We start from the raw sequence: 114,080 nt of genomic DNA, 5'->3' as shown, positions 1-114,080 counted from the left end.
TCTCGATGCGGCGCAGCGCCTTCTTGATGGCGAGGCCGCGCTCGAAAATCTCCTGGGCCTGGTCGGGGGTGGCCTGGATCATGTCCTTGAGGTCGCCGCCGGCGAAGAAGGTCTTCTTCGCGGAGGTGACGATGATCCCGCGGATGGTGTCCTTCTCAGCCTCCGCGCGGTCGGCGATCTCGCCGATCGAGCGGATGAAGGCCGCGTTCATGGTGTTGGCGGACTGGGCCGGGTCGTCGAGGACGAGCGTGACGACGCCGGTGTCGTCCTGCTCCCAGCGGATGGTCGACGCGGTGGTGGACTCACTCATGTGTGGCTGCTCCGTGTGGGCGGGCGGAAGGGCGGGGGCGCGGGCGGATCAGAGGCGTTCGACGATGGTGGCGACGCCCATGCCGCCGCCGACGCAGAGGGTGGCGAGGCCGTACCGCTTGTCCTGCCGCTCCAGTTCGTCGATGAGGGTGCCGAGGATCATCGCGCCGGTGGCGCCGAGGGGGTGGCCGAGCGCGATGGCGCCGCCGTTGACGTTGACCTTGTCCAGGCTGAGCCCCATGTCCTTGACGAAGCGCAGCACCACACCGGCGAAGGCCTCGTTGATCTCGACGAGGTCGATGTCGTCGATGGTCAGCCCGGCCTTGGCCAGCGCCTTGCGGGTGGCGGGGGCGGGGCCGGTCAGCATGATGGTGGGCTCGGAGCCGGAGACGGCGGCCGAGACGATCCGGGCGCGCGGGGTCAGGCCGTACCGCTCGCCGGTCTCGCGGCTGCCGACGGCGACCAGGGAGGCGCCGTCGACGATGCCGGAGGAGTTGCCCGCGTGGTGGACGTGGTCGATCTTCTCGACCCAGTGGTACTTCTGGAGCGCCACGGCGTCGAAGCCGCCGAGGTCGCCGATGCCCGCGAAGGACGGCTTGAGGGCGGCGAGGGAGTCGGCGGTGGTGCCGGGCCGCAGGTGCTCGTCGTGGTCGAGGACGGTCAGGCCGTTGCGGTCGCGGACGGGCACGACCGAGCGGGCGAACCGGCCCTCCTTCCAGGCGGTGGCGGCCCGCTCCTGGGAGAGGGCGGCGTACTCGTCCACGTCGCGGCGGCTGAACCCCTCGATGGTGGCGATGAGGTCGGCGCCGATGCCCTGGGGGGCGAAGCCGGTCTCGAAGCTGGTCATCGGGTCCATCGCCCAGGCGCCGCCGTCCGAGCCCATGGAGACGCGGGACATCGACTCGACGCCGCCCGCCAGGACCAGGTCCTCCCAGCCGGAGCGGACCTTGGCGGCGGCCAGGTTGACGGCCTCCAGGCCGGAGGCGCAGAAGCGGTTCTCCTGGACGCCCGCGACGGTGTCCGGCAGCCCGGCGGCGATGGCCGCGATCCGGGCGATGTCGGAGCCCTGGTCTCCGATGGGGCTGACCACGCCGAGGACGATGTCGTCCACGGCGGCCGGGTCGAGGTCGGGGAACCGGGCGCGGATCTCGTGGATGAGGCCGACGACGAGGTCGATCGGCTTGGTGCCGTGCAGGGAGCCGTTGGCCTTGCCGCGACCGCGCGGGGTGCGGATCGCGTCGTAGACGTACGCTTCGGTGGTCAAGACTGGAGCCTTTCGGGGAGTGCGGAGCGGCGGGCCGGTCAGCCCAGCAGGGAGCGGCCGATGATCTCCTTCATGATCTCGGTCGTCCCGCCGTAGATGGTCTGGATGCGCCCGTCGGTGAAGGCCTTGGCGACGGGGTACTCGTTCATGTAGCCGTAGCCGCCGTGGAGCTGGAGGCAGCGGTCGGCGGTGCGCTTCTGGAGTTCGGTGGCCCACCATTTGGCCATCGAGGCGTGCACCGCGTCGAGCTTCCCCTCGGCGTGGTCGGCGATGCAGCGGTCGAGGAAGGCGCGGGTGACGGCGCACTCGGTGGCCATCTCGGCGATCTCGAAGCGGATGTGCTGGAGGCGGGAGAGCGGGCGGCCGAAGGCCTCGCGCTCCTTGACGTAGGTGGAGGTGATCTCCACCAGGTGCTCGGCGGCGGTGATGGCGGCGACCGCGATGGCCATCCGCTCCTGCGCCAGATTGGTCATCAGGTGGAGGAAGGCGCCGTCCCGTTCACCCAGCAGGTTCTCCTTGGGGACGCGGACGTCGTGGAAGAACAGCTCGGCGGTGTCCTGGGACTTCTGGCCGATCTTGTCGAGGTTGCGGCCGCGCTCGAACCCCTCGGCGCCGCGCTCCACCACCAGCAGGGAGAGGCCGTGGGCGCCGCCCTCGGGGGTGGTCTTGGCGGCGACCACGACGAGGTCGGCGAGGATGCCGTTGGAGATGAAGGTCTTGGCGCCGTTGAGCAGGAAGTGGTCGCCCTTGTCCTCGGCGGTGGTGCGGATGCCCTGGAGGTCGGAGCCCGCGCCGGGCTCGGTCATGGCGATGGCGGTGATGGTCTCGCCCGAGCAGAAGCCGGGCAGCCAGCGACGCTTCTGCTCCTCGGTGGCGAGCCCGGTGAGGTACGGGCCGACGATGTCGTTGTGCAGGCCGACGGCGAGGCCGGACACCCCGGCGCGGGCGAACTCCTCGCCGAGGACCGCGCTGTAGCGGAAGTCGGGGTTGCCCCCGCCCCCGTACTCCTCGTCGACGGCGAGGCCCAGCAGGCCCTGGCGGCCTGCGGCGAGCCAGGCGGCGCGGCTGGTGATGCCGTCCCGCTCCCACTGCTCGTAGTGGGGCAGCACCTCCTTGGCGAGGAAGGTGCGGACGGTGTCGCGGAACGCCTCGTGCTCGGCGGTGTAGATCTGCCGTTCCATGCTCGGTGCCTCCTGGGCGCGGGGTCGCGGGTCGAATCCCGCCGTGCGGGTCGGTGTGCGGCGGTGCCGGTACGTCAGCGGGGGCCGAGGCCCCAGTCGCGGGCGACCTCGGCGGTGTCGGCGCCGGGGAGCGCGGGGCCGGTGCGGACGGCGGTCGGGGTGGCGGAGAAGCGGGGGGCCGGGGCGGGCTGGACGCGGCCCTCGTGGGTGGTGAAGGTCTCCCGGGCGGCGAGGTGCGGGTGACTCGCGGCCTCGGCGAGAGAGAGGACGGGGGCGACGCAGGCGTCGGTGCCGGCGAACAGCCCGGTCCACTCCTCTCGGGTGCGGGAGGCGAAGCGGGCGGTGACCGCCTCGCGCAGTTCGTCCCACCGGGCCAGGTCGAACTGGTCCGGGGTCTCCTCGGGCAGGCCGAGGACGCGGGCGAACTCGGCGTAGAAGCGGGGCTCCAGGGCGCCCACGGCCATGTGGCCGCCGTCGGCGGTGGCGTAGCAGCCGTAGAAGGGGGCGCCGCCGTCGAGGAGGTTGCTGCGGCGGCGGTCCTGCCAGACGCCCGCGCCGAACATGGCGTGGATCATCGTGGTGAGGTGGGCCGTGCCGTCCACGATGGCGGCGTCGACCACCTGGCCGGTGCCGTGGGCGCGGGCGTGGTGGAGGGCGGCGAGGACGCCGGTGACGAGGTAGAGGGAGCCGCCCGCGTAGTCGCCGACCAGGTTGGCGGGGACGGCCGGGGGTGCGTCGGGCTCGCCGACCAGGCCGAGGGCACCGGTGACGGCGATGTAGCCGATGTCGTGTCCGGCGCGGTCGGCGAGCGGGCCTTCCTGGCCCCAGCCGGTCATCCGGCCGTAGACCAGGCGCGGGTTGCGGGCGAGGCAGGCGTCGGGGCCGACGCCAAGGCGTTCGGCGACGCCGGGGCGGTATCCCTCGACGAGGATGTCGGCGCGCTCCACCAGGTCCAGGACGCGGGCGGCGCCGTCCTCGGCCTTGAGGTCGACCAGGACGGAGCGCTTGTTGCGGTTGGTGAGGTCCAGGGCCGGGTCGATGCCGAGGCCGGCGCCGCCGGGGCGGTCGACGCGGACCACGTCGGCGCCGAGGTCGGCGAGGAGCATCGCGGCGAACGGGCCCGGGCCTATGCCCGCCAGTTCCACCACCCGGACGCCGTGCAGGGGGCCCGTCGTGGCCGTGTCCGTCATGTCTTCCTCGCTCCGTCGCGCGCCGACCTTGTGACACAACTGATGTAACAGTGTCGATGTTATGGACGGGGAGCCCGGGCCACAAGCCCCCGGAAAGCAAGCGCTCAGCTCAATTCCGGGAGCTGCCCGGACGGCCTCAGGCGCCGGCCGGGCTGTCTCCTGGCCCTAGGCTGGACCGGTGACTGATGAACCGGTGGCCCCTCCCGTGCTGGTCAGTGCCTGTCTGCGGGGTGTTCCCTGTCGGTTCGACGGGCGGGACAAGGCGGTGCGGGGGGTCGACGAGGCGTTGGCGGGGCGGGAGGTGGTGGCGTTCTGTCCGGAGCAGGCGGGTGGGCTTGGCACGCCTCGGGCTGCTGCCGAATTGGTGGGCGGGGACGGGTACGACGTGCTGGACGGGCGGGCCCGGGTTGTGGATGTGAACGGGGTGGATGTCACCGAGGCGTTCGTGGCGGGGGCGCGGCGGGCGCTTGCGGCCGCGCGGCGGGCCGGGTGTGCGGAGGCGGTGCTGATGCCGCGGAGTCCCTCGTGCGGGCGGGGTGAGGTGTACGACGGGGAGTTCCGGGGGGTGCTGGTGCCCGGGGACGGGGTGACGGCGGCGCTGCTGGAGCGGAACGGGATCGCGGTGCGGCGGGCGCCCGGGGTCTGAGGCGGGCGGGAGCCCGGGGCTCAGCCCTGGTCCGCTTCCCCGGTCACGGCGGCCTTGAGCGCGGCGCGGCAGAGGGCGTCGGCGTGGCGGGTGGTCTCGGGGAGGCGGTAGGCGGGGGCGAGGTGGAGGGTGTGGGCGACGGCGCGGTCGAGGGGGACGCCGTGGCCGGCGGAGACGTAGACGGGTTTGACGGCGGTGCGCGTGCGGAGCGCGCGGCCGACCTCCTCGCTGCCGTCGGTGAGCGGGGTCTGGTCGCCGCGCCGTTCGCCGGGTGACTCGTAGGTGAAGGTGAAGGGGTTCTTGGCGACGCCGACGGCCGGGAGGCCGGTCAGGACGCCGAGGTGGCTGGCGAGGCCGAAGCGGCGCGGGTGGGCCACGCCGTAGCCGTCGCAGACGACGAGGCCGGGCGGGGCGGTGAGGGCGGCCAGGGCGGCGAGGACGGCGGGCAGTTCGCGGAAGGCGAGGAGCCCGGGGACGTACGGGAAGGAGACCGGGCCGACGGCGGTGGCCTCCTCGACCACCTCCAGGGTGGCGGCGTCCAGGACGACGGCGGCCGCGGCGACCAGGCCGCGCACGTCGTCGTAGGCCACGTCCACCCCGGTGGCGGTGCCGGTGCCCACCTCGGGGCCGGGCCCGGTCAGGTCGACGCGGGCGCGCAGGGTGTCCTGCACGGACCGGGCCTCGGCCTCGGTGGCGGGCCAGTCGGCGGGGACCGTGACGGCGGCGGGGGCGGGGCGGGCGCGCATGGGCGGTGAGGGTACGCGGTGCGGGCGGGCGAGGTGGCGGCGGGTCGGCCAGACTGGGCGGATGGGTGGACGGCGCAGTGCGGGTCTGCTGCTGTACCGGCGGGTGCCGGACGGCATCGAGGTCCTGCTCGGGCACATGGGCGGGCCGTACTGGGCGCGCCAGGACACCGGCGCCTGGACGGTGCCGAAGGGCGAGTACGCCGAGGACGAGGACGCCTGGCACGCGGCGCGGCGGGAGTTCCGGGAGGAGCTGGGGCTGGCGCCGCCGGAGGGGCCGGTGCGGGAGCTGGGCGAGGTGCGGCAGAGCGGGGGCAAGACGGTGACGGCCTGGGCGGTGGAGGCGGACCTCGACCCGGAGACGGTGGTTCCGGGCACCTTCACCCTGGAGTGGCCGCGCGGCTCGGGCCGCACTCGGGAGTTCCCGGAGCTGGACCGGGTCGCGTGGTGGCCGCCGGGACGGGCCCGGGCACTGCTGGTGGTGGCGCAGCGGGCCTTCGTGGAGCGGCTGGTGGCGGGGCTCGCCGAGGAGGAGGGCGTGGCCGGGGTGTAGAGGCCGGGGGCGGGGGCACGGGGCTGGGCGGGGGTCGCGGTGCGCGGCCCCCGTGTCCGTTTGCGGGGTCCGTGGGCGGGCGGCAGGTTGGAGTGGACGTACGCCGCGCCCAGATCGCGGCGTACCGGAGCGAGAGGTGTGGGCATGGCGATCGCGACGGTGAACCCGGCGACCGGGGAGACCCTGAGGACGTTCGAGGCGCTGACGTCCGAGGAGATCGAGAAGCGGCTGGCGCGGGCCGAGGAGGCGTACCGGGAGCACCGGCTGACCTCCTTCGCGGACCGGGCGCGGCTGCTGCACCGGGCGGCGGATCTGCTGGAGGAGGACATCCCGGAGATCGCCCGCACCATGACCCTGGAGATGGGCAAGACGGTGGCCTCCGCCCGGGCGGAGGCGGCCAAGTGCGTGAAGGCGATGCGCTGGTACGCCGACCGGGCCGAGGGGCTGCTCGCCGACGAGCACCCGGACCAGGCCGACGTGGCGGACTCGGGGGCGGCACGGGCCCGGGTGGTGTACCGGCCGCTGGGTCCGGTGCTGGCGGTGATGCCGTGGAACTTCCCGCTGTGGCAGGTGATCCGGTTCGCCGCGCCCGCGCTGATGGCGGGCAACGTGGGGCTGCTGAAGCACGCGTCGAACGTGCCGCAGACCGCGCTCTACCTGGAGGCCCTCTTCCGCCGGGCCGGGTACCCGGAGGGCTGCTTCCAGACGCTGCTGATCGGCTCCGGCGCGGTCGAGGCGGTCCTGCGCGACCCGCGGGTGGTGGCGGCGACCCTGACCGGCAGTGAGCCGGCCGGGCGGTCGGTGGCCTCGGTGGCGGGCGACGAGATCAAGAAGACGGTGCTGGAGCTGGGCGGCAGCGACCCGTACCTGGTGCTGCCCTCGGCCGACGTCGAGCGGGCGGCGAAGACGGCGGTGACGGCGCGGGTGCAGAACAACGGCCAGTCCTGCATCGCCGCCAAGCGGTTCATCGTGCACACCGAGGTGTACGACGCGTTCACGCAGCGCTTCGCCGAGGGGATGCGGGCTCTGCGGGTGGGCGACCCGATGGACGACACCACCGACGTCGGCCCGCTCTCCAGCGAGCAGGGCCGCAGCGACCTCGCCGAACTGGTCGACGACGCGGTGGACCAGGGAGCGGCGGTGCTGTGCGGCGGCCGCCGCCCCGACGGGTACGAGGACCGGGGCTGGTTCTACGCGCCGACGGTGCTGGCCGGGGTCGACTCCTCGATGCGCATCCACCGCGAGGAGGCGTTCGGCCCGGTGGCGACGGTGTACCGGGTGGGCAGCCTGGACGAGGCGGTGGAGCTGGCCAACGACAGCTCCTTCGGGCTGAGTTCCAACGTCTGGACCCGCGACCGGCACGACATCGACCGCTGCGTGCGGGACCTGCAGGCGGGCGGCGTCTTCGTCAACGGCATGACCGCCTCGCACCCCGGGCTCCCCTTCGGCGGCATCAAGCGCTCCGGGTACGGCCGGGAGCTGGCCGCCGAGGGCATCCGCGAGTTCTGCAACGTGACGACGGTGTGGGAGGCGGACTGAGCTGTGGTTCGGTTCCGCGAGCGGCCGGGGCCGGGCTCCACACATCTCGGTGCGGCTCGTTCCGGCGCCACGGCATGATGCTTTTCCCCGGCTGATTGACGGGTCGTCGGGGGTGGCGAGCCCCGTGCGGGCTTCGCGGCAGGCAGATAATGTCCGGTATGGACTGGGATCTGCTGCCGGAATCGGCCTTGCACAGGGCGGTCGACCTGACCGTGCGTCTGGTGGAGTTCGGCGGCGCCGCGGTGATCTTCATCGGGGCCGTGTGGGCGTTCGTCCAGTTCCTGCTCCTCGGTGTACGCCGACGGCGTCCCCGGAATGCCCGTCCGATTGCCGGCTTCAACCGTATCCGGCTGTCCTTGGGCCGATTCCTGGCTCTGGGGCTGGAGTTCCAGCTGGCCGGGGACGTGCTGCGCACGGCGATCGCCCCGAGTTTCGACCAGATCGGGCAACTGGCCGCCATCGCGGCGATCCGCACAGGACTGAACTTCTTCCTCGGCCGGGAGATCGAGGCGGAGCGCCGGGAGGTGGAGAGGCTGTCGGCTCATGACCGCGGCGGTGCCACAGCTCCCGCGCCATGACAGCTCTGCTGGGGCAGGCGGCCCTCTGGGTGGCCGCGTTCGGACTGATCAGCGCGGTGTGTGCCGCAATCCACCTGCGACAGGTGCAGCCGGTGGTGGCTCTGCTGGCGGACTTCCTGCTCGCGGCCGGACTGATCCGGCTGGCGGGCGAACCGTCCTGGGACTCGCTCGCGCTGGCCGCCTCCACCGGGGCGGTACGCCTGCTGCTGGGCGCCGCGCTGCGGCATCGCGCGAGCGGGATCGGCGCTCGGCGCGGAGGCGGGGGCGGGGGCGGGAGCGGATGAGAGCCTCGTCCGGCGGGCACCGCGGGTACGCCGGCACGATCCTCGACCGCGGCACCGGTGCCCAGGAGGTGGTGGCGGGGAAGCGTCACCCCTCCCCCGGCGGCGGGGGCGGCTTGGGCGCGCCCCGGGGCGGGGCGATGCGGGCCCGGGTGCGGACCGGGCCGCCGTCGCCGACGCCCTCGCGGGCGCTGTCGACGCCGCCCATCGGGTCGTCGCCGGCGGTCTCGGAGGGCGGCAGGAGGGCGTCGCGGCGGGCGCCCGGGTCCCAGCCGGTCTCCACCACGCGCTTCTGGACGAGGATGGCCCCGGCCAGGATGACCGCGCCGAAGGCGAGCATCACGATGAGGCCGGGGGTGGAGCCGAGCTTGGCGGCGTTGCCGACGACCACGCCGAACCAGCCGAAGTCGGCGTCGCCGAAGGTGGTGTTCTCCTCGCCGAAGGCGCCCAGGACCTTCAGCAGCAGGGCGGGGAGGAAGGTGATGAGGATGCCGTTGACGAAGGCGCCGAGGACCGCGCCGCGCCGCCCGCCGGTGGCGTTGCCGTAGACCCCGGCCGCGCCGCCGGTGAAGAAGTGCGGCACGAGGCCCGGCAGGACCAGGGCGAGGCCGAAGGCGGGTTCGAAGACCCAGGCGAGCAGGGCGAGGCTGACCAGGCCGCCGACGAAGCTGGAGATGAAGCCGACCAGCACGGCGTTCTGCGCGTAGGGGAAGACGATCGGCGCGTCCAGGGCGGGGACGGCGCCGGGGACGATCTTCTTGGCGATGCCCTGGAAGGCGGGGACCAGTTCGCCGAGGATGGTGCGGACGCCGAAGAGGATCACGGCGACGGCGATGCCGAACTGGAGGCCCTGCATGACGGACTGCATGAGGTACTCGCCGATGCCCGCCGCCGGCTCGCCGCCCCCGGTGCCGAAGACGGCGTACGCGGTCTCCTTGCCGGCCTTGATCAGGTAGAGGACGGCCACGACGAGGTAGATGAGGACCATCGACAGGGCGGTGGCCACCATCGAGTCGCGCAGGAAGCGCAGCCCCTCGGGGAGGTTCATGTCCTCGGTGCTGCGGCTGCGCCTGCCGACGAGCTGGCCGGTGGCGCCCGCCGCGATGTAGCCGGCGGTGCCGAAGTGGCCGATGGCGACGGTGTTGTTGCCGGTCACCCGCTTGGTCCAGGGGTGGGCCAGCGCGGGCATCGCGACCAGCATGATGCCGAGCAGCACGCCGCCGACGACCACGACCAGCCAGGACGGCTGCCCGGCGGTGGCGAGCACGATGGTCAGCAGGGTCGCCATGAAGAGCATGTGGTGACCGGTGAGGAAGACGTACCGCAGCGGGGTGAAGCGGGCGAGCAGCAGGCCGACGGCGAAGCCGAGGATCATCAGCCACGCCACCCGGGAGCCGTACTCCGCCTGGGCGATGCCGACGATGGCCTCGTTGGTGGGGATGACGCCCTGGGCGCCGGTCGCGCCCTGGATCATGTCGCCGAGCGGGGCGAGCGCGGCGACGACCAGGGTGGCGCCGGCGCCGATGAGCAGGAAGCCCAGGGTCGCCTTGATGGCGCCGCCGAGGATCTGCCCGACGCTCTTGCGCAGCGCGGTCAGGCCGACGGCGGTGATGATGCCGATCAGGTACGCGGGTTCACTGAGGATCTCGTTGACCAGGAACTTCGCGAAGGATACGAGCCAGTCCACGGGGTTCGCCGCCTCCCTTATACGTCGTAGGTGTCACGGAGGACGTGGTCGACCTCGTCGGTGCTGGTGAAGTCCTGGACCACCTTCACCGGGATGCCGACGTCGCCGAGGGTCCGGGCGATCTCCCGGGAGGTGAGGATGGCGACCGCCTCGGACGCCTTCCCCTTGGCCGAGATGGTGTCGGTCGCCTCCACCGACACCTGCCGGTCCCAGCCCCACCGGCCGAGCACCTGCTCCAGGGTGTTCTTCAGGAAGAGGCTGGTGCCGACACCGTTGCCGCAGACGGTGAGGATCTTGTGCTGTTCGGTCCCAGTACGCCCGGCGTCCGGGGCCGCCGAGGCGGGCTCCGGCGCGGCCGCCGGTTCCTCCACGCCGTCGTGGGACCGCAGCAGGGCGTGAAGCGCGGCCGGGGTGGCGGCCGACTGGAGCCGGTCGTGCTGCTCGGGGTCGGCGAGCAGCCGGGCCAGGGCGGCCATCGCGTCGGTGTGGGCGGCGCTGTCCTGGGCGGCGAGGGCGACGACCAGGTCGACAGGGTCGTTGGCGTCGTGCCCGAACTCCACCGGCTCGGCCAGCCGCACCCACGACATGCCCGTTCTGCGGACGGCGGGCGAGGGGCGCGCGTGGGCGAAGGCGAAGCCGGGGGCGATGACGATGTAGGGACCGTTGTCGACGACGTTCTGGATCATCTCGTCGGTGTACGCGTCCGTGCTCGTCCCGTCCGCCACCAGCAGGTCGCCCGCCGCGCGGACGGCGGCCCGCCAGTCGGGGGCCGCCACGTCCAGCCGGATCGCCTCCGGGGGAATCAGCTCACTCAGTGCCACCATGCCCCGATGCTGACATGGTTCAGGCCCCGTGACCCGGTGGCTGCCGGGGTGGAAGTGTGGAGGTCGCGGGCCGGGTTCGCGGGTCGGCTAGGGTGAGCGTTTCGGCCGAGGCGGGGACGGGGGTGGCGCACATGGCGGAACCGTCCGCGCGCCACGGCGTCCCGCTTCCCGGTCCGCCTGCCGCCGTCTCCCGGATCGTGCTGGCGCTGGTCTGCGCCGTCTGGACGGCGGTCCTCTCCGTGGCCGGGGCCTCGGCCCCCGCCGCGAGCCACGGCCCGGAGGCCGCCCCCGCGCCCTCGGCCGTCCCCGAACGCGCCCTCCCCGCACCACGCGCCGTCCACACCCCGGCGTGGGTACGGGCGCACGCCCCCGCACGGGAGCGGGCCGACGGGTACGCTGCCGGGCACGCCGAACTCGCCCCCGCGGCGCCGCCGGACCCGGGCAAGGCCCAGCTCCCGGCCCTCGCGGTGGCACCGTCCGGCGGTCCGGAGCGGGCTCTGGCGCCCGGCCGCCTGCTGGACCGGCCGCGCCAGGAACGGGCGCCGCCCGGTACCGCGCCGGGCCCCTGGTCGGCCCGGGGCCCGCCCTTCGCACGGAGCAGTTGACGACCCGGCTCGCGCCCTGATCCCCGTACCCGCGCGGTACGCGGGTTCACCGGACGCGCGCCGTCCCGCCGTTGACCGATGCTTGCGTGCCCGGACGCAGGACCGAGGGGTCCCCGGGTGGCGCGGGCCGTCCGTGGAGCCCTCATGTCCCGACGTGCCACGGCCTGGCGTGCGCTGATCGCGTTCGCCGTCGTCGCCGTGTCCCTCTTCCTCGCCCTGACCACCCCCGCCCGCCTCGGCCTCGACCTGAGCGGCGGCACCCGGATCGTCCTGCAGGCCCAGGAGGCACAGGGCCGCACCCCTGACGCCGAGTCGACCGACCGGGCCCTGGAGGTGCTGCGGCAGCGGGTCGACGCGCTCGGCGTCGCCGAACCGCAACTGGTCCGCTCCGGTTCCGACCGCATCGTGGTGGAGCTGCCCGGGGTCCAGGACCCCCGCGAGGCCGCCGAGGTGATCGGCCGCACCGCCCAGCTCACCTTCCACCCCGTGCGGGGCGAGGCCGAGAAGGCCGCGCCCCAGGCCGAGGACGGCTCCCGCGCCCTCGCCGACCCGGACCGGCCCGACGCCTTCCTGGAACTGGGCCCGACCGCCCTCACCGGGGAGGGCGTCAGCGACGCCCGCCCGGACTTCGACGCCGCCTCGGGCGAGGGGTGGGCGGTCACCCTCTCCTTCGAGAAGAAGGCGGCCGGCGCATGGACCAGGCTCACCGGTGAGGCGGCCTGCGCCGCGCCCGGCGATCCGGGGCGCCGGGTCGCGATCGTCCTGGACGACCGGGTCGTCTCGGCCCCCGGGATGCGCGAGACGGTCCCCTGCGGCACCGGGATCACCGGCGGCTCCACCCAGATCACCGGCGGCTTCGACGCCGAGGGCGCCCGCGAACTGGCCGCGCTGGTCAAGGGCGGCGCGCTGCCGCTGCCGGTGGAGGTCGTCGAGCAGTCGACCGTCGGCCCCTCGCTCGGCGCGGACGCCATCCGGGCGGGCGCCTGGGCGGCCCTGATCGGCCTGGCCTGCACCGCCGTCTTCATCACCGCCGTCTACCGCCTCCTCGGCCTGCTCGCCACGGTCGCGCTCTCCCTCTACGGGCTGATCTCGTACGCCGCGATCGTGGCGCTCGGCGCGACGCTGACCATGCCGGGGATCGCCGGGTTCGTGCTGGCCGTCGGCATGGCGGTCGACGCCAACGTGCTCGTCTTCGAGCGGGCCAGGGAGGAGTACGGCCAGGCGTCCCGCCGGCCCAAGGACCTGCGGCGGCCGCTGGCGCGCGGCTTCGCCAAGGCGTGGAGCGCGGTCCTCGACTCCAACGTCACCACGCTGATCGCCGCCGGGCTGCTCTTCGCCCTGGCGAGCGGCCCGGTCAAGGGATTCGGGGTGACGCTGGCCGTCGGTGTGCTCGCCTCGATGGTCTCGGCGCTGGTCATCACCCGGGTCCTCGCCGACTGGGCGCTGGGCCGGGGCCTGGTGCGGCGCCGGCCGCAGGCCACCGGGATGGCGGGGAAGGGGCGGCTGCGGACTCGGCTGGAGCAGCGCCCGCCGAGGCTGATGCGCTCCGGCAGCCGCTGGCTGCTCCTCTCCGGCGGGCTGCTGCTGGTGGCGCTGGCCGGTGTGGGGGTGCGCGGGCTGGAGCTGGGCGTGGAGTTCACCGGCGGCCGCCAGACCCAGTACGCCACCGAACGCCCGGTGGACGCCGAGACCGCGCGGGCCGCCGTGAGCGCGGCGGGCTTCCCCGAGGCGGTGGTGCAGCGCGCCGACCAGGACGGCGCCTCACTGGTGACGGTGCGCACCGGGCCGCTGGAGGACGCCGAGGAGCGGCGGGTGCGGGCCGCCCTCGCCGAGCACGGCGGCGAGGTGACCGTCGAACGGGACGACCTGGTCGGCCCGAGCCTCGGGCAGGAGCTGCGCGACAAGGCCGTCCTGGCGCTGGCGGTGGCGGTCGGGGCCCAGCTCGTCTACCTCACCGTGCGGTTCCGGGGGACGCTGGCGCTGGCCGCCGTGGTCGCGATGGTGCAGGACGTGCTGCTGGTGGTGGGGCTCTTCGCCTGGCTGGGCAAGCCGGTGGACAGCGTCTTCCTGGCGGCGCTGCTGACCGTGGTCGGCTACTCGGTCAACGACACCGTGGTCGTCTTCGACCGGCTGCGGGAGCTGCGCCGGCTCCGTCCCGGCGTGCCCTGGGAGACGCTGGGCGACCTGGCGGTGGGCCAGACGCTGCCGCGTACCGTCAACACCGGCCTGGGCGCGGTCTTCGTCCTGCTGGCGCTGGCCCTCTCGGGCGGCGGCACCCTGACCGACTTCGCGGTGGCCCTCCTGGCCGGCATCACGGTGGGCATCGGCTCGACCATCTTCACCGCGATGCCGCTGGCGGTACGGCTGGAGCGGCGCCGCGGCGCCTCGGCCTCGCCCGAACGCCCGCGCAAGCGCGTGCGGGAGGGAACCGGGGCCGTGGTCTGACGGGCCGCCACCCCGGTGGCGGGGCAGGGCCGTACGCCCGCCCCGCCACCGGGACGTGACGCACCTCACGCTCCTCCCGGTGCACGGGCCCCCCTGTTCCACCGTCTAGCCGACTGCCGGGGCCTGACCGCCCCAACGGCCACAGGACCCAGGGGGGACCATGGAGACCGTCATCCAGCAGTCCGTCGAGGCGCAGCTCGTCGCCGCCTCGCCACGTATGGCGACCATTCCGGCGCGGCTGCGGTACGACCGCACCGAACCGTTCGCCGTCACCATGACCTTTCCGGCGCGCTCGACGCTGGAAGGGGTCGAGGTGACCTGGTCGTTCGCCCGGGACCTGCTCACCGCGGGGCTGACCGGCGAGGCCGGGATGGGCGACGTCCGGCTGCGGCCGCACGGCGAGGACCAGGTGGTGATGGAGTTCCACGCGCCCGAGGGCACCGCCGTGGTGCGGGTACGCGCCGAGGAGCTGCGCCGGTTCGCGGCCCGCACCATCGCCCTGGTGCCGCCGGGCCGCGAGTACCTCCACCTCGACCTCGACCGGGATCTCGCCCTGCTCATCCGTGGCATGCGCTGAGCCGCGCCTTCCCCACCGCCGGGGCGCCCGGCCGCGCCCCGGCGGGAAAAGCCGTTGACGCTCCCCCGCGCCCGCTCGTACCGTCGTGAGCGCTTCTGTAGCCGCCGATCGGAGTAGGCCGTTGTACGTCTGAGGTCCTGGACACCGCCCGTACGCCCGTTGCCGGCGTGCGTCGTGCCGCGTGTGACCTCGGCGTTCGAGCTGACCGCTCGTCCGGCCCTTCCCGCGTGACCGCCCCGCGGCCCTGACGGCCGCCGCGGCGCGCGCTCCCGGTCCACCGGCCCGCGCTGTCCTCCGCGTTGCCCCCTTCCCTCCGCGTCGTACGACGACGCGTCAGCAACCGCGAGGCTCTCCTGTCAACCACCGCGCTCACCTGCGCCGACCTCAGTTTCTCCTGGCCCGACGGCACCCGCGTGCTGGACGGCCTCCAGCTCACCTTCGGCCCCGGCCGCACCGGCCTGACCGGTGACAACGGCTGCGGGAAGTCCACCCTGCTCAAGCTCGCCGCCGGGGAGCTGACGCCCTCCTCCGGCACCGTCCAGGTCTTCGGCGAACTGGCCCACCTGCCGCAGCACGTCACGCTGGACACCTCCCTGAGGGTCGACGAGGCGCTCGGTATCCGCGAGGTCCGGGCCGCGCTGCACGCCATCGAGGCGGGCCACGCCACCGAGGACCACTTCGCCACCGTCGGCGACGACTGGGACGTGGAGGAACGCGCCCTGGCCCTCCTCGGCTCGCTCGGCCTCGGCCACATCGGCCTCGACCGCACCGTCGGCGAGGTGTCGGGTGGTGAGTCGGTGCTGCTGCGGCTGACCGCGCTGCTGCTGGCCCGGCCGGGCGTGCTGCTCCTGGACGAGCCCACCAACAACCTCGACCTGGCGGCCCGCCACCGCCTCTACGCGGCCGTCGAGTCCTTCCCCGGCGTCCTCGTCGTGGTCAGCCACGACCGGGAGCTGCTGGCACGCGTCGACCGCATCGCGGAGCTGCGCGACGGCGAGGTCACCTGGTACGGCGGCAACTACGACGCCTACCAGGAGGCGGTCGCCGCCGAGCAGGAGGCCGCCGGACGGGCCGTACGGGCGGCCGGGAACGACGTCCGGCGCCAACGGCGCGAACTGGCCGGCGCCCAGGCCACGCTGGCCCGCCGCCGGCGGTACGGGCAGAAGATGAACGACACCAAGCGCGAACCGAAGATCGTCATGAACGCCCGCAAGCGCGCCGCCCAGGTCTCGGCGGGCAAGCACCGCGCCCTGCACGAGGACCGGCTGGCCACCGCCCGGCAGCGCCTCGACGCGGCCGAGGAGGCGGTCCGGGACGACGACGTGATCCGCGTCGACCTGCCCGCCACCGCCCTCCCGGCCGGGCGGACCGTGCTGACCCTGAGCAAGCTGCGGCTGCGGCACGGGGCGCGGGCCGAGCGCACCTTCGAGGTGCGGGGACCGGAGCGGATCGCGCTGGTGGGGCGGAACGGGGCGGGCAAGACGACGCTCCTGCGCACCCTCGCCGGCCAGCTGGCGCCGCTGGAGGGCGAGGTGCGCGTCGAGGTCCCGCTGCGTTTCCTCCCACAGCGCCTGGACGTGCTCGACGAGGGGCTGAGCGTCGCCGGGAACGTGGCCCGGGCCGCTCCCGGCAGCGACCGCAACGAGGTACGGGCACGGCTGGCCCGGTTCCTCTTCCGGGGGGCCCGCGCCGACCAGCTCGCGGGCACCCTCTCCGGCGGTGAACGGTTCCGGGCGGCGCTGGCCTCCCTGATGCTGGCGGAGCCGGCCCCGCAGCTGCTGATGTTGGACGAGCCGACCAACAACCTCGACCTGGCGAGCGTCCGGCAGCTCACCTCGGCCCTGGCCGCGTACCGGGGGGCGCTGCTGGTCGCCGGCCACGACCTGCCGTTCCTGCGCTCGCTCGGGATCACCCGCTGGCTGCTGCTCGACGGCGAGCTGCGCGAGGCGGCACCCGAGGAGGTGGAGGAGGCGCTGACGGGCTGAGACGGGCCGGAAGGGCGTGACACAGGGCTCGTGGCCCCCGGAATCGGGGGTCACGAGCCCTTTTCGCACCGGCGTTCGGCTGAAAACAGACGTTTGCGCGACCCCGCTTTCGGTCGCTCTTTACTGCGGCCTTAACCTACGGGTTCGTAACCTACGTTCCCGTAAGTTGCATCATCGCAAGAACTCCCCGTCCCCAGGAGTCCCGCATGACCGTCACCACACCCCACCTCGCCACGTCCGGCGGATGGACCGACGCCCAGTTGCTGCACGCGCTGGAGGAGGTCGTGGAGAAGGAACTCAACCGTCACCTCAAGGTGGCCAAGGACTGGATGCCGCACGAGTACGTGCCCTGGTCCGACGGCCGCAACTTCCCCGGCTTCTTCGAGGACGGCGAGGCGTGGGAGAAGGAGCAGTCGAAGGTGACGCCGATCGGCCGCACCGCGCTGATCGTCAACCTCCTCACGGAGGACAATCTGCCGAGCTACCACCACGAGATCGCCTCGCTTTTCGGCCGCGACGGCGCCTGGGGCACCTGGGTGCACCGCTGGACCGCCGAGGAGGGCCGGCACGGCATCGTGATGCGGGACTACCTGCTGACCTCGCGGGCCGTCGACCCGGACGAGCTGGAGCGGTTCCGGATGGTCCACATGAGCGAGGGGTTCGAGTCCGACAACCGGCACTCGATGCTCCACTCGGTGGCGTACGTCGCCTTCCAGGAGCTGGCCACCCGCATCTCGCACCGCAACACCGGCCACCAGTCGGGCGACCCGGTCTGTGACCGGATGCTGGCGCGGATCGCCACCGACGAGAACCTGCACATGGTCTTCTACCGGAACCTGCTGGGCGCCGCCTTCGAGCTGGCGCCCGACCTGACCATGCAGGCCGTCCGCGACGTGGTGGTCAACTTCCGGATGCCCGGCCACGGCATGCCCGGCTTCGAGCGGGCGGCGGCGCAGATGGCCATAGGCGAGGTCTACAACCTGCGCATCCACCACGACGACGTGATCCAGCCGGTGCTGCGGTTCCTGAAGGTCATGCAGATCGACGGGCTCGGCCCGGAGGGCGTGAAGGCCCAGGAGGAACTGGGCCTGTACATGGGCGGGCTGGACGCCGAGGCCGCCAAGTTCGACGAACGCCTCGCCGCCCGCAAGGCGCGCATGCAGGCCCGCGCCACCAAGGGCTGAGCGGACCGCCCGGGCCCGGAGGGAAAGCCACCGCCCGTACGGCTACGGCCGGTACGGGCGGGGCGGGCGGCGTCGGGGGCGGCGGGCGGTCAGCGTCTGTCGCGCCGCATCCGTTCGCGCTCCTTCTCGGAGAGCCCGCCCCACACGCCGAAGCGCTCGTCGTGGGCGAGGGCGTAGGAGAGGCAGGCCGCCCGCATGTCGCAGGCCTCGCAGATGAGCTTGGCCTCACGCACCGAGCTGCCCGGCTCGGGGAAGAAGAACTCTGATCCGGTCTGTGCGCACAGCGCCTGCTCCTGCCAGGCGAGATCGTGCGCGGCCGTACTGTCGATCCGCATGGAGTGATGATGACGGGCACGGAAAAACGTCTCATCAACGTCTGATCAACGCCGCCCCCGGCGCCCTACATGTCGGGGCGGGACTCCGGCGGAAGCGGCTTCAGCACGGCGAACCGGGCACCCCACGGGTCCCCCAGTTTGGCCAGCCGGCCCACCCCCTCCAGGTCGGTCGGCTCCATTCGTACGCTGCCACCCTGCTCCCGCGCACGGCGGCACACCGCGTCGGGGTCGTCGACGGCGAAATACGGCAGCCAGTGGGCGGCGGAGCCGCGCTCGATCCGCTCGGCGAGGTCGATGGCGCCGCCGAACATGCGGTCCTCGCCCTCCCCGGCGGGGCCCAGCGTGGTGTAGCTGCCGCCCGGGGCCGGGACCTCGTAGACGTTCCAGCCGTAGACCGCGCGGTAGAAGTCGACGGCGTCCTCGACGGTCGGCCCGTAGTGCTCCACCCAGCACAGCGAGTTGTCCTCGCCGACCACGCCGAGGCCCTCGGTGGCGCCGGGCTGCCAGCAGCCGAAGGAGGCGCCGGAGCGGTCGCTGAAGAGGGCGAGGCGGCCCTGGTCGTAGACGGCCATGGGCCGGAAGCCGACGTGGCCGCCGGCGGCGCGGACCGCGTCGGCGGTGGCGTCGGCGTCGGAGGTGCGGAAGTAGACGGTCCAGGAGGGCGACGCCTGCTCGACGGAGATGTGCATGGCACCGGCGACGACCCGGCCGTCCAGCTCGAAAAAGCCGTAGCCGCTCGCCTCCGGCCGCTCCGAGGGGCGGAAGGTCCAGCCGAACAGGGCGCTGTAGAAGTAGGTCGCCGCGCCGGGGTCGGGGGTGCCGAGGTCGAGCCAGTTCGGCGCTCCGTCGACATAGCGGGTGGTGAGCATGGATGAGCTCCTTCGTCGGGCCCCTCCGTCGTCACCGGGCCCCTCGCGTGGTCCTGGTGCGAGTCTGGCACCGGGGCGCCGAGGACGCCGCCCGGGAGGCGCCGAACGGGAGCGGGCCGCTCGGTCCCGCTCGCCGCGCAGGTGGACGGGGACGGGCAGCCAGAGCGTGTTCAGCGAGGCTCGGTGGTCTTCGTGGGCGGGTCGCGCACGCATGGACACCCGATTTCCACGCGGCCGCGACGCCTTCACCATGCCCTGCCGCACCCGCCGCGCCGGCCCGGAGGCCGAAGGGCCGGGAATCGACTGTCGGGAGGCGGCGGCGAGCGGCCTGCCCGTGGTCGTCGGCGACTCCGGTGGGGCCCCGGACGCGGTGCTCGACGGCCGCACGGGCATCGTCGTCGACGGCCGGGACGTCGACGCGATCGCGGCGGCGGTGGTGCGGGTGCCGACCACCGCACAGGGCGCGTCGACGGGCCGGCAAGGGCGGCACCGGGCCGGGCGTTCCGGGACCTGGGACACCTCCGGCGCACACCTGAAACGCCTGCTCACGCCGGGAGTTGAGCCCGCCGGGGCCTCCTGAGGCAGCGCCGGGCCAGAGGGTGTGGGCAAAGGGGACGCGAGCGGCGCCCCGGCCCGGAAGCCACCGCCGCGCGGGCCGCCGTGAGGGCGCGTGGCGGACGCCCGCCCGCCCCGGGCGCGGAACCCGCCCCGGGCCCGGGGCGGGCCCTCCGGACAGCGTCGGCCCCCGCGCCTCCCCCTTCCCGCGCACCAACAACTTTCAGCCGTTCGGAAAATCTGAGAGCGCTCTCAACCCCATCCCTTGACGCGTTCATTCCACCCCGCAACAGTGGGGGCCAGCCGCAGCGGCCACCCCCCACTCCTCCCACGGCCCTGCGGCGTACCCCCACACGCACAGAGCCAGGAGGCTTCCGTGATCTCACGCAGAGTGTTCCTCACCGGTGTCGCGGGCGCGGCCGGAGCCGCCGCCGTCATCGGTGTCCCGCAGCTCTCCTCCGCCACCACCCGGTCCGGGGCCGCGGCGCCGGAGACCTGCGAACTGGCACTGGAGAACACCTCGTTGTCCGGCCAGGTCAACGCCTACGTGACCGGGCGCGAGCTGGCCACGGACCGCTGGATCATCCTCCGCGCCGACGGCAGCGTCTTCCGCCCGGACTCCCCCGCCGAGCCCAACACCCCGCTGCCCGCCGACTGCGCGATCCCGCTGCCGTCCGCCGGCTCCGACCCGCTGGTGCTGACGCTGCCGCAGATGTACGGCTCCCGGGTGTACTTCGTCCGCGACGACACCCTGGACTTCTACCTCAACCCGGGCCCGTCCCTGGTGGAGCCCGCCTTCGCCTCGCCGGACGACCCGAACTACGGGCGTATCTGGTCGTTCTGCGAGTTCACCTTCAACACCACGCAGCTCTACTCGAACATCAGCTACGTCGACCTGGTCACCGCCCTGCCGATCGGCATCACCCTGGAGGGCGACGGGACGCACGACGTCGCCCCGATGCCCGACGGCGCCGTGGACCGGATCGCCGCCGACCTGGAGGCGCAGGCCCAGGCCGACGGACAGCCCTGGGACCAGCTGGTCATCCGCGGCGACGACGGCAAGGTGCTCCGGGTGGTCTCGCCGCAGGCCATCATGGCGCCGTGGTTCGGCGAGCCGGACAAGATGCCGTTCAAGGACGTCTGGGAGCCGTACATCGACCAGGTCTGGGAGAAGTACGCGAACGAGGACCTGAAGATCGACCTCCAGGGCGGCCGGGGTGTCTTCACCGGCCGGGTCCAGGGTGACGTGCTGACCTTCAACGGCGGCCACGAGTTCGTCCGGCCCGTCTCGCGGGACATCTTCACCTGCGACCACGGCCCGTTCACCAACGACCCGAACGACTCGGACGAGAAGAAGGGGCTGCTGGCCCGGCTCGCCGCCGGCTTCAACCGCAGCACCCTGCTGACCCACCCGGACCAGCCGGGCGGCGGCGCGGACGACTACTACCGCGACCCGGTCACCAACCACTGGTCGCGCGTGGTCCACGCCAACTCCCCCATCGGGTACGCCTTCCCCTACGACGACGTGCGCCCGGACGGGGAGCCCGACGTCTCCGGCGCGGCGCACGACGACAACCCGGTGCGGTTCACCGTGCGGGTCGGCGCCTGAGCCCTGCGGTACCACCCGGCGCCCGGGTGCGGTCCCTCTTCGAGGTGGCCGCGCCCGGGCGCTCACGCGCTGGCGCGCCGGACCAGGGTGGTGGGCAGGACGATCCCGTCCGGGGCGGCGCTGTCGGGGCGGTCCACGCCCTCACCGGCGTCCAGCAGGCTGCGCGCCATCAGCCGGCCCATCTCCTCGATGTCCTGACGGACCGTGGTCAGCGGCGGGTCGGTGTGCTGCGCGACGGTGCGCAGATCGTCGAAGCCGACCACCGCGACGTCCTCGGGCACCCGGAGCCCGGCGCCGCGCAGGGTCCACAGCGCCCCCGAGGCGGTCAGGTCGGAGGCGGCGAAGACCGCGTCCAGGTCGGGGCGGCGCTCCAGCAGGGTGCTCATCGCCCGGGCCCCGCCCTCGGGGGTGAAGTCGCCGGAGGCGAGCAGGTCGGGGGCGTTGTCGAGACCCGCCCCCGCCGCCCCGGTGATGTCCCGCCAGCCGTCGAGCCGGTCGACCGCCGAGGTCTGGTCGAGGGGCCCGCTGATGTGGGCGATCCGGCGCCGCCCGAGCGAGGCCAGGTGGCGGACGGCGGCGCGCGCCCCGCCCCGGTTGTCGCAGTCCACGTACGGGGTGGCGGCCGGGTCGCCCGGACGGCCGCCGAAGACGGCGGGCAGCCCCGTGCGGCGGACCAGGCCGGGCAGCGGGTCGTCGAGGTGGACGGAGAAGACCAGGGCGCCGTCGACGTGGCCGCCGGCCAGGTAGCGGCCGACCCGTTCGCTGTCCTCGTCGCCACGGGTCAGCATGAGGACCAACTGAGCGTCGCGCGCCGTCAGCTCCTCACTGATGCCGCGCAACTGGAGGGCGAAGAACGGGTCGGTGAAGACCCGGGTCTCCGGCTCGGCGATGACGACGGCGACGGCGTCGTGGCGCCGGGTCACCAGGGCGCGGGCGGCCCGGTTGGGGACGTAGCCCAGTTCGTCCACCGCCCGCCGGACCCGGGCGGCGAGCTGCTCCGTGACGCCCGCGCCGCCGTTGACGACGCGGGAGACGGTCGCCCGGCTCACCCCCGCCCGGGCCGCGACGGCCTCCAGGGTCGGGCGGGGGGTGGCGGGCGGTACGGGCACGGCGGGCGCTCCTGCGGGACGGCGGACGGGAGAGGTTCGCCGGTCAGCGTACGCCGCGTGCCCAGGAAGGGGGCCGGGTCAGTGGTGCGCGTGGTCGCCGGACTCCGCCTGGCTGCTCTTGCCGGACTGGGCCTCGCCCTTCTTCTCGGCGGCCTTCTTCTCCTCGGCGGCTTCCTTGGAGGACTTCTTCGGCGCCGTGTGGTGGGGCGCGTCCGGGTCGTAGCCGGGGATGGTGCCGTCGGCCTTGGCGATGAGGAAGAGGCCGGCCATGCCCATGTCGGAGTGGCTCTGGACGTGGCAGTGGTACATCCAGGCGCCCGCGCCGACGCCCTCGCCGGCGATGAACTGGAAGCCGAAGGAGTCGGCGGGTCCGGTGATCTTGTTGTCGATGACCGGGCTGGGGTCGTCGGGGCCGGTCAGCAGGCCGGTGCGGTTGTCGGCCCAGCGGTGACCGTGCATGTGGAAGGTGTGGTAGAACTCGCCGTGCGTGATCGACAGGACCTCGATCCGGTCGCCCACCGTGGCCTCGAAGTTGGGGCTCTCGTGGCCGGGCTTGTTGTTGACCGTCATGTCGTTGAAGACGATCTGGAAGGTCTTGTCGGGCAGGATGTCGCCCTTGCGCCGGACGATGAGCCCGCCGTAGAGCCCCTGCCGCAGACCGCCGGTGCCGTGGTCGGTGCCGACGACGTGGTCGTGGTAGTTCCAGTAACCGGCGCTGCCGGGCCGCCAGGTGCCGTCCTTGCGGCGGCCCGGGGCGTGGGTGCGCCAGGTGTAGGTGCGGCTGCCGCCCGGTTCCACGTGGCTGTTGCTCTGACGGGTGCCGTCGCTGCTGATCTCGTAGTCGACGCCGTGCGCGTGGAGGCTGGCGTCCACGTCGAGGAGGTTGTGGAACTCGATGTGGAGGGTGTCGCCCTCGTTCAGCTCGATCAGCGGGCCGGGGATGGAGGGCTTGCCCTTCTCCAGGCCGTAGCCGGTCATGCCGTCGGCCATCTTCTCGCAGTACATGGTGAGGTGCTTGACCTCGCCGCCGGCCGGTGCGGTCTTCGGCGGGGTGTCCGCCGCGGCCGAGGACTGCGACATCGATGTCAGACCACCGGTGGCGAGGACCGCTCCTCCTGCCAGGAGGCCGCGGTGGAAGCCACGCCTGCCGATGGACCCGTTCGCCTCGCTCATCGCCTGAACTCCTCGGAAACGTGGGGGTGTTGGGCGGGCCGACGGTGCGTCTGGGGCTCCGACGACGGCCACACGGTATCGGCGCGCCCTTGGTTTATCCACACTCAGGACAAAGTTCGATCGATTCCGGTTATAGACCTTGGCGACTCGCGAAAAGAGGTCTAGCTTCATCCGCGCTGTTTCCTGTGACCGATGAGGGGTGGGTGAACACATGCGGTTGCTACCGCATCGGCGACCCGGCACACCAGGCGGGACACCGGAGCCACGGGGCTCCGGAGCACGGGCCGGCAGATCCGCCGCCGGCCGTACCGCGGCCGTGGCCGTGGTCTCGGGCGCGCTGCTGACCGGCATGCTCTCCGGCGGGACGGCCAGCGCGCGGCCGTTCCCCGACGAGCCGGCGGGGACAACGATGTCGCTGCCGTCCCCGCCGGGCGGAGCCGAGACGCGTGTCCTGGTCTTCCACGGCTCCACCGGCGCCGAGGCGCCCAACGTGGACGCGGGCATCGAGGCCATCGAGAAGATCGGCAACTCCGGCCCGGCCGAGGAGCGCTTCACCACCGAGGCCAGCTCGAACGCCTCGGTCTTCACCAACGAGCGCAAGCTCGGCCGCTACCACGCCATCGTCTTCCTCACCGGTGGCGGGGACATCCTCGACGCGGAGCAGGAGGCGGGCCTGGAGGCGTACGTCGAGGCGGGCGGCGGCTTCCTCGGCATCCACGACGCGGCCCGCACCGAGCCGTACTCCTCGTGGTTCGGCGAGCTGATCGGCGCGCGGCCCACCGCGGGCAGCGGCGCCAAGGCGCAGCGGGCCACCGTGGAGGTCGGCGACCGCGTCCACCCGGCGACCAAGAGCCTGCCGCTGGAGTGGAAGCGTCCCGACAAGTGGCTGAACTGGAAGGAGAACCCTTCGGGCAAGGTCCACACGATCGCCCGGGTCCGGGAGGCCACCTACACCCCCGGTGAGGGGGCCAACGGCGCCGACCACCCGGTCTCCTGGTGCCGCGACTACGACGGCGGACGCTCCTTCTACACCGCGATGGGCGGTACCGCCGAGAGCTTCGCCGAGGCGGACTTCCGCGACCACCTGCGCGGCGCCCTGATGTGGACCGCGCGCCTGACCCAGGCCGACTGCAAGGCGTCCATCGACGCCAACTACAAGGCCGAACGGCTCACCGAGCCCAACCAGCCCGGGAAGAACGACCAGATCGGCGAGCCGCACGGCCTGGTCACCGCCAAGGACGGCCGGGTCTTCTACATCGGCCGCGGCGGCGCCGACTCCTCGCAGCCTGTCGTCACCGACTGGAACGACCCGAACGTCGGCAAGGGCCAGGGACAGGTCCACGTCTGGGACCCGAAGACCGACGAGGTGAGCCTCGCCGCCTCGCTGACCGTCTTCGGCAACAAGGGCGGCGGCGAGGAACTGGTCAAGAACGAGGAGGGGCTGCTCGGCATCGAGCTGGACCCGAAGTTCGAGGACAACGGCTGGGTCTACCTGCACTACACCCCGCACTCGGAGATCGACCGGGACAAGCACGTCGGCGAGCGGCGCGTCTCGCGCTTCACCTTCGACGAGTCCACCGGCAAGCTGGACCTCGACTCCGAGAAGGTGCTGCTGGACTGGCCCGTCCAGATCCACAGCTGCTGCCACGCGGGCGGCGGCATGGCCTGGGACTCGGACGACAACCTGTATATCGCCACCGGTGACACCAACTCCAGCCAGTTCACCGACGGTTACTCGGGCAACAACCCGGAGCCGAACTTCAAGGGCCTCTCCTTCGCCGACGCCCGCCGCACCTCGGGCAACACCAACAACCTCAACGGCAAGATCCTCCGCATCCACCCCGAGGACGACGGCACGTACTCGCTGCCCAAGGGCAACCTCTTCACGGGTGACGAGCCGGACGAGGGCGGCGGCAAGACGCGCGGCGAGATCTACGTGATGGGCGTGCGCAACCCGGCCCGGATCGCGATCGACAAGAAGACCGACACGCTCTACGCGGGCTGGGTCGGCCCGGACGCCGGCGCGCCCTCCACCACCTGGGGCCCGGCCAAGTACGACACCTTCGCCGCCATCACCGGCCCCGGCAACCACGGCTGGCCGTACTGCATGGGCAACAAGCAGCCCTACCGGGACCGCAACCTGCCCGACCCGACCAAGCCGCTCGACTGGTACGACTGCGACGCCCCGAAGAACGAGTCGCCCAACAACGACGGCCTGGTCAACCTGCCGCCGGTGACGGGCAACACCATCTGGTACTCGCCCGACGGCGGCGGCCCCGACTTCCCGCGTGACGAGAACGGGGTGCCCTCCTACGACAAGGACGAGCAGTTCTTCCGGCTGCCCTGGCTCAAGGGCGGCGGGCAGGCCGCGATGAACGGCCCGCTCTACCGCTTCGACGCCGACAGCGACTCGGACGTCAAGTGGCCCGCGTACTGGGACGGCAAGTGGTTCGTCGGCGACCTCTACGACGCCGACCAGCCGCGGCACGCCGTGCTCACCGACCCGAAGACGGTCGGCAAGGGCGGACTGCCGGTGCACGCCGAGTCGCTGAAGAAGATCGTGCCCGTCGGGGAGAACGGCATCAGGAACCTCATGGACTGGAAGTTCGGTCCGGACGGTGCCCTGTACGTCCTCGACTACGGCCGCGGCTTCTTCACCTCGGACGACAAGTCGGCGCTGTGGCGCGTGACCTACACCGGCGGCGGGCCCACCCCGGCCGCCGGCGACCTGGCCGGGAAGGGGAAGTGATGAGAAGGACACGGCGGGGCGGACCCCCGCGCGTGGGCACCGCGCTGATCGCGGCGCTGCTGATGCTGCTGGGGCTGACCGCCCCGGCGGCGGCCGGCGAGATCGGCGGCGGCGACCCGAAGGCGGCGGCCGAGCAGACGCTCACCTGGACCGCGGGCAACGACATCGACAAGTACGCGTCGGCGCCCACCACCGCGGCCCCCGGGCCCACCACGATCGTCTTCGAGAACAGCGAGGCGACCGGCAACACCACGTCGATGCCGCACACGCTGACCTTCGACACCGGCAACCCGGACTACAACAGCGACGTCCAGCTCAACATCCTCGCCAACCCCTCCGACGCCAACGGCGGCAAGCACACCGCCGAGGTGGTGCTCACCCCGGGCACCTACCGCTACCACTGCACCATTCCCGGCCACGGGCAGATGCAGGGCACCCTCGTGGTGAGCGAGGACGGCGGCGGCGGGGACGACACCACCGCCCCCGAGGTCACCGCCTCGGTCGACGGCCAGCAGAACGCCGACGGGGACTACGTCGGCAGCGCCACCGTCTCGCTGGACGCGAAGGACGAGGGCTCGGGCGTCGACACGGTCGAGTTCGCCCGGGGCGCCGACGGCGCCTGGGAGCCGTACGCGGAGCCGGTCGTGGTGAACGAGGTCGGCGACCACGTGATCCGCTACCGCGCCACCGACAAGGCCGGCAACCAGTCGGAGGAGAAGAGCGCCGAGTTCACGGTGGCCGCTCCGGACACCGACGACACCGACCCGCCCGAGACCTCGGCGACCGTCGCCGGGGACCAGGACGCGGACGGCGCCTACGTCGGCATGGCGACGGTCACCGTGACCGCCTCCGACACCGGCTCGGGCGTCAACACCATCGAGTACGCGCTGGGCGCGGACGGCGCCTGGCAGGCGTACGAGGCGCCCGTGATGGTGCACGAGGTGGGCGAGCACCAGTTCCGCTACCGCGCCACCGACAAGGCGGGCAACCGCTCCGAGGCGCAGACCACCGAGTTCACCGTGGTGGAGCAGCCGGCCGAGGACACCACGGCGCCGGAGGTCTCGGCCGCCCTGACCGGCGACCGCAACTCCGCCGGGGCCTACCTCGGCAAGGCCACGGTCACGGTGAAGGCGACCGACGAGGAGTCGGGCGTCGACAAGGTCGAGTACTCGCTGGACGGCGGGCCCTACCTCGCCTACGCGGACGCGGTCGTCGTCGACCGGGTCGGCCGGCACACCGTCGCCTACCGGGCGAGCGACAAGGCGGGCAACACCTCCGAGGCCCGCCAGGTGTCGTTCTCGGTGATCGGCGGCGACGTCCCGGCCCCGCCGTGCGCGGAGCTGGACGAGCGGGAGACCGTCTTCGTCGGCGACGAGGACAGCGGCGTCCCCAACCGGATCACCAACAACCGCTGCCGGATCAACGAGCGGATCGAGGACGAGCGTGAGTGGTCCTCCAACGCCCTCTTCCTCAAGCACGTCGAGACGGTCCTGACCGCGCTCGGCAAGGAAGGCGTCATCGACAAGCGGGAGACCCGCCAGATCCGGCAGGCCGCCAAGGCCTCCGGCATCGGCAAGCCCGGCCAGACCGAGGGCTACCGCAAGCTCTTCGACGGCACCGAGAAGTCCTTCGCCCAGTGGGAGCAGGCCGGCGGCGGCGCCTTCGTCCTGAACGAGGACGGCTCGATGACCAGCTCCACCGAGGTCGAGGGCATGGGGATGCTGTGGTTCCCCGAGCGCAAGTACGACGACTTCTCGCTGAAGCTCCAGTGGCGGGACGACGCGCCCGAGGGCGGCAACGCCAACGCGGGTGTCTTCGCCCGCTTCCCCCACCCCTACGACCACCCGGAGGAGTCCCGCCCGGAGTGGGTGGCCATCAAGTACGGCCATGAACTCCAGATCCTGGACCGCCCCGACGGCGACATGTACAAGTCGGGCTCGGTCTACGGCTTCGACCGGGTCGGCCTCGGCGGCGCCGGGGTGACCCCGAAGGGCACCTGGAACGACTACGAGATCAAGGTGACCGGGCAGCACTACGAGATCTACCGAAACGGCACCCTGATCAACGAGTTCGACAACACCGGCGGGCAGTCCTTCAACCCGCCGCGGGACGACGACCCGGGCACCGACGGCCGGCGCTACGCCTCCGGCTACATCGGCCTCCAGGTCCACGGCGTCACCGACGTCGTCTCGTACCGCGACGTCCGCATCAAGGAGCTGTAGCCCGCACCACGGGTACCGGGGGCCGTCGGCGTTCGCGCCGGCGGCCCCCTCCGTCGTGCCGGGGGCCGTACGGGTGCCCGCGGGTGCGGGGCGCGCCGATGTCGGTCAGCGTGGCTCTGCCGGGTGACGGACACCGGCCTCGCGGCGGGAGAGCGGTCATGACGCAGCAGAAGCACGACGGCGGTGCCCGGGAGAACGGCCCGTCCTCCTGGGCACCGCTGCGCGGGCGTACCTTCCGGGTGCTGTGGAGCGCGCAGCTCGGCTCCAACGTGGGGACCTGGATGCAGACCGTCGGGGCGCAGTGGATGCTGGTCCAGCAGCCCAACGCGCCCACCCTGACCGCCGCGGTGCAGGCGGCCTCCCTGCTGCCGGTGCTCTTCCTGTCGCTGCCCGCCGGCGTCCTCGCCGACGTGCTGGACCGGCGGGCGCTGCTGATGACGCTCTCCGGGGTGATGGCGGCGCTCTGCGCGGCCCTGGCCGCGCTGACGGCGGCGGGGCTGACCACACCGGCCGTCCTGATCGCCCTGACCTTCCTGATCGGCTGCGGCCAGGCGCTGATGAGCCCGGGGTGGCAGGCGATCCAGCCGGAGCTGGTGCCGCGTGAGCAGATCCCGGCCGCGGCGGCGCTGGGCAGCCTCAACGTCAACGTGGCCCGGGCGATCGGCCCGGCGGTGGCCGGGCTGCTGGTCGCCGCGACCGGGCCCGACGTCGTCTTCGCCCTCAACGCCGTCTCCTTCCTCGGCGTCCTCGCCGCCCTGCTCGGCTGGCACCGGGCCCGCCACGGTGCGGGCGACCGGGAGCGGATGCGCCCCGCCCTGGCCTCCGGCACCCGCTACGTGCGCAACGCGCCGGGTGTACGCCGGGTGCTGCTGCGCTCGGGCCTCTTCGTCGTCCCGGCCTCGGCGCTCTGGGGCCTGCTGCCGGTCGTCGCCGAGCGGCGCCTGGGGCTGGGCTCGGGCGGGTACGGGCTGCTGCTGGGGGCGCTCGGGGCGGGGGCCATCGTCGGGGCCGTCACCATCGGGCGGGTGCGCGAGCGGCTCGGGCGCAACGTGCTGCTGGCCGTCAGCACGGTGGCGTTCGCGGCGGGCACGCTGGCCGCCGCCGTACTGCGGCAGCCGGTGCCGGTGGCGGTGGTCCTGGTGGTGGCGGGCGTGGGCTGGCTGTACGCGCTCTCGACCCTCAACGCCACTCTGCAACTGGCCCTGCCCGGCTGGGTGCGGGCGCGCGGCCTCGCCGTCTACCTCATGGTCTTCATGGGCGGCCAGGGCATCGGCACGCTCCTGTGGGGCCTGCTCGCCGACGGCATCGGCACCGCCGAGACGCTGCTCGTGTCGGCGGGGCTGCTGCTGGCGTCGGCGGCCTCGCTGACCTGGCTGCCGCTGCGCGAGCGGACCGGCACACTCGACCGGACCATCGTGGCCCCTGGCCGGAACCGGCGCTGGCCCTTCCCGTCGATCCCGACGACGGCCCGGTCCTGGTCGAGGTCGCCTACGAGGTGCCTGAGGACCGGGCGGAGCGGTTCCGTGCGGCGATGGCCGAGGCGGCCGTCTCCCGGCGGCGCACCGGCGCCCTGCGCTGGAACCTCTACCAGGACGCGGCCGACCCCCGCCGCTGGGTGGAGGTCTTCGAGGTCGCCTCCTGGTCCGAGCACCTGCGCCAGCACGGCGCCCGCCTCACCGGCTACGACGCGGAGCTGCTGACGACCGCCCGCGACCTGGCCGAGCGCGAGCCCGAGGTAAGGCACCTGGTTCCCCCGGCCGACGAGCCCGCTCGCCCGTAGGACGGCGTGCGCTGGCGGGCATCCGCCCGGGCCCTCAGGCTGGAGAGGGTGGGCACCGGGCCTCCGGCGCCCGTACGGCCGAATCCGAGGAGCGCCGGTATGAAGCAGAACGATCCCGCGTACGGTCCCGTCGTCTTCCGTGACAAGTCGGCCGGGTACGCGTTCCTGACCCGGTCGACGGCGACCAGCGACCGGACGATCGACTGGGACGACGGCAACACCTACCCGGTGATCGACGTCGAGATCTCCTCCGAGAGCCACCCCTTCTACACCGGCAAGGCCCGCACGGTGGACACCGAGGGCCGCGTCGCCCAGTTCGAGCGCCGCTACGGCCGGGCCGACGGTTCGGCGCCGCAGGGGCCGGGGGCGTAGGCGCGGGGACGTACGGTCCCGGGCCCGCCTCAGTCTCCGGAGTCGCCGGGGTCGCGGCGGGCCCTGCTCGGCTGTACGCGGGGGGGTTCACCCGGCATCTTGGGGTGGTCCGGCGGGTAGGGCAGGTCCTCCAGGCCGTGTTCGGCCGCGTCGCGGGCGGCCAGTTCCAGGAGGGGGTCGAGGCGGTAGGCGTGGTCGTCGATGTCGGCGTGCACGTCGCCGAGGGCGGCGTAGCGGGCCTGCATGGTGAGGAGGTCGAAGTCGCGGGGGTCGGCGTCGTCCAGTTCGTCCCAGCGCAGCGGGGCGGAGACCGGGGCGTGGGGCTTGCCGCGGACGGAGTAGGCACCGGCGATGGTGCGGTCGCGGGCGGTCTGGTTGTAGTCGACGAAGATGCGCTCGCCGCGCTCCTCCTTCCACCAGGCCGTGGTGACCCGCTCGGGCATACGGCGCTCGATCTCGCGGGCCAGCGCGATGGCGGCCCTGCGGACCTCCACGAAGGGCTCGACCGGCTCGATCGGGATGAAGACGTGCAGGCCGCGCCCGCCGGAGGTCTTGGGCCAGCCGCGCAGGCCGTACTCGTCGAGGATCTCGCGCAGGGTCTGGGCGGCGGCGACGGCGTCGCGGAAGTCCGTGCCGGGCTGCGGGTCGAGGTCGACGCGCAGCTCGTCGGGGTGCTCGGTGTCCGGGGCCCGCACCGGCCAGGGGTGGAAGGTGAGGCAGCCGAGGTTGACGGCCCACAGGACGGCGGCCGGGGAGTCGGGGCAGATCTCGTCGGCGTGGCGGCCGCTGGGGAAGGAGATGCGGGCGGTCTCCAGCCAGTCGGGCTTGTTCTTCGGCGCGCGCTTCTGGTAGAAGAACTCGCCGTCCACGCCGTCGGGGAAGCGCTGGAGGGTGGTGGGCCGCCGGCGCAGGGCGCGGGTGACGCCGCCCTGGACGGCGAGGAAGTACTGGGCGACGTCCAGCTTGGTGAAGCCGCGCTCGGGGAACCACACCTTGTCCGGGTGGGAGAGCCGCACGCTGTGCCCGTCGACCTCGAGTTGCACCGCTTCCGATCCCATGCGGCCACCGTAGGCCGCCAGCGGATATGCCGCATATCGGGCAGACTCGGGGTATGGACCTGCCGGTGATGCCCCCTGTGAAGCCGATGCTCGCCAAGTCCGTGGCACGGATTCCGCCGGGGATGCAGTACGAGGCGAAGTGGGACGGCTTCCGGGCCCTGGTCTTCCGGGACGGGCCGGAGCTGGAGCTGGGCAGCCGCACCGGCAAGACGCTCACCCGGTACTTCCCGGAGCTGGTGGCGGCGCTGCTGGAGCGGCTGCCCGAGCGGTGCGTGGTGGACGGGGAGATCGTGATGGCGCGCGACGGGCGGCTCGACTTCGAGCTGCTCTCCGAGCGCATCCACCCGGCCGCCTCCCGGGTGCGGATGCTGGCGGAGAGGAACCCGGCCTCCTTCGTCGCCTTCGACCTGCTGGCCCTCGGCGACGAGGACCTGACCACCCGCCCCCTCACCGCACGGCGGGCGCTGCTGGAGGAGGAGCTGGGCGAGGCCGCTCCGCCGCTCCACGTGGCTCCGGCCACCCGCGATCCCGAGCTGGCGGAACGGTGGTTCGACCAGTTCGAGGGGGCGGGGCTGGACGGCGTGGTGGCCAAGCCGCTGAACCTCGGCTACCGGCCGAACGAACGCGTCATGTACAAGATCAAGCACGGCCGCACCGCCGACTGCGTGGTGGCCGGCTACCGCACCCACCGGGGCGGCACCGGCGTCGGCTCCCTGCTGCTGGGCCTCTACGACGACGCGGGCACCCTCCAGCACGTCGGCGTCTGCGCCGCCTTCACCGCCCGCCGGCGCACCGAGCTGATCGCCGAACTGGAGCCGCTGCGGCTGGAGTCGGTGGCCGACCACCCGTGGGCGGCGTGGGGCGAGGCGGCCGCCCACGAGGAGGCCCGGCTGCCGGGCGCGCCGAGCCGCTGGTCGGGCACGAAGGACCTGTCGTGGGTACCGCTGCGCCCGGAACGCGTCTGCGAGGTCGGGTACGACCACATGGAGGGCACCCGCTTCCGCCACACCACCCAGTTCAAGCGCTGGCGCCCGGACCGCACCCCGGAGAGCTGCACGTACGCGCAGCTCGCGGAGCCGGTCCGGTACGACCTGGGCGCGGTACTCGGCGAGTCCGGCTGACCGGTCCCGTCAGGCGAGGCCCAGTTCCCGGCCCTCGCCCAGCGGCACGAAAGCCTCGGCCACCGCCTCGTCCGTCACCGCGTCCAGCGTCGCGGGCACCCACTTGGGCGCCCGGTCCTTGTCGACCACCTGGGCCCGGACGCCCTCGGAGAGGTCGGGCCAGGTCAGCGCATGGGCGGAGACCCGGTACTCCTGGTCGAGGACGGCTTCGAGGCTGGTCAGCGCACGGGCCCTGCGCACGGCGGCCAGGGTGGTCTTGAGGGCCAGCGGCGAGCGCCCCCGGACCGTCTCGGCGGTCTCCTTGGCGGCCGGTTCGCCCGACTCCTGGAGCCGCTCCAGCGCCTCCTCCACGGTGGGCGCGGACCAGCAGGCGTCGATCCACCCACGCTGGGCGGCGAGTTCGCCCTCAGGGGCGGGGTGTGCCAGGCGGGCGACGGTCGCGGCGGCGTCCTCACCCTCCGGGGCCTGGGCCAGCGCCTCGACCAGGGCGGGGAGTCCGGCCGACGGGACGTAGTGGTCGGCGAGCCCGCAGAGCAGCGCGTCACCGGCGCCGACCGGCCGGCCGGTGAGGGCGAGGTGGGTGCCGAGTTCGCCGGGAGCACGGGAGAGCAGGTAGGTCCCGCCGACGTCCGGCACGAACCCGATCCCGGTCTCCGGCATGGCCACCAGCGACCTCTCGGTGACGACACGGACGCTCCCGTGGGCCGAGATCCCGACCCCGCCGCCCATGACGATGCCGTCCATCAGCGCGACGTACGGCTTCGGGTACCGGGCGATCCGGGCGTTCAGCGTGTACTCGTCGCGCCAGAAGGCGAGCGGGGCGTCCAGTTCGCCGCGCAGGGCGTCCTCCCGGATGGCCCGCACGTCACCGCCCGCACAGAGCCCCCGCTCCCCCGCACCCTCCACGACGACGGTGGTGACGGCCGGATCGTGCTCCCAGGCGTCCAGCGCCTCGGCGATCCGCTCCACCATAACGTGATTGAGGGCGTTGAGAGCACGCGGCCGGTTCAGGGTGATCCGCCCGACCCGCCCCTCGACCCGCACGCGTACCGCTTCCTCGGTCATCGCCGTCCCCTCTCCCGCTCAGCAGTGATCGACTCCACCCTAGGTGTTCGGATGGCCGCGCAGAAGTGCCGGTCAGGGGGGTGCGTGGGGGCGTGGGGGGCGCACTCGTGAAGGGGGTCGACCTGTCGGCGCCGCGCGGGAGGAGGCAGGCTCGTCACGACGGGCCGGGAGTCACCCCCACCCCCGCCCCTCCCGCAGCACATCCCGCGCCCTGGCCGCCAACGTGTCCGCCCCGCAGGCCCTCGCCAGCGTCAGACCCCGAGTCAGCTCCCCCGCGTCCCGGGCCGCGATCCCGTACGCCACCCGCGCCTCCGCATGCTCGTACGCACACGGCGACGACTCCAGGTAGGCGACCGCCCGGGCCAGCAGGCTCGTGGCCCGCTGCCCCGTCTCCAGGGCGGCGGCACACCGCAGGGCCTCTCCTATGGCGGTGTCGGTGCCGAAGCGTTCGGCCTGGCGGCGGGCGTCGGCGGCGAGTTCTGCGGCGCGGCGGGGGTCGCGTGGGGCGACGGCGCGGGCGAGGAGGTGCTGCCAGGGAGCGAGGACCGTGTTGTAGCGGTCGGTCTCGGCGGCGGCGTGGGAGGCGGATTCGAGCTCGTCGATGGCTTCCTTGGTACGGCCCTGGGCGAGGAGGAGGCGGCCGCGGACGGACTGGGCGTCGGGGAGGATCAGGATCGACGGGTAGGGCGGGCCGAAGTGGTAGCGGTCGGCGATCTCCTGGGCCCTGCCGAGGTGGCCGCGGCAGAGCAGCGTGTCGATGAGCATGCAGGCGGCGTCCCAGTGCATGGGCAGTTCCTCGCCGACGCGGTCGGCGAGCCGGAGGCTCTCGCGCAGATAGCCCTCGGCCTCGACCAGCCGTCCGCGCCTGCGGTGGACGTAGCCGACGAAGGCGTGGGCGATGGCGAGGTGGCCGCCGCTCCAGCCGGAGATCTCGTAGATGCGCAGGGCCTCGGCGAAGAGTGCCTCGGCGCGGTCGAGGCGGTCGGCGAAGAGGTAGCTGCCGCCGAGCATGATGAGGAGTTCGAAGCTCCACTCGGTGTCGGTCCAGCCGAGTCCGGGTGCGAGCCGGCCGTTGACGAGGGCGCGGTCGCAGAGTTCCACGACGAGTTCGGCGTTCTCGCCGCGCGTCATGGCGTCGAAGGCGCGCAGGATGAGCAGGGCCCGCTCGGAGTTGTCGCGGCCGGTGAGGGGCTGGGCGATCTCACGGAGCACGCGGGAGCGTTCGAGGGCGTCGGCCTCGCCGGTGTGGATGCCCTCCCACATGTAGTGGACGGCCTGGAGCCGCATCCGGTCGGGTCCCGGTTCCAGGCGGGCGGCCTCGCGGCCGATGGTCTGTACGGCCTCGCTGACGTGGCCGAGGTGGACGAGGGCCTGGGAGAGGCGGCAGACGGAGTCGGTACGGGTGCCGGGTTCGAGGCCGTCCATGGCGAGGGCGGCGCGCAGGTGGGCGACGGTGCCGTTGGGTGAGGTGAGCAGGGCGGCGCAGCCCAGTTCGTAGAGGACGGTGGCGTGCGTCTCGGGGAGCGGGGGTTCGGCGAGTGCCCGTTCCAGGCAGCGGTAGGCGGCCTCGGGGGCGCCGACGGCGAGGTGTTCGCGGGCGGCGCGGCGCAACTGGTCGACGATCTCGGGGTCGTCGTCGGGGTGGACCTCCAGCAGGTGGCGGGAGGCTTCGGCGGCGCTGCGGCCGGAGCGGGTGACGGCCCAGGCGGCCTGTCCGTGCAGGGCGGTGCGGGCGGCCGCGGGGACGGACTGGTAGACGGCGGTGGCGATGAGCGGGTGGACGAACTCCAGGGCGTCGTCGCCACCGGTGAGGATGCGGGCCTCGCGCAGCAGGCGGGCGCCGTGGGCGGCGTCCTCCGTGCCGAGGCCGGTGAGTTCGGCGGCGAGCCGCAGGGTGATGTTGGTGCCGAGGACGGCGGCGGACCAGGCGAGCTTGGTGGCGTCGGTGCCGAGCCCTTCGAGGGTGGCGACCAGGCCGCGGCCGCGCGCCTTGGCGTTGAGTTCGCGCAGGGCGCCGGCGGTCGACTCGACCGGTTCCATCCCGGCGGCGCGGACCTTGGCGAGGAGTTCGACGGTCTCGTACGGGTTGCCGCCGGTGACGGCCCAGACCTCCCGGCAGAACGGGTCGTCGGCGCCCTCGCCGAGGGTGGCGCGGGTCAGGCCGGCGGTGGCGTCGGGGGTGAAGGCGGTGAGGGTGGCGAGGCTGGTGCCGGGGCGCGCGGCCCGGCCGACGGTCTCCAGGTGGCGGGCGCTGTCGCCGGTGGCCTCGCCGTCCCGGTGGGCGACGACGAGCAGGACCGGCAGGTCGTCGAGGCGCTCGGCGAAGGCGGCGAGCCAGCGCAGCGACTCCTGGTCGGCCCAGTGGGCGTCGTCGATGACGAGGATGAGCGGCCAGTGGAGCATGACCAGGCGGCTGACGGCGGCGACCAGTCCGTCGACGACGCCCTGCGGGTCGACCTGACGGCCGCCGGGCTGGGCGATGCCGAGGGCGGGACCGGCGATCTCGTACCAGTCGCCGAGGTACTCGCGGGCCTCGACGGGGCCGAGGGAGACCAGGGCGGGCTGGAGGAGCTGACGGACGACGTGGAAGGGGACGGAGGTGACGGTCTCGCCGCCGCGTGCCGTCCACACGGTGCAGCGGCCGGCGGCGACCCGCTCGACCTCGCCGAGTACCGCCGTCTTGCCGATGCCCGCCTCGCCGGTGAAGACCAGCAGGCCGCCGGTGTCGTGTCCCTCGCAGAGTCCGTCGACCGCGGCGGAGACGGCGGCCAGTTCCGCGTCCCGTTCCCAGAGTGCTCCGGACGGTACGGCCTGGGCGTTCTCCCGTGCCATGCCGCTCCTCCCCCGTCAGTTCGCGGTCCGGCGCCCGGACCTGGCTGCGCTGCGGCTCCGAGCGTAGCCAACGCGGCTCCCGCGCGGTGCACACTCCGTGCGTTCCCTGGTGCGAGGGGTGAGAATCCAGGGGTGACAACGGGGAGATACGTCCGATTACGGACGCCGGGGCGGCGGTGGCGACGCGAAGGCGGCGCCGGGGCGCGCGAGTTCGGGTCCGCCCCCTCTCATGACTCCCTCACTCCCGGCTCCTACTGTGGCGCCCATGACACAGGTGACTCCCCCCGGCTGGTACCCCGATCCCGGCCACGAAGGTGACGGCCCCCGCCAGGAACGGTGGTGGGACGGCGGACGGTGGACGGACAGCCTCCGCCCGGCGGGCGGGCCCGGGGCGCCCGCGCCCCAGGCCGCGCCCGGCTGGGGCGGCCCGGCCCCCTGGGCCCACGGGCAGCCGTACGCCCCGCCGCCGAAGTCGCGGCGGACGGCGAGGACGGTGGTCGCGGCGGTGGTGGGCCTGGTTGTGCTCGCCGGCATCGGCGGCGGGGTGTACGCGCTGACCCAGGACCGCGCGGACGACCGGGCCGGGAGCGCCCAGGAGGACACCGGGGAGCGCGGGGCGCCCGGCGAGGGTGCGGCGGACGCGGCGACCGACGGGGCGAGCGGGATCAGCCTGCCGGTGCTGGAGGGGTGGACCGGCGCGTCCGGGGAGGCGGGGGCGCAGGTGACGACCCGTCCGTACCCGTGCCCGGGCTCGCCGGAGCTGACCTGTGTGCGCAGCGGGGCCTTCTCGATGCCCGCCCAGGCGGTGGGGCTGAAGGAGAAGACGGCGCGCGCCACGGCGGAGGCCGACATCGAGGCCAACACCGAGGAGGCGTACGGCGGGGGGACGTACGGGAAGATCACCTCGCAGGAGGAGGTGGCGGCGAAGGCGGTGACGGTGGCCGGGCAGCGCGGGTACCTGGTGCGCTGGAAGGTGGAGACGGCCTCGGGCGTGGAGGGGTACGTGCAGTCGCTGGCGTTCCCCTCGCCGGCCTCGCCGGAACTGATGGTGCTGGTCCGCTTCGGCCTGGACGACCACCCCAAGGCCCCGAAGCCGACCGCGCTGGACCAGATACCCCGGGCGATACAGAAGGCGGAACTGGGGACGGGGCCCGGCCGCGAGGTCTGAGGAGGCGGTGCCGTCCGGAGGCCGGTGTGCGGGATGCCGGGCGGGGCTCCCTCCGCTCAGAGGAGTCCCCACCCGGTCCCGCGGCGCGCCGCACCCGTCCCCACGGAGCGGCGCCTCGGGCCGCCGTCCCTCATCCGCGAGGACGGCGGCCCCGTCTCATCTCCCGTCCGCCGCAGCGGCTTCGGCCGGGGCTCCGAGGCCCAGCGCGGGCAGGATACAGATGTCGACAAAGCGCTGAAGGTACGCGGTGTCCTCGGCCGGATGGGGCCTGCGGCCCTCCAGGACGGGCCGGACCCGCAGGACCCCGAAGATCTGCGCGGCGACGAACTCCCGGGCGGGGTGCCCGACGGGGATCTCCCCGCGCTCCTCGGCCCGGTCGAGCATGGAGTCGACCATGCTGATCTCGGGGTGGATCAGCGCTTCGCGCAGCGCCTGCTGGAGGTCCTCGTCCTGGAGGACGGCGTGGGCGAGCGCCTGCACCAGGAGGCTGTCCCGGTCGCCGCGCTCGGCCCCGGCACGCGCGGCCTCGCGGAGGTCCCCGGCCAGTGAGCCGGTGTCGATCCCGGAGAAGCGGACGCAGCGCTGGGCGCGCAGGGCGGCGGCGACGAGCTGGGGCTTGCTGCCCCACTGGCGGTAGAGGGTCGACTTGCCGCACCGGGTGCGGGCCGCCACACCCTCCATCGTCAGCGCCTCGTAGCCGCCTTCGCGGAGCAGGTCGAGGACGGCCTCGTACAGCTCGTGCTCGCGCTCGGGGGTGATCTTGGAGCGGGGGGAGGAGAGCCCGCTGCGCTCTTCACTCTGCGACGTCATGCGCCAACCCTCTCGCTTCGCGGTGGCGGGCGGCCGCCGGACGGCCCGGGAAGATCCTTTTCCGGCCACACAGCCCATCGATACGCCAGTGTACCGATACGGAGCCGTATCGGTACACTGGCGTATCGATCCGGCCGCCGTTCGACCGCATCCGCCGACCGCACCACATCCACACCGTCAGCAAAGGGGCCGGGGCATGAGAGCCCGTTCCGCGCCTGCCGCGGAGGACCGGCCGGACCTCGCGTCCCGGCCGCCGCTCGTCCGCGAACTCCTCCTCGTCGCGGGACTCTTCCTCGTCTACAAGTGCGGCCGCCTGCTCGCCGCCGGCGAGACCGCCACCGCCTTCCACCACGCCGACGGCGTCTGGCACGCGGAACGCGCGCTGGGCCTGCCCGACGAGGCCACCGTGCAGAGCCTGCTGCTGCACAGCGACACCCTGGTACGGATCGCCAACACGTACTACGCCACGGTCCACTTCCCGGCCACCGCGCTCTTCCTGGTCTGGCTCTACCGGCGCAGGCCGCGCCACTACCTGTGGTCCCGGCGCGTCCTCGCGGTCCTGACGGGCGCGGCCCTCGTCCTGCACCTGCTGGTCCCGCTCGCACCGCCCCGGATGCTGGAGGCGGTCGGCCTCGTCGACACCGGGCAGGTCTACGGCCCGACGGTGTACGGCGCGGCGCCGGAGGCCGATCCGCTGGCCAACCAGTTCGCGGCGATGCCCTCGCTGCACTTCGGCTGGGCCCTGATGGTCGCCGTCGGCCTGATCGTGGCGACCCGCTCCCGGTGGCGGTACCTCTGGCTGCTCCATCCCGCGCTGACCCTGCTCGTGGTGGTCGGCACCGCCAACCACTACTGGCTCGACGCGCTGGCCGCCACCGGCCTGCTCGCCGCCGCCCTCGCCTGCGTCCGGCTCGCGGAGACGGCGCCCTCCCGGGGCCACCACCCGCTCGCCCACGCACCGCTGCCGGGCGGCCGGCGGTGAGCGCCGACCTGGCCGTCGCGATCGCCGTCTCCCTGGTCTCCGCCCTCGCCTACGCCGCGGCCGCCGTGGCCCAGGAACGCCTCGCCGCCCGTACCGCGGCGGACGGCTCCGGGGGCCTGGTCCGGCTGCTAACCGCCGGTGCCTGGTGGGGCGCGGTCGGCCTCAACGCCACCGGGGCCCTGCTGCACGTGGTCGCGCTGCGGTTCGGCCCGCTCACCCTGGTCCAGCCGCTGGGCGCGCTCACCCTGGTCGCGGCCGTCCCGCTCGGCGCGCGGTACGCGGGCCGCCGGGTGGCCCGGCTCGAATGGCGCGGGGCACTGCTCACCCTCGGCGGACTGGGCCTGCTGATGTACGCGGCCTCCGGGCCCGCCCCCGAGGACAGCCTCACCCTGACCGAGGCGCTGGCGGTCGGCGCCACGACCCTGCTGCTGATCGGCGCGCTCGGTCGCCGGGGCCGGACCCCGGGGCTGCGCCACGCCACCGCCTCGGGGATCGCCTCCGGCATCGCCTCGGCACTGACCCAGACTGTGACCGTCGCGCTGGCCGCCCCGGGCAAGGCGGCGCCGCCGGTCCTCCAGACGGTCCTGGTCGCCCTGCTTGTCGCCGCCTTCGCCACGGCCGGGCTGCTGCTGGCCCAGACCGCCTACCGCTCCGGCCTCGGGGCGCCCCTGGCCGTCGTCACCCTGACCAACCCGCTGGCCGCCTCGGTCGTGGGCCTCGTCCTCCTCGGCGAACGGCTCCACGGCGGGGCGGCCGGGATACTGCCCGCCCTGGCGGGGGCGCTGGCCGCCGGGGCGGGCGTGGTGGCGCTGAGCCGGGCGGCGGCGCGGGACGCCCGGGAGCCGCGCGAGCCGGAGACCGGGGCGGGTCCGGCCGGGTCGCCGGCGCCGGGCGCCGCCGCTCAGCCGGCCTGACGGCCGTGGCCCGTCAGGTGGTCGGGCCGGGCGCGGAGGGCCGCCTGGTGGTGTCCCGCCGGGCGACGGCCTCCGCCACCTCGTCGAGGGCGGTACGCAGGGTGTCGCCGTAGGCGTCGGCCGGGAGGGCGGGGGCGTACGTCCGGGCCAGGTCGAGGTGCTCGGCGGCCGCGTCGAACGACCCGAGACGGCGGTAGTTGTCGGCCAGGTTGAGATGGAGGGACGGGTAGAACCCGGCGATGTGGAGGCCGGCGTGGTGCTCCTGGACGCGCTGCTCGGTCACGGCGTCGGCGGCGTCCAGGGCGCGTACGTCCCAGGCGAGGGCCTGAGCGGGATCGTCGTGGAGATCGGCCAGGTAGTGGGCAAGGGAACAGCGGTGCAGCGGGTCACCGGTGACGCCGGTCTCGGACCAGAGCTCCAGGAGCTGACGGCGGGCGGAACGGGTCTCGCCCGCTCTGCCCGCGACGACGGCTCGGCCTATGGCGTCCATGGTCGGGTCGGTACCGGCGGTGGCGGTGTCGGTTGTGGTCGAGGTCGTGGTCGCGCTCATGAGGTTCCTCTTCGTCGTTGTCGTGGGAGGTGGCGGCGTCGTCGTCAGACCGGATGGTCGAGGGCGACCGGCATGGCCAGGGTGGTGAGGTCGCCGCGGTCGGCGGAGCGGAGGGTGACGGGCTGGTCGCGGCCTCTCAGGTCGAGCATCACGTCGGGGCCGATCGCCGTGCTCAGGGCGGGGTAGAGCGTGGTCGTCGCGAACCGGATCTCCAGGGGCTCGCCCCGCACGATGGCGGCGACCGTGGTGCCCGGGTGCCGGGCGTCCGGGGGCCCGACGGTCACCGCGTGGCCGGAGACGCGCAGGGTGACGTGGTCGGCCGGGTGTTCCTCCAGGGCGCGCAGCAGCGGCTCCTTCGGGACCGTCGCGCGGGTGGTGACCTCGCCGAGCGAGGCGAGCAGTTGCCGGTGGTCGGGGAACCGCTCGGGCAGCGTCCGGCAGTGGCGGTCCTCCCGCCCGGGCAGGCGCAGCCAGATCCCGTGCGGCACCGCTTCGACGCGGACCAGCGGGGTGCGCCGGACCTCGGGGGCGGCGGCCCGCAGGTCGTCGCCGTCGACCGTGCCGCTCCAGCTCTGCTCCGCCGGGCGCGCGGGCGCCAGGGTCCGGGTGGAGAGCCGGTAGCGGTCGGTCGCCGTGAGGGCGAGCGCCTCGCCGCCCGCCTCGACGTGCAGGCCGCCGAGCACCGCCATGCCCGGCTCGTGCGCGGTCGCCGTCAGTACCTGCTCGACCGCGTCCGCCAGTACGGGGCCCTTCACCGTGGCGATCAGCAGGCCCGCCCGGTCGCCGCCGAGCGCGGACCTGACGGCCGCGGCCTTCTGCCGTGCCGTCGCCGCGTCCTCCTCGATCCTGGCGAGATGCGCGTCGAGCAGCCGTGCGGCCTCCTCGGGCCCGGCGTCGAGGACCGCCTCGACCCCGGCGAGCGGCATGGCGATCTCCCGGAGGCGGCGCAGGGCCCGCGCCCGCTCCACTTGGGCGGTGGCGTAGTAGCGGTAGCCGGTGACGGGGTCCACCTCGGCCGGGGGCAGCAGCCCGGAGTCGGCGTAGAACCGCAGGGCGCTGGAGGTCAGGCCGGTGCGGCGGGCGAAGGCCCCGATCGGCATCAGGTCGGATCTGGTCACGCCGCCATCATTGGGCTTCGACCAACGTGAAGGTCAACATCGACGCGGGGCGTCGGCAGCGCCGGGTGGGCCCCGCGCGGAGGTGCGGCACACGCCCCGAAAGCTCCGGGAACCGTGCGCCGGGGCCCCAACCCCGACCTCCCGGACACGTTTTGGGGGTCCGTCACCTTCTTCAATAAGATCCGCCGATGATCACAACAAGACGGGCAGCGGTTGTGGTGGCCGCGCTGCTGACGGTGGTGGCGGGGGCTCTCCCCGCCGCGTCGACAGCGGCCGCGGCCACCACCGCCGACGGGCCCAGCGCACGCCCCGTGCCCAAGGTCGAGCTGGTGCTCGACGTGAGCGGTTCCATGAAGACCCGCGACATCGACGGACAGTCCCGCATGTCGGCGGCGAAGCAGGCGTTCAACGACGTCATCGACGCGGTGCCCGAGGAGGTCGAGCTCGGCATCCGCACCCTGGGCGCGGACTACCCGGGTGAGGACAAGGCACGCGGCTGCAAGGACACCCGGCAGCTCTACCCGGTCGGGCCGATCGACCGTACCGAGGCCAAGACGGCGGTGGCGACGCTCAGCCCGACCGGCTGGACCCCGATAGGCCCGGCGCTGCTCGGCGCCGCCGACGACCTGGACGGCGACGAGGGCGGCAGCCGCCGCATCGTGCTGATCAGTGACGGGGAGGACACCTGCGGGCCCCTCGACCCGTGCGAGGTGGCGCGGGAGATCGCGGCCAAGGGCGTCGACCTGGTCATCGACACGCTCGGCCTGGTGCCCAACGCCAAGATCCGCCAGCAGCTCTCCTGCATCGCGGGAGCGACCGGCGGCACCTACACCGCCGTGCAGCACAAGGAGGACCTCTCCGACAAGGTGAAGCAGCTGGTGGACCGCGCGGCCGACCCGGTGGTCACGCCGGTGCCGGTCGAGGGCGCCGCGGCCTGCGCCGACGCGCCGAAGATCGAGCCGGGCCTGTACACCGACCGCCAGCCGCTCGGCACCCACCGCTGGTACCGGGTGGACGTGCTGCCCGGCCAGGAGCTGCGCGCCTCGGTGAGTGTGGCGGCCGACCGCCCGCTCGCCGACGACTACGGCGTGCTGCTGCGCGCGGTGACCGCGCACGGCCGCGAGCTGGTGCGCGGCTCGGAGGCGGGCAGCGGCCGGACCGACGTGATCTCGTCCGGTCTGCGCCACCCGGAGCGGGAGCGGGAGGACGCCGACACCGACAAGCCGGCCGCGACCCCGGTCTGCCTGGAGGTCAGCAACTCCTTCGCCCCGGCCTCCGCCAAGGCCGCCGACGCCTCGGCGCCGGGTATGCCGCTGGAGCTGACGGTCGACGTGGTCGACGGGCCGTCCGACGCCTCGGACACGGCCGCCTTCGGGCTGGGCCGTGGCTGGTGGCTGCTGGGCGTGCTGGTGCTCGCCGGTTTCCTCGGCGGCCTGATCTTCGGCTGGCTGTCGCGCTGGCGCTTCGCCGTCTGGAGGACCCACTGATGCGTACCGTTCTTCGCAGGTCCCGGTCCGTGCCGTCCCGGCGCCCGCGCGGGCGCGTCGCCGTGGGGGCCGCCCTCGCCGCGGCGGCGCTGTTCACGGCCGCGCCGCCGGCCCTCGCCGACACCTCGCCCTCGCCCTCCGTCTCGCAGGACGAGGAGGCCGAGGCCGGTCCGACCGAGGCGGGCACCGCGTTCCGCACGGCGGCGCGGCTCGCGCAGGGGCAGCGCGGCACCGCCTCCGCGTCGACCGGTGACTACCTCTACTGGGTCTTCCCGGCCGACACCGGGCAGCGCCCGACCGTGCGGGCGACCGTGTCGCTCCCCGCCGAACAGGCCCGGCAGTCCGCCTCCACCTGGCGGATCGACGTCTACGACGGGCTCCGCCGCCGCCAGCCGTGCACCTACGGCCTCCAGGAGCGGCGGGCCGCCGAGGACGCCGCCGAGGTGCGGCTGACCTGCACGCTCCGTACCGTGCGGGCCTACTCCGAGCCGTGGGCCAACGACCCGCTGCCCGGGGCGTACTACGTCCGGCTGACGGTCTCCCGGCTCGCCGCCGACGACCTGGGCCGGCCGTTCCAGGCCGAGGTGGCGGTCGACTCCCGGGAGACCGGCGGCTCCACGGCGGTCGGCGGGAGGCTCTCCGAGCCGCTGACGCCCGGCGTCTCGGCGGTCTCCGCCGAGGAGCAGGCCGAGGAGGAGACGTCCGAGGAGGACGGTGCCGAGCAGGCGCCGCGTCCGGCGGCGCTCGCCGAGCCCGAGGACGGCTGGTCCTCCGGCTGGTGGACCGACCGGTGGCTGTGGACGGCCGGGGGTGCCGTACTGGCCGCCCTGGCGGGCGTCTTCGGCTACACCCTGACCCGGGGCAACGGGCGTCCCGGCCGGGTGCCGCCCGGCGTCTGACGGGCCGGCGGCTCCGCGCGTCCCCGGCCGGGCGGCGCGCGGAGCCGCCCCCGGCGCACGGTGGTGAACTCCCCCGTCACCCCTGGCCAGTGCGTGCGGGGCGCTGTAGGTTGCCGAGCCGGCCATCCGTCAGGTACGGGCCCCGCGCTGGTGCGGCACGCGGCCGGGATGACGAACGGAGGCGTACCCGGTGCGGGAAGTGAGTGTGGAGCGCCTGGTCGCCCCGCCGGTCTCCGGCGGCCTGGCCGACTCGGTCTTCCACACCGCCGCGACGTACCCGACGCGCCCCCAGCTGGCCCTGGAACCCACGGATCCCGGCGGCCCCTGGCGCACCGTCACGGCGGCCCGGCTCCGCGACGAGGTACTGGCGCTGGCCCGGGGCCTGCTGGCAGAGGGGGTGCGGCCCGGCGACCGGGTGGTGCTGATGTCCCGTACCCGGCCCGAGTGGACGCTGCTGGCGTACGCCCTGTGGACGCTGGGCGCCGAGGTGGTGCCGGTCTACCCCACCTCCTCCATCGAGCAGGTCCGCTGGGTCCTCGCCGACGCGTCCGTCCGGGCGGCGGTGGTGGAGCACAGCGGGCAGGCGATGACGATCGCGGCGGCCTGCGCCGACCCCGGCGCCCTGCTCGGGCTCTGGCAGCTGGACCTGGACTGCACGGCGGAACTCGCCGAGCGCGGCGCCGAGGTGCCGGAGGACGAGGTGCTGCGGCTGCGGGCGGCGGTCCGGCCGGAGGCGACCGCCGTCATCTGTTACACCTCGGGCACCACCGGCGCCGCCAAGGGCTGCGTGATCAGCCACGCCAACCTGGCCGCCGAGTGCGACACCCTCATCGCGGGCTGGGGCCACCTGCTGGCCCCCCGCGGCGAACAGCCCTCGGTCCTCGCCTTCCTGCCGCTGGCCCACTGCTACGGCCTGATGGTGGTGGTCACCTGCGTACGCGGCGGCTATCTCCTCGCCCACCAGCCGGAGATGGCCCCGGCGGTGCTCCTCCCGGCCCTCGCCTCGTTCCGGCCCACCTTCCTCTTCGCCGTCCCCTACATCTTCGAGCGGATCTTCGACGAGGCGTGCCGGGAGGCCGAGGCCGCCGGGCACGGGGTGATCTTCGAGAAGGCACGGGCGGCCGCCGTGGCCCACGCCGAGGCCCGCGAGAAGCACACGGCGGGCACCGGACACGGCCCGGGACCGGTCACCAGGCTGCGGCACTCCGTCTACGAGCGGGCCGTCTACGCCAAGGTCCGGGCGGTCTTCGGCGGACGGGTCCGCTCGGCCGTCTCGGGCGGCTCGCCCCTCCGCCGCGAACTGGGGCTCTTCTTCCAGGGCGCGGGGGTGACCGTCTACGACGGCTACGGGCTGACCGAGACCACGGCGGCGGTGACCGCCCAGCCCCCGGGCCGGGTCCGCTTCGGCACCGTGGGGCGCCCGCTGCCGGGCTCGACCGTCCGGATCGCCGGCGACGGCGAGGTGTGGGTACGCGGGGACACGGTCTTCCGGGGCTACCTGCACGACCCGCCGGGGCTCGCCGACGGCTGGCTGGCCACCGGGGACACCGGCCGCTTCGACCCGGACGGCTACCTGGTGATCACCGGCCGCAAGAAGGACATCATCATCACCAGCGGCGGCAAGAGCGTCTCCCCACAACTGCTGGAGGAGCAGTTGCGCCGCCATCCGCTGATCGCCCAGTGCCTGGTGGTCGGCGACAACCGGCCCTACGTGGCGGCCCTGCTCACCGTCGACCAGGAGGCCCTGGCCCACTGGCAGCGCCTGCGCGGGGCGTCCGGCCGGGCCGCCTCGGCCCCGGCGGACGACACGGAGCTGCGGGCCCAGCTCCAGCGGGCGGTCAACCAGGCCAACACCCTGGTCTCACGCGCCGAGTCGATCCGGGCCTTCGAGATCCTGCCGGTCGACTTCACCCGCCAGGAGGGCCTGATGACCCCCTCGTTCAAACTCCGCCGCAGCGCCGTCACGGACACCTACGCGGAGGTCATCGAGGCCCTGTACGCCCGCTGAACGGCCGTGCGGGCCGGGTCGCGAGAACCCCGCGCGAAGAATTGCCCGCCCCCGGCCGGCATGACTCCCCCCGCCCCGGGCACACGCCCCTCAGACCGACCTGACGGCCCTTCCCCCTGGCCTGGCAGGTTGCCTCGGCCCCACCGGACTTTCCCCCCTTCGTCCGGTGGGGCCGCCCCCTTTTCCCGTTGCCTCCCGCCCTCGCGCACCGGACCATGCCCCCATGCGTATCCGAGCCGTGCACCAGGCCGAACTGACGGCCCTCCAGGACATCGAGCGGGCCGCCGGAGTCTGGTTCCGGGAGATCGGCATGGCCGAGATCGCGGAGGACGAGCCGCCGCCGGTGGCGGAGCTGGCGCGGTACGCGCGGTCGGGGCTCGCCTGGGTGGCGGCCGACGGGGAGGACCGGCCCGTGGCGTACCTGGTCGCGGAGCGGGTCGACGGCAACCTTCACGTCGAGCAGGTGACGGTGCGTCCGGAGAGTGCGCGCCGGGGTGTCGGGCGGGCCCTGCTGGATCACGCGGCCGAGCGAGGGGGCCGCGGCGCTGACGCTCACCACCTTCACCGAGGTGCCGTGGAACGCGCCGTACTACGTGCGGTGCGGCTTCCGCCCGCTGGCGGAGCGTGAGCTGACGCCGGGGCTGCGGGAGATCCGGCGGGCCGAGGCGGCGCACGGACTGGACCGGTGGCCGCGCTGCTGCATGCGCCGGGAGGTGTGAGCGCGGGCGCCGAGGAGGGCGCGGGGCGCGAAAGGGCGGGGACGGGGAAGCGTGCATTCCCCGTCCCCGCCCTTTCGCGCCCTGTGGGCAATTCCCGCCCCTACCCCTCCGCTCTCTTTTCTCAGTGCGCAAGAATTCGCCGGGCGAAGGCAATCAGTCCGCTTCCGCTCCTTCTTCTCCTCGCGGCGGACGCTATTCCTCCACATGTTGGAAACATGGCCTTCCCAAAGCCGTCCGCACACGAATCCGCCGCACCCCGGAGCGGGTTCTCCTGCGGTGAATCTGCACAGCCGTGCCGCAGCTCCGTCACCGCCACCCATACCTTCACCGGGCGTGAACGGCCGAGGTCGACGGCGTGCACCAGGGCTTCACAGCGAGGGGCGCGGTGTACACGCGAGCGTGACCCCACCTGGTACGGCGGCGGGACGGTGTGAAGGTGGTGCCGTTCTCCTGTGCCCGATTCCGCACACGGTGGTGAGGAGAACGGCACCGCCGGCCGAATTCCGCTCTGACCGATTGGCCGCCCCGCGCACCGTCGTGCTTTGATCCATCGCACTGCGGCACCGCCCCCGGATCTGAAGGTTCACGCCTTTCGCCCGGGGGCCGCCAGAAGATTTTCCCCTTCTTCTGCACGAGTGCGTCGCGGTGACTATTTCCGTCAGTGATGCGAAGGGAACTCCCCCCATGAGCTACACCCCCCAGGTCGAGACCGCCGAGATCGCCGACAGCGAGCTGGACAACATCTCCGGCGGCCTCGTGAACGGCCTCGTCGGCTCGGTCACCTCCAGCCTCGACTCGGTCGCCCCGGTCTCCGACACCCTCGGCACCGTCACCGGCGTCGTGGAGCAGACCACCGGTCTGAACACCGCCCCGGTCACCGGCCTCGTCGCCGGTCTCTGAGACCCCACGCGTCGCCTGACGACGCGTGCGGCCCGCTGAGGCGGACCGCTCGGCCGGTGCCCCGGACCCGCTCGGGTTCCGGGGCACCGGCCGCCTCCTTTGTCCTCCCCGGACGCCCGCGCGGCGTCCCCCCGCACCACGGCGACACCCGGCCGCACGGCCGAGAGGCCGGTGCCCGGCAGTCCAGGAAGTCTTCCGTGCGCTTTCGCCAACAGGCCCTGACCAAGCTCCAGTCGCCCGAACAGCTGGACCTGCCGGTGCGGTTCGCCCGCCCGCAGGGACTCCTGGTCCTCGCCGTCACCCTCGTCGTGATGGCCGCCGGCGGCGTGTGGGCCGTCACCGGCTCGGTCGCCACCACCCTCACCGCGCCCGGCGTCCTCACCCACGCCCAGGGCAGCTACGTCGTCCAGTCCACCGTCTCCGGACAGGTCACCGCCGTCCGCACCGCCGAGGGCCGCCGCGTCGCCCGCGGCACCCCGCTGCTGACCGTCCGCACGGCGCGGGGCGACGTGACCATCCGCGCGCTGGCCGCCGGGCGGGTCACCGCGCTGGCCGCCGCCACCGGCGCCGTCGTCACCACCGGCTCCGACCTGGCCGCCGTCGAGCGCCAGGAGAACCCGGACGACCCCCTCCTCGCGGTGCTCTACGCCCCCGCCGACAGCGGCGCCTCCCTCCGGCCCGGTGCCGAGGTCGACCTCACCGTGCAGTCGGTGCCCGCCCAGAGCTACGGCGTGCTGCGCGGCACCGTGAAGTCGGTCGGCCGCACCGCCCGGACCCGGCAGCAGATCTCCGCCGACCTCGGCTCCACCCAGCTCGGCGAGGAGTTCTCCCGGAACGGGCCGCCGATCGCCGTCGAGGTCCGGCTGCACCCCACGAAGAGCACCCGCAGCGGCTACACCTGGTCGACCTCCGACGGCCCGCCGCAGCCGCTCACCACCCTCACCCTCGTCGACGGCGCCGTCCACCTGGACGAACAGCGCCCGGCCGATTGGCTCCTCCCGTGACCGCACCCGCCGACGCCCCCGCCGCCGGGACCGGCTCCACCGCCCCGCCCACCCCGGGCGGCCGCCGGGGCCGCCGCGCCGCCCCCTCCTCCGGCCGCCGCCGCGCCGCGCCCCCGCGCCGTACGCCCCGGCGGCGGCCCGTCCGCACCCCCACCGTCCTGCAGATGGAGGCGGTGGAGTGCGGCGCCGCCTGTCTCGCCATGGTCCTCGCCCACCACGGGCGGCACGTCCCGCTGGAGGAGCTGCGAATCGCCTGCGGCGTCTCCCGCGACGGCTCACGCGCCAGCAACGTCCTGAAGGCGGCCCGCAGTTACGGCCTGACCGCCAGGGGCATGCAGATGGAACCGGCCGCCCTGCGCGAGGTGCGGGCCCCCGCCGTGCTGTTCTGGGAGTTCAACCACTACGTCGTCCACGAGGGTTTCCTGCGGCGTCCCGGGCGGCGCGGCGCGGTCCGCCTCAACGACCCCGACAAGGGGCGCCGGGTGGTGAGCGCCGAGGAGTTCGACGCCTCGTTCACCGGCGTCGCCCTGGTCCTGGAGCCGGGCCCCTCGTTCCGCAAGGGCGGCCGCAAGCCCGGGCTGCTCGGCGCGCTGCCGGCCCGGCTGCGCGGCACCGGCGCCACCCTGCTGACCGCGCTCCTGGCCAGCCTGCTGCTGGTCGTGGTGGGCGCGGCGCTGCCCGCGCTGAGCCGGACGTACATCGACCTGTTCCTGATCGGGGAGCGGACCTCGGTGCTCGGGCCGCTCTTCGCGGCGATGGGCGCGCTGGTGGCGCTGACCGCCTCGCTGACCGCCCTCCAGCAGGCCAATCTGCTGCGCGGGCGGATCATCTCCTCGACGCTGAGCAGCGCCCGGTTCCTGCGCCATCTGCTGCGGCTGCCGGTGACCTTCTTCGCCCAGCGCTCCCCCGCCGACCTGGTGCAGCGGCTCCAGTCGAACGACACGGTGGCCGAGACCCTCGCCCGCGACCTGGCGGCCGCCGCCGTCGACGGGGTGGTGGTGGTGCTGTACGCGCTGCTGCTGTGGACGTACGACCCGCAACTGACCGTGGTCGGGGTGGGGATCGCGCTGCTCAACATCGTGGCGATGCGGGTGGTGATCCACCTGCGGGCCACCCGGACGCAGAAGCTGCGGGCCGACAACGCGCGGCTCACCACCACCGCGTACACCGGGCTCCAGCTCATCGAGACGATGAAGGCGACCGGCGGCGAGGACGGGTTCTTCCGCAGGTGGGCGGGGCAGCACGCGACGACGCTGGAGGAGCAGCAGCGGCTCGGGGTGCCGACGGCGGTGCTGTCGGTGGTGGCCCCGGCGCTCGCCACCTTCAACAGCGCGCTGATCCTGTGGATCGGCGGGCTGCGGGCGGTAGAGGGGCATCTGTCGGTCGGGCTGCTGGTGGCGTTCCAGGCGCTGATGGTGCGGTTCACCGCGCCGCTGACCCGGCTCAACGGCGTCGCGGGCCGCATCCAGGACTTCGCGGCCGACGTGACCCGGCTGCGGGACGTCGAGGCGTTCCCGGCGGACGGGCTGTACCGGCGGGAGGGGGCCGGCGGCGGCGAGGCGGACACCCGGCGGCTGGCGGGCCGGGTGGAGCTGGAAGGGCTGACCTTCGGTTACAGCCCGCTGGACGCGCCGCTGCTGACGGAGTTCTCGCTGACGGTCGGGCCGGGGCGGCAGGTGGCGCTGGTCGGCGGGTCGGGCAGCGGCAAGTCGACGGTCTCCCGGCTGCTCGCGGGCCTGTACCAGCCGTGGGAGGGCACCATCCGCATCGACGGGCAGCCGCTCACCGAGATCCCGCGCTCCGCGCTGGCCGCCTCGGTCTCCTTCGTCGACCAGGACGTCTTCCTCTTCGAGGGCACGGTGCGGGAGAACGTCACGCTCTGGGACCCCTCGCTGCCCGACGAGGCGGTCCGTACCGCGCTGCGCGACGCCGGGCTGGAGGAGGTGATCGCCCGCCGCCCCGACGGCATCCACGCCCGGGTCGAGCAGGACGGGCGGAACTTCTCCGGCGGCCAGCGGCAGCGGCTGGAGATCGCCCGGGCCCTGGTGCGCCGCCCCAGCGTGCTGGTGCTGGACGAGGTGACCAGCGCGCTGGACGCGGAGACCGAGCAGCGGGTGATGGCGGCGCTCAGGCGGCGCGGCTGCGCCTGCGTGATCATCGCGCACCGCCTCTCCACCGTGCGCGACAGCGACGAGATCGTGGTGCTGGACGGCGGCCGGGTCGTGGAACGCGGGCGCCACGCCGCACTGGTCGCCCGGGGCGGCGCGTACGCGGCCCTGGTCGAGGAGAAGTGAGATGACGGGCACCCAGCAGGCTTCCCACCCCACCCCGGCCGCCGACCCCGTGACGGCGGCGCTCGGCGGACTCGGCGCACCGGTGGAGGGCGCCGAAGGGTCGGCCCTGCCGCTCGGCGGCCCCTCGGCGCTGTGGCTGGTCACCGAGGGGAGCCTCGACCTCTTCGCGGTGGCGGCCGCCGAGGACGGCCACTGGCACTACCTCGGCCGCCTGGAGGCCGGCACGCTCCTGCTCGGCGCCGTCGAGGGCCCCCGCCACACCCTGGTGGGCCGCCTCTCCTCCCGCTGCGCCGTACGCCGCCTGCCGCTGCGCGAGCTGTACGCGCCGCAGGGGGCCGAGGGGTACGAGGGGTACCCCGGGTACGAGCCGGTCGCCGGGCCGCTGGAGCACGCGGTGGGGCTCGGCCTCGGCCGGGGGCTCGCCGTGCTGTTCGCGGCACCGCAGGCGGACGGGCCCGCGGCGGGGTCCGGGCCCGCCGACGAGGACGTGCTGTGGGTGGACGTCCCGCCGGGCAGTGTCCGGCTGGGGGCCGAGTTCGCCGCCGAGGCCGCGGCCGACCTGCTGGTCGACGGGGCGCTGTGGCAGTCCCTGGTGGACCAGCAGTACCGCCTGCTGACCGCCGTCGACGGCTGGGTGGAGCGGCTGGAGCGGGCCCACGAGGACCGGGCGGCGGCCGGTATCCGCGCCGGTGAGGCGGTACGGGAGCGGGCCGACCAGGCGCTGCTCGACTCGATCGGCCGCCGCGACCGCTCCCCGAGGGCGCGCGGCGAGGCGGGCGACGACGCGGTGTACGCGGTCTTCCGCCAGGTGGCGCGGGCGAGCGGCATCGCGCTGCCGGAGGCGGCGGCGCGTTCGGTCGCGGGCGGCGGGCGGCTCGACCCGGTGGAGCGGATGGCCGCCGCCGCCCGGCTGCGGACCCGCCCGGTCCGGCTGGCCGGCGAGTGGTGGCGCACCGACGCCGGGCCGCTCGTGGGGCGGCGCGCCAGGTCCGGCGCGCCGGTGGCCCTGCTCTGGCGGCGCGGCCGGTACGAGGCGCTCAACCCGGCGACCGGCGCCCGGATCCGGGTCGGCGCCAAGGAGGCGGCCGAGTTCGAGGAACGCGCCACCATGCTCTACCGGCCGCTCCCCGAGGGCCCGCTGACGCTGCGCCGGCTGATGTTCTTCAGCCTGCGCGGCTCCCGGGGCGACCTGCGCAACCTCGTCCTGAGCGGCCTGGTCACCGTGGCGCTGGGCGCGCTGGTGCCGGTGGCGACCGGGCAGGTGCTCGGCGCGTACGTGCCCAGTGCGCAGACCGGGCTGATCGCGCAGATGTGTGTGGCGGTGATGGTGGCCGGGGTGGTCTCGGCGGCGTTCATGCTGCTCCAGTCGTTGACGCTGCTGCGTCTGGAGGGGCGGATCGAGGCGGCGTTGCAGCCGGCCGTCTGGGACCGGCTGCTGCGGCTGCCGACGGCCTTCTTCGCGGACCGCTCCACCGGTGAGCTGGCCAGTGCCGCGATGGGCATCAGCGCGATCCGCCGGGTGCTGTCGGGGATCGGGCCGACGGCCGTGCAGTCGGTGACGGTGGCCGGGGTCAACCTGGTGCTGCTGCTGGTGCACAGCGTGCCGATGGCGCTGGCGGCGATCGGCGTGCTGCTGGTGGTCTCGGTGGTCTTCCTGCTGCTGGGGCTCTGGCAGGTGAAGTGGCAGCGCAAGCTGGTGGAGCTGGGCAACCGGCTCAACAACCAGGCGTTCCAGACCCTGCGCGGCCTGCCCAAGCTGCGGGTGGCGGCGGCGGAGAGCTTCGCGTACGCCGCGTGGGCGCGCGGCTTCGCGCGCAGCCGCCGGATGCAGCAGAAGGCCGGGCGGATCAGGAACCTCTCCACCGTGCTGAGCGCGGTCTACCTGCCGCTCTGCTCGCTGCTGATGTTCATGCTGCTGGCCGGCCCCGCGCGGGGCACCCTGTCGGCGGCCGAGTTCCTCACCTTCAACACGGCCGTCACCATGATGCTGACCTCGGTGACGCAGCTGACCGGCGCCCTGGTCTCGGCCGTCGCGGTGCTCCCGCTGTACGAGCAGGTGCGCCCGGTGCTGGACGCGGAGCCGGAGGTCCGCGCCTCGGCGAGCGCCCCCGGGGAGCTGACCGGCGAACTGGCGGCCCGCGGGCTCTCCTTCCGGTACGCCGAGGACGGGCCGCTGGTGCTGGACGACGTGTCGCTGGCGGTGCGGCCCGGGGAGTTCGTGGCGGTGGTCGGCCCCAGCGGCAGCGGCAAGTCGACGCTGCTGCGCCTGCTCATCGGCTTCGACCGGCCGCAGGCGGGCACGGTCCTCTACGACGGCCAGGACCTGGCCGCCCTCGACCAGGCGGCGGTGCGGCGGCAGTTGGGCGTCGTCCTCCAGAACGCCCAGCCGCTCACCGGCACCGTGCTGGACTGCATCTGCGGTGCGGAGGTGTTCACCCAGGAGGAGGCGTGGGCGGCGGCCGAGGCGGCGGGGCTCGCCGAGGACATCCGGCGGATGCCGATGGGGCTGCACACGATGATCGCGCAGGGCGGGGCGGTCTCCGGCGGCCAGCGCCAGCGGCTGATGATCGCCCAGGCGCTGATCCGCAGGCCCCGCCTCCTCTTCCTCGACGAGGCGACCAGCGCCCTCGACAACGGCACCCAGCGCACCGTGATGGAGTCGACGCGGGCTCTTGAGGCGACCCGGATCGTGGTGGCGCACCGCCTGTCGACGGTGATGGACGCCGACCGGGTGCTGGTGATGGAGGGCGGCCGGATCGTGGAGGAGGGCTCCCCCGCCGCGCTGCTGGCGCTGCCGGACGGGCGGCTGCGGGCGCTGGTGCGCCGGCAGCTCGCCTGAGGGTCCTGGCCGCTCTCCTCCCGCCGCCCGGCGGGTAGGCTTCCCTCACCCCGGAGTACGAGTCGAGGGAGACGCGAGTTGCCCGGCAAGGACAAGGCGGCGGCCACCGCCCCCCGGCAGGAGACCGACGACGCGGTGGCGCGCATCATCGCCGACTGGCGGCGCGAGCGCCCCGGGCTCGACACGGCGCCCCTGCACGTCCTCGCGCGGCTGCACCGGACCTTCCTGCTGTACCAGACGCGGACCAGCCGCCCGCTGGCCGAGCGGGGCCTGTCGATGGCCGGCTTCGACGTGCTGACGGCGCTGCGCCGGGCGGGCGCGCCGTACCAGCTGACCGCGGGTGAGCTGGCGGCGAGCGGGCTGATCAGCTCGGCCGGGGTGACGCTCCGGCTGGACCGGCTGGAGAAGGACGGGCTGATCGTCCGGGAGCGGGACGGGCAGGACCGGCGGGTGGTGCACTGCCGGCTGACCCCGGCCGGGCTGGCGCTGATCGACGAGCTGTTCACCGTCCACCTGGACAACGAGCGGCGGATGCTGGCCGGGCTGAGCGGCGAGGAGTCGGCGCAGCTGGGCGCCTTGCTGGCCAAGCTGGAACGCTCGCTGGAGGAGCTGGCGGAGACGGACTGACGCCGGACGCAACAGGAAGAGGGGGTGCCCGTCGACGGGCACCCCCTCTTCCTGTTCCTCCTGCCCGCGCCGGTCAGGTGCGCGGGGCGGAGCCGATCACGCCCTCGGCCTCGATCTCGACGGTGAGCCCCGGCTCGACGAGCGCGGAGACCTCGACCAGGGTGGAGCAGGGGAAGTCACCGGTGAAGAACTCGGTGCGGGCGCGGCCTACTTCGCCCTTGTCCTGGATGTCCGTGAGGTAGACGCGCAGGTTCTGGACGTCGTCCATGACGCCCCCGGCCGCCTCGACCAGCGCCTTGACCTTGATGAGGGCGCGCCGGGCCTGGTCGTAGGCGGAGCCGTCGCCGAGCACGCCGCCGCGCCCGTCGCCCGCGTGCATCCCGGAGAGGGAGAAGCGGTCGCCGACCACCTTGGCATGGGAGAACATGCCGGGGCGCGGCGGCCCGGCCACCTCCTCACTGTCGACGGCCCGAGCCGTGCCGTCGCGCCCCGGCTCCGGCTCCCCTCCCCCGGCCCGGCTCTCGCCCCACTCGCGGGCGAGCCGCTCGCGGACCGGCACGAAGTCGTACGTCGGGTAGAACTCGGTGCGGAAGACGCCCCAGGCGCTGCGCTCCAGCTCGACGTTGACCAGGTTGATCTGGTCGGCGGGCAGGCGCAGGGTGACGATCTGGCCGATGCCCATCGCCACCACCCAGGAGACGATCTCGGCGTCGCCGGGCGGGAACCTCTCCCACCAGGCGCGTTCGCCCAGGGTGGACTGGATCTGGTCGAGGTTCTGCGACTGGTCGTGCTTGAGGAGGACCGTGAGCAGCACGGTGCCGTCGCTGCTCATCCGGCTTCGCCCCGGTGCGCGGCGAGTTCGGCGGCCTGGCGGGCGGCGTCGGCGCGGTACATGCGGCGGATGCGGACCACGCCCAGGTCGTGCTGGTAGAGGTTCTCGCCGGTGTCGGCGTCCTCGGGCATCTCCTCCAGCATGGTGCGGTCCTGCTCCAGCACCTCGTGGTGGCGGGCCTCCAGCGTCATCCGGTACAGGAAGCGCCAGGAGTCGCGCTCCCAGCCCTGGACGGCCCGGGTGCGCCAGTGGAAGATCGCCGACTCGGTGGCGGTGATCGGGGTGACCATGCCGACGATGCCGAAGGCTCCGCCGGGGCCCGCGTACGGCTGGTAGGGGATCTCCAGGTCGACCCAGTCGACGCCGGTCCGGCCGAACTCGACCCAGTCGAAGTTGACGCCGACCTGGTCGGTCTTCTCGAAGAAGAAGCCGTGGCCGGTCTCGCGGATGCGGAACCGGGCGGACTTGGCGCCGCCGGCCATCGAGTGCGAGGTGCCGTGCAGGAAGGCGCCGTGCATCGGGTCGAGGACGTTGTCGATGTAGAAGCGCCAGGGGGCGCCCCACTCGGCGTAGTTGAGGAAGCCCGCGGTGTCCGGGTCGGTCAGCCGTTCGGGCAGGACCAGCGGCGCGGGCTCGGGGTGGGCCTCGTCGCCGAACCAGGCGAAGACGGCGCCGTGTTCCTCGCGGACCGGGAGGCTGGTGACCAGGCGCTTGCCCTCCAGGTTGCAGCCGGGCAGGCCGGGGACCTTGACGACGGTGCCCTCCCCGTCGACCTGCACGCCGTGGTAGAGGCAGGCGACGCGGTCGCCGAGGTGCTGGCCGAGGGAGAGCGGGGCACTGCGGTGCGGGCAGCGGTCGGCGATCATGTGGAGTTCGCCGGTGGGGCGGCGGAAGAGCAGCCAGGGTTCGCCGAGGCGCACGACGCGTTTCATCTCGCCGTTCGCCACGAAGTGCGAGGGCAGGACGGGGTACCACTGGTTGCGCAGGCCGGTGGCGTGGAGGTGGTCGGCGGCCTCGGCGACCGGGTCGGTGGTGGCGGTGGTGGTGGTCATCTCACGCTCCCAGGCGGGCGATCTCGGCGGTGAAGTTCTCCTCGGTCCACGCACCGCCGTCGGGCGGGTAGACGGTGCGCTCGTTGAGCCCCCGGACCAGTTCGGGAAGGGTGTGGGCGCCGGTGGCGTACACCTCCTCCAGGACGGCGGCGAGCTTGTGCTCGTAGGGGGTGGGCTCGTGGGTGCGGGTCTGGTGCACCTCGACGTAGAGGGTCATGGGGTTCCTTCGCGGAGGGCCGGGACGGGTCAGAGGTCCAGGACGAGGCGGTTCGAGGCGCAGCGCGAGACGCAGACCATCATGGTGCGTCCGGCGGCCTGTTCCTCGGTGGACAGGAGCATGTCGCGGTGGTCGGGGACGCCGCCCAGGACGCGGGTCTCGCAGGTGCCGCAGATGCCGTCGCGGCAGGAGGTCTCGACCTGGACGCCGGAGCGTTCCAGCGCGTCGACGACGGCCTCGTCGGGGCCGACGGTGACGGTGACGCCGGAGCGGGCGCACTCCACCTCGAAGCCGCTCTCCCCGCCGGGCGGCGCGGCGACGGGCACGGCGGCGAACCGTTCGAGGCGCAGCTGCCCGCCGAGCCCGCGCGTGGCGCACGCCTCCTCGACGGCGGCGAGCAGCGGTTCGGGCCCGCAGCAGTAGACGAGGGTGCCGTCGCCCGGGACGACCCCGTCGAGGGCGGCCGGGATGTCGAGGTGGCCGTCGCGGTCCTGGGGGCGGAAGTGGACGGTGCCGGTGGGGCAGGCGTCGGCGAGGCGGGTCAGTTCGGCGCCGAAGGCCATGGAGCGGGCGGTGCGTCCGCCGTGCCACAGGGTCCAGGCGGTGCCCCGCGCGGCGGCCTCGCGGACCTGGGCGAGGACCGGGGTGATGCCGATGCCGCCGGCGAGGAAGACGTAGCGGGGGGCCTCGGCGAGTGCGAAGTGGTTGCGCGGGCCCTTGACGGTGACGGTGGCGCCGGGGCGCAGCACGGTGTGGACGTGACGGGAACCGCCGCGCGAGGAGGGTTCGTTGAGGACCGCGATCCGGTAGCGGCCGGTGTCGGCGGGGTCGCCGCAGAGGCTGTACTGGCGGATCTGGCCGCCGGCGTGCAGGTCGAGGTGGGCGCCGGGTTCCCAGGCGGGCAGCGGCTTGCCCTCGGGGTGGGTCAGCTCGACGGAGAGGACCTCCTCGGCCTCCCAGGTCATCCGGTGCACCAGCAGGTCGAGCGGGGGCTCCTGGGGCAGCGTCATGGTCTCCTCCTTCGTACGGCGGGGGCGGCGGGCAGGGTCACGGGGGCCTGCCTCAGGTGCCGGGCAGGGATACCGGCGGGGTGAACGGGGACTTCATCGGGCCGAGCGCCGCGAGGTCGACCTCGACGAGGACCGGCCCGTCGGCGGCGACGGCCTCGGCGAGGACCTGGTGGGCCTCGTCGGCGGCGCCGATCCGGGCGTAGGGCAGGTGGACGGCGGCGGCGAGGGCGGCGAAGTCGGGGGTGGTGAGGTCGACGCCGGAGCGGCGGCCGAAGTGGGCGTCCTGCATGTTGCGGAGCACGCCGTAGCCGCCGTCGTTGAAGACGACGAGGGTGAGGCGGGGGCGTTCCTGGGCGACGGTGAGGAGTTCGCCGAGGTGGACGGCGAGGCCGCCGTCGCCGGCCATGACGAGGGTGGGCCGGGACGGGTCGGCGAGGGCGGCGCCGATGCCCATGCCGAGGCCCTGGCCGATGCCGCCGCCCCGGGGGAAGAGGTTGTCGCGCGGATCGTACAGCTCCAGGAGGCGGTTGCCCCAGCTGGAGGAGGCGATGGTGACGTCCCGGGCGACGACGGCGCGGCGCGGCAGGGCGGCGCGGATGGCGTCGCAGACGGCGGCGTGCGGCCCGATCGACTCGCGCAGGGCGGCGCGGGCCCCGTCCCGGACGGCGGTGAGCCGGGCGGCCCAGCCCTCCTCGGCGCCCGCCCCGTCGAGCCGGGCGGTGAGGGCCGCGAGGGTGGCGGCGGCCTCGCCGTGCAGGGCGGCGGTGGCGGGGTGGACACGGCCGAGGGCGGCGGCGTCCAGGTCGATCTGTACGTGGGTGGCGGGCAGCGGCAGGGTGTAGTCGCCGGTCTCGTTGGAGCGGAAGTGGGTGCCGACGCTGATCAGCAGGTCGGCCTCGGCGAGCAGGGCCCGGCCGGTGGGGCCGTTCGCGAAGTTGCCGAGGACGCGCGGGTCGTCCTCGGGGAGGGTGCCGCGCCCGGAGTTGGAGGTGAGCACTCCGGCGCCGGTGGCGTCGAGGAGGGCGCCCAGTTCGGCGCCGGCGAGGCGGGCGCCGCCGCCGGCCCAGACGAGGGGGCGCCGGGCGCGGGAGATCAGCGCGGCGGCCCGGTCCAGGGCGTCGGCGTCGGCCTGCGGGACGGGGGCGGGCTCCGGGCGGGCCGGTGCGGCGGCCAGGTCCTGCGGCGCGTACTGGAGGTCGATGGGCCACTCGACGCTGGCGGGGCCGCCCGGGGCGGTGAGGGCGGCCGCGGCGGCGGTGCGCAGGACGCGGCCGGCGTCGGCGGCTTCGGTGACGGTGGCGGCGTGGTGGGAGACGGCGGCCAGCATGCCGGGCTGGTCCTTGGTCTCGTGGATGAAGCCGCGGCCCTGGCCGAGGTAGGGGCTGTCGATCTGGCCGGTGACGTGCAGGACGGCGGTCTGGGCGGAGAGTGCCTCGATGAGGGAGCCGGCGGCGTTGCCGGCGCCGGTACCGGTGGAGGTCAGGGCGCAGCCGAGGGTGCCCCGGGCCCGGCCGTAGGCGTCGGCGGCGCTGACGGCGGTGGCCTCGTGGCGGACGGGGACGAAGCGCAGGTCGCGGGCGACGGCTTCGACGAGGGGCAGGTTGTGGACGGAGACGATGCCGAAGACGGTGTCGACGCCGAGTTCCCGCAGTACGCGGACAAGGAGGTCGCCGCCGTTGGGGGTGGACATGGTGGGGCTCCTTCAGATCCCGCGGCCGATGCCGCCGCAGACGTCGATGCTGGTTCCGGTGATGTAGGAGGCCCGTGGGGAGAGCAGCCCGGTGACGGCGTAGGCGACCTCCTCGGGGCGGCCGAGCCGGCCCAGGGCGATGCCCCGGTCGGCGGCGAGGGCCGCCTGCCACCGGTCGTAGTCGAGGGGGCCGCCCTCGGCTCGGTGGCGGCGCTCCCACTGGCCGGTGTCGACGAGGCCGAGGCAGACGGAGTTGACGCGGATGCCGTCGGGGGCCAGTTCCCGGGAGAGGGACTTGGAGAGGTTGAGCAGTCCGGCGCGGGCGGCGCTGGTGGTGATCAGGCGCGGGGAGGGTTCGCGGGCGAGGACGGCGTTGACGTTGACGACGGCGGCGGCGTCGGAGGCGCGCAGCAGCGGCAGGGCGGCGTGCAGCGGGTTGAGGACGCCGTCGAACTTCAGCTCCAGCTCGTCGCGCCAGTCGGTGGTGGTGCACTCGGCGAAGGGCCTCATGCGGGACTGGCCGGCGTTGTTGACGAGGCCGTCGAGCCCGCCGAAGCGGTCCTGTACGCCGTCGACCAGGCGGCGTACCGCCTCGGGGTCGCGGATGTCGCAGACGGCGGTGTGCAGCCGGTCGTGGTCGCCGAGGGCGGCCAGCGGTTCCGGGCGGCGGCCGCAGGTGGCGACCTGCGCGCCCTCGTCGAGGAGCATGCGGACGGTGGCGCGTCCGACGCCCGAGCTGCCGCCCGTGACGAGGACCGTGCGGCCGGTGAAGCCTAGGTCCATGGTGGGTTCTCCTGGTTCAGTGCATGGTGAAGCCGCCGTTGACGGCGAAGGTCTGGCCGGTGATGTAGCGGGACTCCTCGCCGATCAGGAAGGCGATGAGGCCGGTGAGGTCGTCGGGCCGCTGGGGGCGCGGGATGGCGCGGTTGAGCCGGTACAGCTCGTGGCGTTCGGCGGGGATGCGCTCGGCCGACTCGCTCTCGGTGAGGCCGGGGGCGACGGCGTTGACGGTGACGCCCTGCTCCCCGGTCTCGCGGGCCATGGCGCGGGTCAGGGCGATGAGGGCGCCCTTGGAGGCGATGTAGTGGGCAAGCCGTGGTGAGCCGTAGAGGGCGGCGTCGGAGGCGACGTTGACGATGCGTCCGCCGCCGCCGGCGAGCAGGTGGGGCAGGAGGGCGCGGGCGACGAGCCAGGGGCCGCGGGCGTTGACCGTCATGATGCGGTCCCAGGTGGCGACGTCGATCTCGTGGAAGTACTTGCCGCCGACCGCGTCGGCGAGCCCGGCGTTGTTGACGAGGCCGTGGACGGGGCCGAGGGCGGCGGTGGCCTCCGCCATGGCGGCGACGGAGCCGGGGTCGGCCACGTCGCAGGGAACGAAGTGGGCGTCGAGGCCGTCGCGGCGCAGGCTGTCGGCGGCCTCCTCGCCCCGGGCGGGGTCGAGTTCGGCGAGGACGACGCGGTGGCCGTCGGCGCCGACCCGGCGGGCCGTGGCCAGTCCCAGGCCACGGCCGGCGCCGGTGACGACGACCACCGGTGCGGTGGCGGCCATCAGTCGCGGGTCACGCCGTGCATCGGCGAGTGCTCGGGGTAGGTCGGGATCTGCGGCTTCCGCGTGCCGATGATGACGCAGAACAGGGCGTCGGTGTCGCCCTCGTTCTTCAGCGAGCGGGCGACCCCGGCGGGCACCACGATCATGTCGCGGTAGCCGAGGGTGCGGTACTCGGCCTCGCCGTCGCCCCGGTGGATGCCGACGCGGACCTGGCCCTCCAGGACGAAGAAGGCTTCCTCCACGTCGTGGTGGGTGTGCTCGGGGCCTTCGGCGCCGGGCGGCAGCAGCATGTTGGAGAAGGTGAAGCCGCCGGAGGGCAGGATGCGGCTGTCCCCCTCGTGGTTGCCGGTGGCGCCGGAGCCGACGTAGCGGATCTGGGCGCGGCGGTACTGCGGCCCCGCCTTGGTCTGGAAGGAGAGGGTGTCGAAGTCGGCGTCGCGGGAGTCCTTGGTGGCGATGAGGGAGTCGGTGTAGGCGGCGAGGTCGTCGCCCTGGACGTAGGGGTCGGTGCTGATGGGCACGGGGTGCTCCTTGCGTAAGGGGATGGGGGTGGAAGCCGTCCGCGCACGGCCCGTCGGGGCGTCGGCGGTACGGGGGTCTGGGGGCCGGGGTCTCAGGCGGACTCGGGGACGCGGGCGGCGATGCGCAGGTGGGCGCGGACCCAGTCGTTGAAGGCGGCGGGCTGTTCCTGGTTGGCGAGGTGCCCGGCGCCGGAGAGGATCACGAAGACGCCCTTGGGCATGGCGCCGGCGATCAGCTGGCTCTCGGCGACTCCGGTGATCCGGTCCTCCTCGCCGCAGAGCACCAGGGCGGGCTGGGTGATCGCGGCCAGTTCGGGCCCGAGGTCGGTGTCGGCCATGGAGGCGGCGGCGTGGCCGTAGCCGGGCAGCCGGATCGAGTCGGCCATGGTGGCGGTGACGGCCTCGACCAGCTCGTCCGGGGCGCCGGGCGCGAGCAGCCTCGGCGCGCGGGCCTCGGCGAAGGCGCGGGGTCCGGCCTCGGCCAGTTCGGCGGCGCGGCCCCGCATGGCGGCGGCCTTCTCGGGGTCGGCGCCGGAGCCCCGGGTGGAGTCGGCGACGACGAGGCTGGCGACCAGGTCGGGGTGGCGCAGGGCGAGCCTGAGGGCGATGACGCCGCCCCAGGAGACGCCGATGACGTGGGCGCTGCCGCCCCGGGCGCGGATGAGTCCGGCGGCGGCGTCGGCGTAACCGTCCAGGCCGGGGGCGGTGTCGGGGTCGGCGGAGCGGCCGTAGCCGGGGGCGTCCCAGGCGACGACGCGGGCAACCGGGGAGAGCCCGGCGAGCTGGGCGGCGAAGGAGGACGAGGAGGAGCCGATGCCGTGCAGGCAGAGGACGAGGGGGCCTTCGGTGCCGGCCTCGGTGACGTAGGGGGTGGCGGGGGCGGTCACAGGATCTGGCCTCCGCGTCCGGTGAGGGCGGCCAGCGAGCGCAGCACGGCGTGCGGGACGACCTGGCTGGTGGCGGGGTTGGCGGCGTCGGGGGCGTGGTTGACCTCGAACCGGTAGTGGCCGTGCGGGCCTTCGGCCTCGACGACGTGCCGGGTGAGGGTGGCGCCGGGGTCGGCGACGACGCGTACCTCGACGCGGTCGGGGTCGCCGACGGCGAGGGCGACGGTGGCGGCGACGTTGGTGGAGCGGGGGAAGCGGGCGGGGACGTCGCGGGCGGTGCCGCGCATCACCTCGACGGGGCCGGTGGCGGTGTGGAGCCGTTCGGTGAGCTCGGCGTCCATCCACGGCTGGTGGAGGGTGGCGGGGAGTTTGGCGGTGGTGAGGCGGACCCGGGTGAGGTCGCCGAGGCCGCGGACGGCCTGGAGGAGGTCGAGGCCGCCGACGGCGCCGCCGGTGTAGTAGACGCGGCCGGGTCCGGCCTCGGCGATCTCGCGGGCCAGTTCCGGGTCGGTGAGGGCGCCGGTGGAGGCGATGAGCAGGTCGGTGCCGGAGGTGAGGACGGTGGTGCCGAGGTCGCGGACGAAGCCCTGTCCCGCCGCCTCCACGACGAGGTCGCAGTGGGCGAGGGCCTCGGCGAGGTCGGCCTGCGGGGCGGGGGCGCCGTGCAGCGGGCGATTGTCGACGACACGGGTGAGGCGGGCCCCGGGCAGGGCGCCTTCGGCGAGGGCGGTGCCGACGACACGGCCGATGGCGCCCCAGCCGACGACGGCCACGTCCCGGACGGGCCGGTGTCCGGCGGCGGCTGCCGCGGCCTGCGGAAGGGTGGTGGTCACGCGGCGGCCTCCTCGGTGGCGTCCGCCTCGGGGGCGGGGGCGAGCGGGCCGGGGTCGGGGGTGCCGGCCATGTGGCAGCGGATCTCCTCGGTGGGCGGCCCGGCGGTGCCCCACAGGTCGGAGAGGTCCGGGACGCGCTTCCAGACCTTGGCGATCCACCGGTCCTCGACGACCTGGGCGACCTCGGAGGTGTACTCGCAGACCAGCCCGGCGGGGTCGGCGAAGTAGGAGAAGGTGTTGTTGCCGGGCCCGTGGCGGCCGGGGCCCCAGTGCGGGCCGACGCCGTGGTGGCGGAGCCGGCCGAGGCCGCGCATGAAGTGGTCGATGGAGCGCATCTCGTAGGCGACGTGGTTGAGGCTGCTCCAGGCGGCCTGGTTGAAGGCGACGCAGTGGTGGTCGCTGTTGCAGCGCAGGAAGGCCATCTGGTGCTCGGACCAGTCGGAGACGCGCAGACCGAGGACGGAGGTGTAGAAGGCGACGGTGGCGTCGATGTCCACGGTGTTGAGGACGGTGTGGGTGACGCCGACGGGCACCGCGTCGTCCTGGGGGCGCGGGGCGACGGCCTCGACCAGGGCGCTGAGTTCGATCAGGCGGCCCTCGGGGTCGGTGAAGCGCACGCCGTAGCCGCCGCCGATCTGGTCGAGCGGACCGGGCCCGGCGACCGGGGTGATGCCCCGGGCGAGGAGGCGGCGGGCGGCCTCGTCGATCTCCTCGCGGGTGGCGACGGCGAAGGAGAGCTTGCCGAGGCCGTTGCGGGGGGCGCGGGTGAGGCCGAGGATGTGGTGTTCGTCGCCGGTCCCGCGCAGCCAGGCGGTGTCCTGGTCGCGGTCGACCACCTCCAGGCCCCAGACCTCGGCGTAGAAGTCGGCGGACTCGGTGAGGGTGGGGACGCGCAGTTCCACGGCGCGCAGTTTGCGCAGCCGGGCTATCGGGGGGTGCTCCGAGGGAGCCATGGTGCTCTCCTGATCGTCGGGTGGGGCGGTCAGCCCGCCCAGGGCAGCGGGGTGGTGGAGTCGGCGACGTAGAGCGACTTCTGCCGCTGGTAGCCGCGGAGCCAGTCGCGGCCCTTCTCGCTGCCGAGGCCGCTGTCCTTCCAGCCGCTGAAGGGCGTGGCGGAGCTGAACTGCTTGTACGTGTTGATCCAGACGGTGCCCGCCTCGATCCGCCGGGCGATGCGGCCGGCCCGGGCCAGGTCCTGGGTCCAGATGCCGCAGGCGAGGCCGTAGTCGGTGGCGTTGGCCTGGGCGAGAAGGTCGTCCTCGTCGTCGAAGGGGAGGGCGACCAGGACGGGCCCGAAGATCTCCTCCTGGCAGGAGCGGGCCGAGTTGGGCAGGCCGGTGATCACGGTGGGGCGGTAGTAGGCACCGTCGGCGTACGCGGGCCCTTCGGGCGGGCCACCGCCGCACAGGACGCGGCCGCCTTCGGCGCGGGCCGCCTCGACGTGGGCGGCGACGGCGTCGCGGTGGCGGTGGTGGACGAGGGGGGCGACCTGGGTGCGCGGGTCGGTGCCGGGGCCGATGCGCAGCTTGTCGGCGCGGGCGGCGAGTTCGCCGACGAAGTCGTCGAAGATCTCACGGGCGACGAAGAGCCGCGAACCGGCCACGCAGCTCTGCCCGCTGGAGGAGAAGACGCCGAACAGCACTCCGGCGAGGGCCTGTTCGCGGTCGGCGTCGGGGAGCACGATCGTCGGGGACTTGCCGCCGAGTTCGAGGGAGACGGGCATCAGCTTGTCGGCGGCGGTCCGGGCGAGGGCGCGGCCGGTGTCGGTGCCGCCGGTGAAGCTGACCTTGGCGACCAGCGGGTGGCGGACGATGGCGTCGCCGACGGTGCGGCCGGGGCCCGGCAGGATCGAGACCAGCCCCGGCGGCAGCCCGGCCTCGGTGAGCAGCCGGCCGAGAGCGAGCGAGGTGAGCGGGGTCCAGTCGGCGGGCTTGAGGAGGACGGCGTTCCCGGCGGCGAGGGCCGGGGCGAGCTTCTGGGCGTCGGAGGCGATCGGCGAGTTCCAGGGGGCGATGGCGCCGACCACGCCGAGGGGTTCGTGGGTGGCGAAGGTCGTCCAGGGCCCCCGGGAGGGGGTGATGGCGTCCTCGGCCGTCTCCAGCAGCGCCGCGGCGTAGCGGAAGGTCCCGGCGGCGCTGGCGGCGAGGGCCGCGGTCTCGGCGCGGGTCTTGCCGGTGTCGGCGGTCTGCACGGCGGAGAGCCGGTCGGCGTCGCGGTCGATGAGGTCGGCGACGCGGTGCAGGTGACGGGCGCGCCGGTGCGGGGCGAGGTCGCGCCAGGCGGGGTCGGCGGCGGCGCGGGCCCCGGCGCGGGCGGCGGTGTCGACGTCCTTCGGGCTCGCGGTGTGCAGCGTGGTGAGGACGCGGCCGGTGGCGGGGTCGGTGACCTCGTTGGCGTGGCCCGAACCGCGGGTCCACACACCGCCGATGAGCACTTCGTCGGCCGGCGGTTCTTCGCCGGACGGCAGCGGTTGCGACGGCATGGCACGCCCCTTTCGGCGCCGGGATTGGCTTGGTGGAAAAAATCTAAGGGCTTAATCATTCAGACGCAAGGGTTCGGCCGCCGTCACTCCGCGCAACCACCGCCGAGGCTCAACTTCCTTTCCGGGCACACCCTTTCGCGCGCCCACCCCCGCACGCGAGGGCGGACCGACCGGCCCGCGAGCCCCCCTCGGATCACCCGGAAACGGGCAAGTAGCCGGATTCGGGAGATCCGCCGGATCACCGCCCGCGATCCCTTGTGGCGCTCGGACCACGGGTGCTAGAAATCTCAGCAATCGTTTGTTCACACATGAGATAACTCTCTGTGTCCGGGCCCCACTCCGGGCTCCGCCCCCAGGCCAGGAGGCTCCTGCGCATGCTCCTGCTTTCCCACGGACTGGTAGCCCCCAGTCAACGCACCATCCCGCCCTTCTCCCTGAGCCGCCCCGCCACCCTCGCCGAGGCGGTGACGGCCGGCTCCCGCCCCGGCGCCGTCTACGCCCAGGGGTGCAGCGACCTCTTCGCCCAGTTCCGCGAGGGGCTGCGCTGCGACACCCTCGTCTCGCTGGAAGACCTGCCGGAGCTGCGCGCCGTCACCCGCGAGGGCGACGCCCTGCGGATCGGCGCCGGGGTCGCCCACCACGACGGCGCCCGCGACCGCACGGTCCGCACCACCCTTCCCGGCCTCGCCGAGGGCTGGGGCCGGATAGCCAACGAGCGCATCCGCCGGCGCGCCACCCTCGGCGGCAACCTGATGGCCCGCCGCACCCGCTACGAGATGTCCGTCATGGCCGACGCCCTCGTCGCCCGCCTCGACCTCCTCACCCCCGAAGGCCCCCGCACCCTGACCGCCCCCGCCCTGTGGGAGCGGGCGGAGCCGCCCGGTGCCCTGCTCACCTCGGTGACCGTGCCGGACGCCGCCGGGACCTGGTTCGGGTACGACCGCTCGATGCGCCCGCTGATGACGGCCGCCGTCGCGGTGCGCGGGGAGCGGGTGCGCCTGGCGGTCGGCTCCGAGTACGGCCGCCCGTACGCCGTGACCACCGGGCTCGGCGCCGACCCCGCCGAGGCGGCCGCGCGGCTGCCCGAGGAGATCGGCGACGTGGCGGGCGGCGCCCCGTACCGCAGACATCTGGCGGGGGTGCTGCTGGGCCGCCTGCTCGGGCGGCACGCCGCCGAGACCGGCCGTGAGAAGGAGAAACGATGAGCGAGCAGCTGACCATCGGCCTGGAGATCGACGGCAGGCCGCACACCGAGGAGATCGAGCCGCGCACCGTCCTGCTCGACCTGCTGCGCGAACGGCACGGGCTGACCGGCGTCAAGGCCTCCTGCGAGCGCGGCGTCTGCGACGCCTGCACCACGCTGGTCGACGGCGTCCCGACCGCCTCGTGCAGCATGTTCGCCTTCAGCGCCGACGGCAGCTCGGTGGAGACGGTGGCCGGGCAGTCCCCGGGCGGGGTGCCGGGGCCGGTGCAGCGGGCCTTCGCCGAGTGCGGCGGGTTCCAGTGCGGCTACTGCACCCCGGGCATGATCATGCTGACCACCGCACTGCTGCGCGAGCACCCGGAGCCGGACGACGCCCAGGTCCGCGAGTGGATCTCCTCCAACATCTGCCGGTGCACCGGCTACCAGATGATCATCGATTCGGTGCACCGCGCCGCCGCGCTGCTCAAGGAGGAATCCGCGTGAGCGACCGCCCCCTGACCTCCGTCGGCCGCACGAAACGCCGGCACGACGCGGTCCTGAAGACCACCGGCGCCGCCCGGTACACCGCCGACATCACCCTCCCGGGCATGCTCCACGCCAAGGTGCTGCGCAGCCCGCACGCCCACGCCCGGATCGTCTCGCTCGACGCCTCGCGGGCCCGCGCGACGCCCGGCGTCCGCGCCGTGCTGACCCGCGACGAACTCGGCGAGACCCCGGGCTACGGCTTCTTCATCAAGGACCAGCCGGTGGTCGCCCGCGACCGTGTGCGGTACGCGGGCGACGTGGTCGCCGCGGTCGCCGCCGACGACGAGGCCGCGGCTCTGGCGGCCCTCGCCGTCATCGACGTGGTCTACGAGGAGCTCCCCCCGCTCCCGGACGTCCCGGCCGCCCTCGCCGAAGACGCCCCCGAACTCTTCCCCGGCGACAAGCCCCCGGGCATCGTCCCGCCGTACGGCACCGGGGCCAGTGGCCACCTGTGGCCGCGCCCGAACGTCTGCTACGAGTTCCGGTACGCCACCGGCTCGGAGGAGGTCTGGGAGGGGTGCGACCACGTCTTCGAGGACACCTTCGCCTTCTCCCGGATGAACCACTTCCACCTGGAGCCCTTCGTCACCGTCGCCGACGTCCGGGGCGACCGTGTCGAGCTGTGGAGCTCCACCCAGAACCCCTTCCCGCTCCGCAAGGAACTGGCCCGCGTCCTCGCCACGGACGAGAGCCGCGTCCGTGTCCACGTGCCGTTCGTCGGCGGCGGCTTCGGCGCCAAGAACAACTGCAAGACCGAGCCGGTCGCCGCGCTGCTCTCCCGGATGGCGGGCCGCCCGGTCCGCTACTGCCTCACCACCGAGGAGGCCTTCCTGACCCTCAGCCAGCACGCCGCGCTGCTGCGGGTGCGGACCGGCGTCATGGCCGACGGCACCTTCGTCGCCCGCGACTCCGAGATCCTGCTCGACGCCGGGGCCTACACCGACGGCTCCCCGCTGGTCGCCGAGAAGGCCTGCTACCGGATACCCGGCCCCTACCGCTGGGAGCACGTCAACTCCACCTGCTCGGCGGTGATGACGACGACCACCCCGGCCGGGCCGTACCGCGGCTTCGGCGCCACCCAGGCGACCTGGGCGAGCGAGAGCCAGGTCGACATGATCGCGCGCCGGCTCGGGATGGACCCGTACGCGCTGCGGGTGAAGAACCTCAAGGGGCTGGGCGAGCCGTTCATACCCGGGGACGGCGGCATCGACAGCGACCTGGTCCAGGGACTGGACGCCGTCGCGGACGAGCTGGGCTACCACGAGCGGCCCGCGCACCCGCACCGCGGCATGGGCCTGGCCATCGGCTTCAAGGACGGCGGCGGGGTCAACAAGCCCGCCCAGGCCCGGGTCAAGGTGACCGCCACCGGCGAGGTGTACGTCAACGCCGGGTCGGTCGAGATGGGCCAGGGCATCTCCACCGCGCTCTGCCAGGTCGCCGCCGAGGTCCTAGGGGTGCCCGCCGAGCGCGTCACGTACGCGGCGATCGACACCGACACCACCCCGTGGGACCAGGGCACCAACGCCTCCTCCGGCATGGTCGTCACCGGCCGCGCCGTGCAGCTGGCCGCCGAGGACGCCCGCGACCGCGTCCTCGCCTTCGCCGCCTCCCGGCTCGGCTGCGCGCCCGAGGCCTTGGAACTGGTCGACTGGGGCGTCCGCAAGGACGGCTGCGAGACGGTTCCGCTCCCCTCCCTGGTCGCGCCCGTCTTCGGCGGCACCGGGTACGAGTTCACCGGCGAGGGCTTCTTCAAGGCGCCCAACTCCGCCGAGGCGCCGCTCGAATCCCCCTGTGTCTTCTGGGAGATCGGCTGGGCGGGCGCCGAGGTCGAGGTGGACCCGGACACCGGCAAGGTCACCGTCCTGAAGCTGGTCGCCAGCGGCGACGTGGGCCGCGCCGTCAACAAGCTGGTCTGCCGCGGCCAGGACGAGGGCTCGGCCCTGATGGGGTACGCCCAGGCCCTCTTCGAGGAGATGCGGTACGACAACGGCGTGCTGGTCAACGGCGAGGCGCTGGAGTACCGCGTCCCGATGGCCGAGGACCTGCCCGGGCAGTTCGTCTCGATCACCCAGGAACAGGGCCACGGGCCGGGCCCGTTCGGCTCCAAGGGCGCGGGGGAGGGGCCGATGGTCCCGGTCGCCGCCGCCGTGGCCAACGCGGTCCACGACGCTGTCGGCGCCCGCGTCCGCACCCTGCCGCTCACCCCGGAGCGGGTCTTCCACGCCCTCAGGGAGTCCGCGGCCGCGCCCGCGGAGTGACCCCGCGCCCCGGCACCCCGATCCCCCGTGGTCGGGGCCGTCGGCGTGCCCCGGACACGCCAAGTGCCCCTTCCCGTCCGTGAGTTTCCCCGCCGTAAATTCTAAGCACTTACATATTGAGTACTTAGATAACTCCTCCTAGGGTCGCCGCATCCCCCGCAATTCCGCACCTCCTCTTCTGCTCGCGGAAGGAACCCCATGTCGACCGTGGCCAACAACCCCGTTGTGGGCTCAATCGCCGCCCGGCTGGAACGGCTGCCCCATTCCCGCTGGCACGTCAAGGTCCGCGTCCTCATCGGCGCCGTCACCTTCTTCGAGGCGTTCGACCAACTGCTCGCCGCCTCCGCCCTGCCGGTCCTCATGGACGAGTGGAACCTCTCCACCGGCCAGGCGACCATGGCCGTCACCACCGGCTCGATCGGCATGCTCTTCGGCGCGCTGGGCGCCGGCTGGCTCGGCGACCGGATCGGCCGGGTCCGCACCGTCGCCCTCGGTGTCGCCCTGACCGGCCTCGCCTCCCTCGCCGTGGCCGCCTCCGGCAACATCGAGATGTTCGCGCTCTTCCGCTTCCTGCAAGGGCTCGGCATCGGCGGCGTGGTCCCCGTCGCCGCCACCTACATCAACGAGATCGCCCGCTCCGACAACCGCGGCCGCTTCGTCCTCCTCTACGAGATGATCTTCCCGGCCGGACTCTCGGCCGCCACCCTGGTCGCGGTCTGGGTCATCCCGCACTACGGCTGGCGGGCCATGTTCCTCATCGGCGCCCTGCCGGTCCTGATCGCCGCCCTGCTCCCCCGCAAGGTCCCCGAGTCGCCCCGCTGGCTGCTGGCGAAGGGCCGGACCGAGGAGGCGGAGGCGGTCATCGCGCAGATCGAGCGCGAGGTCGAGGAGTCCACCCGCGAGCCGCTGCCCGCACCCCGCGCCGAGATCCCCGACGAGAAGGGCACGGGCCGCCTCGCGGACCTCTTCAGGGGCCGCTACCTGCGCCGCACCGCCGTCCTCTCCGGCCTCTGGTTCGTCGCCTACTACGTCAACCACGGCATCGCCACCTGGCTGCCCTCGCTCTACACCGACACCTTCGGCCTCGACCTGACCACGGCGCTGACCTTCTCCCTGATCAGCAACGCCACCGGCCTGCTCGGCAACTTCCTGATGGCGCTCTTCATCGACCGGATCGGCCGCCGGCCCTCCCTGATCGCCGCCCTCACCGGCGCCTCGGTGGCCCTCGCGGTCCTCGCGATCGTCGGCGCCTCCTCCGGCCCGCAGGTCGCACTCTTCGCCTCCTGCACCACCTTCTGCATCTTCGCCATCAACGCCGGGCTCTACCTCTACTCCCCCGAGCTGTACCCCACCCGCAACCGCGCCAAGGGCGCCGCCTTCGGCGGCCTGTGGAACCGCCTCGGCGTCATCATCGGCCCCGTCGTGGTCGGCGGCATCATCGCGGCCGGCGGCAGCCTCCGCCTGGTCTTCGCCCAGCTCGCCGTGGTCGCGGCAGTCGGCGCGGTGATCGCCTTCTTCGCCGTCGAGACCAAGGGCAAGACCCTGGAGGAGCTGAACTCCTGACCCCACGGCCCCTCCCGGGCGCCCGACCCGAGCCCCGCGCGGTACCGCCGCGCGGGGCCTTTCCGTCCCAGGACTCCCGTCAGCCCGACGACCGGACGCCCCTCCCCCACATCCCGCTCCCCCACGTCCCACCCACCGGAACTCTTCACTTGAACTCTCAAGCATCCGTTATGCTCGGGCCGAGCCTTGCTTGAGCTTTCAAGCAAGGCTGCTGTGTCCGCCTGCCCCCACACCACGCGGGAGTACCCCTCCATGACGGCCCCCAGCACCTCCCCCACCCGTCCGCTCGACACCGATGGTCCCGCCGGGGCCGGCCCGCGCGGGGCCGGTCTCGACGCCGGACTGCTGCTGCTCCGGATCGCGGTCGGCGCGATCATGGCCGCGCACGGCACGCAGAAGCTGTTCGGCTGGTTCGGCGGTGGCGGGATCGACGGGACCGCCCAGTTCTTCACCTCCGTCGGCTATCCGGCCGGGGAGGCGATGGCCACGGTCGCCGCGCTCACCGAGACCTTCGGCGGCCTGGCCCTGATCCTCGGCCTGCTCACCCCGCTGGCCGCCGCCGCGGTCACCGGCACCATGATCAACGCCCTCGCGGTCAAGTGGAACGGCGGCTTCTTCTCCCCGGACGGGGTCGAGTACGAACTGCTCCTCGTCGCCGCCTCGGCCGCCCTCGCCCTCACCGGCCCCGGCCGCCTCGCCGCCGACCGTGCCCTGCCGCCGCTGCGCGAGCACCGCACCACGCACGGCGTCGGCGCCCTCGCGCTGGCCGTGATCACCGCGGGCGTCGTCCTGCTGCTGCGCGGCTGACCTGCCCGGACCGCCCGGGGCCGCACCGTCGGTCCCGGGCGGCCGCCCGCGCGCCCGGACTGCCCGGCACCCGTCATGGGGTACACCCACCTCATGACCCCGACACCGGCCCCCGCCCCGTACCGACTCCTCCCCGGCGCCGAGGACTCCCCCGTACTACTCCACGTACCGCACTCCTCGCGGGCCGTTCCGCCCGAGGTGCGGCGCGAGCTGTTGCTGGACGACGCGGCGCTCGCGGCCGAGCTGGACCTGATGACGGACGCGCACACCGCCGAGCTGGCCGCCCTCGCCACCGCGCTGGCGCCGCACACCCCGTGGCGGTTCGTCAACGGGCTCTCCCGGCTCGTCGTCGACCCCGAGCGGTTCCCCGACGACCGCGAGGAGATGACCGCCGTCGGCATGGGCGCCGTCTACACCCGCACGGCGCACCGCGCCCCGCTGCGCCCCGACGGCTTCGACCCGGCCCCGCTGCTCGGCCGCTACTTCCACCCGTACGCCGAGGCGATGACCGCGGCCGTGCAGGACCGCCTCGACGCCACCGGCCGTGCCGTCGTCCTCGACGTGCACTCCTACCCGTCGCGGGTGCTCCCTTACGAGCTGCCGCCGGCCACGCCCCGCCCGCCGGTCTGCCTGGGCACCGACGCCTTCCACACCCCGCCCTCGCTGCTCGCCCATGCCCGCGCCGCCTTCGGAGAGGCGCCCACCAGCGGGCTCGACACCCCGTTCGCCGGGGCGTACGTACCGCTCCGCTTCCACGGCACCGACGCCCGCGTCACCGCCCTCATGCTGGAACTGCGCCGCGACACCTACCTCACCGAGCCCGCCGGGCCCACCCACGCGGGCCTCACCACGCTCGCCAAGTCCCTCGCCGACCTGGTCGACCGGGTCTCCGGCTGAACGGGCCCGCGACGCGGCGCGTCCCGCACCCCCGGGGAAGGGGTACGGGACGCGGGGCCGGGCGGGGCCGGGTCAGAAGAAGACCCCGCACCGCAGCGAGACGTTGGCGTACGGCGTCGCCTCGCCGGTGCGGACCACCAGGCGGGCCCGGGCGGTACGGGCCTTCAGCTCCTCGTGGCTGACGTAGGCCAGCTGGGGAAGCCGCTCGGCGAGCAGCCCGGCCGTGGCGGGTGCGGCGGTGCGCACCTCCTCGGCGGCCGTCGCGCCCTCCACCACCAGCTCCGCGAGGAGCCCGTCCAGGACCTCGGCGAAGGAGGGGATCCCGGCGGTGAAGGCCAGGTCGACCACGCGCGGGCCGGCGGGTATCGGCATGCCCGCGTCGCAGACGAGGAGTTCGTCGCCGTGGCCGAGTTCGGCCAGTGCCCCGGCGAGGTGCCGGTTGAGGATGCCGGAGCGCTTCACGGGGCCGGCACCTCCTCGGCGGTCGGGTACGAGGCCTGGGCGCCGGGCCGGGTGACGGCGGCGGCGCCGACCCGCACCGCGTACCGGGCCGCCTCGACCAGGCTTTCGCCGAGGCCGAGCCGCCAGGCGAGGGCGGCCGTGAAGGCGTCGCCCGCGCCGGTGGTGTCGACCGCCTCGACCTTGAGGCTCGGCACGCGCGTGGACTCCGCACCGGCGCCGTCGGCGACCAGCGCGCCTTCGGCGCCGAGAGTGACGACCACCGAGCGCGGGCCGAGGGCCAGCAGCCCCCGCGCCCACTCCTCGGGCAGCTCACCCGCCTGCTCGCCCAGGATGAACCGGGCCTCGTGCTCGTTGACCACCAGCGGGTCGCAGGCGGCCAGCACCCCGGCGGGCAGCGGCGCGGGCGGCGACGGGTTGAGCACCAGCCGCCCCCCGGCGGGCAGGACCGCCGTCAGCTCCGCCACCGTCTCCAGCGGGATCTCCAGCATGGTGGAGACCACCCGGGCACCGGCCACCAGGGGCGCGGCGGCCCGGACGTCGGCCGGGGTGAGCCGGGCGTTGGCCCCCGGGGAGACGACGATGCTGTTGTCGCCCGAGGGGTCCACGGTGATCAGGGCGACCCCGGTGGGGGCCCCGCCGACCAGCACCCCGGTGGTGTCGGTGCCGGCCGCGCGCTGCGCGTCGAGCAGCAGCCGGCCGTGGGCGTCGTCGCCGACCCGGGCCAGCAGCGCCGTACGGGCGCCGAGGCGGGCGGCGGCGACGGCCTGGTTGCCGCCCTTGCCGCCGGGGTGGACGGCGAGGTCGGAGCCGAGCACCGTCTCGCCGGGGGCCGGCCTGCGCTCGACGCCGATCACCAGGTCGGCGTTGGCCGAACCGACGACCAGCAGGTCGTGGCCCGCGTGCTCTTCCTGCACGATGGTTTCCCGCTTCCTCAACTCGGCCTTCCTCAGGAGAAGTCGGCGACGTTCTTCGCGGTGACGACCTTGACCGGCACCATCACCTGGGCCTCGGTCTTCTCCCCGCGCGCTGCCTTGACGGCGTTCTGCACGGCGGTCTTGCCGAGTTCGGCGGGCTGCTGGGCGACGGAGGCGAACAGGGTGCCCGCCTCGACCGCCTTCAGCCCGTCCGGGGTCCCGTCGAAGCCGACCACGGCGACATCCTTGCCCGCCTTGGCGCCGAGCGCCTTCGCCGCGCCGAGCGCCATCTCGTCGTTCTCGGCGAAGACGCCGTCGATGTCGCCGTTGCCCTGGAGCAGGTTGGTCATGACGTCCAGGCCCTTGGAGCGGTCGAAGTCGGCCGGCTGCTTGGCGACGACCTTGATGTCCGGGAACTCCTTGAGCCCCTCGGCGAAGCCGGCGCCGCGCTCACGGCTGGCGGAGGTGCCGGCCGTGCCCTGGAGGACGACGATCTTGCCCTTGCCGCCCAGCTCCTCGGCGAGCGAGCGGGCGGCGAGCTTGCCGCCCTCGACGTTGTCGGAGGCGACAAACGCGGCCGTGTCGGCCTTGTTGACCCCGCGGTCGGCGGCGATCACCGGGATCTCCGCCTTGTTGGCGCCGCGCACGGCGGGGCCCACGGCGTCGGAGTCGACCGGGTTGACGATGACCGAGGACACGCCGGAGCTGGTGAAGTTCTGGAGCTGGTTGGCCTGCTGGGAGGCGTCGTTCTGGGCGTCGGTGACGGTCAGTTCGACCCCGGCGGCCTTCGCCTCGGCCTGGGCGCCCTCCTTCATCTGGACGAAGAAGGGGTTGTTGAGGGTGGAGAGCGACATGCCGATCTTGGTGCTGGTCGACGACGAGCCCGGGTTGAGCACCGAGACGGCGGCGACCACGGCGGCCACGACGAGGGCGGCCATACCGAACTTGGCCGCGTTCTTCTTCCTGCCGCCGGAGCCGGGCGCTCCCGGTGCCCCCGCGGCGCCGGCCGTGGAGCCGGTGCGGCGGCGCAGCGTGTCGAGGAGGACGGCGAGCGCGATGACGACGCCGATGACGACCTGCTGCCAGAAGGCGGAGACCGACAGGAGATTGAGGCCGTTGCGGAGCACGGCGAGGATCAGCGCGCCGATGAGGGTGCCGGACGCCTTGCCGACACCGCCGGCGAGGCTGGCGCCGCCGATGACGACGGCGGCGATGGCGTCCAGCTCGTACCCCTGGGCGGCCTGCGGCTGCGCGGAGGAGAGGCGGGAGGCGAGGACGACACCGGCGACGGCCGCGAAGAGGCCGGAGAGGGCGTAGATGACGAGCTTCTGGCGCTTGACGCGGATGCCGGAGAGGCGGGCCGCCTCCTCGTTGCCGCCGATCGCGTACATCGAGCGGCCGATGTAGGTGCGGCGCAGCAGGAGGGCGGTGATCAGACCCATCACGATCATGACCAGCACGGGCACCGGCAGCCAGCCGCCGAGGGTGTCACCGAGCTTGGAGACCGAGTCGGGGAAGGCGATCGGGCTGCCCTGCGAGATGACCAGCGAGAGACCGCGCCCGATGGAGAGCATGGCCAGCGTCGCGATGAACGGCGGGAGTTTGCCGTACGAGATGAGCGCGCCGTTGACCAGGCCGCAGGCGAGGCCGGTGGCGGCGGCGAGCAGCACCGCGATCACCACGGGGACGCCCTCGCTGGTGGCGAGCCAGGCCAGCACGGTGGCGGAGAGGGCCGCGACCGAGCCGACCGAGAGGTCGATGCCGGCCGAGACGATGACGAAGGTGACGCCGAAGGCGAGGATCGCGGTGACCGCGGCCTGGACGCCGACGTTGAGCAGGTTGTCGGTGGTCAGGAAGTCGCCGGAGAGCACCGACATCGCGATGACCAGGACCACGAGCGCGCTGAGGGCGCCGTTGTCGAGCAGGACGCGGCGCAGTGCCGAGGCGGAGCCGCCGCCGCTGCCCGTGTTGTTCTTGACGGTGTCAGTGGCCACGGGGGGCCTCCACTTCCTTCACTGCGGGGTCGTTCGAGGGGGGTGTGGTGACGGCGAGGGCCATCACGGCGTCCTGGGTGGCGGCGTCACCGGCGAGTTCACCGGCGACGCGGCCCTGGGCCATGACGAGGACGCGGTCGCTCATGCCGAGGACCTCGGGCAGGTCGCTGGAGATCATCAGCACGGCGTGGCCGGAGGCGGTCAGCTCGTTCATCAGCTGGTAGATCTCGACCTTGGCGCCGACGTCGATGCCGCGGGTGGGCTCGTCGAGAATGAGCACCTTGGTGTCGGCCAGCAGCCACTTGCCGATGACGACCTTCTGCTGGTTGCCGCCGGAGAGGGTGCGCACATGCTGGCCGAGGCCGGCCATCCGCACGCCGAGCTGTTCGGCGATGCGGGCGGCGGCGGTGCGCTGGCCCTTGAGGTCGACCAGGCCGCCGCGCGAGGCGGCCTTGAGGGTGACCAGGCCGAGGTTCTCCTGCACGGAGGCGTCGAGCACCAGGCCCTGGCCCTTGCGGTCCTCGGGGACCAGGCCGAGCCCGGCCGTCATCGCGGCGTTGACGTCGTGGCGGGGCAGCTCGCGCCCGAGCACCTCGACGCTGCCCCGGTCGTAGGGGTCGGCGCCGAAGACGGCGCGGGCCACCTCGGTGCGCCCGGCGCCGACCAGTCCGGCGAGCCCGACGATCTCGCCCGCGCGGACCTCGAAGCCGACGTCCTGGAAGACGCCGTCCCGGGTGAGGCCGCGCACGGTCAGCAGCGGCTCGCCCTGTTCCGGGTGCTCGCGCGGGTACTGCTGGTCGATGCTGCGGCCGACCATCAGGCGGACCAGCTCGTCCTCCGGGGTGGAGGCGGGGACCTGCTCGACGGAGCGGCCGTCGCGCAGCACGGTGACGCGGTCGCCGAGGGCGGCGATCTCCTCCAGGTGGTGGGTGATGAAGACGATCCCGACGCCGTCGGCGCGCAGCTGCCGCACGATGGCGAAGAGCTTCTCCACCTCCTCGGAGGTGAGCACGGCGGTCGGCTCGTCCATGATCAGGACACGTGCGTCGAGGCTGAGCGCCTTGGCGATCTCCACCATCTGGAGGCGGGCGATACCGAGGTCGCGGACGCGGGCGCGCGGGGAGACCTGGACGCCGACGCGGGCCAGCAGCTCCTCGGCGTCCGCCTCCATCTTCTTACGGTCGATGAGACCGAACCGGCGCGGCTGGCGGCCGAGGAAGATGTTCTCGGCGACCGTGAGGTCCGGTACCAGGTTGAACTCCTGGTAGATGGTGGCGATGCCCAGGCGCTCGGCGTCCTGGGCGCTCTGGATGCGCACCTCGCGGCCCTCGGCGTAGATGGTGCCGCTGTCGGGGCGGTAGGCGCCGGAGAGCATCTTGATCAGCGTGCTCTTGCCGGCCCCGTTCTCGCCGAGCAGCACGTGCACCTCGCCGCGCCGCAGGTCGAAGTCGACCGAGTCGAGGGCGACGACGCCGGGGAAGGTCTTGCGGATGTTCTCGATGCGCAGCAACTCGTCCGGGTTGCTCACAGCTGGCTCCTGGGGTCGCGGGGGTCGGGTGCCGCCGTGTCGGGCTCGCCGCAGGAACGGCGGACGACGAGGCGGGAGGGGAGGGTGACCGACTGCGGGGGTCTGCCCTCGATCAGGTCGGTCAGGGCGTGCACGGCGGCCCGGCCGAGTTCGGCGGTGGGCTGGGCGATCGCGGTGATCGGCGGCCCGGTGTGCACGAACCAGGGGATGTCGTCGAAGGCCGCCAGCCCGATGTCGTCCGGGACGGCGAGGCCCCGGGCGCGGATCGCGTCGAGCGCGCCGAGCGCCATCAGGTTGTCGGCGGCGAAGACCACGTCGGGCGGCTCGGGCAGGGCGAGGAACCCCTCGGTGACCCGCCGCCCGCTGTCCGCCTGGAAGTCGCCCTGGCCGACGAGTTCGGCGGGGAGCGGGATGCCGTAGGCGTGCAGCGCCTCGCGGAAGGCCTCGACGCGCTCGTGGCCGGTGGTGGTCGCGGCGGGCCCGGCGATGATGGCGAGCCTGCGGTGGCCGAGGCCGTGCAGGTGGGCGACGAGGTCGCGGATGGCACCGGTGCCGTCGGCCCGGACCACGGGGACGTCGAGGCCGGGCATCCAGCGGTCGACGAAGACCATCGGCGTGGGGCCCTCGGCGGTCTGCCGCATCAGCGGGGAGCTGCCGTCGGCGGGTGAGACGAGGAGTCCGTCGATCCGCCGGTCGAGCAGGGTCCGCACATGGTGGTCCTGGAGTTCGGGCCGCTCGTTGGCGTTGCCGATGACGACGCTGTAGCCGAGCGCCCGCGCCTCCTCCTCCACCGACCGGGCCAGCTCCGTGAAGTACGGGTTGAGCACGTCGCTGATGACCAGGCCGAGGGTGCGCGTCTGGTCGGTGCGCAGCGACCGGGCGACGGCGTTGGGCCGGTACCCGAGCCCCTCCACGGCGGCCGTCACCCGCGCACGGGCGTCCTCGCTCACCGACGGGTGCCCGTTGAGCACCCGGGAGACCGTGGCGACGGAAAGCCCCGCCGCCGCGGCGACATCTTTGATGCCCGCCATGTCCGGACCACCTCCTTGTGGCTCCGTCCACCGTGGCGACCGTCAGCACGGAGCTGAGGGACCACGGGGCATGGAAACGATTACAAGGAGGATTGGAAACGATTACAGGGGCGGAAGGCAAGGGGGTGCCGCTGTGAGAAATCAGATCGTGATGAGCGCGCTCAGATGAGCGGAGAAGGCGGCTCACCCTCTCGGCGGCGCCCCCGTAGAGTGCCGCCATGCCACTGAGCCGCCTCGTGCTCCCCTCCGGTCGCCCGCTCGACCTCGTCCAGGTGCGGATGAGCTCCACCTACGCGGGCCAGCTGGAGGGATACCCCTGCAAGTTCCTCAACGACATGCAGGTCAGAGCGGTACGCGCGGAGGCGGAGGGCACCTCCCCCACCACGCCGGTACACCTCGTGGAACCCTCCCGCCGGTATCCGGACCAGCCCGCCGGCCCGTTCGGCCCGGTGGAGGTCATGCCTGCGGTGGCCTGCGTCGGCACCTTCCGCTCCACCCCCCTCGCCCCGGACCTCGACCCGGCACTGCACCGCTCCGCCCTCACCGTCGCCTGGTTCCAGCCCCACCCGCGAGTCCCCTCGGCCGAGGACGCGGACCCGTCGCTGCTCGGCATCGCCTGGGAGGAACTGGCCCAGGACTACCAGCTCTGACAACCGAGTTCGGGCGCACACACGAGGGAGGGGCCAAGCCCGACCACCGGACCAAGCCCCTCCCGTCGCTCTCATCACCCCTGATGAGGCTTCACCTCTCCCACCACCGCCCGACGGTCGGTCATGAGCCGACCGGGCCGGGGAGTCGGAGAGAAACTCGTCAGCCGGGCCACGTCCCGGTGGCGCGCTTCACGGCCTTCGCGCCGCCCCGGTCCACCACCGCCCGGGTGGCGGTGAAGATGGCGCCCTGGATCGCGGCGGCGAGCACCACCTCGCGCCAGCGGCGGTTCTCGTCGGTGGGCGCGGGTGCCTCCTCGTCGCTGACGAGGGCCCACACCTTCCGGAACGCGAGCCCGGCCAGGGCGCCGGCGCCCATGCCCACGGCGAGGCCGACCGGCCGGTACATCACCTTGGCCGACGGCATCAGCGCCTCCCCGCACGGGAGACGACCACGCAGACGGCGAGCACGGCGAGGCCGAAGCCGATCAGCGGCTTCACGTTGGTCCGCGCCGACTCCCCCACCTGGTACGCCCTCTCGCGCACCGGCTGGGGCGTCCGCTCCAGCACCTCGGCCGCCTTGACCTGCGCCTGCGCCTTCGCCCCGGCGGCCCTGGTCTGCGCCTGGCCCTTCAGTTCCGCACCCTTGACCTGGGCCTGGGCCTTCAGCTCGGCTCCCTTGGCCTGGGCGGTCTCCTTCAGCTCGGCCGCCTTGGCCTGCGCCTGTTCCTTCACGTCGGCGGTCTTGCCGGCCGCCTCCTCCACCTCCATACCGAGCTCCTCACGGGTGCCCTCCACGCGTGCGCGGAGTTCCTCGGGGGTCGGCGTGGAGTCGTCACTGCCGGGTTGCCGGATCATGCTTCCCTCCAGGGGTCGGTCTGGCCTGTGCGTGTGCCGCTCGGCGCGACGTGAGGGCCGCGTACCCCCCGAAACCCGCATGATGTGTCCCGGACCGGCACGCGCTCCCTCTTCTCAGCCGGGCTTCTCCTCGTCCGGCCAGGACCGGGTGTCGCGCGGCTCCACGTACGGCTCCTCGTCGACCGGATGCCCGCCGACGACGGCCCGCTCCCGCGCCAGCTCGGCGTCGAACTCCAAGCCCAGCAGGATCGCGATGTTGCTGATCCACAGCCAGACGAGGAAGACCACGACACCCGCCAGCGCCCCGTACGTCTTGTTGTACGAACCGAAGTTGGCCACGTACACCGCGAACCCCGCCGAGGCCAGCAGCCAGATCACCAGCGCCAGGAAGCTGCCCGGTGTGACCCAGCGGAAGCCAGGGCCCTTGGTGTTGGGCGCGGCCCAGAACAGCAGGGCGATCATGCCGATCACCAGGAGCAGCAGCACCGGCCACTTGGCGATCGACCACACGGTCAGCGCGGTGTCACCGATCCCCAGCAGCGACCCCGCGCGCCGGGCCAGGTCCCCGGTGAACACGACGATCAGCGCGCTCCCGACCGCCATGACCACCAGCGCCACGGTGATCCCGACCCGCACCGGGAGCACCTTCCACACCGGGCGCCCCTCGGGCATGTCGTACACCGCGTTGGACGAGCGGATGAACGCCCCCACGTACCCGGAGGCCGACCAGAGCGCCGCCAGCACACCCACCACGGCCAGCAACGAGCCCACCCCGCCGGCCCCCTGCACCCCTTCGACCGCACTGGTCACCACGTCCCGCGTGGGCCCCGGCGCCATCTTCTTGATGCTCTCCAGCACCCGCCGCGTGGTCGACTCCCCCGCCACCCCGAGCAGTGACACCAGCACCAGCAACCCCGGGAACAACGCGAGCACCCCGTAGTACGTCAGCGCCGCCGCCCGGTCGGCCAGCTCGTCGTCCTGGAACTCCGCCACCGTCCGCCGCAGCACGGCTTTCCACGACTTCTTCCGCAGCTCGGTGGGCTGCCCGGGCGCCTGCCGCTCGACCTCGGGTGCGGGGCCCGGCGTCGACGTGCCGCCCGTCGTTCCATCCCTGTTCGGTGCCATACCCGTAGGCGTTACCCGTATCGGCCGCGCCGAACGTCCCACCTGGCGGCCGGCGCGGGCTCGGTTCGGTCCGTGGCGAAACGTCCGGTGGATAGCGTGCGGGAACCCGTGCGGCACAGAGCCGCACGGTCCGCACAACCCCGGAGGTTCACCCGATGTCGGACACGGAGCTGAGGCAGCGGCTCGCCGCGCGTTTTCGCGAGGTCAACGGCGACCACCCCATGAGCGCGGCCGACGACGCGTACGCCGGTGAGCAGTTCGCCGAGCTGGAGGCCGTGTGCGTGGGGAGGGGCGGCGGCGACGCGGCCCGCCGGCTGATGCTGGAGGGCCTACTGCCGCTGCCGGGGTACCTGCGCTCCGACGGAACGGAGATGGTGCCGCGCGACCTGTTCTCCCTCGCCGACGAGGCGGGCGGCGAGGCCGGGCTGGAGGCGTGGTTCACCGGGCACTGGGCCGACCCCGTCGAGGGGAAGGCGGAGTGGGCGGCGTACCTGAGCGGGCAGTACGTCTGCCTGCACGCGGTGAGCCCGGCCACGATCCGGCGCAAGGGCCTGCTGACGGCGGCGATCGCCGCCGCCGCGGACGAACCGGGCGATCCACGGGGGCCGTGGGCGGAGCGGCTGCACGCGCTGGTCGACGAGCTGGACCGGCTGGAGCCGGCCTTCTGCGCCTACGACCGTCTCCGGTTCGGCGGGCCCACCTCACGCGACCTCTTCGTCGACGCGATACGCGCCCGTTTCCCGCGCCCGGGAGCGGCCGCCTGAGGCGGTTGTCCGAGGGGGGACTTGAACCCCCACGCCCGATAAAGGGCACTAGCACCTCAAGCTAGCGCGTCTGCCATTCCGCCACCCGGACAAGGTGTCTGTCGTTGCGGGGCGTTTCCCGCGCTGACAGAGAAAACTCTACCAGGGGTTCGGGGTGCTGTTCACCTGCATAGCGGGTGGTCAGGGGCGGGGTGGCACGGAGGGTGAGCGGGGGCGTGCGCAGGGTGCCGGGAGGGCGCGGAAAGGGCCCCCACGGCCTCTTTCCGCGCCCTCCCGACGGGGGTGGGTCAGTGCTTCTTCTTGCGGAGGGAGTGCAGGTGGGCGCTGGAGCGGCGGGCGAAGCGGAGGGAGTCGGTGGGGTTGTCGTGCTCGGTCTGCCAGTGGTGGGCGTAGCGGTGGCCGCGCAGGCCGGTGACGGTGGAGATGAAGTGCCGGTAGTCGATGTCACCGTCACCGACGTCGGTCATGCGGTAGCCGTCGGTGGTCGTCTCGTCGTGCTCGCCGTCCTTGACGTGGAAGAGCGGGTAGCGGTGGGGCTGCTTGAGGACGTACGCCAGCGGGTCGAGCGGGTCCGGGGTGCCGTCGGCGCGCTTGGAGAAGCGGAACTGGGCGCAGTAGGCCCAGTAGATGTCCATCTCCAGGTGGACCAGGTCCGGGTCGGTCTCGGCGAGCAGGACGTCGTAGAGGCGGACGTCGGGCCGGTCGGAGGCGAAGGAGAACTCCTCGGCGTGGTTGTGCTGGTAGAACTTCAAGCCGCGCTTCTTCGCCTCGGCGCCGTAGTGGTTGAACTCCTCGGCGCAGCGCTTCCAGCCGTCGACGGTGTCGCCGTAGCGCCAGGGGCCGGAGGCGGTGCCGATGTGCGGCAGGCCCAGTTCGGCGGCCTCGTCGAGGACCTTGTCGAGGTTCTGGGCGAAGCTGTAGGCGTCGGGGTTGTTGTCGTCGTAGTAGTTGACGTGGCTGCCGATGGGCTTCAGGCCGTGGTCGCGGGCGAGGCGCTTGAGCTGGCGCAGGGTGAGGGGGCCGGCCTCGCCCTGGGTGTAGCCGGCGAACTCGATCTCGTCGTAGCCGTAGAGGGCGAGTTCCTTGAAGACGGTGGCGAAGCCGAGGGTGGCGACCTTGTCGCGGAGGCTGTAGAGCTGGATGCCGAGGCGGCCGGGGGGCAGCACGGGGTCGCCCTTGCCGGGCTTGCCCTTGCCCTGGGTGGCCAGGTCGGTGCCGGCGGCGAGGGCCGGGGAGGCGGAGGCCGCGGCGGCGAGCAGGGCGGCGGCGCCGGTGCCGGCCGCGACGCCGAGCATGTTGCGGCGGCTGAGGCGGCTGCTCAGCTCGGGGTCGGTCACGTCGCGGAGGTGGCGGGGTGTGCGGCTCATGAACGGTCCTCCCGGGAAGGGGCGGTGTCGGGTGCGGGGGTGGTGGTGAGACCGGCGAGGCGCAGCAGGAGCGCCTTGACGTCGGTGGCCGCCACGGGGCCTTCGGTGGCTCCGGGGCGGGAGCTGAGGAGGAGCGGGCCGTCGGCCTCGTCGGCGGGCAGACGGCCGTGGCTGCCGCGGATGGGCGAGGCGTCGAGCGGGACGACGGCCATCCGGTAGCGCATGCCGAGCTTCTTGCGGGCGACGGCGGCGCCCGCGCGGAGCTTCACGTAGGGGTCGTTCGGGTCCATGAAGAGCTCGACGGGGTCGTAGCCCGGTTTGCGGTGGATCTCGACGAGCTGGGCGAAGTCGGGGGCGCGGGCGTCGTCGAGCCAGTAGTAGTACGTGAACCAGGCGTCCGGTTCGGCGACGGCGACGAACTCCCCGGAGCGCGGGTGGTCCAGGCCCTGCTCCTTCTTGCCCTCCTCGTCCAGCAGGGTGTCGACGCCGGGCACGCCGGCGAGCAGGGCGCGGACCGTGTCGAGGTCCTCGGGGCGCTTGACGTAGACGTGGGCGAGCTGGTGGTCGGCGACGGCGAAGGCGCGGGAGGCCATCGTGTCGAGGTACTCCATGCCGTCCTGGGTGTGGACCTCCAGCAGCCCCGCCTCGCGCAGCACCCGGTTGAGGTGGACGGGGCGGCTGACGGAGGTGATGCCGTACTCGGAGAGGACGACGACGGTGCGGCCGGACGCCTCGGCCTGGTCCAGCAGCGGGCCGACGGCCTCGTCGAGTTCGCGGGCGGCGGCGTGCGAGCGGGGGTCGTCGGGGCCGAACCGCTGGAGGTCGTAGTCGAGGTGGGGCAGGTAGGCGAGGGTGAGGTCGGGGTCGCGGGTGGCCATGACGTGGCGGGTGGCGTCGATGATCCACTGGGAGGAGACGAGGTCGGCGCCGGGGCCCCAGAAGTGGAAGAGGGGGAAGGTGCCGAGTTTCTCGGTGAGTTCGTCGTGGAGCTCGGGCGGGCGGGTGTAGCAGTCGGGTTCCTTGCGGCCGTCGGCGTAGTAGACGGGGCGCGGGGTGACGGTCCAGTCGGTGTCGGCGCCCATCGCGTACCACCAGCAGATGTTGGCGACGGTGTAGCCGGGGTGGGCGCGGCGGGCGGCGTCCCAGAGGCGGTCGCCGCTGACGAGGCCGTTGTGCTGGCGCCACAGGAGGACGTCGCCGAGTTCGCGGAAGTACCAGCCGTTGCCGACGATGCCGTGGTCGGCGGGGAGGGTGCCGGTGAGGAAGGTCGACTGGGCGGAGCAGGTGACGGCGGGCAGGACGGTGCCGAGCGGGGAGCGGCTGCCGCGGGCGCCGAGGGCGGCGAGGCGCGGCATGTGCTCCAGCAGGCGCGGGGTGAGGCCGACGACGTCGAGGACGAGGAGCGGCTGGGGTCGGTCGGCGGTCACGGCAGCTCCTTGAGGCCCAGGTCGATGAGGAGATCGCGGGCGAGGGTGAGTTCGGCGGCGATGCCCTCGGTGAGGCGGGCGCGGGCCTTGGGGCGCAGCGCGGGCGGCAGGGCCTGCCAGGTGTACGTCTCGACCTCCAGGTGGTGGGTGCGCGGCACGGGGCCGCCGACGAGGCCGGCGAGGGTCTCGCGGAGCACCGGGAGGGTGGAGGTGAGGGGCGGTTCGGGGTCGGCGTGGAGCGGGATGTGGAAGTGGGAGCGCCACGGTCCGGTGTCGGGGAGGCCGCCGGTGAGGGCCTCGTCGAGGTCGTCGGTGCCGCGCAGTCCGGCCGGGGTGGTGGTGCGGGTCTGGTGGAGGAAGCGGGGTTCGTCGAAGGCGGCGAGGGCCTCGCGGACCTCGGCCCGGTGGGGTTCCTCGGCGTGCAGGGCGGCGGAGAGCTGGGCCTTGACGATGCGGACGCCGCCCGCCTCCAGGGTGCCCAGCGCCCGGGCGGGGTTCTCGAAGGAGGTGGCGAGGTGGCAGGTGTCGAGGCAGACGCCGATGCGGTGGGCGGTGGTGTCGCCGAGCGGGGCGAGGGCGGCGACGGCGTCGGCGGTGGTCTCGACGGTGCAGCCCGGTTCGGGCTCCAGGCCGATGCGGATGGAGCGGCCGGTGAGGTCGGCGAGGGCGTCGAGCCGTTCGGCGAGGGTGGTGAGGGCGCCCAGCGCGGTGCGGTGGCGGCCGCTGTCGTAGTCGGTGCGCCAGGCGAAGGGAAGGGTGGAGACGGAGCCCTCGGTGACGTCGTCGGGGAGCAGGGAGGCGAGGAGGCGGGCGAGGTCGGTGGTGTGGGTGAGGCGGGTGCGCTCGGTCCAGTCGGGCCGGTAGACGCGGTACTTGACCTCGGCCTCGCCGAATCCCTCGTAGGGGAAGCCGTTGAGGGTGACGACCTCGAGGCCGCGCCGGTCTAGGTCGCCGCGGAGGGTGCGCAGGGCGGCGGGGTCGGCGACGAGGGCGGAGGCCGCGTCGCGGGCGAGCCACAGCCCGATGCCGAGCCGGTCGCGGCCCAGGCGCTTGCGGATGGGCTCGCAGTGGTCGCGGAGCTGGGCGCGGACCCCGTCGAGGGTCTCGGCGGGATGGACGTTGGTGCAGTAGGCGAGGTGGACGGTGGAGCCGTCGGGGTGGCGGAAGCGCATCGGCTCACTCCCCCGCCGTGCGGGGCGCGCCCCGCTGGATGCTGTTGCCCTCGTGCTCGGCGGGGCCGGTGGGGGCGGGCACGGTCAGGTCGCCGAGGCGGCCGCTGAGGCCGTAGAAGGCGACCGGGTTGCGCCACAGCACCTGGTCGACGGTGTCCTCGTCGAAGCCGGCGGCGAGCAGGGCGTCGCCGACGGCGCGGGTCTTCAGCGGGTCGCTCTTGCCCCAGTCGGCGGCGGAGTTGACCAGGACCTTCTCGGGGCCGTACTCGGTGAGGACGGCGACCATGCGCTCCTCGTCCATCTTGGTGTCGGGGTAGATGGAGAAGCCGAGCCAGGCGCCGGAGGCCTTGGCCTCCTTGACGGTGGTCTCGTTGAGGTGGTCGATGAGGACGCGTTCGACGTCGAGGGCGGACTCGCGGACCACGTCGAGGGTGCGGCGCAGCCCGCTGAGCTTGTCCCGGTGCGGGGTGTGGACCATGGCGGGCAGGCCGTGGTCGGCGGCGAGCTGGAGCTGCGCGGTGAGGGCGGCGTCCTCGGCCGGGGTCATGGAGTCGTAGCCGATCTCCCCGACGGCGACCACGTTGTCCTTGAGGAGGTAGCGCGGCAGGAGGTCGAGGACCGGGGTGCAGCGCGGGTCGTTGGCCTCCTTGGGGTTGAGGGCGAGGGTGCAGCGGTGGGCGATGCCGTACTGGGCGGCGCGGAAGGGCTCCCAGCCGAGCAGCGCGTCGAAGTAGTCGCGGAAGCTCTCGGGCGAGGTGCGGGGCTGGCCGAGCCAGAAGGCGGGTTCGACGAGGGCGCGCACTCCGGCGTCGTACATGGCCTGGTAGTCGTCGGTGGTGCGGGAGGTCATGTGGATGTGGGGGTCGAAGATGCGCATCAGTTCTCCTTGGCGCCGCCGCCGGCGGGCGGGGTCGTGGTACGGCCGGGGGGCGCGGCCTCGGTGAGGGCCCGGGCGGCGGTGAGGTCCGCGGGGACGGCGCGGCCCGCGGCGGCGCGTTCGGCGGCGAAGTCGGCCAGCATCCGGTCGAGTTCGCCGTCGCCGGCGGCGCGTTCGGCGAGCTGGGCGACGGCGGTCAGCGGGACGCCGGTGAACAGGCACTTGAGGACGGCGTGCCGCCAGGCGTGCGCGTCCAGGTGACGGGCGGCGTACGGGCCGACGGCGGCGGCGACGATGCCGGTGTCGTTGGCGCGCAGGGCGTCCTCGACCAGGCCGACGGCGTCGGGTCCTGCCACGGTGAGGGCCAGCGCGTCGAGCACGGCGCGGCGTTCGGCGCCGCTGCCCTCCTGGTAGAGGCGGGTGAGCGTGGCGGTGCCGGCGCCGGCCGCGTGGAGCAGCAGGACGCGGGCGGTGTCGGCGTGGTCGGCGCCGACCACGCGTCCGGCCTCGGCGAAGCGGCGCTCCCAGACGGGCAGGGGCCCGGTGCCGGGGTCCTCGGCGGCCTCGGTGAGGGCGGTGTCGAGCCAGACGCGGGCGTCGGCGTCGAGCTGTCCGGCGAGGGTGCGGCGGATCGCGGCCGGGTCGGGCTGCGGCGGGGCGGAGGTGGGGTGGTTCATGCGGGGTCCTCCTGTCGCGGCGTGGCGCGGATGGGGAGTGCGGGCCGCCTCATGCGGGTCCGGCCGGGGTGAGGGCGGCGCCGGCCTCGCGGGCGGCGCGCCGCAGGAAGGGCAGGGCGTGGGCGGCCTGGGTGGGCCCGGCGTGCGAGTGGCGGGGCAGTTCGACGACGGTGAGCCCCTGGTAGCCGGTGGCGGCGAGGGCGGCGAGGACCGGGGGGAAGTCGATCTCGCCCTCACCGAAGGGCAGATGCTCGTGGACGCCGCGCCGCATGTCCTCGATCTGGACGTGCCGCAGCCAGGGCGCGGCCTCGCGCACGCAGGCGGCGGGCGGCTCGGGCTCCAGGCACTGGCAGTGGCCGATGTCCAGGGTCAGGCCGAGTTCGCCGGGGTCGCCCAGCAGGGTGCGCAGCCGGTGGAAGTCGGCGAGGGTGGCGACCAGGTGGCCGGGTTCGGGCTCCAGTGCGAGGGGGACGCCGGTGGTCCGGGACGCCTCCAGGACCGGTGCGAGGGCGTCGGGCAGCGCGGCCCACGCCTCCTCCGTGGTGACGCCGGGCGGCGGGGCCCCGGTGAAGCAGTGCAGGGCGTGCGCGCCGAGGTCGGCGGCGACCTGGGCGGCGGTGGCGAGCAGGCCGGTGCGCCGGGCCCGCCGGTCCGGGTCGGGGTCGAGCAGGCCGGGGCCGTGCTTCTCGCGCGGGTCCAGGACGTACCGGGCGCCGGTCTCGACGGTCACCGCGAGGCCCAGTTCCGCGAGGCGTCCGGCGATGCGGGCGGTGCGGGCGGCGAGGCCGGGGGCGAGCGGGTCGTGGTGCATGTGGTCGAGGGTCAGTCCCACGCCGTCGTAGCCGAGGCCGGCGAGGAGGGCGAGGGCGTCGTCGAGGCGGAGGTCGGTGAGGCCGTTGGTGCCGTAGCCGAGGCGGAGCGGGGCGGAGGCGGCGGTCATGTGGCGCTCACCTTCTTTCCGGCGAGGCGGGCGAGTGGCACCAGCGCGAGGGTGGCGAGCGCCCCGCCGAGGGCTCCGGCGCGGGCGGAGAGGGCCGCCTGGAGGGGGATCATGGCGCGGATGCCGCCGCCGACGGCCCGCTGGGTGAGCGGCGGCGAGGGGTTGAGCGCGGCGTGCAGGTAGGGCACGGCGGCCGTGGTGCCGTACAGGGCGGCGAGGCCGACCCGGGCGGCGGTCCTCGCCGCACGAGGACCCGGCGGACCGGGGGCGGCTGCTTCCCGCCGGTCCGCCGGGAGTCGGGTGGGCGCGCCGCGCCGCAGCCCGGCCACGGTGGCGGCGGTGGCCGCGGTGGTGGCGAGGGCGGCGAGCGGGGCGCGGGTGGAGCCGCCGCGGGTCTCGTGGCGTGACACCGATGTCACGGCGTAGGTGTGCGCGCCGAGCAGGGCGGCGGCGGGCAGCGCCGTGCGGGCCGCCGCGCCGGTGCGGGCGGTGGCGGTGGCGCCGAGGAGCACGTCGAGGGTGCGGGCGGCGGCCATCCCGGCCGGGCCCGCCGGCGTACCGGCCAGTCTCAGGTCGTAGAGCCAGACGGTGCCGGCCAGGGCGGAGGCGGTGGCGAGGGCGGGGCGTCCGGCGGCGGCGGCGAGGCCGAGCCCGGCGGCGGTCAGTCCGGCGGCCGCGGTGAGGGCGGCGGTGGGGCTGATCCGGCCGGAGGGCAGCGGGCGGTGCGGGCGTTCGGCCCGGTCCTCCTCGCGGTCGGCCCAGTCGTTGAGGGCCATCCCGGCCTCGTAGAGGCAGAGCGAGGAGCCGGCGGCGAGCAGGGTGCGACGGCCGGGGCGCGCGCCCGAGGCGGCGGCGCCCGCGAGGGCGTCGCCGGGGACACTGAACGCGGCCGAGACGCGCAGGAGTTCGGCCCAGGCGGCGAGCCGGCCGCCCGGGGTGCGGGGCGGGGTCACGCGGCGGCCCCCAGGCGGCGGGCGAAGCCCAGGAGGAGCTGGTACTGCTCGGCGAGGCCGGCGGGGGTGGCGGGGGAGACGCCGTCCGGGGCCTGGAGGGCGTCGGGGTCCTTGAAGTAGAAGGCCAGTTCGCCGAGGGGGCCGCCGATCCCGGCCTCGTGGGCGCGGGCGAGGAGCCGGGCCAGGTCGAGGACGAGGGGCGCGGCGAGGGCGGAGTCGCACCCCTGCCAGATGGTCTGGAGGACCATGCGGGTGCCGAGGAAGCCGTCGAAGGCGATGTGGTCCCAGGCGGTCTTCCAGTCGCCGAGGGCCGGCACGTCGTCGATGTGCACCTCGCCCTCGGGGACGGTGGGCAGGGTGTCGGCGAGGACGCGTTCCTTGCCGGCGTTCTTGGCCGCGGCGGCCGCCGGGTCGGCCAGGGCCGCGCCGTCCCCGCCGCCGAGCAGGTTGGAGCCGGACCAGGCGCGCACCGCGAGGGCCCGGTCGCGGAACATCGGGCCGAGCACCGAGCGCAGCAGGGTCTGCCCGGTCTTGCCGTCCCGCCCGGCGTACGGCAGCCCCGAGGCGCGCGCCTGCTCGGCGAGGGCGGGGTGGTGGATGCCGGTGGAGGGCGTGAAGTTGGCGTACGGGCAGCCGGCGCGCAGGGCGGCGGCGGCGTAGAGGGAGCTGGCGGGGAGGGTGCCGTCGGCGGGGGCGGGCTCGGTGGAGGCGACGTTGATCACGACGACGCGGGCGAGGCCGTGCTCCTCGCGGAAGGCGGTGAGGTCGGCGGCGAAGGCGTCGACCAGTTCCTCGGTGGAGCGGGGGTCTCCGGACTGCGGGCCGCCGGGGCGGATGGCGCGGTCGGCGGCCTCCAGTTCGGCGCGGACGGCGGTGGGCAGCCCGTGCGGCAGGACGCCGCCCTCGGCGAGCGCCTCGGCGCGCTTGGGCAGCGGGCAGTCGGCGGTGTCGTGGCCGCCGAAGACCAGGGAGGAGAGCGGGGCGAGGCCCGCTCCGGCGAAGGGCCGGGTCTCGGTGACGAGCCCGGTCGGCGGATGGAGCCCGGCGACCGTGGCGGCGCAGTCGGCGACGGCGGTGGTGGCGACGGAGCCTCTGGCGCCGATCAGCCAGACGCCGGTACGGGGTCCGGCGGGCGCCTGCCCGGGGTCGTGGGCGGGAGCGGGAGCGGGGGTGTGAGTGGGGAACGACTCGGTGGACACAGGCAGCCTCCTGTTACCAGCGAACAGCAGTGATCCGATGGGGCGGTGGTGCGTGGGGCCGGGACTCGGCGGTCGTCCGCCGCCGGGCCGGCCGGGGCCTCCACGAGGCCGGGGGTGAGCATCCGGAACGGGAAGCGGAACCGGAGGGGGCGGGGTCCGCGTGGCGGGACCGGGCCCCGGTCGGGGGACGGGCGGCGGGTGGCCGCCCGTCCCCGGTGGGGGTGAGTGGGTGGGTGCCGGAAAGGGGTGAGACGGCGGGCGGAGGTCCGGCGTCCGCCGCCCGCCGTCGCTCAGTCGCCCTGGGCGGGCAGTTCCTTCAGCTGGATGTCGCGGAAGGACACGTGGTCGTCGTCCCCGTGGTTCTGGAGGCCGACGTACCCGTCGGTCAGGGAGCGGGCCGGGTCCTCGTTGGTGAAGTCGTTGATCTCGACTCCGTTGAGGAAGACCTGGAGGCGTTCGCCCTGGACCTTGATCTCGTAGCTGTTCCACTCCCCCGGCGGGTTGAGGGCCTTGTCGCGGGCCTCGATGTCGGCGGACTGGAAGGTGTAGACGGCGCCGGTGGTGCGGTCGGGTTCGTCGGTGGCGTCGATCTGCACCTCGTAGCCGTTGTTCACGGCCGACCAGGGGTCGTCGGAGGCCGGGAAGCCCACGAAGACACCGGAGTTGTCGTCACCCTCCATCTTCCAGTCGAGCTTGAGGGAGTAGGAGGACAGCTCCTTGGCCTCGTACCAGAGCAGGCCCATGCCGCCGGTGGTCGTCAGTTCACCGTTGTCGATGGTGAACTCGCCGGGGCCCGCCTGCTTCCAGCCGTCGAGGGTCTTTCCGTCGAAGATCGGCTCGTAGCCGTCCTCCTCCTCGCCGCCGCCCTTCGGGGAGCAGTCGGCGTCGGCCAGGCCGGTGGCGTACTTCAGGCCGCCGGCCAGGTGGGTGCGGAAGTCGCCCTCGGCGAAGGACTCGACGGTGTGGCCGCCGCCGGTGTAGAAGGAGCGGCCGCCCTCGTAGGTCTGGCACCAGGCGATCGGGTGGTCGCCGTCCATGTTGCCGCCCTCGTAGCTGGACTCGTCCAGGGTCGCGAGGACGCGGGCCTGCTCACGGGGGTTGGTGCGGTAGTTGTACCACTCGTCGGTGCGCTCCCAGGTCTCGCCGAGGTGCGCGGTGGCCGGGTGGTCGTGGTCCTCGACCTCGACGGTGGCTTCCTGGATGTGCGGGTGGGAGTCGAAGTAGGCGCCGACCAGGCCGCCGTAGAACTCCCACTCGTACTCGGTGTCGGCGGCGGCGTGGACGCCGACGTAGCCGCCGCCCCCGGCCACGTACTCCTCGAACGCCTTCTGCTGGTCGCCGTCGAGGACGTCGCCGGTGGTGGAGAGGAAGGTGACGGCGTCGTACTCGGCGAGCTTCTGAGGGGTGAACTGGCCGGCGTCCTCGGTGGCGTCGACCTCGATGCCGTTCTCCGTGCCGATCTCCTTCAGGGCCTCGATGCCGGCCGGGATGGAGTCGTGGCGGAAGCCGGCGGTCTTGGAGAAGACCAGGAGCTTCTTGTCGGCGGCGGCCGGGGCGGCACCGTCGATGACGAAGTCGTCCACGTCGTAGAGGGCACCGTCGCCCTCGCCCTTGAAGACGAGGAAGAGTTCGGTGGTGTCCGGGCCGACGTCGGTCAGCTCGGTCTCGACGTCCTCGAAGGTCTCCCAGCCGCCGGTGACCGGGACGGTCGCGGTGCCGTGCAGGGTGCCGGTGGGCGATCCGCTGCGGACCTCCAGGGTGCCGCCGCTGCCGCCGGAGGAGATACGGGCGGTGAACTTGTCGGCGCCGGAGAGGTTGTACGGCTTGAAGGAGATCCAGTCGCCGTTGTGGATGTCGCCGACGGTCTTGCCGCCGTGGGCGGTGGACTTGTTCTGCGGGGCCACGCCCTCGGAGTCGCCGTAGTGCTCGGCCTGCCGGTGGCGGGGCTGCAGCTGGATCTGGTCGGAGCCGGTCAGCGCGGGCTGGCCATTGGCGCCGGTGTCGGTGTAGGAGGCGTCGATGACGCCGAAGATGTTGGCGTTGGGGTCGTGCTCACCGTCGGCGGGGACGTTGAGGGTGCCCTCACAGCCTTCTGCCGAGGTGATCGGGTGGCCGTGGTTGTCGTGGCCGAGGATGTAGCGGACGGTGACCTTGGAGCAGTCGACGGACTCGTCCTCGGGGTCGGTCACGTCCACCTTGAAGGAGACCGTGTCACCGAACTTGAAGAGTGTGCCGTCCTTCGGCTGCTGGAGGGTGACGGTCGGCGCGGTGTTGCCGACGGTCACCTGGACCGAGGCCGTGCCCTTGAGGCCGGACGGGTCGGTGGCGGTCAGCGTCGCCGAGTAGACCCCGTTCTCCTCGAAGGTGTGGGTGGGGTTCTCCTCGTCGCTGGTGGCCCCGTCACCGAAGTCCCAGCTGTAGGTGAGCGGGTCGCCGTCGGCGTCCGTGGTGCCCTCGGAGGAGAAGGTGACCTCCAGCGGGCCCTGGCCCGAGGTCTTGTCGGCCTTGGCGACCGCGACCGGCGCGTAGCCGTCGGTGGCGTTCTCGATGCGATAGACGGCCGAGTTGGCGTCGCCGCCGAAGTAGCCGGTGCCGTAGTCGAGGACGTACAGGGCGCCGTCCGGGCCGAACTCCATGTCCATGACCTGGGTGCCGGACCACGGGAAGTCGTTGATGGCCTCGACGGTGCCGTCCTCGCCCTGCTCGATCCGCTTGATCCACTGGCGGCCGAACTCTCCGGCGAAGAAGTTCCCGTCGAACTCCTCGGGGAACTTCACCGCCGAGTCGAGAGAGGCGTCGTAGCGGTAGACCGGGCCGCCCATCGGCGACTCCGAGCCGTTGCCGAACTCCGGGACGCTGTCGCCGTCGTACGGGATCCAGGCGGCCTGGGCCGGCGGCAGGTCGGTGAGGCCGGTGTTGTGCCGCGAGGTGTTCTTCGGCGCGTCGCAGTCGAAGGGCTCGCCGGACTCCTTGGTCTCGAAGTCGTAGTCGTTGAACGGCTCGTTGTCACCGGTGCAGTACGGCCAGCCGAAGTTGCCGGCCTCGGTGACGCGGGCGAACTCGACCTGCCCGGCCGGACCGCGGTTCGGGTCGGCGGAGCCGGCGTCGGGGCCGTAGTCGCCGACGTAGACGATGCCGGTGGCCTGGTCGACGCTCATCCGGAACGGGTTGCGGAAGCCCATCGCGTAGATCTCGGGACGGGTCTTCTCGGTGCCGGGGGCGAAGAGGTTGCCCTCGGGGACGTCGTACGAGCCGTCGTCCTTGACCTTGATGCGGAGGATCTTTCCGCGCAGGTCGTTGGTGTTGCCGGAGCTGCGGCGGGCGTCGAAGGCCGGGTTGCGGTTCTCGCGCTCGTCGATGGGGGTGTAGCCGTCGGAGGCGAAGGGATTGGTGTCGTCGCCGGTCGACAGGTAGAGGTTGCCGTCCGCGTCGAAGGCGATGTCGCCGCCGACGTGGCAGCACATGCCGCGCGAGGCGGGGATGTCGAGGATCTTCTGCTCGCTGGCCTTGTCGAGCGTGCCGTCCTCGGCCAGGACGAACCGGGAGAGGCGGTTGACGCCGTCGTAGGGCTCGAAGTCGGCGGCGGTGCCGTTCTCGGGGGCGTCGCCGGACGGGGTGTCGAGCTTGGGGGCGTAGTACAGGTAGATGAAGCGGTTCTCCTCGAAGCCGGGGTCGATCCCGACTCCCTGGAGCCCCTCCTCGTCGTGGCTGTACACGTCGAGGGTGCCGGCGACCTTGGTGGTGCCGCCCGCGTCGGTGAGGCGCAGGGCGCCCTCGCGGGCGGTGTGCAGGACACCGCCGTCGGGCAGGACGGCCATGGTCATCGGCTCGCCGGTCTCCTCCACGCCCTTGGCGAGGGTGACCTGCTGGAAGGTGGGGGCGGCGGCGGGCTTGTCGAGGGCCTCCGGGTCGGCGGCGCTCGCGGGGAGCGCGGCCAGGCCCAGTGAGGCGCTGGTGAGGAGGGCGCCGGTGAGGAGCGCCACCGCCTGGCGGAATCTTGGACGTTTCCTGTGCACGGAGTTCCTCCGGGAAGACGTCGTGCGGGTGGGGGTGCTGCCGGGGTGCGCCGTCACCCCGGGGAGCCGTACTGGTCTCGCTCTGGACCGTAGCGACCTTTGTTCCCGCCGGAAACCCCTTGCACAGCAGGTAACTTGAACTTCTTCCCGGCAGAGGACAAAGGGGTGTGCGGGCAGCCCTGACCGGCCCTCCGGCAGTGCCGGAGGGCCGGTCAGGGGCCTCGCGCTCAGGCCGTCCCGGTCAGTCGCGGCCGCCGAAGGCCGCGTCGAAGGAGGCCTGGGGCGGGTCCCAGTCGAGCTTGCGCAGGGCGGCCAGCGCCTCGGGGGCACCGGTCAGCCGGTCCATCCCGGCGTCCTCCCACTCGACCGAGACGGGCCCTTCGTAGCCGATCGAGCGGAGCATCCGGAAGACGTCCTCCCACGGCACGTCGCCGTGGCCGGCCGAGACGAAGTCCCAGCCGCGCCGCGGGTCGCCCCACGGGAGGTGGGAGCCGAGCCGCCCGTTGCGCCCGTCGAGGCGCTTGCGGGCCTCCTTGCAGTCCACGTGGTAGATCCGGTCCTTGAAGTCCCACAGGAAGCCGACCGGGTCGAGGTCCTGCCACACGAAGTGGCTCGGGTCGAAGTTGAGCCCGAAGGCGGGCCGGTGGCCGACGGCCTCCAGCGCCCGGTGGGTGGTCCAGTAGTCGTACGCGATCTCGCCCGGGTGGACCTCGTGGGCGAACCGGACGCCCTCGGCGTCGAAGACGTCGAGGATCGGGTTCCAGCGGTCGGCGAAGTCCTGGTAGCCGCGGTCGATCATGCCGTCGGGGACCGGCGGGAACATCGCCACCAGGTGCCAGATGGCCGAGCCGGTGAAGCCGATGACGGTGTCGACGCCGAAGGCGGCCGCGGCCCGCGCGGTGTCCTTGATCTCGGCGGCGGCCCGCTGCCGGACCCCTTCGGGCTCGCCGTCGCCCCAGATGCGGGCGGGCAGGATGTTCTGGTGCCGCTCGTCGATGATGGCGTCGCAGACCGCCTGGCCGACCAGGTGGTAGGAGATGGCCCGGCACTTCAGCCCGTACTTGTCGAGCAGCTGGTGGCGCCCGGCGACGTAGGACGGGTCGGCCAGTGCCTTGTCGACCTCGAAGTGGTCGCCCCAGCAGGCCAGTTCCAGCCCGTCGTAGCCGAAGTCGCGGGCCAGGCGGCAGACCTCCTCCAGGGGGAGGTCCGCCCACTGCCCGGTGAAGAGGGTGAATTCGCGCGGCATGTCAGGACGCCTCCAGGTCCGGTACGGGGGTGTAGACGGCGTTCTTGGCGGCACTCTCCTCCACGGCGGCCAGCACCCGCTGGACGCGGAGCCCGTCGGCGAACGAGGGGGCGGGGCTCGTGCCCGCCGCGACCGCGTGCACCAGGTCGCGGGCCTGGTGGACGAAGGTGTGGTCGTAGCCGAGGCCGTGGCCCGGCGGCCACCAGCCCTCCAGGTACGGGTGCTCCGGCTCGGTCACCAGGATGCGGCGGAAGCCGCTGGTGACCGCGGGCTCGGTCTCGTCGTGGAAGGAGAGTTCGTTGAGCCGCTCCAGGTCGAAGGCGAGGGAGCCGAGTTCGCCGTTCAGCTCGACCTGGAGGGAGTTCTTGCGTCCGGTGGCGTACCGGGTGGCCTCGAAGGTGCCGAGCGCCCCGGAGGTGAACCGGGCGGTGAAGACCGCCGCGTCGTCCACGGTGACGGGCCCGGTCTCGGTGGAGCCGGTGCCGCTCAGCCCCGAGGAGGCCCCGGCGAGCAGCGGCCGCTCCTTGACGAAGGTCTCGGTGAGCGCCGAGACCCCGGCGACCGCCTCACCGGTGAGGTACTGCGCGAGGTCGACGGCGTGCGCGCCGAGGTCGCCGAGCGCCCCCGAGCCCGCGCTCTCCTTGCGCAGCCGCCAGGTCAGCGGGGAGGCCGGGTCGACCAGCCAGTCCTGGAGGTAGCGGACCCGCACGTGGCGCAGCCTGCCCAGGCGCCCCTCGGCCACCAGCGAACGGGCGTAGGCGGCGGCCGGGACACGCCGGTAGTTGAAGCCGACCATGGCGACCTGGCCGCGCGCCTCGGCCCGGCCGGCCGCGGCCACCATCGCCTCGGCCTCCTCGACGGTGTTGGCGAGCGGCTTCTCGCACAGCACGTGCTTGCCCGCCTCCAGGGCGGCGATGGCGATCTCGGCGTGGCTGTCACCCGGGGTGCAGATGTCGACCAGCTGGACGTCCTCGCGGGCGATAAGCGCCCGCCAGTCGGTCTCGGCCGCGTCCCAGCCGAGCCTGGCCGCGGCCGTGCGCACCGCCTCGGGGTCGCGGCCGCAGACCGCGGCCAGATGCGGCTGGAGCGGCAGGTCGAAGACGCGTCCGGCGGTCCGCCACCCGTGGGAGTGGGCGGCGCCCATGAACGCGTAACCGACCATGCCCACACCGAGACGCGGGGTCCCGGGCGGTGCCGGGCGGCCGCCGGCCGCCTCCTGCTCCGTCTCTCGCATGCAGTCTTCCTCCTCCTGGGAATGGGGCGGCCCCGGGCCCCCGCGGCGCGCGCCGCGGGGGCCTTCGGTAAGGGCTGGGGGCCGTCCTGGGTACGCGGTGCTCTCGGCCTACTTGAAGCCGGTCGGCAGGTATTCCTTGACGTTGTCCTTGGTGACGACGGCCGAGTAGAGCGTCAGCGAGGTGGGGATCTCGTGCTCGGCGAGGCCGCTGACGCCCTTGCCCTGGCCCAGCGCGCGGGCCAGGTCGATGGCGGAGGCCGCCATGGTCGGCGGGTAGAGCACGGTCGCCTTCAGGACGCTGTTGTCGGACTGGATGGCCTCCATCGCGGAGAGCGCGCCGGCGCCGCCGACCATCACGAAGTCGTCGCGGCCGGCCTGGTCGATGGCGCGCAGCGCGCCGACGCCCTGGTCGTCGTCGTGGTTCCACATGGCGTCGAAGCTCTTCTGCGCCTGGAGGATCTGGGCCATCTTGGCCTGCCCGGTCTCCACGGTGAACTCGGCCTGCTGGCGGGCGACCTTCTTGATGTTCGGGTAGTTCTTCAGGGCGTCGTCGAAGCCCTGGGTGCGCTGCTTGGTCAGCTCCAGGTTGTCGGGGCCGGACAACTCGACGACCTTGGCGTTCTTCTTGTCCTTGAGGAGTTCGCCGATGTAGTGGCCGGCGTTGAGCCCCATGCCGTAGTTGTCGCCGCCGACCCAGCAGCGGTACGCCTGCGGGCTGGCGAAGACGCGGTCGAGGTTGACGACGGGTATCCCGGCCCGCATCGCCTTCAGCCCGGCCTGGGTCATCGCCTTGCCGTCGGCGGGCAGGATGACCAGGACGTCGACCTTCTTGTTGATCAGCGTGTCGATCTGGCCGATCTGGGCGGCGGTGTCGTTGGAGCCCTCGGTGATGTCGAGGGTGACGTCGGAGTACTTCTTGGCGCGCTCGCGGGCGTTGACGTTGATGGCGTTGAGCCAGCCGTGGTCGGCCTGGGGGCCGGCGAAGCCGATGGTGACCTTCTTGCCGGGCTTGTCGTCGGCGGCGGCCGCCTGGTTGTCGGTGGAACCCGCGGCCTCCTTCGTCTCGTTGCTGGTGCAGGCGGTGAGGAAGGCGCCGGCGCCGAGGGCGGCGGTACCGAGGAGCAGTCCTCTGCGGCTGGGGATCTCTGGCATGGTGGTGGCCCTTTCGGGATGCGGCTCGTGGGCGGTGCTCGGCTGGGGGGGGGGAAGAGCGGTGCGCTAGGTGGTGTGCTGGGCGGAGCGGCGCTGGACCAGGACGGCGACGACGATGATGGCGCCCTTGGCGATCTGCTGGACGTCGCTCTGGAGGTTGTTGAGCGCGAAGATGTTGGTGATCGTGGTGAAGATCAGGACGCCGAGGACGGAGCCGACGATGGTGCCGCGGCCGCCGGTGAGCAGGGTCCCGCCGATGATCGCGGCGGCGATGGCGTCGAGTTCGTAGAGGTTGCCGTTGGTGTTCTGGCCGGAGCCGGAGAGGACCACCAGCAGGAAGGCGGCGATGCCGCAGCACAGGCCGGAGAGCAGGTAGAGGTAGAGGCGCTGGCGGCGGACGTCGATCCCGGCGAGCCGGGCGGCCTCCGCGTTGCCGCCGACGGCGACGGTGCGGCGGCCGAAGGTGGTGCGGTTGAGCACCAGCCAGCCGACGACGGTGACCAGGGCGAAGACCATCACCAGCGGCGGGATGCCCAGGACGTAGGAGCTGCGGGAACCGAGGTCGAGCACCGACTCGACGGTGACGATCTGGGTGTTGCCGTCGGTGATCAGCAGGGCGAGACCGCGCGCCGAGACCATCATGGCGAGCGTCGCGATGAACGGCACCATCTGGCCGTACGCGATGAGCACGCCGTTGACCAGGCCGCAGCCGAGGCCGACCAGGACGGCGGTGAAGAGGATGCCGGTGAAACCGAAGTCCTGGGTGGCGACGGTGGTGGCCCAGACCGAGGAGAGGGCGACGACGGCGCCCACCGAGAGGTCGATGCCGCCGGACATGATCACGAAGGTCATGCCGACGGTGACCACGCCGATCACCGAGGACTGGACCAGCACCAGCTGGAGGTTGGTGGTGGCGAGGAACTCGTCGGGGCGGGTGAGGCCGCCGACCAGGATCAGGGCGGCGAGCACCCCGAGCAGCGCGAGAGTGCGCAGGTCCGGGCGGAAGAACCGCGTTCCGCCCGGGGCGGCGGGGCCGGGGTCGTCCTTGCCGAGTTCGAGCGGCGGGCCGGCACCGGGCCCGCCCAGCTGATCCGAGGGGGCAGGCTGCGTCATGTCGTCGGGGTCCCTTCCATCACTAGATCCAGTACGCGGTGTTCGTCGAGTTCCGTCGCGGGCGCCTCGTGGACGACCCGCCCCTCGCGGAGCACCAGGACACGGTCGGCGAGGCCCAGCACTTCGGGGACCTCGCTGGAGACGAGGAGGACGGCGAGGCCGTCGTCGGCGAGCCGGCGGATCACCGCGTACAGCTCGGCGCGGGCGCCCACGTCGACGCCTCGGGTCGGTTCGTCCAGCAGCAGCACCCGGCAGCCGCGCAGCAGCCAGCGGGCGAGGACCGCCTTCTGCTGGTTGCCGCCGGAGAGGGTGCGGATCGGGGTCTCGGGGTTGTCGGGGCGCAGCGACAGTTCGCGGGTGGCGGCGCGGGCGTCGGCGCGTTCGCGGCTCCGGTCGACCCAGCCGGCCCGGGAGAAGCGGGAGAGGGTGGAGACGGAGACGTTGCGGGTGACCGACTCCAGCATCAGCAGGCCCTGCGCCTTGCGCTCCTCGGGGGCGAGGCCCACCCCGGCCCGGACGGCGGCGCGGACGCTGCCGGTGCGCAGCCAGTTCCCGTCGACGGCGACGCGGCCGGTGGCGGGCTTGCGGGCGCCGTAGACGGTCTCCAGGATCTCGGAGCGGCCGGAGCCGACCAGTCCGGCGAGGCCGACGATCTCGCCGGGCCGCACCTGGAGGTCGAGGGGCTCGAACTCGCCCTCCCTGGAGAGGTTCTCGACCGTGAGCACCGGCGCCGTCCCCGCCGGGGCGGGCTGTTCGGGCCGGGGCGGGAAGACGTACTCGACGGTGCGGCCCGTCATGAGGGCAACGATGTCACGGGTGGGGGTGTCGTCCGCCGAGAGCGACTGGGCGACGGCCCGGCCGTCCTTGAGGACGGTGACCCGGTCGCCGATCTGGCGGATCTCCTCCAGCCGGTGGGAGATGTAGACGATGGCGACGCCCTCGGCGGTGAGCGAGGAGACGATCCGGAAGAGGTTGGCGACCTCGTCGGGGTCGAGGGCGGCGGAGGGCTCGTCCATGACGATGAGGCGCACGTCGTGGGAGAGGGCGCGGGCCATCGAGACGATCTGCTGGTGGGCGGCGGAGAGGTCGCCGACGAGCGTGCCGGCGTCGATCTCGGGGTGGCCCAGGCGGCGCAGCAGGGCGGCCGCGCGCCGGCGGGCCTCGCCGCCCTTGACGACGAAGCCGGCGCTGGTCGGCTCGTGGCCGAGGTAGACGTTCTCGGCGACGCTGAGCCCCTCCACCAGGTCGAGTTCCTGGTAGATGGTGGCGATGCCCAGGCGCATCGCGGCGATGGGCGACTTGAGGGTGACCGGCTCGCCCTGCCAGGTGATGGTGCCCTCGTCGGGCTGGTGGGCTCCGGCGAGCACCTTGATGAGTGTGGACTTCCCGGCGCCGTTCTGGCCGAGGAGGCAGTGGACCTCACCGGCGGCGACCTCCAGGTCCACCCCGTCGAGGGCGCGGACGCCCGGGAAGGACTTGGCGATGCCGGACATGGTGAGCAGGGGTGGTTCTGGTGCCATGGCGGTTCCCCTCGGCGGATGACGGCCGGTGAGCGGGCAGGGCGGACCGCGCGCCGACGGCGCGGTGGTGCGGTGCGTGGGCGGTGCGGAGCTGCTGCGGGTACGGGTGCTGACGGTGCCGGTGGTGCGGAACGGGTCAGGGGCAGGGCTGCTGCGGATGCTGCTTCGTACGGGCGGGCGCGGGCACGGCGGTCCCGTGCGGGCGCCCGGAGCGGGCGCGGGTGGTGCGGCTCGGTGGTGCGGTGGTGCCTGGGTACGTACGGCTCGGGGTGCGGCCCGGTCCCGGCGCGGCTCGGCCGGGGCGGGTGGTGCGCCTTGCGGTGGTGCGGCCTTGCGGGTGGTGCGGGTGGTGCCGGTGGTGCGTCCGTCCGGCGGGGCCGGGCGGGGTGGTGCGCGCCGGGCCTGTCAGGCCGGCGAGAACAGGTGGTCGCTGATGAGCCGGGCGCCGCCGATGACTCCGGCGGCGGGCCCCAACTCGCCCAGGACGATGGGCAGGTTGCCGGTCGCGAGCGGCAGCGACTGGCGGTAGACCTGGGTGCGGATGGCGGCGAGCAGGGTGTGGCCGAGGCCGGTCACCCCGCCGCCGATCACCACGAGCCCGGGGTTGAAGAAGGAGACGAGGCCGGCGATGACCTGGCCGGTGTGGCGGCCTCCGCGCCGGATCAGTTCGAGGGCGGCGGTGTCCCCGCCGGAGGCGGCGGCGGCCACGTCGGCGGCGCTGAGCCGGCCGCCGGCCTCCAGCCGGGCGGCCAGTTCCGCGGAGCGGCCCTCGCGCGCCACCTGTTCGGCGTCGCGGGCCAGGGCGGAGCCGCTGAAGTGGGCCTCCAGGCACCCCTGGTTGCCGCAGGCGCAGGGCAGTCCGTCCGGCTCGACCTGGATGTGGCCGATGTCGCCGGCGCTGCCGGTGGTGCCGCGGTAGACGGTGGAGCCGACCACGATGCCGCAGCCGATGCCGGTGCCGATCTTGACGCAGAGGAAGTCACGGGCGGTGCGGGCGACCCCGGCGTGCTGTTCGCCCATCGCCATGAGGTTCACGTCGTTGTCGACCATGACGGGGCAGCCCAGTTCCTGGCTGAGCGCCTCGCGGACCGGGAAGCCGTCCCAGCCGGGCATGATCGGCGGGGCGACGGGGATGCCCTCGGGGAAGCGGACCGGGCCGGGCACGCCGATGCCGGCGCCGTCGAACCCTTCGGCGAGGCCGGACGCCTTGAGCTTCTCGGCCATGTCGAGAACCTGCTCGAAGACGGCGACCGGCCCTTCGCGGACGTCCATCGGCTGGGTGATGTGGCCCAGCACCTCCAGCTCGGCGTTGGTGACGGCCACGTCGACCGAGGTGGCGCCGATGTCGACGCCGAGGAAGCGCAGGTGGGGCGCGAGGCGGATGTTGTGCGAACGGCGTCCGCCGCGCGAGGCGGCGAGGCCGTCGGCGACGACGAGGCCGGTCTCCAGCAACCGGTCGACCTCGACGGCGAGTTTGGAGCGGGAGAGGTCGACCTCCTCGCCGAGCTGGGCGCGGGAGTGGGCACCGCCGTCGCGGAGCAGCCGCAGCAGGCGCGCCTGGTGTGCGTTGGCGGGTCTTGCGGTCATGCGTCTCACGCGCCCCTCCCTCCCCCTGGCCTGACGGTGCGGGGAAACCTCTGCGAACGGCGGTGCCACGGGCCTCCCTTGCCGGGGCCGGCCGGACTCGCCGCTCGCGCTTTCGAGGGGAACGTAGCAGTGCCTGCCGGGTGTGGGAAGAAGTTGAGCGGGAATTACCCCCGACTTTTTCCATTCACAGGACAAAGCCGGGAGGGCGGGTCTCCCGTGGCGCCCTCTCCCGCACCCCCGGCTCCCGGACCGTCCGCCCAGGTGGCGGCGGAGGTCAGGGGCAGCGGACGACCTGGCCCGCGTAGGAGAGGTTGCCGCCGAAGCCGAAGAGGAGGACGGGGTCGCCGGTGCTGATCTCGCCGCGCTCGACGAGCTTGGAGAGGGCGAGCGGGATGGAGGCGGCGGAGGTGTTGCCGGACTCCACGACGTCCTTGGCGACCACGGCGTTGACCGCGCCGAGCTTGGCGGCGACCGGTTCGATGATGCGCAGGTTGGCCTGGTGGAGGACGACGGCGGCCAGCTCCTCGGGGGTGGTCCCGGCGCGCTCGCAGACCTTGCGGGCGATCGGCGGCAGCGTGGTGGTCGCCCAGCGGTAGACGCTCTGGCCCTCCTGGGCGAAGCGGGGCGGGGTGCCCTCGATGCGGACGGCGTGGCCGAGGCCGGGGACCGAGCCCCACAGGACGGGGCCGATGCCCGCGCCGCCGCTCCCGGCGTGGTCGGCGGTGACGACGGCGGCGCCCGCCCCGTCACCGACCAGGACGCAGGTGCCCCGGTCGGTCCAGTCGGCGACCTGCGACATCTTGTCGGCGCCGACGACCACGGCGCGCTCGGCGGCACCGGCGCGCACCGCGTGGTCGGCGGTGGCCAGGGCGTGGGTGAACCCGGCGCAGACCACGTTGAGGTCGAGGGTGGCCGGGGAGACCATGCCGAGCCGCGCGGCGAGGCGGGCGGCGGTGTTCGGGGAGCGGTCGATGGCGGTGGAGGTGGCGACCACGACCAGGTCGACGGCGGCCGGCTCGATCCCCGCGGAGGCCAGCGCCTTGGCGGCGGCGTGCGCCGCCAGTTCGTCCACCGGCTCGTCGGGGCCCGCGATCCGCCGGGTGCGGATGCCGACCCGGCTGCGGATCCACGCGTCGCTGGTGTCGACCATCTCCTCCAGCTCCTCGTTGGTGAGCACGCGGGCGGGCTGGTAGTGGCCGACGGCGGCGATGCGGGTGCCGATCATGGAACGGGGTCCCCCTTGTGTCCGGATGGCGAACGGGACCCTCCAGTCTGGTCAGCGACTCACGGGTAGCGGGGCAGGTGATGCCACAGGATTCGGGCTCGACCCTTGGAGACATCACCCACCCCGCAGGGCCCGCGTTCCCGCGCGGGGGTCAGCCGGTGAACAGCTGTGCGGCCTTGACGCCCAGCTCGTACAGGCCCCAGCAGAGCGGTGCTCCCACCCAGAACCAGGCGAAGGCGGTCAGGGCGCGGCGCGGGGGCGGCGCCGTGGTGTCAGCGGGCGTCGTCATGGGCGGCGGCCTCCTTCTGGGCGGGCACCGGGGCGGCCGGGGCCGCGTCGGGCGGGGTGACGTGGTGGCGGGGGTGGACCGGGCGGACCAGCTCGTTGGCGATGAAGCCGACGACGAGCAGCCCGGTCATGACGGTCAGCGAGAGCCCGTACAGCTCGGGACCGCTGTGTCCGGCGGCGGCCTGGCGGTCGGCGATCTGGTTGACGATGAGCGGGCCGAGGACGCCGGCGGTGGACCAGGCGGTCAGCAGGCGGCCGTGGATGGCCCCGACCTGGTAGGTGCCGAAGAGGTCCTTCAGGTAGGCGGGGATGGTGGCGAAGCCGCCGCCGTAGAAGGAGAGCAGCACCAGCGCGCAGAGGATGAACAGTGGCTTGGAGGCGTCCCCGAACTGCGAGATGAGCAGGTACATCACGGCGCCGACGCCCAGGTAGACGCGGTAGATGTTCTTGCGGCCGATCAGGTCGGAGGTGCTCGACCAGCCGATCCGCCCGGCCATGTTGGCGGCGGAGAGCAGGGCGACGAAGCCGGCGGCGGCCGCGACCGAGACCGGGGTGTCGGTCTCCGCGAAGAAGTCGGAGATCATCGGCGCGGCCTTCTCCAGGATGCCGATGCCCGCGGTGACGTTCATGCACGGGACCACCCACAGGCACCAGAACTGCGGGGTGCGCAGGGCGGAGCGGGCGGAGACGCCGTGACCGGTGATCGGCACCCGGGCGCTCTCGCCGCTATCCTCGTCCTTCACCCGGGCGGCCGGGGTACGGATCAGCAGCACGCCCAGGCTCATGAAGACGGCGTAGGCCAGGCCGTGGACGAGGAAGGCGAGGGCGATGCCCCGGCTGTCGCTGCCGAAGGAGTCGAGCATCGCGGCCGACCAGGGCGAGGCGATGAGGGCGCCGCCGCCGAAGCCCATGATGGCGATGCCGGTGGCCATGCCCGGACGGTCGGGGAACCACTTCATCAGGGTCGAGACGGGCGAGATGTAGCCGATGCCCAGGCCGATACCGCCCACGAAGCCGTAGCCGAGAACAATCAGCCAGTACTGGCTGGTGGCGGCGCCGAGCGCGGAGATCAGGAAGCCGGAGGAGAAGCAGAGCAGGGAGACGGTCATGGCCCAGCGGGGCCCGTTGCGTTCGACGAGGGTGCCGCCGAAGGCCGCGGAGAGGCCGAGCATCACGATGGCGAGCTGGAAGGGCAGGGCACTCTGGGTGCCGGTCAGGTCGAGCCCTGACTCCAGGGCGGGCTTGAAGACGCTCCAGGCGTACGCCTGGCCGATGGAGAGGTGGATCGAGAGTGCGGCCGGCGGGACCAGCCACCGGCTCCAGCCGGGTGGCGCGACCGGGCCGCCGCGGCGAGCGGGGGTGGAGGGAGTCGTCATGAAGCGGAACCCTAGGAACCGGTTGCGACGTTGGGAAGAGTCTTGACCAGGCGGGTACGGGCTGCTGCCTGCCCGGACACCGTCCGTGGCCTCCGGCAGGCGTGTCTCTGACCCGGCCGGGTTCGCGACGGCGGTCCTGGAGAAGAATGGCAGGGTGGAGACCGGGCGTTCCCCGCCCCGGCCGGGCGCCCCGCGCTCTCTCCGCGCAGGGCCGACCGGGCCGCCGTACGCACAGAACCAGGACCGCTCCATGGGCCGAGTCACCGAACGCCGCCGCGTCCTCCGCATCCGGGACGGTGCCGTCTCCGCGCGGGCGGACACCCTGGTCGCCGAGGAGCCCCTGGAGATCCGGCTGAACGGCAAACCGCTGGCGATCACCATGCGCACCCCGGGCGACGACTTCGCGCTCGCCGTGGGTTTCCTGGTCAGCGAGGGGGTGCTGGCCGACGCCTCGGAGCTGGCCTCGGTCGTGTACTGCGCCGGCGCCACCGCCGACGGCTCCAACACGTACAACGTGGTGGACGTGCGGCTCGCCGAGGGCGTCGTACTGCCGGACATCTCCCTGGAGCGGAACGTCTACACCTCGTCCTCCTGCGGCCTGTGCGGCAAGGCCAGCCTGGACGCGGTCCGCACCAAGACCCGCCACCCGCTGACCGGCCAGGACGGGGTCCGCCTCTCCCCCGCCCAGCTCTCCGTCCTCCCCGACCGGCTGCGCGCGGCCCAGCAGGTCTTCGACCGCACCGGCGGGCTGCACGGGGCGGCGCTGTTCACCCCGGAGGGCGAGCTGGTCGACCTCCGCGAGGACGTGGGGCGGCACAACGCCGTCGACAAGGTGGTGGGGCGCGCCCTCCAGCAGGGGCGGCTGCCGCTGGGCGACTCGGTGCTGCTGGTGTCCGGGCGCGCCTCCTTCGAGCTGGTGCAGAAGGCGGTGATGGCGGGCATCCCGATGCTGGCGGCGGTCTCCGCGCCCTCCTCCCTCGCCGTCGAACTGGCCCGGGAGAGCGGGATGACGCTGGTCGGCTTCCTGCGCGGGACGTCGATGAACGTGTACGCGGGCGAGGAGCGGATCGCCCTGCCGGTCGACGCCGGCTGAGCGGCGCCCGGGCGGTCAGGCCGCGCCGGGGCCCGCCACCGGGACCGGTTCGGCGACCGCCTCCGGGTCGCGGGAGCGGCGCTTGGCGATGACGGCGCAGACCATCAGCTGCATCTGGTGGAAGAGCATCAGCGGCAGCACCGCCAGCGAGGCGTGCGAGGCGAAGAGCACCGTGGCCATCGGCAGTCCGGCCGCCAGCGACTTCTTCGAGCCGGCGAACTGGATGGCGATCCGGTCCGCCCGGCCGAAGCCCATCCGCGCCGCCCCGTACCAGGTCAGCGAGAGCATCACGGCGAGCAGGACGGCCTCGGCGGCGAGCAGCGCAAGCAGCCGCGGCCAGGTCACCTGCTGCCAGATGCCGGCGACGACGCCCTGGCTGAAGGCGGTGTAGACGACGAGCAGGATCGAGCCCCGGTCGACGAAGCCGATGATCCGCCGGTGCCGGGCGAGGAAGCCGCCGATCCACCGCCGCAGGAGCTGCCCGGCGAGGAAGGGCACGAGGAGCTGGAGGGCGATCTTGAGCGCGGAGTCGGCCGAGAAGCCGCCGCCGGAGGAGCCCAGCAGCACCACCGCGAGCAGCGGCGTCAGCACCATCCCCAGCAGCGAGGAGAACGACCCGGCGCAGATGGCGGCCGGCACGTTGCCCTTGGCCATCGAGGTGAAGGCGATCGAGGACTGGATGGTGGAGGGGACCAGGCACAGGAAGAGGAACCCGCCGTACAGCGCCGGGGTCAGCAGCCACGGCACCAGTCCCCTGGCCGCCAGCCCGAGCAGCGGGAAGACGACGAAGGTGCAGGCCAGCACGGTGGTGTGGAGCCGCCAGTGGCGCACCCCGTCCAGCGCCTCGCGGGTGGAGAGCTTGGCGCCGTAGAGGAAGAAGAGCAGCCCGACCACGACGGTGGAGGCGCCGGAGGCGGCCTCGGCGGCCGCCCCGCGGGCGGGCAGCAGCGTCGCGAGGACGACCATCCCGAGCAGCGCCAGGATGTACGGGTCGACGGGCAGCCTCAGCCGCCGGCGCGGGCGTGTCACGGTGTTCCTCGGTCGGTACGGGTGCCGTCCGGGGCGCGGACGGCACGAAAGGGCCGGTCACCGGCGTGGGAGCGCGGCGCCGGAGGGCGCCTCCAGCATCCCCCGCTCCCCCGCGATCGGGAATCCCGCACACCGCTCTGACTGTCATCACGGACAGCGATAACATGCGCGGTGTGTACGATCCCGCGCTGCTGCGCACCTTCCTCGCCGTCGCGCAGACCCTGAGCTTCACCCAGGCGGCCCGGCGGCTCGGCGTGCGCCAGTCCACCGTCAGCCAGCACGTGCGGCGGCTGGAGGAACAGGTGGGACGGACGCTCTTCCTGCGGGACACCCACACCGTGGAGCTGACCGGCGACGGGGCGGCCATGCTCGGTTTCGCCCGCCGCATCCTGGAGGTCCAGGAGCAGGCGGCCGCCTACTTCGGCGGGCCCCGGCTGCGCGGGCGGCTGCGGTTCGGCGCCTCGGAGGACTTCGTGCTGACCCGGCTGCCGGAGATCCTGGAGGCGTTCCGCCGCGACCATCCCGAGGTGGAGCTGGAGCTGACCGTGGAACTCTCCGGCACGCTCCACGAGCGGCTGGCGGCGGGCAAGCTCGACCTGGTCCTCGCCAAACGCCGCCCCGCGGACCCGCCCGCGCCGCTGGTCCGCCGCGACCGGCTGGTGTGGATCGGCGCGGACCGGCTGCGGCTCGACCCGGAGGACCCGGTCCCGCTCATCGTCTACCCGGTGCCCGGCATCTCGCGGGCCCGGGCGCTGGACGCCCTGGAGCGCCACGGCCGGCCCTGGCGGATCGCCTGCACCAGCGGCAGCCTCAACGGCCTCCTGGCCGCCGCCCGCGCCGGACTCGGCGTGATGGCCCACGCCCGGGGCCTGATCCCGCCCGGCCTGGTCCGCGTCCCCGAACGCGCCGGCCTCCCGGAACTGGGCGAGGTGGAGTTCGTCCTCGCCCACGGCGAGGCACGCGCCGCCGGCGACCCGGCCCCGGCCCAGGCACTGGCCCGGGCCATCCTGGAGGGCGGGGACCGGTTGCGGGGGCCCGGACAGTGACGCGAGGGCCCGCACCGCACGGCCTGGTGGCCGCGGTGCGGGCCCTGCTGGTCGGGCGCGTCGGTCAGCGCGTCCGCGCCACGGTCTCCTCACCGGGCTCGGGCTCGGCGTCGCCCGCCCCGGTGTCCGCACCACGGTCCCTGGTCCGGACGAACTGGAGGAAGGAGCTCAGCTCCCGCTTGACGACCGGCGCCAGCAGGTACAGCCCGATGATGTTGATGACCGCGAGGGTGAACAGAACGGCGTCGGCCAGGTCGATCAGGGTCTGGAGGGTGAGCAGCGACCCGGCGACGGCGAAGACCGTGTAGAGCACCTTGAAGATCAGCTCACTGGCCCGGCTGCGCCCGAAGAGGTACGTCCACGCCTTCAGGCCGTAGTAGCCCCAGGTCAGCACGGTCGAGAAGGCGAAGAGCAGCACGGCGACGGTGAGGATGTACGGGAACCACGGGAGCACCGTGGCGAAGGCGTCCGAGGTGATGGTCACGCCCCCGATGGACTCGCCGTTCCGCGCCTCGTCCCAGCTCGCCGGGTTGGCGATGACGATGGTGAGCGCCGTCATGGTGCAGACGATCACGGTGTCGATGAAGGGCTCGAGGAGAGCCACCAGCCCCTCACTCGCGGGGTGCCGCGTCTTGGCGGCGGAGTGGGCGATCGGGGCCGAGCCGAGTCCGGCCTCGTTGGAGAAGGCGGCGCGCTTGAAGCCGACGATCAGCGCGCCGAGGATGCCGCCCGCGACGCCCTGGGGGTTGAAGGCCTCATCGACGATCGTGCCGAAGGCGGCCGGGACGGCGGTGATGTTGACGAGGATGACGACCAGGCAGGCGGTGACGTAGATCGCGGCCATGGCCGGGACCAGGCGGCTGGTGACCGAGGCGATCGACTTGATGCCGCCGAGCAGGACCACACCGACCAGGGCGGCGATGACGATGCCGAACAGGAGCGCTCCGCCCGAGGAGCCCATGAGCCCCTCCTCGCCGCCGGTGACGGCGGTGAGCTGCGCGTAGGACTGGTTGACCTGGAAGAGGTTGCCGCCGAAGAGGCCGAAGAAGAGGATCATCGCGGAGGCCAGCACGGCGAGGACCTTGCCCAGCTTGGCGCCGCCCGCGCCGAAGCGCTCGGCGAGGCCCTTCGGCAGGTAGTGCATGGGGCCGCCCGAGACGGTGCCGTCGGCGTGCACCTCTCGGTACTTCACGCCGAGAGTGACCTCGACGAACTTGGTGGCCATGCCGAGCAGGCCGCAGACGATCATCCAGAAGGTGGCGCCGGGGCCGCCGATGCTGACGGCGACGGCCACACCGGCTATGTTGCCGAGGCCGACCGTTCCGGAGACCGCGGCGGTCAGCGCCTGGAAGTGGCTGACCTCGCCCTCCGCGCCCTTCTCGTCGTACTTGCCGCGCACGACGCGCAGCGCGAGGCCGAACTTGCGGAACTGGATCAGGCCGAACCAGCAGCTGAAGACCAGGCCGGCGACGACCAGCCAGGCAACGATGAGGGGCACCTCGGCCCCGTTGATGTCGACGGCGTAGAAGATGACGTCGCCGAGCCACGTCGCTATCGGTTCGAAGAAACCGCCGACCGATTCATCGATCGTGCGGGTGATGGAGTCGAGTGACATCAGGCTCCTCTGGGAACGCGTGGGGGGGGCGCGACTGGCACGCGGGGCGTTGCGAAAGGGAACGGACAACATCGTCCGGCCATGACCGCAGCCGTCCGCCTGGCCCGCCGGGACGGCTCCCCGAGGGGTGACGTCGAGGCGGGCCGGTGGGCGAAGTTGCGCATTGATAGCACGCACCACCTCCTCACCGTCGTGGCGTGAATCACACCAGGGAAGGCGTCGGAGGGCATTTCGTACAGCCGTTGACACGATCGTTATCCGGATCTGAGCTTCCCCTGAGCGAACACCCACGCCGGTACGAGGTGGAGCACCCGCCCTCGGCGCCTCAGCAGGATCGCGGGACCGCCGGCTCCCACCGGTGACCGTCCTGTACAGATCCGGTGCAGATCGGCCCGATTCTGGCTACCGGTGAGTCAGTATTCTGTCCCGCCCTTCCCCCTTGTGGCCGTATTTCCCCGGCTGACCAGTGCAGATGCCGTGGAGGCCGGTTGTGTGCCGCCTCTCCCGCGCGGGGCACGACTGGGGTAGCGTCACCGCGCTGTCAGGGCTTTCAGGCAGGGCGTCCCCTCAGGAGCAGTGCGTGCGCGAGTTCACCTCTCCCCCGACGGCGTCGGCCCCGCCGGTGGGCGGTCTCGCCGATGTCGTCTTCGACCACGCCGAGACCGGCCCGGACCGGGTCGCGCTGGCCCGCAAGGGCGCGGACGGGGTCTGGCGGGACGTGACCTCGGCGCGGTTCCGGGACGAGGTGCTGGCCCTGGCCAAGGGGCTGCTGGCGGACGGCGTGCGGTTCGGCGACCGGGTCGCCATCATGTGCCGTACCCGGTACGAGTGGACGCTCTTCGACTACGCGCTGTGGACGGTCGGCGCGCAGGTGGTGCCGGTCTATCCGACCTCCTCGGCCGAGCAGGTCGCGTGGATGCTGCACGACGCGCAGGTGTCGGCGGCGATGGTCGAGCACGAGGACCACGCGATGACGATCGGTTCGGTGGTGGACCGGCTGCCGGGGCTGCGCCGGCTGTGGCAGCTGGACGGGGACGCGGTGACGCACCTGGTCAAGGCGGGCGCGGACATCACCGACGAGACGGTCCACCGGCACCGGCGGGCCGTCACCCCCGACACCACCGCGACCCTCATCTACACCTCGGGCACCACCGGCCGGCCCAAGGGCTGCGTCATCTCCCACGCCAACCTGATGTTCGAGACGGACACCGCGATCAGCCGCTGGGAGCCGGTCTTCCACTCCCGCCCCGGCGACCAGGCGTCCACCCTGCTCTTCCTGCCGCTGGCGCACGTCTTCGGCCGCATGGTGCAGGTGGCGGCCGTCCGGGGCCGGGTCAAACTCGGCCACCAGCCGCAGCTGAACGCGGCGGCGCTCCTGCCGGACCTGGCCGCCTTCCGGCCGACCTTCGTGCTCGCCGTCCCGTACATCTTCGAGAAGGTCTTCCACGCGGCACGGCGCAAGGCCGAACGGGACGGGCGGTCGGGCCCCTTCGACAAGGCGGTGGAGGTGGCCGTGCGGTACGCGGAGGCGATGGAGGCCCGCGCCTTCGGCACCGGTCCCGGCCCGGCGGCGGGGCTGCGGATGCAGCACCAGCTCTACGACAAGCTGGTCTACTCGCGGGTCCGGGCCGCGCTCGGCGGCCGGGTGCGGCACGCCATGTCGGGCGGCTCGGGGATGAACCGGCGGCTCGGCCTCTTCTTCGCCGGCGCCGGCATCACCATCTACGAGGGGTACGGCCTGACCGAGTCGACCGCCGCCGCCACCGCCAACCCGCCCGAGCGGACCCGGTACGGCACCGTGGGCCTGCCGCTGCCGGGGACCACGGTGCGTATCGCGGACGACGGCGAGGTCTGGCTCCACGGCGAGCACGTCTTCCGGGGCTATCTCAACGCGCCGCAGGCCACCCGTAACGCGGTGCGCGAGGGCTGGCTGGCGACCGGGGACATCGGCCGGCTCGACGAGGACGGCTATCTGACGATCACCGGCCGCAAGAAGGAGATCCTGGTGACCTCCGGCGGCAAGAGCGTCTCGCCGGGGCCGCTGGAGGAGCGGGTCCGCGACCATCCGCTGGTGGCCCAGTGCGTCGTGGTCGGCAACGACCGGCCCTACATCGCGGCGCTGGTCACTCTGGACGCCGAGGCGGTGAGCCACTGGCTGGCGATGCGCGGCAAGCCGGAGCTGACCCCGGCCGAGCTGGTCCGCGACCCGGATCTGGAGACGGAGGTGCGGCGGGCCGTCATCGCCGCCAACACCCTCGTCTCGCAGGCCGAGTCGATCCGCACCTTCCGCATCCTGGGCCACCAGTTCACCGAGGAGCGCGGACTGCTCACCCCGTCACTGAAGCTGAAGCGCAAGGCGATAGAGGAGTCGTACGCCACCGAGCTGGCGGCGTTGTACCGGGGCTGACGTGGTGTCCGGGCGCCGGTGAGCGGCCGGGCGGGGGAACTCGCGGGGGCGTGAGCAGGTCCGCCGGTGGGAATGCGTGCGGGCGGGTCATAGTTGACCATGGGAGTTCCCACCGACCACGTTAGGACCAATCGCTCGTGAGCAAGGTTCCCCCGATCATCCTGAACAACGGCGTCCAGATGCCCCAGCTCGGCTTCGGGGTCTGGCAGGTACCGGACGACGAGGCGTTCACCGCTGTCGGCGCGGCCCTGGACGCGGGTTACCGCTCCATCGACACCGCCGCCGCCTACGGGAACGAAGAGGGCACCGGCAAGGCGATCGCCCGCTCCGGCATCCCCCGTGAGGAACTCTTCGTCACCACCAAGCTGTGGAACAGCGACCACGGGTACGACGCGGCGCTGCGCGCCTTCGACTCCTCGCTGGAGAAGCTGGGCCTGGACCACGTCGACCTGTACCTGATCCACTGGCCGCTGCCGGCCAAGGACACCGCCGTCGACACCTACAAGGCGCTGGAGAAGATCTACTCCGAGGGCCGTGCCCGCGCCATCGGCGTCTCCAACTTCCTCCCGGAGCACCTGGAGCGGCTGATCGACGCGACCTCGGTCACCCCCGCGGTCAACCAGATCGAGCTCCACCCGCACCTCCAGCAGCGGGCCGCCCGCGAGTACCACGACGAGCAGGGCATCACCACCGAGGCGTGGTCCCCGCTCGGCCAGGGCAAGGGCCTGCTGGAGGTGCCCGCGATCGTCGCCATCGCGCGGAAGCACAACGTCACCCCCGCCCAGGTGGTGCTGCGCTGGCACGTCCAGCTGGGCAACGTCGCCATCCCGAAGTCCGTGACCCCGTCCCGGATCGTGGAGAACATCGACATCTTCAGCTTCGAGCTGGACGAGGAGGACATGGCCGCGATCAGGGCCCTCAACGAGGACCGCCGGCTGGGCCCGGACCCGGCCGAGTTCAACGAGGGCTGAGCGGCCGCGCTCCCCGGCGCGCGAGTGCCCCGTACCGCCGTCGGCAGATTCTTGGGGTCCTCGCAACACCTGATGGCTTATGTGGCCGTCAGTAGATCACGCAGGCGCTCGGCTGGTGTTTTCCAGCCGAGCGTTTTGCGT

General features: G+C 73.6%; 97 protein-coding genes, 1 tRNA gene and 2 pseudogenes (1 of these 100 running past the window's edge). 42 read left to right on the top strand and 58 right to left on the bottom strand.

Features of this window, described 5'->3' with window-relative positions:
• The 4 genes from IF45_RS0113840 to IF45_RS0113825 all read right to left on the bottom strand — a co-directional run.
• Positions 1–310, bottom strand: partial view of a 3-hydroxyacyl-CoA dehydrogenase NAD-binding domain-containing protein gene (locus IF45_RS0113840; protein ID WP_030307651.1) — the beginning only. Its footprint begins 1,871 nt before the window's first position; only the first 310 of its 2,181 coding nucleotides appear in the window; the start codon lies at positions 308–310; the stop codon falls past the left edge of the window.
• A gap of 48 nt (positions 311–358) precedes the next feature.
• The gene (locus tag IF45_RS0113835; protein WP_008404371.1) at positions 359–1,573 is read right to left on the bottom strand and encodes an acetyl-CoA C-acetyltransferase; all 1,215 of its coding nucleotides are present in this window, start codon (positions 1,571–1,573) and stop codon (positions 359–361) included.
• A 38-nt stretch (positions 1,574–1,611) separates the two neighbouring features.
• On the bottom strand, positions 1,612–2,754 hold the full coding sequence (locus IF45_RS0113830; protein WP_003952053.1) for an acyl-CoA dehydrogenase family protein: 1,143 nt from the start codon (positions 2,752–2,754) through the stop codon (positions 1,612–1,614).
• 74 nt (positions 2,755–2,828) lie between these two features.
• Positions 2,829–3,944, bottom strand: coding sequence for a CaiB/BaiF CoA transferase family protein (locus IF45_RS0113825; RefSeq protein ID WP_030307648.1), 1,116 nt, complete (start codon positions 3,942–3,944; stop codon positions 2,829–2,831).
• A gap of 193 nt (positions 3,945–4,137) precedes the next feature.
• Here IF45_RS0113825 and IF45_RS0113820 point away from each other — a divergent pair, with 193 nt between their 5' ends.
• The gene (locus IF45_RS0113820) at positions 4,138–4,590 is read left to right on the top strand and encodes a 2-thiouracil desulfurase family protein (protein ID WP_037638018.1); all 453 of its coding nucleotides are present in this window, start codon (positions 4,138–4,140) and stop codon (positions 4,588–4,590) included.
• 20 nt (positions 4,591–4,610) lie between these two features.
• Here IF45_RS0113820 and IF45_RS0113815 read toward each other — a convergent pair whose 3' ends face one another.
• Positions 4,611–5,336: an endonuclease V gene (locus IF45_RS0113815; RefSeq protein WP_030307645.1), complete on the bottom strand. Its 726-nt coding sequence runs from the start codon at positions 5,334–5,336 to the stop codon at positions 4,611–4,613.
• Between the two features lie 61 nt (positions 5,337–5,397).
• Between IF45_RS0113815 and IF45_RS0113810 the strand changes: the two genes are divergently transcribed.
• The 4 genes from IF45_RS0113810 to IF45_RS0113795 all read left to right on the top strand — a co-directional run bounded on the left by IF45_RS0113810 (position 5,398) and on the right by IF45_RS0113795 (position 8,287).
• Positions 5,398–5,886, top strand: a complete 489-nt coding sequence (locus tag IF45_RS0113810; RefSeq protein ID WP_015506764.1) for an NUDIX hydrolase — start codon at positions 5,398–5,400, stop codon at positions 5,884–5,886.
• A gap of 144 nt (positions 5,887–6,030) precedes the next feature.
• Complete coding sequence (locus IF45_RS0113805; protein ID WP_003952048.1) at positions 6,031–7,425, top strand: NADP-dependent succinic semialdehyde dehydrogenase; 1,395 nt, start codon at positions 6,031–6,033, stop codon at positions 7,423–7,425.
• A 158-nt stretch (positions 7,426–7,583) separates the two neighbouring features.
• A complete protein-coding gene (locus tag IF45_RS0113800; RefSeq protein ID WP_003952047.1) occupies positions 7,584–8,003 on the top strand; it encodes a DUF1622 domain-containing protein in 420 nt (139 codons plus the stop codon).
• On the top strand, positions 8,000–8,287 hold the full coding sequence (locus IF45_RS0113795) for a hypothetical protein (protein ID WP_008408355.1): 288 nt from the start codon (positions 8,000–8,002) through the stop codon (positions 8,285–8,287). The genes IF45_RS0113800 and IF45_RS0113795 overlap by 4 nt, the downstream gene beginning before the upstream one ends.
• 85 nt (positions 8,288–8,372) lie before the next feature.
• Here the strand turns inward: IF45_RS0113795 and ulaA are convergent, their stop codons facing one another.
• Positions 8,373–9,971, bottom strand: a complete 1,599-nt coding sequence (gene ulaA / locus IF45_RS0113790; protein ID WP_008408358.1) for a PTS ascorbate transporter subunit IIC — start codon at positions 9,969–9,971, stop codon at positions 8,373–8,375.
• A gap of 17 nt (positions 9,972–9,988) precedes the next feature.
• Complete coding sequence (locus IF45_RS0113785; protein WP_003952045.1) at positions 9,989–10,795, bottom strand: PTS sugar transporter subunit IIAB; 807 nt, start codon at positions 10,793–10,795, stop codon at positions 9,989–9,991.
• Between the two features lie 131 nt (positions 10,796–10,926).
• Between IF45_RS0113785 and IF45_RS0113780 the strand changes: the two genes are divergently transcribed.
• The 5 genes from IF45_RS0113780 (at position 10,927) to IF45_RS0113760 (ending at position 17,591) form a co-directional block, all read left to right on the top strand.
• Entirely contained in the window at positions 10,927–11,400 is a 474-nt protein-coding gene (locus IF45_RS0113780) for a hypothetical protein (RefSeq protein ID WP_015506765.1), read from the top strand.
• Positions 11,401–11,544: 144 nt separating this feature from the next.
• Positions 11,545–13,845: a protein translocase subunit SecD gene (gene secD, locus IF45_RS0113775; RefSeq protein WP_030307644.1), complete on the top strand. Its 2,301-nt coding sequence runs from the start codon at positions 11,545–11,547 to the stop codon at positions 13,843–13,845.
• Positions 13,846–14,005: 160 nt separating this feature from the next.
• Entirely contained in the window at positions 14,006–14,422 is a 417-nt protein-coding gene (gene ssgD, locus IF45_RS0113770; RefSeq protein WP_003952042.1) for a spore wall synthesis regulator SsgD, read from the top strand.
• Between the two features lie 353 nt (positions 14,423–14,775).
• Positions 14,776–16,407, top strand: a complete 1,632-nt coding sequence (locus IF45_RS0113765) for an ABC-F family ATP-binding cassette domain-containing protein (RefSeq protein WP_030307642.1) — start codon at positions 14,776–14,778, stop codon at positions 16,405–16,407.
• A 206-nt stretch (positions 16,408–16,613) separates the two neighbouring features.
• A complete protein-coding gene (locus IF45_RS0113760) occupies positions 16,614–17,591 on the top strand; it encodes an acyl-ACP desaturase (RefSeq protein ID WP_030307640.1) in 978 nt (325 codons plus the stop codon).
• A gap of 89 nt (positions 17,592–17,680) precedes the next feature.
• On the opposite strand, the gene IF45_RS0113755 is transcribed toward IF45_RS0113760, so the two are convergent.
• The gene (locus tag IF45_RS0113755; protein ID WP_003952039.1) at positions 17,681–17,926 is read right to left on the bottom strand and encodes a WhiB family transcriptional regulator; all 246 of its coding nucleotides are present in this window, start codon (positions 17,924–17,926) and stop codon (positions 17,681–17,683) included.
• A gap of 65 nt (positions 17,927–17,991) precedes the next feature.
• The gene (locus IF45_RS0113750; RefSeq protein WP_003952038.1) at positions 17,992–18,795 is read right to left on the bottom strand and encodes a VOC family protein; all 804 of its coding nucleotides are present in this window, start codon (positions 18,793–18,795) and stop codon (positions 17,992–17,994) included.
• Between the two features lie 211 nt (positions 18,796–19,006).
• On the opposite strand from IF45_RS0113750, the gene IF45_RS34270 reads away from it, so the two are divergent.
• On the top strand, positions 19,007–19,375 hold the full coding sequence (locus IF45_RS34270; protein ID WP_030307638.1) for a glycosyltransferase: 369 nt from the start codon (positions 19,007–19,009) through the stop codon (positions 19,373–19,375).
• 351 nt (positions 19,376–19,726) lie between these two features.
• A complete protein-coding gene (locus tag IF45_RS0113740) occupies positions 19,727–20,959 on the top strand; it encodes a glycoside hydrolase family 64 protein (protein WP_008408371.1) in 1,233 nt (410 codons plus the stop codon).
• Between the two features lie 62 nt (positions 20,960–21,021).
• On the opposite strand, the gene IF45_RS0113735 is transcribed toward IF45_RS0113740, so the two are convergent.
• Entirely contained in the window at positions 21,022–22,068 is a 1,047-nt protein-coding gene (locus IF45_RS0113735) for a LacI family DNA-binding transcriptional regulator (protein ID WP_030307636.1), read from the bottom strand.
• Between the two features lie 78 nt (positions 22,069–22,146).
• Complete coding sequence (locus tag IF45_RS0113730; protein WP_008408375.1) at positions 22,147–23,241, bottom strand: multicopper oxidase domain-containing protein; 1,095 nt, start codon at positions 23,239–23,241, stop codon at positions 22,147–22,149.
• 316 nt (positions 23,242–23,557) lie between these two features.
• Between IF45_RS0113730 and IF45_RS0113725 the strand changes: the two genes are divergently transcribed.
• The 5 genes and pseudogenes from IF45_RS0113725 to IF45_RS0113710 all read left to right on the top strand — a co-directional run bounded on the left by IF45_RS0113725 (position 23,558) and on the right by IF45_RS0113710 (position 30,364).
• Positions 23,558–25,990: a ThuA domain-containing protein gene (locus IF45_RS0113725; RefSeq protein ID WP_008408376.1), complete on the top strand. Its 2,433-nt coding sequence runs from the start codon at positions 23,558–23,560 to the stop codon at positions 25,988–25,990.
• Positions 25,990–28,212: an OmpL47-type beta-barrel domain-containing protein gene (locus IF45_RS0113720; RefSeq protein WP_030307631.1), complete on the top strand. Its 2,223-nt coding sequence runs from the start codon at positions 25,990–25,992 to the stop codon at positions 28,210–28,212. Before IF45_RS0113725 ends, IF45_RS0113720 begins: the two co-directional genes overlap by 1 nt.
• A 98-nt stretch (positions 28,213–28,310) precedes the next feature.
• Positions 28,311–29,561, top strand: a pseudogene (locus IF45_RS0113715) (MFS transporter); the annotation flags it as partial.
• Complete coding sequence (locus IF45_RS33895) at positions 29,495–29,992, top strand: MFS transporter (RefSeq protein WP_256671081.1); 498 nt, start codon at positions 29,495–29,497, stop codon at positions 29,990–29,992. The pseudogene IF45_RS0113715 and the gene IF45_RS33895, both read left to right, overlap by 67 nt.
• A gap of 99 nt (positions 29,993–30,091) precedes the next feature.
• Entirely contained in the window at positions 30,092–30,364 is a 273-nt protein-coding gene (locus tag IF45_RS0113710) for a type B 50S ribosomal protein L31 (RefSeq protein ID WP_003952031.1), read from the top strand.
• Positions 30,365–30,393: 29 nt separating this feature from the next.
• Here IF45_RS0113710 and ligD read toward each other — a convergent pair whose 3' ends face one another.
• On the bottom strand, positions 30,394–31,422 hold the full coding sequence (gene ligD / locus IF45_RS0113705) for a non-homologous end-joining DNA ligase (RefSeq protein ID WP_008408384.1): 1,029 nt from the start codon (positions 31,420–31,422) through the stop codon (positions 30,394–30,396).
• Positions 31,423–31,475: 53 nt separating this feature from the next.
• Between ligD and IF45_RS0113700 the strand changes: the two genes are divergently transcribed.
• Positions 31,476–32,543 (top strand): ATP-dependent DNA ligase, encoded by a 1,068-nt coding sequence (locus IF45_RS0113700; RefSeq protein WP_030307627.1) that lies wholly within the window; start codon positions 31,476–31,478, stop codon positions 32,541–32,543.
• 9 nt (positions 32,544–32,552) lie between these two features.
• Here the strand turns inward: IF45_RS0113700 and IF45_RS0113695 are convergent, their stop codons facing one another.
• Both IF45_RS0113695 and IF45_RS0113690 read right to left on the bottom strand, forming a co-directional pair.
• Positions 32,553–33,608 carry an enoyl-CoA hydratase/isomerase family protein gene (locus IF45_RS0113695; RefSeq protein ID WP_008408388.1) on the bottom strand — a complete coding sequence of 352 codons (1,056 nt, stop codon included), beginning with the start codon at positions 33,606–33,608 and terminating at the stop codon, positions 32,553–32,555.
• A 171-nt stretch (positions 33,609–33,779) separates the two neighbouring features.
• A complete protein-coding gene (locus IF45_RS0113690; protein ID WP_030307625.1) occupies positions 33,780–36,440 on the bottom strand; it encodes an ATP-binding protein in 2,661 nt (886 codons plus the stop codon).
• A gap of 265 nt (positions 36,441–36,705) precedes the next feature.
• Here IF45_RS0113690 and IF45_RS0113685 point away from each other — a divergent pair, with 265 nt between their 5' ends.
• Positions 36,706–37,608 (top strand): DUF2510 domain-containing protein, encoded by a 903-nt coding sequence (locus IF45_RS0113685; RefSeq protein WP_030307623.1) that lies wholly within the window; start codon positions 36,706–36,708, stop codon positions 37,606–37,608.
• A 156-nt stretch (positions 37,609–37,764) separates the two neighbouring features.
• On the opposite strand, the gene IF45_RS0113680 is transcribed toward IF45_RS0113685, so the two are convergent.
• On the bottom strand, positions 37,765–38,418 hold the full coding sequence (locus tag IF45_RS0113680; protein WP_008416666.1) for a TetR/AcrR family transcriptional regulator: 654 nt from the start codon (positions 38,416–38,418) through the stop codon (positions 37,765–37,767).
• A 196-nt stretch (positions 38,419–38,614) separates the two neighbouring features.
• Here IF45_RS0113680 and IF45_RS0113675 point away from each other — a divergent pair, with 196 nt between their 5' ends.
• Both IF45_RS0113675 and IF45_RS0113670 read left to right on the top strand, forming a co-directional pair.
• Positions 38,615–39,400 (top strand): phosphatase PAP2 family protein, encoded by a 786-nt coding sequence (locus IF45_RS0113675; protein WP_030307621.1) that lies wholly within the window; start codon positions 38,615–38,617, stop codon positions 39,398–39,400.
• The gene (locus tag IF45_RS0113670) at positions 39,397–40,314 is read left to right on the top strand and encodes a DMT family transporter (protein WP_030307619.1); all 918 of its coding nucleotides are present in this window, start codon (positions 39,397–39,399) and stop codon (positions 40,312–40,314) included. The genes IF45_RS0113675 and IF45_RS0113670 overlap by 4 nt, the downstream gene beginning before the upstream one ends.
• A gap of 13 nt (positions 40,315–40,327) precedes the next feature.
• On the opposite strand, the gene IF45_RS0113665 is transcribed toward IF45_RS0113670, so the two are convergent.
• Both IF45_RS0113665 and IF45_RS0113660 read right to left on the bottom strand, forming a co-directional pair.
• Positions 40,328–40,864 carry a hypothetical protein gene (locus tag IF45_RS0113665; protein ID WP_030307617.1) on the bottom strand — a complete coding sequence of 179 codons (537 nt, stop codon included), beginning with the start codon at positions 40,862–40,864 and terminating at the stop codon, positions 40,328–40,330.
• Between the two features lie 44 nt (positions 40,865–40,908).
• Complete coding sequence (locus IF45_RS0113660; RefSeq protein ID WP_037638009.1) at positions 40,909–41,982, bottom strand: DNA polymerase III subunit beta family protein; 1,074 nt, start codon at positions 41,980–41,982, stop codon at positions 40,909–40,911.
• Positions 41,983–42,170: 188 nt separating this feature from the next.
• Between IF45_RS0113660 and IF45_RS0113655 the strand changes: the two genes are divergently transcribed.
• The 9 genes and pseudogenes from IF45_RS0113655 (at position 42,171) to IF45_RS0113615 (ending at position 54,759) form a co-directional block, all read left to right on the top strand.
• A complete protein-coding gene (locus IF45_RS0113655) occupies positions 42,171–43,469 on the top strand; it encodes a VWA domain-containing protein (protein WP_030307613.1) in 1,299 nt (432 codons plus the stop codon).
• Positions 43,469–44,368, top strand: coding sequence for a hypothetical protein (locus tag IF45_RS0113650; RefSeq protein WP_015506775.1), 900 nt, complete (start codon positions 43,469–43,471; stop codon positions 44,366–44,368). Before IF45_RS0113655 ends, IF45_RS0113650 begins: the two co-directional genes overlap by 1 nt.
• A 190-nt stretch (positions 44,369–44,558) precedes the next feature.
• Positions 44,559–46,376, top strand: a complete 1,818-nt coding sequence (locus IF45_RS0113645) for an AMP-dependent synthetase/ligase (protein WP_030307611.1) — start codon at positions 44,559–44,561, stop codon at positions 46,374–46,376.
• Between the two features lie 223 nt (positions 46,377–46,599).
• Positions 46,600–47,095 (top strand): annotated as a pseudogene (locus IF45_RS31380) (GNAT family N-acetyltransferase).
• Between the two features lie 684 nt (positions 47,096–47,779).
• Entirely contained in the window at positions 47,780–47,995 is a 216-nt protein-coding gene (locus tag IF45_RS0113635) for a hypothetical protein (protein WP_008412458.1), read from the top strand.
• Positions 47,996–48,192: 197 nt separating this feature from the next.
• The gene (locus tag IF45_RS0113630; RefSeq protein WP_015506777.1) at positions 48,193–48,999 is read left to right on the top strand and encodes a biotin/lipoyl-containing protein; all 807 of its coding nucleotides are present in this window, start codon (positions 48,193–48,195) and stop codon (positions 48,997–48,999) included.
• Positions 48,996–51,293 carry an NHLP family bacteriocin export ABC transporter peptidase/permease/ATPase subunit gene (locus IF45_RS0113625; RefSeq protein ID WP_030307609.1) on the top strand — a complete coding sequence of 766 codons (2,298 nt, stop codon included), beginning with the start codon at positions 48,996–48,998 and terminating at the stop codon, positions 51,291–51,293. Before IF45_RS0113630 ends, IF45_RS0113625 begins: the two co-directional genes overlap by 4 nt.
• 1 nt (position 51,294) lies before the next feature.
• A complete protein-coding gene (locus IF45_RS0113620) occupies positions 51,295–54,132 on the top strand; it encodes an NHLP bacteriocin export ABC transporter permease/ATPase subunit (protein ID WP_030307607.1) in 2,838 nt (945 codons plus the stop codon).
• Between the two features lie 78 nt (positions 54,133–54,210).
• Positions 54,211–54,759, top strand: coding sequence for a MarR family winged helix-turn-helix transcriptional regulator (locus tag IF45_RS0113615; protein ID WP_008406926.1), 549 nt, complete (start codon positions 54,211–54,213; stop codon positions 54,757–54,759).
• A 73-nt stretch (positions 54,760–54,832) separates the two neighbouring features.
• Here IF45_RS0113615 and IF45_RS0113610 read toward each other — a convergent pair whose 3' ends face one another.
• The 12 genes from IF45_RS0113610 to IF45_RS0113555 form a co-directional block, all read right to left on the bottom strand.
• Positions 54,833–55,591 (bottom strand): RidA family protein, encoded by a 759-nt coding sequence (locus IF45_RS0113610; RefSeq protein ID WP_030307606.1) that lies wholly within the window; start codon positions 55,589–55,591, stop codon positions 54,833–54,835.
• Positions 55,588–56,643: a Rieske 2Fe-2S domain-containing protein gene (locus IF45_RS0113605; RefSeq protein WP_003951997.1), complete on the bottom strand. Its 1,056-nt coding sequence runs from the start codon at positions 56,641–56,643 to the stop codon at positions 55,588–55,590. Before IF45_RS0113605 ends, IF45_RS0113610 begins: the two co-directional genes overlap by 4 nt.
• Before the next feature lies 1 nt (position 56,644).
• A complete protein-coding gene (locus IF45_RS0113600) occupies positions 56,645–56,860 on the bottom strand; it encodes a recombinase-like helix-turn-helix domain-containing protein (protein ID WP_003951996.1) in 216 nt (71 codons plus the stop codon).
• A 29-nt stretch (positions 56,861–56,889) separates the two neighbouring features.
• Positions 56,890–57,870: a PDR/VanB family oxidoreductase gene (locus IF45_RS0113595; protein WP_030307605.1), complete on the bottom strand. Its 981-nt coding sequence runs from the start codon at positions 57,868–57,870 to the stop codon at positions 56,890–56,892.
• Between the two features lie 52 nt (positions 57,871–57,922).
• Complete coding sequence (locus tag IF45_RS0113590) at positions 57,923–59,560, bottom strand: thiamine pyrophosphate-binding protein (protein WP_030307604.1); 1,638 nt, start codon at positions 59,558–59,560, stop codon at positions 57,923–57,925.
• Positions 59,561–59,572: 12 nt separating this feature from the next.
• The gene (locus tag IF45_RS0113585; RefSeq protein WP_030307602.1) at positions 59,573–60,343 is read right to left on the bottom strand and encodes an SDR family oxidoreductase; all 771 of its coding nucleotides are present in this window, start codon (positions 60,341–60,343) and stop codon (positions 59,573–59,575) included.
• Positions 60,344–60,359: 16 nt separating this feature from the next.
• On the bottom strand, positions 60,360–61,109 hold the full coding sequence (locus tag IF45_RS0113580; RefSeq protein ID WP_003951992.1) for an SDR family oxidoreductase: 750 nt from the start codon (positions 61,107–61,109) through the stop codon (positions 60,360–60,362).
• Entirely contained in the window at positions 61,109–61,630 is a 522-nt protein-coding gene (locus tag IF45_RS0113575) for a cupin domain-containing protein (RefSeq protein WP_030307601.1), read from the bottom strand. Before IF45_RS0113575 ends, IF45_RS0113580 begins: the two co-directional genes overlap by 1 nt.
• 92 nt (positions 61,631–61,722) lie before the next feature.
• Positions 61,723–62,517 carry an alpha/beta fold hydrolase gene (locus tag IF45_RS0113570; RefSeq protein WP_030307599.1) on the bottom strand — a complete coding sequence of 265 codons (795 nt, stop codon included), beginning with the start codon at positions 62,515–62,517 and terminating at the stop codon, positions 61,723–61,725.
• Complete coding sequence (locus IF45_RS0113565; RefSeq protein ID WP_030307598.1) at positions 62,514–63,350, bottom strand: aspartate dehydrogenase domain-containing protein; 837 nt, start codon at positions 63,348–63,350, stop codon at positions 62,514–62,516. The genes IF45_RS0113570 and IF45_RS0113565 overlap by 4 nt, the downstream gene beginning before the upstream one ends.
• Positions 63,347–64,303, bottom strand: a complete 957-nt coding sequence (locus IF45_RS0113560) for a VOC family protein (protein ID WP_003951988.1) — start codon at positions 64,301–64,303, stop codon at positions 63,347–63,349. Before IF45_RS0113560 ends, IF45_RS0113565 begins: the two co-directional genes overlap by 4 nt.
• 29 nt (positions 64,304–64,332) lie before the next feature.
• Positions 64,333–65,832 carry an aldehyde dehydrogenase gene (locus IF45_RS0113555; protein WP_030307596.1) on the bottom strand — a complete coding sequence of 500 codons (1,500 nt, stop codon included), beginning with the start codon at positions 65,830–65,832 and terminating at the stop codon, positions 64,333–64,335.
• A gap of 374 nt (positions 65,833–66,206) precedes the next feature.
• Here IF45_RS0113555 and IF45_RS0113550 point away from each other — a divergent pair, with 374 nt between their 5' ends.
• The 6 genes from IF45_RS0113550 to IF45_RS0113525 all read left to right on the top strand — a co-directional run bounded on the left by IF45_RS0113550 (position 66,207) and on the right by IF45_RS0113525 (position 73,086).
• Positions 66,207–67,037, top strand: coding sequence for an FAD binding domain-containing protein (locus IF45_RS0113550; protein WP_030307594.1), 831 nt, complete (start codon positions 66,207–66,209; stop codon positions 67,035–67,037).
• The gene (locus tag IF45_RS0113545) at positions 67,034–67,519 is read left to right on the top strand and encodes a (2Fe-2S)-binding protein (protein WP_030307592.1); all 486 of its coding nucleotides are present in this window, start codon (positions 67,034–67,036) and stop codon (positions 67,517–67,519) included. Before IF45_RS0113550 ends, IF45_RS0113545 begins: the two co-directional genes overlap by 4 nt.
• Complete coding sequence (locus tag IF45_RS0113540) at positions 67,516–69,819, top strand: xanthine dehydrogenase family protein molybdopterin-binding subunit (RefSeq protein ID WP_030307590.1); 2,304 nt, start codon at positions 67,516–67,518, stop codon at positions 69,817–69,819. The genes IF45_RS0113545 and IF45_RS0113540 overlap by 4 nt, the downstream gene beginning before the upstream one ends.
• A gap of 198 nt (positions 69,820–70,017) precedes the next feature.
• Positions 70,018–71,382, top strand: coding sequence for an MFS transporter (locus IF45_RS0113535; protein ID WP_003951984.1), 1,365 nt, complete (start codon positions 70,018–70,020; stop codon positions 71,380–71,382).
• A gap of 252 nt (positions 71,383–71,634) precedes the next feature.
• Entirely contained in the window at positions 71,635–72,189 is a 555-nt protein-coding gene (locus tag IF45_RS0113530) for a DoxX family protein (RefSeq protein ID WP_018893277.1), read from the top strand.
• 75 nt (positions 72,190–72,264) lie between these two features.
• Complete coding sequence (locus IF45_RS0113525) at positions 72,265–73,086, top strand: N-formylglutamate amidohydrolase (protein WP_018893276.1); 822 nt, start codon at positions 72,265–72,267, stop codon at positions 73,084–73,086.
• A 72-nt stretch (positions 73,087–73,158) separates the two neighbouring features.
• Here the strand turns inward: IF45_RS0113525 and rbsD are convergent, their stop codons facing one another.
• The 5 genes from rbsD to IF45_RS0113500 are packed head-to-tail and all read right to left on the bottom strand — an operon-like array spanning position 73,159 to position 79,015.
• The gene (gene rbsD / locus IF45_RS0113520) at positions 73,159–73,548 is read right to left on the bottom strand and encodes a D-ribose pyranase (protein ID WP_030307588.1); all 390 of its coding nucleotides are present in this window, start codon (positions 73,546–73,548) and stop codon (positions 73,159–73,161) included.
• Positions 73,545–74,462, bottom strand: a complete 918-nt coding sequence (locus IF45_RS0113515; RefSeq protein ID WP_003951980.1) for a ribokinase — start codon at positions 74,460–74,462, stop codon at positions 73,545–73,547. Before IF45_RS0113515 ends, rbsD begins: the two co-directional genes overlap by 4 nt.
• Before the next feature lie 32 nt (positions 74,463–74,494).
• Positions 74,495–76,456, bottom strand: coding sequence for an ABC transporter permease/substrate-binding protein (locus tag IF45_RS0113510; RefSeq protein WP_030307587.1), 1,962 nt, complete (start codon positions 76,454–76,456; stop codon positions 74,495–74,497).
• On the bottom strand, positions 76,446–77,984 hold the full coding sequence (locus IF45_RS0113505) for a sugar ABC transporter ATP-binding protein (RefSeq protein ID WP_003951978.1): 1,539 nt from the start codon (positions 77,982–77,984) through the stop codon (positions 76,446–76,448). The genes IF45_RS0113510 and IF45_RS0113505 overlap by 11 nt, the downstream gene beginning before the upstream one ends.
• The gene (locus IF45_RS0113500; protein ID WP_030307586.1) at positions 77,981–79,015 is read right to left on the bottom strand and encodes a LacI family DNA-binding transcriptional regulator; all 1,035 of its coding nucleotides are present in this window, start codon (positions 79,013–79,015) and stop codon (positions 77,981–77,983) included. The genes IF45_RS0113505 and IF45_RS0113500 overlap by 4 nt, the downstream gene beginning before the upstream one ends.
• 218 nt (positions 79,016–79,233) lie before the next feature.
• On the opposite strand from IF45_RS0113500, the gene IF45_RS0113495 reads away from it, so the two are divergent.
• Positions 79,234–79,665 (top strand): hypothetical protein, encoded by a 432-nt coding sequence (locus tag IF45_RS0113495; RefSeq protein WP_030307585.1) that lies wholly within the window; start codon positions 79,234–79,236, stop codon positions 79,663–79,665.
• 160 nt (positions 79,666–79,825) lie between these two features.
• Here the strand turns inward: IF45_RS0113495 and IF45_RS0113490 are convergent, their stop codons facing one another.
• The 3 genes from IF45_RS0113490 to IF45_RS0113480 form a co-directional block, all read right to left on the bottom strand.
• The gene (locus tag IF45_RS0113490; protein WP_003951975.1) at positions 79,826–80,089 is read right to left on the bottom strand and encodes a DUF4235 domain-containing protein; all 264 of its coding nucleotides are present in this window, start codon (positions 80,087–80,089) and stop codon (positions 79,826–79,828) included.
• Positions 80,089–80,520, bottom strand: a complete 432-nt coding sequence (locus IF45_RS0113485; protein ID WP_030307584.1) for a DUF3618 domain-containing protein — start codon at positions 80,518–80,520, stop codon at positions 80,089–80,091. Before IF45_RS0113485 ends, IF45_RS0113490 begins: the two co-directional genes overlap by 1 nt.
• 114 nt (positions 80,521–80,634) lie before the next feature.
• Positions 80,635–81,645, bottom strand: a complete 1,011-nt coding sequence (locus IF45_RS0113480; RefSeq protein WP_234373629.1) for a YihY/virulence factor BrkB family protein — start codon at positions 81,643–81,645, stop codon at positions 80,635–80,637.
• A gap of 155 nt (positions 81,646–81,800) precedes the next feature.
• Here IF45_RS0113480 and IF45_RS0113475 point away from each other — a divergent pair, with 155 nt between their 5' ends.
• Positions 81,801–82,409 carry a DUF6058 family natural product biosynthesis protein gene (locus tag IF45_RS0113475; RefSeq protein WP_030307580.1) on the top strand — a complete coding sequence of 203 codons (609 nt, stop codon included), beginning with the start codon at positions 81,801–81,803 and terminating at the stop codon, positions 82,407–82,409.
• 6 nt (positions 82,410–82,415) lie between these two features.
• Here the strand turns inward: IF45_RS0113475 and IF45_RS0113470 are convergent.
• The 19 genes from IF45_RS0113470 to IF45_RS0113380 all read right to left on the bottom strand — a co-directional run bounded on the left by IF45_RS0113470 (position 82,416) and on the right by IF45_RS0113380 (position 105,778).
• Positions 82,416–82,500, bottom strand: a tRNA-Leu gene (locus IF45_RS0113470).
• Between the two features lie 196 nt (positions 82,501–82,696).
• Complete coding sequence (locus tag IF45_RS0113465; protein ID WP_030307579.1) at positions 82,697–83,776, bottom strand: sugar phosphate isomerase/epimerase family protein; 1,080 nt, start codon at positions 83,774–83,776, stop codon at positions 82,697–82,699.
• Positions 83,773–85,203 carry an alkaline phosphatase family protein gene (locus IF45_RS0113460; protein ID WP_003951971.1) on the bottom strand — a complete coding sequence of 477 codons (1,431 nt, stop codon included), beginning with the start codon at positions 85,201–85,203 and terminating at the stop codon, positions 83,773–83,775. Before IF45_RS0113460 ends, IF45_RS0113465 begins: the two co-directional genes overlap by 4 nt.
• Positions 85,200–86,375 (bottom strand): metabolite traffic protein EboE, encoded by a 1,176-nt coding sequence (gene eboE, locus IF45_RS0113455; protein WP_003951970.1) that lies wholly within the window; start codon positions 86,373–86,375, stop codon positions 85,200–85,202. Before eboE ends, IF45_RS0113460 begins: the two co-directional genes overlap by 4 nt.
• A 4-nt stretch (positions 86,376–86,379) precedes the next feature.
• Positions 86,380–87,252, bottom strand: a complete 873-nt coding sequence (locus IF45_RS0113450) for a TatD family hydrolase (protein ID WP_003951969.1) — start codon at positions 87,250–87,252, stop codon at positions 86,380–86,382.
• Entirely contained in the window at positions 87,252–87,929 is a 678-nt protein-coding gene (locus tag IF45_RS0113445) for an EboA domain-containing protein (RefSeq protein WP_030307577.1), read from the bottom strand. Before IF45_RS0113445 ends, IF45_RS0113450 begins: the two co-directional genes overlap by 1 nt.
• 49 nt (positions 87,930–87,978) lie before the next feature.
• Positions 87,979–88,869, bottom strand: coding sequence for a sugar phosphate isomerase/epimerase family protein (locus tag IF45_RS0113440; protein WP_030307575.1), 891 nt, complete (start codon positions 88,867–88,869; stop codon positions 87,979–87,981).
• Positions 88,866–89,822 carry an SCO3242 family prenyltransferase gene (locus IF45_RS0113435; protein ID WP_030307574.1) on the bottom strand — a complete coding sequence of 319 codons (957 nt, stop codon included), beginning with the start codon at positions 89,820–89,822 and terminating at the stop codon, positions 88,866–88,868. The genes IF45_RS0113440 and IF45_RS0113435 overlap by 4 nt, the downstream gene beginning before the upstream one ends.
• Positions 89,819–91,021, bottom strand: coding sequence for an inositol-3-phosphate synthase (locus IF45_RS0113430; protein WP_030307572.1), 1,203 nt, complete (start codon positions 91,019–91,021; stop codon positions 89,819–89,821). The genes IF45_RS0113435 and IF45_RS0113430 overlap by 4 nt, the downstream gene beginning before the upstream one ends.
• A 290-nt stretch (positions 91,022–91,311) precedes the next feature.
• Positions 91,312–95,037, bottom strand: a complete 3,726-nt coding sequence (locus IF45_RS0113425) for a ThuA domain-containing protein (RefSeq protein WP_030307570.1) — start codon at positions 95,035–95,037, stop codon at positions 91,312–91,314.
• Between the two features lie 241 nt (positions 95,038–95,278).
• Positions 95,279–96,283 carry a sugar phosphate isomerase/epimerase family protein gene (locus IF45_RS0113420; protein WP_003951963.1) on the bottom strand — a complete coding sequence of 335 codons (1,005 nt, stop codon included), beginning with the start codon at positions 96,281–96,283 and terminating at the stop codon, positions 95,279–95,281.
• A 1-nt stretch (position 96,284) separates the two neighbouring features.
• The gene (locus tag IF45_RS0113415) at positions 96,285–97,517 is read right to left on the bottom strand and encodes a Gfo/Idh/MocA family protein (protein ID WP_003951962.1); all 1,233 of its coding nucleotides are present in this window, start codon (positions 97,515–97,517) and stop codon (positions 96,285–96,287) included.
• Between the two features lie 108 nt (positions 97,518–97,625).
• On the bottom strand, positions 97,626–98,669 hold the full coding sequence (locus tag IF45_RS0113410; protein WP_030307568.1) for a substrate-binding domain-containing protein: 1,044 nt from the start codon (positions 98,667–98,669) through the stop codon (positions 97,626–97,628).
• A gap of 66 nt (positions 98,670–98,735) precedes the next feature.
• Positions 98,736–99,782, bottom strand: a complete 1,047-nt coding sequence (locus IF45_RS0113405) for an ABC transporter permease (RefSeq protein WP_030307566.1) — start codon at positions 99,780–99,782, stop codon at positions 98,736–98,738.
• Entirely contained in the window at positions 99,779–101,302 is a 1,524-nt protein-coding gene (locus IF45_RS0113400; protein WP_008403944.1) for a sugar ABC transporter ATP-binding protein, read from the bottom strand. Before IF45_RS0113400 ends, IF45_RS0113405 begins: the two co-directional genes overlap by 4 nt.
• Positions 101,303–101,707: 405 nt before the next feature.
• Positions 101,708–102,889, bottom strand: coding sequence for an ROK family transcriptional regulator (locus tag IF45_RS0113395; RefSeq protein ID WP_010640830.1), 1,182 nt, complete (start codon positions 102,887–102,889; stop codon positions 101,708–101,710).
• 274 nt (positions 102,890–103,163) lie between these two features.
• Positions 103,164–104,114 (bottom strand): beta-ketoacyl-ACP synthase III, encoded by a 951-nt coding sequence (locus IF45_RS0113390; RefSeq protein ID WP_008403937.1) that lies wholly within the window; start codon positions 104,112–104,114, stop codon positions 103,164–103,166.
• A 151-nt stretch (positions 104,115–104,265) separates the two neighbouring features.
• Complete coding sequence (locus IF45_RS33300) at positions 104,266–104,403, bottom strand: MFS transporter small subunit (protein WP_003951956.1); 138 nt, start codon at positions 104,401–104,403, stop codon at positions 104,266–104,268.
• Complete coding sequence (locus tag IF45_RS0113380) at positions 104,387–105,778, bottom strand: OFA family MFS transporter (RefSeq protein WP_030307564.1); 1,392 nt, start codon at positions 105,776–105,778, stop codon at positions 104,387–104,389. Before IF45_RS0113380 ends, IF45_RS33300 begins: the two co-directional genes overlap by 17 nt.
• 250 nt (positions 105,779–106,028) lie before the next feature.
• On the opposite strand from IF45_RS0113380, the gene fdhD reads away from it, so the two are divergent.
• Positions 106,029–106,871: a formate dehydrogenase accessory sulfurtransferase FdhD gene (fdhD, locus tag IF45_RS0113375; RefSeq protein WP_018893263.1), complete on the top strand. Its 843-nt coding sequence runs from the start codon at positions 106,029–106,031 to the stop codon at positions 106,869–106,871.
• Positions 106,872–106,886: 15 nt separating this feature from the next.
• On the opposite strand, the gene IF45_RS0113370 is transcribed toward fdhD, so the two are convergent.
• Positions 106,887–107,900: a bile acid:sodium symporter family protein gene (locus IF45_RS0113370; RefSeq protein ID WP_008415339.1), complete on the bottom strand. Its 1,014-nt coding sequence runs from the start codon at positions 107,898–107,900 to the stop codon at positions 106,887–106,889.
• 164 nt (positions 107,901–108,064) lie between these two features.
• On the opposite strand from IF45_RS0113370, the gene IF45_RS0113365 reads away from it, so the two are divergent.
• Positions 108,065–108,946, top strand: a complete 882-nt coding sequence (locus IF45_RS0113365; protein ID WP_030307561.1) for a LysR substrate-binding domain-containing protein — start codon at positions 108,065–108,067, stop codon at positions 108,944–108,946.
• A gap of 64 nt (positions 108,947–109,010) precedes the next feature.
• On the opposite strand, the gene IF45_RS0113360 is transcribed toward IF45_RS0113365, so the two are convergent.
• Positions 109,011–110,561, bottom strand: coding sequence for an alanine/glycine:cation symporter family protein (locus IF45_RS0113360; RefSeq protein ID WP_030307559.1), 1,551 nt, complete (start codon positions 110,559–110,561; stop codon positions 109,011–109,013).
• Positions 110,562–111,141: 580 nt separating this feature from the next.
• On the opposite strand from IF45_RS0113360, the gene IF45_RS0113350 reads away from it, so the two are divergent.
• Together IF45_RS0113350 and IF45_RS0113345 are read left to right on the top strand one after the other, a co-directional pair.
• Positions 111,142–112,968 (top strand): AMP-dependent synthetase/ligase, encoded by a 1,827-nt coding sequence (locus IF45_RS0113350; RefSeq protein ID WP_008415336.1) that lies wholly within the window; start codon positions 111,142–111,144, stop codon positions 112,966–112,968.
• A 137-nt stretch (positions 112,969–113,105) separates the two neighbouring features.
• Positions 113,106–113,939 carry an aldo/keto reductase gene (locus tag IF45_RS0113345; RefSeq protein ID WP_008415335.1) on the top strand — a complete coding sequence of 278 codons (834 nt, stop codon included), beginning with the start codon at positions 113,106–113,108 and terminating at the stop codon, positions 113,937–113,939.
• The last annotated feature ends 141 nt before the right edge of the window (positions 113,940–114,080 follow it).

Source organism: Streptomyces albidoflavus (assembly GCF_000719955.1).
Classification (GTDB): Bacteria; Actinomycetota; Actinomycetes; order Streptomycetales; family Streptomycetaceae; genus Streptomyces; species Streptomyces albidoflavus.
The sequence above is the reverse complement of the archived record's forward strand: the minus strand, read 5'-3'. Positions and strand labels throughout refer to the sequence as shown.

Coding starts and splice junctions, on each gene's coding strand:
- IF45_RS0113620 (WP_030307607.1), top strand. CDS start 51,295: ATGACGGGCACCCAGCAGGCTTCCCACCCCACCCCGGCCGCCGACCCC.
- IF45_RS0113485 (WP_030307584.1), bottom strand. CDS start 80,520: ATGATCCGGCAACCCGGCAGTGACGACTCCACGCCGACCCCCGAGGAA.
- IF45_RS0113655 (WP_030307613.1), top strand. CDS start 42,171: ATGATCACAACAAGACGGGCAGCGGTTGTGGTGGCCGCGCTGCTGACG.
- IF45_RS0113730 (WP_008408375.1), bottom strand. CDS start 23,241: ATGAGCGAGGCGAACGGGTCCATCGGCAGGCGTGGCTTCCACCGCGGC.
- IF45_RS0113610 (WP_030307606.1), bottom strand. CDS start 55,591: ATGAGCAGCGACGGCACCGTGCTGCTCACGGTCCTCCTCAAGCACGAC.
- IF45_RS0113825 (WP_030307648.1), bottom strand. CDS start 3,944: ATGACGGACACGGCCACGACGGGCCCCCTGCACGGCGTCCGGGTGGTG.
- IF45_RS0113410 (WP_030307568.1), bottom strand. CDS start 98,669: ATGCCAGAGATCCCCAGCCGCAGAGGACTGCTCCTCGGTACCGCCGCC.
- ligD (WP_008408384.1), bottom strand. CDS start 31,422: ATGGGATCGGAAGCGGTGCAACTCGAGGTCGACGGGCACAGCGTGCGG.
- IF45_RS0113680 (WP_008416666.1), bottom strand. CDS start 38,418: ATGACGTCGCAGAGTGAAGAGCGCAGCGGGCTCTCCTCCCCCCGCTCC.
- ssgD (WP_003952042.1), top strand. CDS start 14,006: ATGGAGACCGTCATCCAGCAGTCCGTCGAGGCGCAGCTCGTCGCCGCC.
- IF45_RS0113380 (WP_030307564.1), bottom strand. CDS start 105,778: ATGACGACTCCCTCCACCCCCGCTCGCCGCGGCGGCCCGGTCGCGCCA.
- IF45_RS0113535 (WP_003951984.1), top strand. CDS start 70,018: ATGTCGACCGTGGCCAACAACCCCGTTGTGGGCTCAATCGCCGCCCGG.
- IF45_RS0113585 (WP_030307602.1), bottom strand. CDS start 60,343: ATGGACCTAGGCTTCACCGGCCGCACGGTCCTCGTCACGGGCGGCAGC.
- IF45_RS0113450 (WP_003951969.1), bottom strand. CDS start 87,252: ATGCGCATCTTCGACCCCCACATCCACATGACCTCCCGCACCACCGAC.
- IF45_RS0113805 (WP_003952048.1), top strand. CDS start 6,031: ATGGCGATCGCGACGGTGAACCCGGCGACCGGGGAGACCCTGAGGACG.
- IF45_RS0113405 (WP_030307566.1), bottom strand. CDS start 99,782: ATGACGCAGCCTGCCCCCTCGGATCAGCTGGGCGGGCCCGGTGCCGGC.
- IF45_RS0113400 (WP_008403944.1), bottom strand. CDS start 101,302: ATGGCACCAGAACCACCCCTGCTCACCATGTCCGGCATCGCCAAGTCC.
- IF45_RS0113530 (WP_018893277.1), top strand. CDS start 71,635: ATGACGGCCCCCAGCACCTCCCCCACCCGTCCGCTCGACACCGATGGT.
- IF45_RS0113490 (WP_003951975.1), bottom strand. CDS start 80,089: ATGCCGTCGGCCAAGGTGATGTACCGGCCGGTCGGCCTCGCCGTGGGC.
- IF45_RS34270 (WP_030307638.1), top strand. CDS start 19,007: ATGGACACCCGATTTCCACGCGGCCGCGACGCCTTCACCATGCCCTGC.
- IF45_RS0113545 (WP_030307592.1), top strand. CDS start 67,034: ATGAGCGAGCAGCTGACCATCGGCCTGGAGATCGACGGCAGGCCGCAC.
- IF45_RS0113650 (WP_015506775.1), top strand. CDS start 43,469: ATGCGTACCGTTCTTCGCAGGTCCCGGTCCGTGCCGTCCCGGCGCCCG.
- IF45_RS0113700 (WP_030307627.1), top strand. CDS start 31,476: ATGGACCTGCCGGTGATGCCCCCTGTGAAGCCGATGCTCGCCAAGTCC.
- IF45_RS0113480 (WP_234373629.1), bottom strand. CDS start 81,645: ATGGCACCGAACAGGGATGGAACGACGGGCGGCACGTCGACGCCGGGC.
- fdhD (WP_018893263.1), top strand. CDS start 106,029: ATGGGCCGAGTCACCGAACGCCGCCGCGTCCTCCGCATCCGGGACGGT.
- IF45_RS0113420 (WP_003951963.1), bottom strand. CDS start 96,283: ATGCCGCGCGAATTCACCCTCTTCACCGGGCAGTGGGCGGACCTCCCC.
- IF45_RS0113675 (WP_030307621.1), top strand. CDS start 38,615: ATGAGAGCCCGTTCCGCGCCTGCCGCGGAGGACCGGCCGGACCTCGCG.
- IF45_RS0113365 (WP_030307561.1), top strand. CDS start 108,065: ATGCGCGGTGTGTACGATCCCGCGCTGCTGCGCACCTTCCTCGCCGTC.
- IF45_RS0113815 (WP_030307645.1), bottom strand. CDS start 5,336: ATGCGCGCCCGCCCCGCCCCCGCCGCCGTCACGGTCCCCGCCGACTGG.
- IF45_RS0113695 (WP_008408388.1), bottom strand. CDS start 33,608: ATGACCGAGGAAGCGGTACGCGTGCGGGTCGAGGGGCGGGTCGGGCGG.
- IF45_RS0113750 (WP_003952038.1), bottom strand. CDS start 18,795: ATGCTCACCACCCGCTATGTCGACGGAGCGCCGAACTGGCTCGACCTC.
- IF45_RS0113785 (WP_003952045.1), bottom strand. CDS start 10,795: ATGGTGGCACTGAGTGAGCTGATTCCCCCGGAGGCGATCCGGCTGGAC.
- IF45_RS0113395 (WP_010640830.1), bottom strand. CDS start 102,889: ATGACCGCAAGACCCGCCAACGCACACCAGGCGCGCCTGCTGCGGCTG.
- IF45_RS33300 (WP_003951956.1), bottom strand. CDS start 104,403: ATGACGACGCCCGCTGACACCACGGCGCCGCCCCCGCGCCGCGCCCTG.
- IF45_RS0113525 (WP_018893276.1), top strand. CDS start 72,265: ATGGGGTACACCCACCTCATGACCCCGACACCGGCCCCCGCCCCGTAC.
- IF45_RS0113560 (WP_003951988.1), bottom strand. CDS start 64,303: ATGGCTCCCTCGGAGCACCCCCCGATAGCCCGGCTGCGCAAACTGCGC.
- IF45_RS0113590 (WP_030307604.1), bottom strand. CDS start 59,560: ATGTCCACCCCCAACGGCGGCGACCTCCTTGTCCGCGTACTGCGGGAA.
- IF45_RS0113780 (WP_015506765.1), top strand. CDS start 10,927: ATGGCGGAACCGTCCGCGCGCCACGGCGTCCCGCTTCCCGGTCCGCCT.
- IF45_RS0113595 (WP_030307605.1), bottom strand. CDS start 57,870: ATGACGCTGCCCCAGGAGCCCCCGCTCGACCTGCTGGTGCACCGGATG.
- IF45_RS0113720 (WP_030307631.1), top strand. CDS start 25,990: ATGAGAAGGACACGGCGGGGCGGACCCCCGCGCGTGGGCACCGCGCTG.
- IF45_RS0113830 (WP_003952053.1), bottom strand. CDS start 2,754: ATGGAACGGCAGATCTACACCGCCGAGCACGAGGCGTTCCGCGACACC.
- IF45_RS0113755 (WP_003952039.1), bottom strand. CDS start 17,926: ATGCGGATCGACAGTACGGCCGCGCACGATCTCGCCTGGCAGGAGCAG.
- IF45_RS0113550 (WP_030307594.1), top strand. CDS start 66,207: ATGCTCCTGCTTTCCCACGGACTGGTAGCCCCCAGTCAACGCACCATC.
- IF45_RS0113795 (WP_008408355.1), top strand. CDS start 8,000: ATGACAGCTCTGCTGGGGCAGGCGGCCCTCTGGGTGGCCGCGTTCGGA.
- IF45_RS0113465 (WP_030307579.1), bottom strand. CDS start 83,776: ATGAGCCGCACACCCCGCCACCTCCGCGACGTGACCGACCCCGAGCTG.
- IF45_RS0113390 (WP_008403937.1), bottom strand. CDS start 104,114: ATGATCGGCACCCGCATCGCCGCCGTCGGCCACTACCAGCCCGCCCGC.
- IF45_RS0113665 (WP_030307617.1), bottom strand. CDS start 40,864: ATGAGCGCGACCACGACCTCGACCACAACCGACACCGCCACCGCCGGT.
- IF45_RS0113495 (WP_030307585.1), top strand. CDS start 79,234: ATGCCACTGAGCCGCCTCGTGCTCCCCTCCGGTCGCCCGCTCGACCTC.
- IF45_RS0113605 (WP_003951997.1), bottom strand. CDS start 56,643: ATGACCACCACCACCGCCACCACCGACCCGGTCGCCGAGGCCGCCGAC.
- IF45_RS0113500 (WP_030307586.1), bottom strand. CDS start 79,015: ATGGCGGGCATCAAAGATGTCGCCGCGGCGGCGGGGCTTTCCGTCGCC.
- secD (WP_030307644.1), top strand. CDS start 11,545: ATGTCCCGACGTGCCACGGCCTGGCGTGCGCTGATCGCGTTCGCCGTC.
- IF45_RS0113810 (WP_015506764.1), top strand. CDS start 5,398: ATGGGTGGACGGCGCAGTGCGGGTCTGCTGCTGTACCGGCGGGTGCCG.
- IF45_RS0113690 (WP_030307625.1), bottom strand. CDS start 36,440: ATGGCACGGGAGAACGCCCAGGCCGTACCGTCCGGAGCACTCTGGGAA.
- IF45_RS0113760 (WP_030307640.1), top strand. CDS start 16,614: ATGACCGTCACCACACCCCACCTCGCCACGTCCGGCGGATGGACCGAC.
- IF45_RS0113800 (WP_003952047.1), top strand. CDS start 7,584: ATGGACTGGGATCTGCTGCCGGAATCGGCCTTGCACAGGGCGGTCGAC.
- IF45_RS0113710 (WP_003952031.1), top strand. CDS start 30,092: ATGAAGCAGAACGATCCCGCGTACGGTCCCGTCGTCTTCCGTGACAAG.
- IF45_RS0113445 (WP_030307577.1), bottom strand. CDS start 87,929: ATGAACCACCCCACCTCCGCCCCGCCGCAGCCCGACCCGGCCGCGATC.
- IF45_RS0113635 (WP_008412458.1), top strand. CDS start 47,780: ATGAGCTACACCCCCCAGGTCGAGACCGCCGAGATCGCCGACAGCGAG.
- IF45_RS0113440 (WP_030307575.1), bottom strand. CDS start 88,869: ATGACCGCCGCCTCCGCCCCGCTCCGCCTCGGCTACGGCACCAACGGC.
- IF45_RS0113360 (WP_030307559.1), bottom strand. CDS start 110,561: ATGTCACTCGACTCCATCACCCGCACGATCGATGAATCGGTCGGCGGT.
- IF45_RS0113555 (WP_030307596.1), bottom strand. CDS start 65,832: ATGCCGTCGCAACCGCTGCCGTCCGGCGAAGAACCGCCGGCCGACGAA.
- IF45_RS0113475 (WP_030307580.1), top strand. CDS start 81,801: ATGTCGGACACGGAGCTGAGGCAGCGGCTCGCCGCGCGTTTTCGCGAG.
- eboE (WP_003951970.1), bottom strand. CDS start 86,375: ATGCGCTTCCGCCACCCCGACGGCTCCACCGTCCACCTCGCCTACTGC.
- IF45_RS0113415 (WP_003951962.1), bottom strand. CDS start 97,517: ATGCGAGAGACGGAGCAGGAGGCGGCCGGCGGCCGCCCGGCACCGCCC.
- IF45_RS0113685 (WP_030307623.1), top strand. CDS start 36,706: ATGACACAGGTGACTCCCCCCGGCTGGTACCCCGATCCCGGCCACGAA.
- IF45_RS0113580 (WP_003951992.1), bottom strand. CDS start 61,109: ATGGCCGCCACCGCACCGGTGGTCGTCGTCACCGGCGCCGGCCGTGGC.
- IF45_RS0113600 (WP_003951996.1), bottom strand. CDS start 56,860: ATGACCCTCTACGTCGAGGTGCACCAGACCCGCACCCACGAGCCCACC.